The sequence below is a fragment of the Micromonospora sp. DT233 genome (assembly GCF_049841815.1).
Lineage (GTDB): Bacteria > Actinomycetota > Actinomycetes > Mycobacteriales > Micromonosporaceae > Micromonospora.
The window spans coordinates 492983-605869 of sequence record NZ_JBNCLB010000003.1 but is presented as its reverse complement, the minus strand read 5'-3'; the positions used below and the strand labels follow the sequence as shown (position 1 = coordinate 605869).

Annotated in this window: 97 protein-coding genes, 10 pseudogenes and 1 riboswitch (2 of these 108 only partly in view); of the genes and pseudogenes, 36 read left to right on the top strand and 71 right to left on the bottom strand. The window is 74.3% G+C overall.

The genetic code is table 11. The features are described 5' to 3' along the window. Positions 1–453: the 3' portion of a potassium channel family protein gene (locus ACLQ2V_RS10845; protein ID WP_425718248.1), read on the top strand. Its footprint begins 237 nt before the window's first position; only the last 453 of its 690 coding nucleotides appear in the window; its start codon lies beyond the left edge, outside the window; the stop codon is at positions 451–453. 79 nt (positions 454–532) lie between these two features. Here ACLQ2V_RS10845 and ACLQ2V_RS10840 read toward each other — a convergent pair whose 3' ends face one another. The 4 genes from ACLQ2V_RS10840 to dut form a co-directional block, all read right to left on the bottom strand. Then, a complete protein-coding gene (locus ACLQ2V_RS10840) occupies positions 533–1219 on the bottom strand; it encodes a DUF3159 domain-containing protein (RefSeq protein ID WP_425718247.1) in 687 nt (228 codons plus the stop codon). Positions 1220–1250: 31 nt separating this feature from the next. Further along, positions 1251–1634, bottom strand: coding sequence for an OB-fold nucleic acid binding domain-containing protein (locus ACLQ2V_RS10835; RefSeq protein ID WP_425718246.1), 384 nt, complete (start codon positions 1632–1634; stop codon positions 1251–1253). 179 nt (positions 1635–1813) lie between these two features. Further along, positions 1814–2467: a DUF3710 domain-containing protein gene (locus tag ACLQ2V_RS10830; protein ID WP_425718245.1), complete on the bottom strand. Its 654-nt coding sequence runs from the start codon at positions 2465–2467 to the stop codon at positions 1814–1816. A 25-nt stretch (positions 2468–2492) separates the two neighbouring features. Next, positions 2493–2999: a dUTP diphosphatase gene (gene dut / locus ACLQ2V_RS10825; RefSeq protein ID WP_425718244.1), complete on the bottom strand. Its 507-nt coding sequence runs from the start codon at positions 2997–2999 to the stop codon at positions 2493–2495. A gap of 84 nt (positions 3000–3083) precedes the next feature. On the opposite strand from dut, the gene ACLQ2V_RS10820 reads away from it, so the two are divergent. Next, positions 3084–3584 carry a DUF3093 domain-containing protein gene (locus tag ACLQ2V_RS10820; protein WP_425718243.1) on the top strand — a complete coding sequence of 167 codons (501 nt, stop codon included), beginning with the start codon at positions 3084–3086 and terminating at the stop codon, positions 3582–3584. A gap of 16 nt (positions 3585–3600) precedes the next feature. Here ACLQ2V_RS10820 and ACLQ2V_RS10815 read toward each other — a convergent pair whose 3' ends face one another. Together ACLQ2V_RS10815 and ACLQ2V_RS10810 are read right to left on the bottom strand one after the other, a co-directional pair. Continuing rightward, positions 3601–4449: a hypothetical protein gene (locus ACLQ2V_RS10815; RefSeq protein ID WP_425718242.1), complete on the bottom strand. Its 849-nt coding sequence runs from the start codon at positions 4447–4449 to the stop codon at positions 3601–3603. A gap of 182 nt (positions 4450–4631) precedes the next feature. Continuing rightward, complete coding sequence (locus ACLQ2V_RS10810) at positions 4632–4928, bottom strand: DUF4193 domain-containing protein (protein ID WP_007075406.1); 297 nt, start codon at positions 4926–4928, stop codon at positions 4632–4634. Positions 4929–5363: 435 nt separating this feature from the next. On the opposite strand from ACLQ2V_RS10810, the gene ACLQ2V_RS10805 reads away from it, so the two are divergent. Further along, positions 5364–5873 (top strand): LytR C-terminal domain-containing protein, encoded by a 510-nt coding sequence (locus ACLQ2V_RS10805; protein WP_425718241.1) that lies wholly within the window; start codon positions 5364–5366, stop codon positions 5871–5873. Between the two features lie 41 nt (positions 5874–5914). Here the strand turns inward: ACLQ2V_RS10805 and ACLQ2V_RS10800 are convergent, their stop codons facing one another. Next, positions 5915–6754, bottom strand: coding sequence for an inositol monophosphatase family protein (locus ACLQ2V_RS10800; protein WP_425718240.1), 840 nt, complete (start codon positions 6752–6754; stop codon positions 5915–5917). Positions 6755–7039: 285 nt separating this feature from the next. Here ACLQ2V_RS10800 and ACLQ2V_RS10795 point away from each other — a divergent pair, with 285 nt between their 5' ends. Further along, complete coding sequence (locus ACLQ2V_RS10795) at positions 7040–8641, top strand: RNA polymerase sigma factor (RefSeq protein ID WP_425718239.1); 1602 nt, start codon at positions 7040–7042, stop codon at positions 8639–8641. 244 nt (positions 8642–8885) lie between these two features. Next, on the top strand, positions 8886–9119 hold the full coding sequence (locus ACLQ2V_RS10790) for a DUF7455 domain-containing protein (protein WP_036374862.1): 234 nt from the start codon (positions 8886–8888) through the stop codon (positions 9117–9119). 112 nt (positions 9120–9231) lie between these two features. Here ACLQ2V_RS10790 and ACLQ2V_RS10785 read toward each other — a convergent pair whose 3' ends face one another. From ACLQ2V_RS10785 to ACLQ2V_RS10775, 3 genes are all read right to left on the bottom strand, one after another. Next, positions 9232–10965, bottom strand: a complete 1734-nt coding sequence (locus ACLQ2V_RS10785) for a DEAD/DEAH box helicase (protein ID WP_425718238.1) — start codon at positions 10963–10965, stop codon at positions 9232–9234. A gap of 210 nt (positions 10966–11175) precedes the next feature. Beyond that, positions 11176–11913, bottom strand: a complete 738-nt coding sequence (locus ACLQ2V_RS10780; protein WP_425718237.1) for a trimeric intracellular cation channel family protein — start codon at positions 11911–11913, stop codon at positions 11176–11178. Positions 11914–11953: 40 nt separating this feature from the next. After that, positions 11954–12172 (bottom strand): DUF3039 domain-containing protein, encoded by a 219-nt coding sequence (locus ACLQ2V_RS10775; protein ID WP_425718236.1) that lies wholly within the window; start codon positions 12170–12172, stop codon positions 11954–11956. Between the two features lie 88 nt (positions 12173–12260). Here ACLQ2V_RS10775 and ACLQ2V_RS10770 point away from each other — a divergent pair, with 88 nt between their 5' ends. Together ACLQ2V_RS10770 and ACLQ2V_RS10765 are read left to right on the top strand one after the other, a co-directional pair. After that, positions 12261–13193: a pseudouridine-5'-phosphate glycosidase gene (locus tag ACLQ2V_RS10770; RefSeq protein ID WP_425718235.1), complete on the top strand. Its 933-nt coding sequence runs from the start codon at positions 12261–12263 to the stop codon at positions 13191–13193. Continuing rightward, complete coding sequence (locus tag ACLQ2V_RS10765; RefSeq protein ID WP_425718234.1) at positions 13190–14089, top strand: carbohydrate kinase family protein; 900 nt, start codon at positions 13190–13192, stop codon at positions 14087–14089. The genes ACLQ2V_RS10770 and ACLQ2V_RS10765 overlap by 4 nt, the downstream gene beginning before the upstream one ends. Positions 14090–14109: 20 nt before the next feature. Here ACLQ2V_RS10765 and ACLQ2V_RS10760 read toward each other — a convergent pair whose 3' ends face one another. Next, positions 14110–14466 carry a DUF3099 domain-containing protein gene (locus ACLQ2V_RS10760; RefSeq protein ID WP_425718233.1) on the bottom strand — a complete coding sequence of 119 codons (357 nt, stop codon included), beginning with the start codon at positions 14464–14466 and terminating at the stop codon, positions 14110–14112. Positions 14467–14571: 105 nt separating this feature from the next. Here ACLQ2V_RS10760 and ACLQ2V_RS10755 point away from each other — a divergent pair, with 105 nt between their 5' ends. Both ACLQ2V_RS10755 and ACLQ2V_RS10750 read left to right on the top strand, forming a co-directional pair. Beyond that, positions 14572–14859, top strand: coding sequence for a hypothetical protein (locus ACLQ2V_RS10755; RefSeq protein ID WP_425718232.1), 288 nt, complete (start codon positions 14572–14574; stop codon positions 14857–14859). A gap of 12 nt (positions 14860–14871) precedes the next feature. Then, complete coding sequence (locus tag ACLQ2V_RS10750; protein WP_425718231.1) at positions 14872–15186, top strand: hypothetical protein; 315 nt, start codon at positions 14872–14874, stop codon at positions 15184–15186. 82 nt (positions 15187–15268) lie between these two features. Here the strand turns inward: ACLQ2V_RS10750 and ACLQ2V_RS10745 are convergent, their stop codons facing one another. Beyond that, positions 15269–15853 (bottom strand): HhH-GPD-type base excision DNA repair protein, encoded by a 585-nt coding sequence (locus ACLQ2V_RS10745; protein ID WP_425718230.1) that lies wholly within the window; start codon positions 15851–15853, stop codon positions 15269–15271. Here ACLQ2V_RS10745 and ACLQ2V_RS10740 point away from each other — a divergent pair. The 3 genes from ACLQ2V_RS10740 to dtd all read left to right on the top strand — a co-directional run bounded on the left by ACLQ2V_RS10740 (position 15843) and on the right by dtd (position 18506). Next, on the top strand, positions 15843–16532 hold the full coding sequence (locus tag ACLQ2V_RS10740; RefSeq protein WP_425718229.1) for a GNAT family N-acetyltransferase: 690 nt from the start codon (positions 15843–15845) through the stop codon (positions 16530–16532). The two genes, ACLQ2V_RS10745 and ACLQ2V_RS10740, sit on opposite strands and share 11 nt — an antisense overlap. 67 nt (positions 16533–16599) lie before the next feature. Continuing rightward, positions 16600–18084, top strand: coding sequence for a DUF7059 domain-containing protein (locus tag ACLQ2V_RS10735; protein ID WP_425718228.1), 1485 nt, complete (start codon positions 16600–16602; stop codon positions 18082–18084). After that, on the top strand, positions 18084–18506 hold the full coding sequence (dtd, locus tag ACLQ2V_RS10730) for a D-aminoacyl-tRNA deacylase (RefSeq protein ID WP_425718227.1): 423 nt from the start codon (positions 18084–18086) through the stop codon (positions 18504–18506). The genes ACLQ2V_RS10735 and dtd overlap by 1 nt, the downstream gene beginning before the upstream one ends. Positions 18507–18578: 72 nt before the next feature. Here dtd and ACLQ2V_RS10725 read toward each other — a convergent pair whose 3' ends face one another. Then, the gene (locus ACLQ2V_RS10725) at positions 18579–19367 is read right to left on the bottom strand and encodes a sporulation protein (protein ID WP_425718226.1); all 789 of its coding nucleotides are present in this window, start codon (positions 19365–19367) and stop codon (positions 18579–18581) included. Positions 19368–19614: 247 nt separating this feature from the next. Here ACLQ2V_RS10725 and sigB point away from each other — a divergent pair, with 247 nt between their 5' ends. Further along, a complete protein-coding gene (gene sigB / locus ACLQ2V_RS10720; RefSeq protein WP_425718343.1) occupies positions 19615–20622 on the top strand; it encodes an RNA polymerase sigma factor SigB in 1008 nt (335 codons plus the stop codon). A gap of 90 nt (positions 20623–20712) precedes the next feature. Here sigB and ACLQ2V_RS10715 read toward each other — a convergent pair whose 3' ends face one another. From ACLQ2V_RS10715 to ACLQ2V_RS10705, 3 genes are all read right to left on the bottom strand, one after another. Beyond that, on the bottom strand, positions 20713–23271 hold the full coding sequence (locus tag ACLQ2V_RS10715; RefSeq protein ID WP_425718225.1) for a GNAT family N-acetyltransferase: 2559 nt from the start codon (positions 23269–23271) through the stop codon (positions 20713–20715). 127 nt (positions 23272–23398) lie between these two features. After that, positions 23399–24580: an acetoin utilization protein AcuC gene (locus ACLQ2V_RS10710; RefSeq protein ID WP_425718224.1), complete on the bottom strand. Its 1182-nt coding sequence runs from the start codon at positions 24578–24580 to the stop codon at positions 23399–23401. Positions 24581–24713: 133 nt separating this feature from the next. Beyond that, positions 24714–25562: a sulfurtransferase gene (locus ACLQ2V_RS10705; protein WP_425718223.1), complete on the bottom strand. Its 849-nt coding sequence runs from the start codon at positions 25560–25562 to the stop codon at positions 24714–24716. Positions 25563–25721: 159 nt separating this feature from the next. Between ACLQ2V_RS10705 and ACLQ2V_RS10700 the strand changes: the two genes are divergently transcribed. Next, on the top strand, positions 25722–26405 hold the full coding sequence (locus tag ACLQ2V_RS10700) for a metal-dependent transcriptional regulator (protein ID WP_425718222.1): 684 nt from the start codon (positions 25722–25724) through the stop codon (positions 26403–26405). Between the two features lie 77 nt (positions 26406–26482). Here the strand turns inward: ACLQ2V_RS10700 and ACLQ2V_RS10695 are convergent, their stop codons facing one another. The 11 genes and pseudogenes from ACLQ2V_RS10695 to nrdR all read right to left on the bottom strand — a co-directional run bounded on the left by ACLQ2V_RS10695 (position 26483) and on the right by nrdR (position 35402). Continuing rightward, positions 26483–26725 carry a DUF5522 domain-containing protein gene (locus ACLQ2V_RS10695; RefSeq protein WP_425718221.1) on the bottom strand — a complete coding sequence of 81 codons (243 nt, stop codon included), beginning with the start codon at positions 26723–26725 and terminating at the stop codon, positions 26483–26485. 22 nt (positions 26726–26747) lie between these two features. Continuing rightward, complete coding sequence (locus ACLQ2V_RS10690) at positions 26748–27416, bottom strand: class I SAM-dependent DNA methyltransferase (RefSeq protein ID WP_425718220.1); 669 nt, start codon at positions 27414–27416, stop codon at positions 26748–26750. 100 nt (positions 27417–27516) lie between these two features. After that, positions 27517–28467 carry a DUF2332 domain-containing protein gene (locus ACLQ2V_RS10685; protein WP_425718219.1) on the bottom strand — a complete coding sequence of 317 codons (951 nt, stop codon included), beginning with the start codon at positions 28465–28467 and terminating at the stop codon, positions 27517–27519. Positions 28468–28562: 95 nt separating this feature from the next. Beyond that, positions 28563–28826, bottom strand: a complete 264-nt coding sequence (locus tag ACLQ2V_RS10680) for a hypothetical protein (protein ID WP_425718218.1) — start codon at positions 28824–28826, stop codon at positions 28563–28565. 158 nt (positions 28827–28984) lie between these two features. After that, positions 28985–29401: a type II toxin-antitoxin system HicB family antitoxin gene (locus ACLQ2V_RS10675; protein WP_425718217.1), complete on the bottom strand. Its 417-nt coding sequence runs from the start codon at positions 29399–29401 to the stop codon at positions 28985–28987. 171 nt (positions 29402–29572) lie between these two features. Beyond that, a pseudogene (locus ACLQ2V_RS10670) lies at positions 29573–30814 on the bottom strand (vitamin B12-dependent ribonucleotide reductase); the annotation flags it as partial. Next, positions 30815–31369 (bottom strand): annotated as a pseudogene (locus ACLQ2V_RS10665) (LAGLIDADG family homing endonuclease); the annotation flags it as partial. Between the two features lie 723 nt (positions 31370–32092). Then, positions 32093–33289 (bottom strand): annotated as a pseudogene (locus ACLQ2V_RS10660) (adenosylcobalamin-dependent ribonucleoside-diphosphate reductase); the annotation flags it as partial. Between the two features lie 177 nt (positions 33290–33466). Beyond that, positions 33467–34348: pseudogene (locus ACLQ2V_RS10655) on the bottom strand (LAGLIDADG family homing endonuclease); the annotation flags it as partial. Beyond that, a pseudogene (locus ACLQ2V_RS10650) lies at positions 34349–34822 on the bottom strand (vitamin B12-dependent ribonucleotide reductase); the annotation flags it as partial. Positions 34823–34886: 64 nt separating this feature from the next. Beyond that, entirely contained in the window at positions 34887–35402 is a 516-nt protein-coding gene (gene nrdR / locus ACLQ2V_RS10645) for a transcriptional regulator NrdR (protein WP_425718216.1), read from the bottom strand. 559 nt (positions 35403–35961) lie between these two features. On the opposite strand from nrdR, the gene lexA reads away from it, so the two are divergent. Then, a complete protein-coding gene (gene lexA / locus ACLQ2V_RS10640; protein ID WP_425718215.1) occupies positions 35962–36747 on the top strand; it encodes a transcriptional repressor LexA in 786 nt (261 codons plus the stop codon). Between the two features lie 207 nt (positions 36748–36954). Here lexA and ACLQ2V_RS10635 read toward each other — a convergent pair whose 3' ends face one another. Together ACLQ2V_RS10635 and hflX are read right to left on the bottom strand one after the other, a co-directional pair. Beyond that, positions 36955–38829 carry a hypothetical protein gene (locus tag ACLQ2V_RS10635; RefSeq protein ID WP_425718214.1) on the bottom strand — a complete coding sequence of 625 codons (1875 nt, stop codon included), beginning with the start codon at positions 38827–38829 and terminating at the stop codon, positions 36955–36957. A gap of 207 nt (positions 38830–39036) precedes the next feature. Further along, positions 39037–40491: a GTPase HflX gene (gene hflX / locus ACLQ2V_RS10630; RefSeq protein ID WP_425718213.1), complete on the bottom strand. Its 1455-nt coding sequence runs from the start codon at positions 40489–40491 to the stop codon at positions 39037–39039. A 235-nt stretch (positions 40492–40726) separates the two neighbouring features. On the opposite strand from hflX, the gene ACLQ2V_RS10625 reads away from it, so the two are divergent. Further along, positions 40727–42241 (top strand): NAD-dependent malic enzyme, encoded by a 1515-nt coding sequence (locus tag ACLQ2V_RS10625; RefSeq protein ID WP_425718212.1) that lies wholly within the window; start codon positions 40727–40729, stop codon positions 42239–42241. Positions 42242–42250: 9 nt separating this feature from the next. On the opposite strand, the gene dapF is transcribed toward ACLQ2V_RS10625, so the two are convergent. The 3 genes from dapF to ACLQ2V_RS10610 are packed head-to-tail and all read right to left on the bottom strand — an operon-like array spanning position 42251 to position 44854. After that, positions 42251–43081: a diaminopimelate epimerase gene (dapF, locus tag ACLQ2V_RS10620; RefSeq protein ID WP_425718211.1), complete on the bottom strand. Its 831-nt coding sequence runs from the start codon at positions 43079–43081 to the stop codon at positions 42251–42253. Between the two features lie 7 nt (positions 43082–43088). Beyond that, complete coding sequence (gene miaA / locus ACLQ2V_RS10615; protein ID WP_425718342.1) at positions 43089–44105, bottom strand: tRNA (adenosine(37)-N6)-dimethylallyltransferase MiaA; 1017 nt, start codon at positions 44103–44105, stop codon at positions 43089–43091. A 26-nt stretch (positions 44106–44131) separates the two neighbouring features. Further along, positions 44132–44854 (bottom strand): class III extradiol dioxygenase subunit B-like domain-containing protein, encoded by a 723-nt coding sequence (locus tag ACLQ2V_RS10610; protein WP_425718210.1) that lies wholly within the window; start codon positions 44852–44854, stop codon positions 44132–44134. A 202-nt stretch (positions 44855–45056) separates the two neighbouring features. Here ACLQ2V_RS10610 and ACLQ2V_RS10605 point away from each other — a divergent pair, with 202 nt between their 5' ends. Next, the gene (locus tag ACLQ2V_RS10605) at positions 45057–46265 is read left to right on the top strand and encodes a DUF349 domain-containing protein (protein ID WP_425718209.1); all 1209 of its coding nucleotides are present in this window, start codon (positions 45057–45059) and stop codon (positions 46263–46265) included. Positions 46266–46572: 307 nt separating this feature from the next. Here ACLQ2V_RS10605 and ACLQ2V_RS10600 read toward each other — a convergent pair whose 3' ends face one another. Next, positions 46573–47739: a tyrosine/phenylalanine carboxypeptidase domain-containing protein gene (locus tag ACLQ2V_RS10600; RefSeq protein WP_425718208.1), complete on the bottom strand. Its 1167-nt coding sequence runs from the start codon at positions 47737–47739 to the stop codon at positions 46573–46575. Between the two features lie 93 nt (positions 47740–47832). Here ACLQ2V_RS10600 and ACLQ2V_RS10595 point away from each other — a divergent pair, with 93 nt between their 5' ends. After that, entirely contained in the window at positions 47833–49470 is a 1638-nt protein-coding gene (locus ACLQ2V_RS10595; protein ID WP_425718207.1) for a hypothetical protein, read from the top strand. Positions 49471–49620: 150 nt separating this feature from the next. Here the strand turns inward: ACLQ2V_RS10595 and miaB are convergent, their stop codons facing one another. Continuing rightward, complete coding sequence (gene miaB, locus ACLQ2V_RS10590) at positions 49621–51120, bottom strand: tRNA (N6-isopentenyl adenosine(37)-C2)-methylthiotransferase MiaB (RefSeq protein WP_425718206.1); 1500 nt, start codon at positions 51118–51120, stop codon at positions 49621–49623. 106 nt (positions 51121–51226) lie between these two features. Between miaB and ACLQ2V_RS10585 the strand changes: the two genes are divergently transcribed. Then, positions 51227–51460 carry a DUF2277 family protein gene (locus ACLQ2V_RS10585; RefSeq protein WP_425718205.1) on the top strand — a complete coding sequence of 78 codons (234 nt, stop codon included), beginning with the start codon at positions 51227–51229 and terminating at the stop codon, positions 51458–51460. 40 nt (positions 51461–51500) lie between these two features. Here ACLQ2V_RS10585 and ACLQ2V_RS10580 read toward each other — a convergent pair whose 3' ends face one another. Together ACLQ2V_RS10580 and selD are read right to left on the bottom strand one after the other, a co-directional pair. Further along, entirely contained in the window at positions 51501–51980 is a 480-nt protein-coding gene (locus tag ACLQ2V_RS10580; protein WP_425718204.1) for a hypothetical protein, read from the bottom strand. A 191-nt stretch (positions 51981–52171) separates the two neighbouring features. Continuing rightward, positions 52172–53161 carry a selenide, water dikinase SelD gene (selD, locus tag ACLQ2V_RS10575; protein WP_425718203.1) on the bottom strand — a complete coding sequence of 330 codons (990 nt, stop codon included), beginning with the start codon at positions 53159–53161 and terminating at the stop codon, positions 52172–52174. 204 nt (positions 53162–53365) lie between these two features. Here selD and ACLQ2V_RS10570 point away from each other — a divergent pair, with 204 nt between their 5' ends. The 4 genes from ACLQ2V_RS10570 (at position 53366) to ACLQ2V_RS10555 (ending at position 56752) form a co-directional block, all read left to right on the top strand. Next, complete coding sequence (locus ACLQ2V_RS10570; RefSeq protein ID WP_425718202.1) at positions 53366–54112, top strand: amino acid ABC transporter ATP-binding protein; 747 nt, start codon at positions 53366–53368, stop codon at positions 54110–54112. A gap of 60 nt (positions 54113–54172) precedes the next feature. Next, entirely contained in the window at positions 54173–55105 is a 933-nt protein-coding gene (locus ACLQ2V_RS10565) for a glutamate ABC transporter substrate-binding protein (RefSeq protein WP_425718201.1), read from the top strand. 77 nt (positions 55106–55182) lie between these two features. Continuing rightward, on the top strand, positions 55183–55839 hold the full coding sequence (locus tag ACLQ2V_RS10560; protein WP_425718200.1) for an amino acid ABC transporter permease: 657 nt from the start codon (positions 55183–55185) through the stop codon (positions 55837–55839). Between the two features lie 40 nt (positions 55840–55879). Then, positions 55880–56752 carry an amino acid ABC transporter permease gene (locus ACLQ2V_RS10555; protein ID WP_425718199.1) on the top strand — a complete coding sequence of 291 codons (873 nt, stop codon included), beginning with the start codon at positions 55880–55882 and terminating at the stop codon, positions 56750–56752. A 99-nt stretch (positions 56753–56851) separates the two neighbouring features. On the opposite strand, the gene rny is transcribed toward ACLQ2V_RS10555, so the two are convergent. From rny to ACLQ2V_RS10505, 10 genes and pseudogenes are all read right to left on the bottom strand, one after another. Then, positions 56852–58618 (bottom strand): ribonuclease Y, encoded by a 1767-nt coding sequence (rny, locus tag ACLQ2V_RS10550; RefSeq protein ID WP_425718198.1) that lies wholly within the window; start codon positions 58616–58618, stop codon positions 56852–56854. Positions 58619–59368: 750 nt separating this feature from the next. Further along, positions 59369–60073, bottom strand: coding sequence for a 3-keto-5-aminohexanoate cleavage protein (locus ACLQ2V_RS10545; protein WP_425718197.1), 705 nt, complete (start codon positions 60071–60073; stop codon positions 59369–59371). Between the two features lie 46 nt (positions 60074–60119). Further along, the gene (locus tag ACLQ2V_RS10540) at positions 60120–60821 is read right to left on the bottom strand and encodes a regulatory protein RecX (protein ID WP_425718196.1); all 702 of its coding nucleotides are present in this window, start codon (positions 60819–60821) and stop codon (positions 60120–60122) included. Between the two features lie 14 nt (positions 60822–60835). Continuing rightward, positions 60836–61336, bottom strand: coding sequence for a hypothetical protein (locus tag ACLQ2V_RS10535; RefSeq protein ID WP_425718341.1), 501 nt, complete (start codon positions 61334–61336; stop codon positions 60836–60838). A 171-nt stretch (positions 61337–61507) separates the two neighbouring features. Beyond that, positions 61508–62080 (bottom strand): annotated as a pseudogene (locus ACLQ2V_RS10530) (LAGLIDADG endonuclease); the annotation flags it as partial. Between the two features lie 42 nt (positions 62081–62122). Beyond that, positions 62123–62974 (bottom strand): annotated as a pseudogene (gene recA, locus ACLQ2V_RS10525) (recombinase RecA); the annotation flags it as partial. 184 nt (positions 62975–63158) lie between these two features. Beyond that, positions 63159–63359, bottom strand: coding sequence for a DUF3046 domain-containing protein (locus ACLQ2V_RS10520; RefSeq protein ID WP_425718195.1), 201 nt, complete (start codon positions 63357–63359; stop codon positions 63159–63161). Next, positions 63350–64721: pseudogene (locus ACLQ2V_RS10515) on the bottom strand (MFS transporter). The gene ACLQ2V_RS10520 and the pseudogene ACLQ2V_RS10515 overlap by 10 nt, the downstream one beginning before the upstream one ends. Before the next feature lie 82 nt (positions 64722–64803). Continuing rightward, positions 64804–65310: pseudogene (locus ACLQ2V_RS10510) on the bottom strand (uracil-DNA glycosylase family protein); the annotation flags it as partial. Positions 65311–65500: 190 nt separating this feature from the next. Next, positions 65501–66838 carry an aminotransferase class I/II-fold pyridoxal phosphate-dependent enzyme gene (locus tag ACLQ2V_RS10505; protein WP_425718194.1) on the bottom strand — a complete coding sequence of 446 codons (1338 nt, stop codon included), beginning with the start codon at positions 66836–66838 and terminating at the stop codon, positions 65501–65503. A 38-nt stretch (positions 66839–66876) separates the two neighbouring features. Between ACLQ2V_RS10505 and ACLQ2V_RS10500 the strand changes: the two genes are divergently transcribed. After that, positions 66877–68139 carry a bifunctional pyridoxamine 5'-phosphate oxidase family protein/GNAT family N-acetyltransferase gene (locus ACLQ2V_RS10500; protein ID WP_425718193.1) on the top strand — a complete coding sequence of 421 codons (1263 nt, stop codon included), beginning with the start codon at positions 66877–66879 and terminating at the stop codon, positions 68137–68139. A gap of 33 nt (positions 68140–68172) precedes the next feature. Here ACLQ2V_RS10500 and ACLQ2V_RS10495 read toward each other — a convergent pair whose 3' ends face one another. The 9 genes and pseudogenes from ACLQ2V_RS10495 to ACLQ2V_RS10455 form a co-directional block, all read right to left on the bottom strand. After that, complete coding sequence (locus tag ACLQ2V_RS10495; protein ID WP_425718192.1) at positions 68173–69102, bottom strand: sporulation protein; 930 nt, start codon at positions 69100–69102, stop codon at positions 68173–68175. A gap of 151 nt (positions 69103–69253) precedes the next feature. Continuing rightward, positions 69254–70321, bottom strand: a complete 1068-nt coding sequence (locus tag ACLQ2V_RS10490) for a hemolysin family protein (protein ID WP_425718191.1) — start codon at positions 70319–70321, stop codon at positions 69254–69256. Positions 70322–70536: 215 nt separating this feature from the next. Further along, positions 70537–71856: pseudogene (locus ACLQ2V_RS10485) on the bottom strand (hemolysin family protein); the annotation flags it as partial. 160 nt (positions 71857–72016) lie between these two features. Continuing rightward, positions 72017–72355, bottom strand: coding sequence for a monovalent cation/H(+) antiporter subunit G (gene mnhG, locus ACLQ2V_RS10480; protein WP_425718190.1), 339 nt, complete (start codon positions 72353–72355; stop codon positions 72017–72019). Next, positions 72352–72615 carry a monovalent cation/H+ antiporter complex subunit F gene (locus tag ACLQ2V_RS10475; RefSeq protein ID WP_425718189.1) on the bottom strand — a complete coding sequence of 88 codons (264 nt, stop codon included), beginning with the start codon at positions 72613–72615 and terminating at the stop codon, positions 72352–72354. Before ACLQ2V_RS10475 ends, mnhG begins: the two co-directional genes overlap by 4 nt. Then, the gene (locus ACLQ2V_RS10470) at positions 72612–73310 is read right to left on the bottom strand and encodes a Na+/H+ antiporter subunit E (protein WP_425718188.1); all 699 of its coding nucleotides are present in this window, start codon (positions 73308–73310) and stop codon (positions 72612–72614) included. The genes ACLQ2V_RS10475 and ACLQ2V_RS10470 overlap by 4 nt, the downstream gene beginning before the upstream one ends. Then, a complete protein-coding gene (locus ACLQ2V_RS10465) occupies positions 73307–74821 on the bottom strand; it encodes a Na+/H+ antiporter subunit D (RefSeq protein WP_425718187.1) in 1515 nt (504 codons plus the stop codon). The genes ACLQ2V_RS10470 and ACLQ2V_RS10465 overlap by 4 nt, the downstream gene beginning before the upstream one ends. After that, positions 74818–75285 carry a Na(+)/H(+) antiporter subunit C gene (locus ACLQ2V_RS10460; RefSeq protein ID WP_425718186.1) on the bottom strand — a complete coding sequence of 156 codons (468 nt, stop codon included), beginning with the start codon at positions 75283–75285 and terminating at the stop codon, positions 74818–74820. The genes ACLQ2V_RS10465 and ACLQ2V_RS10460 overlap by 4 nt, the downstream gene beginning before the upstream one ends. Then, on the bottom strand, positions 75282–78131 hold the full coding sequence (locus tag ACLQ2V_RS10455) for a Na+/H+ antiporter subunit A (protein WP_425718185.1): 2850 nt from the start codon (positions 78129–78131) through the stop codon (positions 75282–75284). The genes ACLQ2V_RS10460 and ACLQ2V_RS10455 overlap by 4 nt, the downstream gene beginning before the upstream one ends. A 177-nt stretch (positions 78132–78308) precedes the next feature. Between ACLQ2V_RS10455 and ACLQ2V_RS10450 the strand changes: the two genes are divergently transcribed. Beyond that, a complete protein-coding gene (locus ACLQ2V_RS10450) occupies positions 78309–79895 on the top strand; it encodes a DUF4139 domain-containing protein (protein WP_425718340.1) in 1587 nt (528 codons plus the stop codon). Between the two features lie 188 nt (positions 79896–80083). On the opposite strand, the gene ACLQ2V_RS10445 is transcribed toward ACLQ2V_RS10450, so the two are convergent. After that, positions 80084–80470 carry a hypothetical protein gene (locus tag ACLQ2V_RS10445; RefSeq protein ID WP_425718184.1) on the bottom strand — a complete coding sequence of 129 codons (387 nt, stop codon included), beginning with the start codon at positions 80468–80470 and terminating at the stop codon, positions 80084–80086. Between the two features lie 213 nt (positions 80471–80683). Between ACLQ2V_RS10445 and ACLQ2V_RS10440 the strand changes: the two genes are divergently transcribed. Continuing rightward, positions 80684–85348 (top strand): ATP-dependent helicase, encoded by a 4665-nt coding sequence (locus tag ACLQ2V_RS10440; RefSeq protein ID WP_425718339.1) that lies wholly within the window; start codon positions 80684–80686, stop codon positions 85346–85348. A 111-nt stretch (positions 85349–85459) separates the two neighbouring features. On the opposite strand, the gene ACLQ2V_RS10435 is transcribed toward ACLQ2V_RS10440, so the two are convergent. Further along, entirely contained in the window at positions 85460–85987 is a 528-nt protein-coding gene (locus tag ACLQ2V_RS10435) for an RBBP9/YdeN family alpha/beta hydrolase (RefSeq protein WP_425718183.1), read from the bottom strand. A gap of 76 nt (positions 85988–86063) precedes the next feature. Here ACLQ2V_RS10435 and ACLQ2V_RS10430 point away from each other — a divergent pair, with 76 nt between their 5' ends. Together ACLQ2V_RS10430 and ACLQ2V_RS10425 are read left to right on the top strand one after the other, a co-directional pair. Further along, positions 86064–86894 carry an SAM hydrolase/SAM-dependent halogenase family protein gene (locus ACLQ2V_RS10430; protein ID WP_425718182.1) on the top strand — a complete coding sequence of 277 codons (831 nt, stop codon included), beginning with the start codon at positions 86064–86066 and terminating at the stop codon, positions 86892–86894. Between the two features lie 32 nt (positions 86895–86926). Next, positions 86927–87169, top strand: a complete 243-nt coding sequence (locus tag ACLQ2V_RS10425) for a CPCC family cysteine-rich protein (protein ID WP_229401180.1) — start codon at positions 86927–86929, stop codon at positions 87167–87169. Positions 87170–87182: 13 nt separating this feature from the next. Here the strand turns inward: ACLQ2V_RS10425 and ACLQ2V_RS10420 are convergent, their stop codons facing one another. Further along, positions 87183–88463, bottom strand: coding sequence for a hypothetical protein (locus tag ACLQ2V_RS10420; protein WP_425718181.1), 1281 nt, complete (start codon positions 88461–88463; stop codon positions 87183–87185). 109 nt (positions 88464–88572) lie between these two features. Here ACLQ2V_RS10420 and ACLQ2V_RS10415 point away from each other — a divergent pair, with 109 nt between their 5' ends. Continuing rightward, positions 88573–89469 carry a zinc finger domain-containing protein gene (locus ACLQ2V_RS10415; protein WP_425718180.1) on the top strand — a complete coding sequence of 299 codons (897 nt, stop codon included), beginning with the start codon at positions 88573–88575 and terminating at the stop codon, positions 89467–89469. Positions 89470–89651: 182 nt separating this feature from the next. Continuing rightward, positions 89652–93308: a multicopper oxidase domain-containing protein gene (locus ACLQ2V_RS10410; RefSeq protein ID WP_425718179.1), complete on the top strand. Its 3657-nt coding sequence runs from the start codon at positions 89652–89654 to the stop codon at positions 93306–93308. A gap of 46 nt (positions 93309–93354) precedes the next feature. Here the strand turns inward: ACLQ2V_RS10410 and pspM are convergent, their stop codons facing one another. The 6 genes from pspM to rimO form a co-directional block, all read right to left on the bottom strand. Continuing rightward, positions 93355–94140: a phage shock envelope stress response protein PspM gene (gene pspM / locus ACLQ2V_RS10405; protein ID WP_425718178.1), complete on the bottom strand. Its 786-nt coding sequence runs from the start codon at positions 94138–94140 to the stop codon at positions 93355–93357. 116 nt (positions 94141–94256) lie between these two features. Further along, on the bottom strand, positions 94257–95123 hold the full coding sequence (locus ACLQ2V_RS10400; protein ID WP_425718177.1) for a PspA/IM30 family protein: 867 nt from the start codon (positions 95121–95123) through the stop codon (positions 94257–94259). 233 nt (positions 95124–95356) lie between these two features. After that, a complete protein-coding gene (locus ACLQ2V_RS10395; protein WP_425718176.1) occupies positions 95357–95806 on the bottom strand; it encodes a helix-turn-helix domain-containing protein in 450 nt (149 codons plus the stop codon). Between the two features lie 157 nt (positions 95807–95963). Then, a complete protein-coding gene (locus tag ACLQ2V_RS10390) occupies positions 95964–96524 on the bottom strand; it encodes a CinA family protein (protein WP_425718175.1) in 561 nt (186 codons plus the stop codon). Between the two features lie 56 nt (positions 96525–96580). Continuing rightward, positions 96581–97177: a CDP-diacylglycerol--glycerol-3-phosphate 3-phosphatidyltransferase gene (pgsA, locus tag ACLQ2V_RS10385; RefSeq protein WP_425718174.1), complete on the bottom strand. Its 597-nt coding sequence runs from the start codon at positions 97175–97177 to the stop codon at positions 96581–96583. 71 nt (positions 97178–97248) lie between these two features. Continuing rightward, on the bottom strand, positions 97249–98697 hold the full coding sequence (gene rimO, locus ACLQ2V_RS10380) for a 30S ribosomal protein S12 methylthiotransferase RimO (RefSeq protein ID WP_425718338.1): 1449 nt from the start codon (positions 98695–98697) through the stop codon (positions 97249–97251). Between the two features lie 238 nt (positions 98698–98935). Further along, a riboswitch (guanidine-III (ykkC-III) riboswitch) is annotated at positions 98936–98996 on the top strand. Positions 98997–99050: 54 nt separating this feature from the next. Between rimO and ACLQ2V_RS10375 the strand changes: the two genes are divergently transcribed. After that, on the top strand, positions 99051–99365 hold the full coding sequence (locus ACLQ2V_RS10375) for a DMT family transporter (protein WP_425718173.1): 315 nt from the start codon (positions 99051–99053) through the stop codon (positions 99363–99365). A 102-nt stretch (positions 99366–99467) separates the two neighbouring features. Next, positions 99468–99707: a hypothetical protein gene (locus ACLQ2V_RS10370; RefSeq protein WP_425718172.1), complete on the top strand. Its 240-nt coding sequence runs from the start codon at positions 99468–99470 to the stop codon at positions 99705–99707. 95 nt (positions 99708–99802) lie between these two features. On the opposite strand, the gene ACLQ2V_RS10365 is transcribed toward ACLQ2V_RS10370, so the two are convergent. Continuing rightward, complete coding sequence (locus tag ACLQ2V_RS10365) at positions 99803–102271, bottom strand: DNA translocase FtsK 4TM domain-containing protein (protein WP_425718171.1); 2469 nt, start codon at positions 102269–102271, stop codon at positions 99803–99805. A 113-nt stretch (positions 102272–102384) separates the two neighbouring features. On the opposite strand from ACLQ2V_RS10365, the gene ACLQ2V_RS10360 reads away from it, so the two are divergent. Together ACLQ2V_RS10360 and ACLQ2V_RS10355 are read left to right on the top strand one after the other, a co-directional pair. After that, positions 102385–102864 carry a YbjN domain-containing protein gene (locus ACLQ2V_RS10360; RefSeq protein ID WP_425718170.1) on the top strand — a complete coding sequence of 160 codons (480 nt, stop codon included), beginning with the start codon at positions 102385–102387 and terminating at the stop codon, positions 102862–102864. 116 nt (positions 102865–102980) lie between these two features. Further along, a complete protein-coding gene (locus ACLQ2V_RS10355) occupies positions 102981–104702 on the top strand; it encodes a YbjN domain-containing protein (protein WP_425718337.1) in 1722 nt (573 codons plus the stop codon). Between the two features lie 122 nt (positions 104703–104824). Here the strand turns inward: ACLQ2V_RS10355 and ACLQ2V_RS10350 are convergent, their stop codons facing one another. Genes ACLQ2V_RS10350 through thyX form a run of 3 tightly spaced genes read right to left on the bottom strand, consistent with a single transcriptional unit; the run spans position 104825 to position 108283 of the window. Beyond that, positions 104825–106513, bottom strand: coding sequence for a ribonuclease J (locus tag ACLQ2V_RS10350; RefSeq protein WP_425718169.1), 1689 nt, complete (start codon positions 106511–106513; stop codon positions 104825–104827). A gap of 55 nt (positions 106514–106568) precedes the next feature. Further along, complete coding sequence (dapA, locus tag ACLQ2V_RS10345) at positions 106569–107492, bottom strand: 4-hydroxy-tetrahydrodipicolinate synthase (RefSeq protein ID WP_425718168.1); 924 nt, start codon at positions 107490–107492, stop codon at positions 106569–106571. 53 nt (positions 107493–107545) lie between these two features. Continuing rightward, on the bottom strand, positions 107546–108283 hold the full coding sequence (gene thyX, locus ACLQ2V_RS10340) for an FAD-dependent thymidylate synthase (protein ID WP_425718336.1): 738 nt from the start codon (positions 108281–108283) through the stop codon (positions 107546–107548). Between the two features lie 560 nt (positions 108284–108843). Between thyX and ACLQ2V_RS10335 the strand changes: the two genes are divergently transcribed. After that, on the top strand, positions 108844–109260 hold the full coding sequence (locus tag ACLQ2V_RS10335) for a hypothetical protein (RefSeq protein ID WP_425718167.1): 417 nt from the start codon (positions 108844–108846) through the stop codon (positions 109258–109260). Positions 109261–109279: 19 nt separating this feature from the next. Here ACLQ2V_RS10335 and ACLQ2V_RS10330 read toward each other — a convergent pair whose 3' ends face one another. Next, entirely contained in the window at positions 109280–109897 is a 618-nt protein-coding gene (locus ACLQ2V_RS10330; RefSeq protein ID WP_425718166.1) for a DUF2752 domain-containing protein, read from the bottom strand. Then, a complete protein-coding gene (locus ACLQ2V_RS10325) occupies positions 109894–111123 on the bottom strand; it encodes a winged helix-turn-helix domain-containing protein (RefSeq protein WP_425718165.1) in 1230 nt (409 codons plus the stop codon). Before ACLQ2V_RS10325 ends, ACLQ2V_RS10330 begins: the two co-directional genes overlap by 4 nt. Before the next feature lie 79 nt (positions 111124–111202). Between ACLQ2V_RS10325 and ACLQ2V_RS10320 the strand changes: the two genes are divergently transcribed. Further along, a complete protein-coding gene (locus ACLQ2V_RS10320) occupies positions 111203–111754 on the top strand; it encodes a GNAT family N-acetyltransferase (RefSeq protein ID WP_425718164.1) in 552 nt (183 codons plus the stop codon). On the opposite strand, the gene ACLQ2V_RS10315 is transcribed toward ACLQ2V_RS10320, so the two are convergent. After that, on the bottom strand, positions 111730–112887 hold the 3' portion of the coding sequence (locus ACLQ2V_RS10315; RefSeq protein WP_425718335.1) for a glycosyltransferase family 87 protein. It continues 180 nt past the right edge of the window; the window shows 1158 of its 1338 coding nt (coding positions 181–1338); the start codon falls outside the window, past its right edge; the stop codon is at positions 111730–111732. The genes ACLQ2V_RS10320 and ACLQ2V_RS10315 overlap by 25 nt on opposite strands.

Here is a 112887-nt window from a genome sequence, read left to right as displayed (position 1 = left end):
GTGGTCTCGCTGCTGGCGAAGACCGAGTTCGCGGTGCCCCGGGTGGTGGCCCGGGTCAACCGGGCCGAGAACGAGTGGCTCTTCACCGAGCAGTGGGGCGTCGACGTCTCGGTGAGCAAGCCCCGGGTGATGGCCGCCCTGGTCGAGGAGGCCGTCACCGTCGGCGACCTGGTGCGGCTGATGACGTTCCGCCAGGGCGAGGCGAACCTGGTGGAGATCACCCTGCCGCCGACCGCCCCGTACGTGGGGCAGCCGATCCACGCGGTGCCGATCCCCCGGGACGCCGCCCTGGTGGCGATCCTGCGCGGCAAGCGGGTGCTGGTGCCCACCCCGGACGACCCGGTCGAGGCCGGCGACGAGCTGATCTTCGTCTGCACCGCCGAGGCGGAGGACGCCGTCCGCGCGGTGGTCCTGGGCCCCGACAGCGTGGAGCGGACCCGGGGCGCCGGCTGAGCGGGCCCACCGCCCGGGGCCGCTCGGCGGTCGGCCACGGCACCGCCCGGGGCGGCTCGGCCGGCACCGGGCCGGTGGCTCAGGCCCCGGGCAGTGGCGGCGGGCCGGCCGGCTCCCGGGTCACCCGGCGCACCGTCCAGACCGTGATCAGCAGCAGCAGCGCGTACGGCGGGTAGCCCAGGGCCAGCCGGGCGATGCCCAGCGCCGTGTCCTGGTGGGCGAGGTAGAGCCCGGCCTGCACGCCGACCTTGGCCAGCCACACCACGCCCCAGAGGACGGTGAGCTGGGTGAAGGTGCGCACCAGGCGCGGGTCGTCGCGCCACTCGGAGCGGCCCTTCGCCACCAGGACCGACCAGATCCAGCCCACCAGGGGCTGCCGGATCGCCGCCGAGAGCAGCAGCGCCAGCCCGTACCCGATGCCGTAGAGAATGCCCGGCAGGTAGAAGTCGCGCTCGTCGCCGGTGCGCCAGGCGATCGCCGCGCCGACGCCGACGCCGAAGAGCCCGTTGACCGCGTGCCGCACCGGCCGGCGCTGGGCCAGCCGCAGCCCGGCGATGAGCAGGGCCACCGACACCGAGGCGACGACCGCCGGCCGCAAATCCCCGATGATGTTGGCGATCACGAAGACGACCACCGGGATGCTGGACTCGACCAGCCCGCGCCAGCCGCCGAGCTGGTCGGCCATCTGCTCGGCGAGGCTCGGCAGCCGCTCGGAGTCCTCCGGGCCGGTCCCCGGCTCGGTCGTCCGGTGCGCTCCGGTGGTCATCGCGTCTCTCCCGTCCATGGCGCCCGCGTCGTCACTTCGGGGACTCCAGCTCGTAGTACGGGTTGTAGAGGACCTTGCGGTCGTCCCGGATCGCCACCCGCCCACGGGCCGTCAGGTGCCGCCCCGGCTCGATGCCGGCGATGTGCCGCCGGCCGAGCCAGACCAGCGTCACCACGTCGCTGCCGTCGTACAGGTCGGCCTCCAGCGTGGGAAGGTTCGTCCGAGGAGTATAGACAACGGTGCGCAGCCGCCCGGTCACCGAGACCAGCTGACCCCGCGCGCACTGCCGGGCGGGCACGCCACCGGACTCGGCGCTCTCCCGACGCAACTCCTGCGCCTCGATCTCGGCCTCGCTCGCGGTGAACCGGTGCAGGAGCCGCCGTAGCGAGGCCCTGCCGCCCTCGTCGGTCGTCATGACCTCCGCGTCACCCTCTCCCGGGGCTGGCCGGCAGCGCCGGCACGGTGCCGCCCGGCACGGGTGCCGGGCGCGTCCCGCCAGCGTACGCCGGGCAGCGGCGACGCGACCGTCCGAGGCGGACCGCCGGCTCTGCGCCGGCGGCCCGCACGGGGCACGGACGCGGGTGGGGGGTCAGATCAGGCCTCGACCGGGCCCGCGACGCCTTCTTCGGCGGACTCGGTGACCTCGCGGGGCAGCCGCAGCGGCAGCGGCTCCCGCACCGGCTTCGCTTCCTGGCCCCGGTCCACGACCAGCCCGTCCAGGCACTCGCGCAGCGGGCCGGCGACGGCCGGGTCGGTGGCGGCGGCGCCCTGGAAGACGGCGCGGACCATCCAGCGCGGACCGTCGACGCCGACGAACCGCAGGTCGGTGAGGCCGTCCGGGGTGCGTACCCGGGCGTGCAGCTCGGGGCCGTACTCCCCCTGCGCCTCCTGCGCCGCCGCGCCGTCCTTGAACAGGGACTGGCGGATCTCCTCGCGCACCTCGTCCCAGATGCCCTCGGAGCGGGGCGCGGCGAAGACGCCGAGTTGCAGGGCGCTCTCCCCGTGCACCAGGACGACCTGCTGGATCACGCCCTGCGGGTCGGCCTGCACGCGCACCTCGACGTCGGCCACCGCGGGGATCTGGAGGCTGCCGAGGTCGAGCCGCTGCACCCCGTCGGGGGCCTCGGAGACGTCGTACGGGCCACGGGCCGGCGCCGACTCCTCGGCGGCCCGCTCGGCCAGGACCTCGGCGGCCCGCTCGTCACGGCCCTGCCGACCGCCGCTGGCCCGCTTTCGGGAGAAGATCACTGCGCCCACCCTCCGCTGTTCGCACTCACCCTGCCACCTCTTCCGGCTGCCCGCCGGCCCGTTCCGCCGACGGCGGGACGAGCCCGGCGTGACCGCCGGTCGAGCCGTGCCCGCCGACGCCCCGCCGGGACGGCGGCAGCTCGGTCACCGGCTGGAAATCGGCCCGCGCCACCCGCTGAACAACGAGCTGCGCGATCCGATCGCCACGGCAGATCTTCGCCGACGCCTCCCGATCATGATTGATCAGGTTGACGAAAATCTCACCCCGGTAGCCGGCGTCGACCGTACCGGGCGCGTTGAGCACCGTCACGCCGAGCCTGGCCGCCAGGCCGGAGCGCGGGTGCACCAGCCCGACGTACCCCGGCGGCAGGGCGACCGCCACGCCGGTGGGGACCAGGGCCCGCCCGCCGGGGGGCAGCTCCACGTCCGCGGCGGCCAGCAGGTCGGCCCCGGCGTCGCCGGGATGGGCGTACGCCGGCAGCGGTAACCCCGGGTCGAGCCGCCGTACGGGCACGGGCACGTCTTCGGTCACGGTCTTCCTCTTCCGTCCGGTTCGCGGGGTGACCCTGACATCCTGCCCGGTCGGCCGCCCGTCGTGCGCCGTACCCTTCGAGGAGTGAGCCGAACGCCGTCCTCTCCACCCGACGCCGCCGTGAGCACCGCCTACACGGAGCGGCTCGCCCTGCCGTGGTGGCTCTGGCTGGCCGCGCTGGCCCTCAGCGGGCTCCTCGCCGTGGAGCTCTGGTCGGGCGCCCAGGGGACGCGCGCGTGGCTGCCGTTCGTGGTGCTGCCGCCGGCGACGCTGGCCGGTCTGTGGTGGCTGGGGCGGATCCGGGTCGCGGTGGCCGACGGGGAGCTGCGGGTCGACGACGCCCGGCTGCCGGTGCGGTTCGTGGCCGACGCCGTCGCGCTGGACGCGGCGGGCCGGCGGGAGGTGCTGGGCGTCGGGGCCGACCCGCTGGCCTTCGTGGTCCAGCGCCCGTGGGTCTCCGGTGCGGTGCAGGTGGTGCTCGACGACCCCGCCGACCCCACCCCGTTCTGGGTGGTCAGCACCCGCCACCCGGTACGCCTCGCCGCCGCGCTCCTCGCCGCCCGCGACGCCGCACCCCGTAGCTGATCCGCCCGCCGACGGGTCAGGGCAGGGCGGGGCGCGAGTCGCCGCCGGGAAGTGCGCGCCGCTGGCGGCGCAGGTCGGTGCGGAGCTGGCCGGCCAGCGAGCGGGTGGCCCGCCGGTTGAGGTAGCTGGCCACCGCCGCCCCGGTCAGGAACGGCCCGAGCGTGGTCAGGTTGCGGCCGAACCGCTTGAGCAGGGTGTCCCGCAGCTCCTTGCGGGCCGCCGTGCCGAGCACCGCGCCGACGCCCACCCCGGGCATCATCGGGTTGATCCCCCGCTGGCTGGCCCAGGACTGCACCGCCGCGACCGCCCGTTGGGTGCCCCCGGTGGGCAGCGGCGTGCCGTACACCTCGTGCAGCTCACCGATCAGCTTCAGCTCCACGGCCACCACGGCGACCGTCTCGGCGGCCAGCAGCACCGGCGCGGAGAGCAGGGCCGGCGCGACCGCCCACTCGACGGCCGCGATCCCGCCGCCGGCCGCGCCGATGCCGGCGGTCGCCCGGGCGGCGTTGCGGACCAGCCGGTCCGCCAGCGCCTCGTCGTCCAGGTCGGGGAAGTGCCGGCGCAGGGTGGCCAGGTCGCGGACGGGCACGTGCGGGGCGACCTCGGCGACGGCGTCGGTCATCCAGCGGACGGCGACCTTCGGCTTGAACAGGTCGGCGAGCCCGCGAACCCGGACCTGGCCGACCAGCCGGGTCAGCAGTTGCCGCCGGCGGGCAGGCTCGATGTCGTCGGCGGTCAGCGCGGCCACGGTGGCGCCGAGCTCGGCCGGGCCCTCCTCCGCCCCGTCCCGGCGGGAGGAGGCGGGCGTGGTGGGGCCGCCGGTGACCGGGGGCCCGCCCGTGTCGTCGTCGCTGCGCTCGCCCATGCGTCGGCCCTCCCCGGTTCGTCGGCGTGGAACTGTCGTGACGAGTCAAACAGGTCCGGGCCATCGGCGCACGGCAGCACCGTGGGGCGACGGAGCACCGCCGCCCACGCAGGTGGGCGACGGGTCGGTGCCAGCAGCGGCGGCCTCGTCGCGGAGGCCGCCGCCGATTTCTCGGATAAGGGTCAGACGCACTCGCGGCAGATCAGCTCGCCGTTGCGCTCGACCGCCAGTTGGCTGCGGTGGTGGACCAGGAAGCAGCGGGCACAGCGGAACTCGTCCTGCTGCATCGGCAGCACCTTGACCGTGAGCTCCTCGTCGGCAAGGTCGGCGCCGGGCAACTCGAAGCTCTCGGCGACCTCGGCCTCGTCGACGTCCACGGCGCCCGACTGTGAGTCGACGCGTCGGGCCTTGAGCTCTTCCAGGCTGTCCTCGCCGAGGTCGACCTCGTCGCGACGCGGGGCGTCGTAGTCGGTGGCCATCGGTTTCACTCTCCAATATCGATATGGTCGCTTCCGGTTGTAACGCCGGACGACGCTGTCTCGGTTCCGCTGGCCGGCCACCAATTTTTCGTGTCGATCACCTGACCCGACGGCCGGTCGGGGGGCGACGCCAGGGGAAGCACCCCAGCGGGCGCGGTACCTTACCCCCCTCTGGCGAGGCATGTATACCGCCCTCGCGGCTCAGATGTGCACCCCAGCCGCCAAATCTTCCTTCAATGTGACTCAGGCGACACGAAGATAGGGGTAGTAGTACCCGCTTCCCAGTTAACGCGCCGGCATGTCGGACTGTTTCCACGCGACCGCCGGACAACCGTTAACCTCAGCGGCGTACTCGGCGGCCGGCGGGGCGGCCTGGCCGCCGACCGCCGCCGCCACCACCCACGTCCGGGGAGCGCCCAGATGAGTTTTGCGCGAGTGCGAGCACTCGTTGTCGTCGGTCTGCTGGCGGTCCTCGCCCTGGTCGTCATGGTCGTCGCCCTGGTCCGCGACACCCAGGGCGAGGCGGGAATCGTCGGCGGCTGCCCGGAGGGCGCCCCGTTGGCGGACGTGACCCTGCGCGAAACCAAGGACGTCAAAATCAACGTCTACAACGCCACCGACGAGCCGGGCCTGGCCAGCAAGGTGGCCGACGACTTCCGCAACCGCAAGTTCCAGGTGAAGAAGGAGGGCAACGCCGGCAAGCAGGTCGACGACGTGGCCATCCTGCGGTACGGCCCGAAGGGCGTCGGCTCCGCGCACCTGCTGCGCGCGTACTTCCTCAACAACGCCAAGGACGGGTACGACCCGAAGCGCAAGGACGACGTCGTCGACGTGGTGCTGGGCGGCTCCTTCGCCCAACTCGCCACGACCACCGAGGTCAACCAGTCCCTCGGCGACCTGGGGGCCCCCGTCGCGCCGCCCGGCTCCTGCCCGTCCGCCGGCTGAGCGGCCGCCCCGGGCGCGCGGCCGCCGCCCCGGGCTCGGGGTCACGGGCCGCCGGAGGCGTCCAGGTCGGCCAGCCGGTCGTGCAGCGGCGCGAACAACGCCGGCGGCGCGGCGATCACCAGGTCGGGCCCCGCCGGCAGGCCACCCAGCCCGCCGACGCGCAGCCCGGCCTCGGTGGCGACCAGCGCCCCGGCCGCCTGGTCCCAGGCGGCCAGCCCCTTCTCGTAGTAGGCGTCGACCCGGCCCTCGGCGGCCAGGCAGAGGTCCAGCGCGGCGGCCCCCTGCCGGCGGATGTCCCGCACGTGGGCGATCAGCTCCGCGAGCACCCGGGCCTGGTGGGACCGGCGCCCCGCGTCGTAGCCGAACCCGGTGGCGACCAACGCCTGCCCCAGGTCGGTCTCGTCCGAGCAGCGCAGCCGCTCGTCGACGCGGTAGGCCCCACCGATCCGGTACGCGCCGCCGCCGGCGGTCGCCGTCCACTGCTCGCCGGTCGCCACGTTGCGCACCACGCCCGCGACCACCGCGCCGTCGACCTCGGCGGCGAGCGACACCGCGCAGTACGGCAGCCCGTAGAGGTAGTTGACCGTGCCGTCGATCGGGTCGACGATCCAGCGCACCCGGGCCCCGTCGGCCGGGGCGGCGTCGCCCTCGCCGTACTCCTCGCCGAGGACCGCGTCGTGCGGCCGGAGCCGGCGCAGCGCGTCGACCACCTGGCGCTCGACGGCCCGGTCCGCGGCCGTCACCACGTCGGTGACGGTGGACTTGGTCGCGGCCACCGACACCCCCTCGGCCCGCATCCGGTGCGCGGTCGCCGCGGCGTCCCGGGCGACATCGACGGCGATCTCCAGCAGTTCCCCCGGTGGCGGTACCGAGCGGTCCATGGCTGTCCCCTTCCCGCACGACCGGGCCCGTCCGGGTCGCACGCGAGTATCATCCTTACAAAGTCCACATCTGCGTCGAATCGGCGGTCCCAATCGCCGGTACGCCGTGCGGCGCAGGATGATCGCGGCGGACGGCGTTACAATTCACCCCTACCCACGAGCCACGGACCGCCAACGACAGGCCGGTCCGGGACACGAGGGTCCCTCAACCACATCGTCCGGCATTGTGCCCCGCGCTGCGTCGGACAACCCGGCCGTGCTCGCTCTTCGCCTGGAAGGTCATTCGTGACAGAACCCCGCCAGCCCGGCGCCGACGTTCGCTCGCTCACCGACACCCTGATCGCCCATGCCCAGAGCGCGGGTGGTCAGCTCACGTCGGCCCAGGTCGCGCGCACCGTCGAGTCCGCCGAGGTGACTCAGGCCCAGGCCAAGAAGGTCCTGCGTGCGCTCGCGGAAGCGGGAGTGACCGTGGTCGTGGACGGCTCGGTCGGCCCACGCCGCCGGGTCGCCGCCGCCCGCTCCACCACGCCGGCCTCCCGGGCCACCACCGCCAAGACCACCAAGAAGGCCGCCGCGCCGGCGCCGAAGCAGGCCGCCGCGGCCGACGAGGCGCCGGCCCCCGCGCCCCGCAAGGCCGCCGCGCGCAAGGCCACGGCCGAGACGGTGGCCAAGGCCGCCGTGCCGGCGAAGGCCGCGAAGGCCACCCGCGCGGCGAAGGCGACGGTCGCCGCGGCGCCCGGCAAGCCCGCCAAGGCCGGCGGCAAGGCCAAGGGCGAGGGCGCCGAGGGCGACATCGACCCGGAGGAGCTCGCCGCCGCGATCGAGGACGTGGTGGTGGAGGAGCCGGCCGAGCTGGCCCAGGCCGCCGCGGCCGACGCCGCGAGTTCGGCCACCGACAACGACTTCGAGTGGGACGACGAGGAGTCCGAGGCGCTCAAGCAGGCGCGTCGCGACGCGGAGCTCACCGCCTCCGCCGACTCCGTCCGGGCCTACCTCAAGCAGATCGGCAAGGTGCCCCTGCTCAACGCGGAGCAGGAGGTCGAGCTCGCCAAGCGGATCGAGGCCGGCCTCTACGCCGCCGAGCAGATGCGCGCCGCCGAGGAGAGCGGGCAGAAGCTCACCCGCGAGATGTTCCGCGACCTGGGCTGGATCTCCCGCGACGGCGAGCGGGCGAAGAACCACCTGCTGGAGGCCAACCTCCGCCTGGTGGTGTCGCTGGCGAAGCGGTACACGGGCCGGGGGATGGCGTTCCTGGACCTGATCCAGGAGGGCAACCTGGGCCTGATCCGGGCGGTCGAGAAGTTCGACTACACCAAGGGCTACAAGTTCTCCACGTACGCCACCTGGTGGATCCGGCAGGCCATCACCCGGGCCATGGCCGACCAGGCCCGCACCATCCGCATCCCGGTGCACATGGTCGAGGTCATCAACAAGCTCGGTCGCATCCAGCGCGAGCTGCTCCAGGACCTGGGCCGCGAGCCCACCCCGGAGGAGCTGGCCAAGGAGATGGACATCACACCCGAGAAGGTGCTGGAGATCCAGCAGTACGCTCGGGAGCCCATCTCGCTCGACCAGACCATCGGCGACGAGGGCGACAGCCAGCTCGGCGACTTCATCGAGGACTCGGAGGCCGTGGTCGCGGTCGACGCCGTCTCCTTCTCGCTGCTGCAGGACCAGCTCCAGCAGGTGCTGCAGACGCTCTCCGAGCGCGAGGCGGGCGTCGTCCGGCTCCGCTTCGGCCTGACCGACGGCCAGCCGCGCACGCTCGACGAGATCGGCCAGGTCTACGGGGTGACCCGGGAGCGGATTCGGCAGATCGAGTCCAAGACGATGTCGAAGCTGCGCCACCCGTCCCGTTCGCAGGTCCTCCGGGACTACCTGGACTAGGCGGTTTCGTCAACCAACCGTGTCGGTTTGATCACCAGACGTACAACATCCGTTACCGATCGACCGGTTGCACGATTGTGATCGTTGACGTGGCACCCTTGGTGCACGGCACACTGTTGCTTCCAGGTGTGACCTCGGTCCCCCGCGGGCACACAGGGAAGGCAACGCCCGAGCTGGGTGTTGCACGATAGGTGAGCAACGACCGAAGAGATTGTTCATCGGTGACGACCAGAGGAGGAAGGCGATGACCCCGACCCTCACGCCGCCGCCCGAGACGGTGGCTCCCCCAGCCGCCGATGAACGGTGCGACCGCTGCAACGCTGCCGGCAAGCTCCGTATCACTCTGGCGGGCGGGAGTGAGCTGGTGTTCTGCGGACACCATGCGAACAAGTACGCGGAGGATCTCGTGAAGATCACCGTGCGGTACGCGACCGACCCGGAGTTCAGCTGGCGTGGTGCCGATCTGATGGCGAACTGAACCCCGACCCGAACCGACATAGCCGGCCGGAATTGCCCGAATGGGCTCTTCCGGCCGGCTTTTTCGGCGTTCCATCGGGCGGGAGACAGGTACGACGTGGCCCCCGGCCGCCTCAGAGGGTCTGGACGGTGGCGATGCGTTCCTCTAGCTGCTCGATGGTGGCCTGGGCGCTCGGCGGGCCCCCACAGAGGCGGCGCAGCTCGGCGTGGATCTTTCCGTGCGGCAGCCCGGTGCGGTGGTGCCGGGCGGCCACCAGGGCGTTCAGTTGCCGCCGCAGCGCCACCCGCCGCTGGGCGGCGCTCATCGGTGGCGGGGGCGCCGCCGTGGCCGTACGGGCCGGCTCACCGGCCCGCTCGGCGACGCGCCGGCGCTGGGCCGCCAACTGATCGGCCTGCCGCTTGGTGAGCAGCAGGGAGACCTGGTCGGCGGTGAGCAGCCCCGGCAGCCCGAGGTACTCCTCCTCCTCCGGCGTGCCGGCCTGGGCGGCGGTGCCGAAGGAGGCGCCGTCGAAGATCACCTGGTCCAGTTCGGCGGTGGCCGACAGCGCCGCGAAGCGCTTCTCCAGCTCACCGCTGGCCTGGTCGTCGCGCTGGGCGCGCTCCAACAGGTCGTCGTCGAAGCCCTCGCGGTCCTTCGGCTTGCCGAGCACGTGGTCCCGCTCGGCCTCCATCTCGCTGGCCAGCCCGAGCAGGTGCGGCACGCTGGGCAGGAAGACCGACGCCGTCTCCCCGGGGCGGCGGGCCCGGACGAAGCGGCCGATGGCCTGGGCGAAGTAGAGCGGGGTGCTGGCGCTGGTGGCGTAGACCCCGACCGCCAGGCGGGGGATGTCGACGCCCTCGGAGACCATCCGGACCGCGACCAGCCAACGCTGCTCGGACTCCGCGAACGTCGCGATCCGGGCGGAGGCGCCCTGGTCGTCGGAGAGGACCACGGTGGCCTTCTCGCCGGTCACCTGCTCGATCAGCTTCGCGTACGAGCGGGCGGCCTGCTGGTCACTGGCGATGATCAACCCGCCGGCGTCGGCCATCCCGGCGTTGCGCAGCACGGTCAGCCGGGCGTCGGCGGCCCGCAGCACCTGCGGCATCCAGTCGCCGGCCGGGTCGAGCGCGGTACGCCAGGCCTGGGCGACGAGGTCCTGGGTCATCGGCTCGCCCAGCCGGGCCGCCAGCTCCTCGCCGGCGTTCGTCCGCCATCGGGTCTCCCCCGAGTAGGCCAGGAAGAGCACCGGCCGGACCACGCCGTCGCGCAGCGCGTCGGCGTAGCCGTACACGGAGTCGGCGCGGGAACGCAGCAGCCCGTCGCCGCCCCGCTCGTAGCCGACGAACGGGATCGGGTTGTCGTCGGAGCGGAACGGGGTGCCGGTGAGCATCAACCGGCGTACGGCCGGCTCGAACGCCGCTTTCACCCCGTCGCCCCAGGTCCGGGAGTCGCCGGCGTGGTGGATCTCGTCGAGGATGACCAGGGTGCGCCGGGTCATGGTGCGCCGCCGGTGCACCTGGGGCGCCATCCCGACCTGGGCGTACGTGATCACGGCCCCGTGGAAGTCGGCCGAGGAGTGCAGGTCGGCGTTGCGGAACGCCGCGTCGAGCTGGATGCCGACCCGAGCCGCGGCCTCGGACCACTGGGTCTTCAGGTGCTCGGTGGGGGCGACCACGGTGACCGCCTCGACGGTGCCGTCGGCCAGCAGTTCGGCGGCGATCCGCAGGGCGAAGGTGGTCTTGCCGGCCCCCGGGGTGGCGACCGCGGTGAAGTCATCGGTGCGTCGCCGCAGGTACTCCACCAGCGCCTTGCGCTGCCAGGCACGCAGTGACGGGAACGTATCGAGCACCGGCGTCCGGGCTGCCACGCGTCAGGCTCCTCTCCGACCGCACGACGGCGGACCCCGGCTGAGGGCCACGCGTTCCGCCGCCCATGAAAAGGCCCTCGCGCGTCGGTCACCGCGAAGGCCGGATCAGCATAACCAGCCCGGGCCGGCCGGCCCAGGCGACGCCACGCTCAGTGGCGCGACGCCACCTCCGTCACGCCGCCACCCCGCCGGAGCCGTCACGGAGGACCTTCACCCGCTCACCCTGGGTAGGAAGGCGGGGGGGTCACCCGCGTTCCCGCCGTTCACCGGCGCGCAGCCGTGCGCCGCCGCGTCGCGCGCCGTCCCGGGGCCGGGGGTGCCGGTGCCGGGCGGGGGCATGGTGGCCACCGGGGCGGACCAGCGCCGACGCAGCGACACCAGGCGCAGCGCGAAGACCCCGACGGCGACGGCGGTCAGCCCGACCGCGTCGGCGTGGTCGATCGCGTCGAGGACCGCCACCCCGATGGATCCGAGGAGCGCGGCCACCGCGTAGATCTCCCGGCGCAGCACCACGGGGATCTCCCCGGTGAGCAGGTCCCGAGCGAGTCCGCCGCCGATGGCGGTGAGCATCCCGATGAGGCAGGCGCCGACCGCCGGCACCTGGGCGTCGAGCGCCTTGAGCGTCCCGGCCACGGTGAACAGGGCGAGGCCGGCAGCGTCCAGCACCAGCACGGTGGTACGCAGCCGGGCGAGCTGGGGGTGCAGCCAGAAGACGGCGGCGGCGCAGAGACCGGCGGCGGCGACGTAGCGCCAGTCGGCGAAGGCCAGCGGGGGCGCCTCGCCGATGGCCAGGTCGCGGAAGATCCCGCCGCCGAGCGCGGCGACGAAACCGACGAAGGCGACGCCGAAGAGGTCGAGCCGTTTGGCCACCGCTGCGGAGGCCCCGGAGGCGGCGAAGACCGCCACGCCGGTCAGGTCGGCGATCAGCAGGGCGGTGGAGGTGGTCACCGGCGAAGGTTACGCGGGCGGCCGGTCGGACCGCCCGTACTCACTCGCCCCAGGAGTCGAAGATCTCCTTGCACTTGGGGCAGACCGGCGAGCCGGGCTTGGCCGCCTTGGTCACCGGGAACTTCTCGCCGCAGAGCGCGATCACGAAGGTGCCCATCACGGCACTCTCGGCGATCTTGTCCTTGCGGACGTAGTGGAACATCTCGGGACCGGTGTCGGCGTCCTTGACCTCGGGGCGCTCGAGGACCTCAGTGCTCACTTCTCCACCTCCGGCCTTCCAGTCTGGCAGGTCGCTCCGGTCGGGTCCACCGCAGGCCACCCGGTCGACGACCCGTATCGTCCCGTACGTGAACAGCTTCCGCATTTCCCTCGGTGCCGAGGTGGCCGCCGCCCTGCGTGCTGGTCGTCCCGTCGTCGCCCTGGAGAGCACCATCGTCTCCCACGGCCTGCCCCGGCCGGACAACCTGCGGGTGGCCCGCGAGATCGAGCAGACCGTACGCGACGCCGGGGCCGTCCCGGCCACCATCGGCATGGTCGGCGGCCGGCTGGTGGTCGGGCTCGACGACGCGGAGCTGACCCGGCTCGCCACCGTCGACGGCGTGAGCAAGCTCTCGGCGCGCGACCTCGCGGTGGCCGCCGCGGTCGGGGCGGACGGTGCCACCACGGTCGCCGCCACCAGCGCGGTGGCCGCCGCCGCCGGCATCGGGGTCTTCGCCACCGGCGGGCTGGGCGGGGTGCACCGGGAGGCCGCGACGACCTTCGACGAGTCCGCCGACCTGGTGACCCTGGCCCGGACCCCGATCGCGGTGGTCTGCGCCGGGGTCAAGTCGATCCTCGACGTCGGGGCCACCCTGGAGCGGATGGAGACCCTCGGGGTCGCCGTGGTCGGCTACCGCACCCGGCGCTTCCCCGGCTTCTACCTCACCGACTCCGGCTTCGAGCTGGACTGGTCGGTCGACTCCCCCGAGCAGGTCGCCGACGTGCTGGCCGCGCGGGCCGCCCACGGCGCGCACGACGGCGGGCTGATCGTGGCCAACCCGCTGCCGGTCGACGAGCAGCTCGACCCGGCGCTGCACGACCGGACGCTGACCGAGGGGCTGTCCCGGCTGGGCCGTGACGGGATCTCCGGCAAGGCCGTCACCCCGTACCTGCTGGCGCACTTCCACTCCGCCACCGCCGGGGCCAGCCTCGCGGTGAACGTGCGGATCATCCTGCGCAACGCCGACCTCGCCGCCCGGATCGCGGTGGCGGCGGCGAACCGCACCGCCTCCGCCGCATGACCGCAGCGGCCCGGATCGTGGTGGTCGGCGACCTGATCACCGACGTCGTGGCGGTGCTCGCCGGGCCCCTCGCCACCGGCTCGGACACCCCGGCCACCATCCGGGTCAGCGGCGGCGGCCAGGCGGCCAACACCGCCGCCTGGCTGGCCGCCCAGGGCGTCCCGGTCACCATGGTCGGCGCGGTCGGCGACGACGACGCGGGGCGCGACCGGGTCGCCGAGCTGGAGCGGGCCGGCGTCGACTGCGCGGTCGACCGGCAGCCCGGGACCGCCACCGGCACCGTCATCGTGCTCACCGGCGACGGTGAACGCACGATGATCACCCAGCGGGGGGCGAACCTGCGGTTGAGCGCCGCGCACGTGGCGCAGGCCGTGGCCGAGGCGGCCGACGCGCGGCACCTGCACCTGTCCGCGTACACCCTGCTCGACGCCGAGTCGCGGGAGGCCGGGCTGCGCGCGCTGGCCGCCGCCCGCGAGCGCGGGCTCACCGTCAGCGTCGACGCGGCCTCCGCGGCGCCGCTGCGGCGCGTCGGCGCGGCGACCTTCCTGAGCTGGGTACGCGACGTCGACCTGCTCCTGGTCAACTCCGACGAGGCGGCCGTGCTGGCCGGCGGGCTGGACCCGGCGGCGCAGGCGCGGGCGCTGTCGGCGACGGCCCGGCGGGTGGTGGTCAAGCGGGGCGCGGCCGGGGCGGTCTGGGCGGACCGGTCGGCGACGGTGACCGTCAGCCCGTCGCGCCGAGTGGCCGTGGCGGACGTCACCGGAGCCGGCGACGCCTTCGCCGCCGGCCTGCTGTCGGCCTGGCTCTCCAACTCCGACCCCCGCTCCGCCCTGTCCCACGCCGGCGACCTGGGTGCCCAGGCCGTCTCCTCGGTAGGAGCCCGCCCCACCCCCTGACCACCGGCGGCCGGGGCGGGTCAGGGGTCGACGTCGATGACCTTGTGGGGGTGCGCCTCGGCCGTCAGGGTCATGGGTGGGGTCTCGTCGCGCTGGGTGGGGCGGAAACGGTTGGCCAGCCGGTGTTCTTCCTTCGGCGGGCGGTCGTTGGCCAGCAGCACCGCCAGCCACGGGATGAGCACCATGCCCAGGCCGCAGAGCGGCAGCCAGAGCCAGAGCAGCGGCGCCTGCACGCCGACCAGGATCGCCCCGGCGACGACACAGGCCATCCGGACGCCCATCATCACGACGTAACGCCGCTGTCGGCTGTTGAGCTGGTCGCCCTGGCTGCGGGCCGCGTCGGTGATCAAAATCGGTTGGTACGCCTGACGCTTCACCTCGTACCTCCAAGAGGGATCGGTCCCATCCTGTCACTCCGGGCCGCTGATCAGCGAAAATCGACTCATAGGCGGCCGTGTTACGCGCGTGGTACGCTCCGTCACGTGGGCAGCCGGTTCAGCTTCACCGACGAGGCGCTGGCCAATCTGCGCGTCTACGGGGTCACCCCCGGCGAGGTCTGGGAGGCCCTGCACAGTCCGCGCCGCGTCATCCGGCACCTCGGCGACGACGTGATGGTGGTCTACGCCGCGGCCCGGCACGGCCGGCGGCTGGCGGTGCTGCTCGCCGAGGCCGACGGCGCCGACAACGACTGGGACGTCCTCTCCGCCCGGGAGCTGAGCGACGTCGAGGCCAAGCGCTACGACGAGGCCGTCGCAGGATTTCGCCGATGAGGAGGCGTGCCGATGAACCGTAACGACGCGATCAAGCAGTTCCACGGCGGCGACGACGACCGGTTCGCCGAGCTGATCGACTCCGGTCACCCGGTGGAGCTGCCCACCCCCGACGCCGACGTGCCGATGGTCAGCCGTTCGGTGCGGCTGCCGCTGGAGACGTACGAGCGGGTACGGTCGGCCGCCGACGCGCGCGGCATCGGGGTGACCACCCTGATGCGGCAGTGGATCGAGGCCGGCCTGGCCGACCTGGACGACTCGGCGACGGTCTCACTGGCCGACGTCCGGCGCGCCCTGGCCGCGCTCTCCCGTCCCACCGCCGCCTGAGCCCGCATCGCCCGCGCCTGAGCCCGCATCCCCGGCTGAGCCGGTAACCGGTGCCGCCCGGCTGAGCCGGTGCCGCCCCGGGTCAGCCCTTTGCCGCCTTCGCCTCCGCCTTCATCCGCTGCTTGTACTCCCGGACCCGGCGCAGCGATTCCGGGTCGGTGACGTCGGCAACCGAGCGGTAGGCACCGGGCTCGCCGTACCCGCCGGCCGCCTCGCGCCAGCCCGCCGGGGTGACGCCGAAGCGCTTGCCGAGCAGGGCGAGGAAGATCTGCGCCTTCTGCCGGCCGAACCCGGGCAGGTCGGCGATGCGCCCCAGCAGTTGCGGGCCGTCGGCGGCATCCGCCCAGAGCCGGGCGGCGTCGCCGTCGTAGCGCTGCACCAGCACCCGGCACACCTCCTGCACCCGGGCGGCCATCGCCTTCGGGAAGCGGTGCAGGGCCGGTGGCCGGGCGAAGATCGCGACCAACTCGTCCGGGTCGTGTTCGGCCAGCTCGCGGGCGTCCGGCTCGTGCCCGAGCCGCTGCGCCAGCACGTACGGCGAGGCGAACGCCTTCTCCATGGGAACCTGCTGGTCGAGGACCATGCCGAGCAGCAGCGCCAGCGCGTTGCGGTGGAGAAGTTCGTTCGCCGCAGGATCGATCGGCAGGGAGAGCGTCATGACGGCCATGCTCCCTCACCGGAACCTGCCGCCCGTGGCGGATGGCCGAGAGACACGCAGCGACAGCCGTTTCCTCGACGCGACGCCACCGCAAGGAGAAGATCCAGACATGGATCACGCCGCCCCGGTCGACAACGAAGAACTGGGGACTCCTCGACTGTCGCTGCGTCGCCCGACTTACGCCGACATCGACGCCATTCATCGAATCCACAGCGACCCGAGGGCACACGCCCACAATCCCGCGGACGCGCTGTCCACCCGGGCGGAAGCTGAGGAGCGCTACCGGCGCTGGGACGGGCACTGGAACCAGCACGGCTTCGGCTACTGGACCGTCCACGGCCAATTGCGCAACCAGCAGCCGCTGGGGTTCTGCGGCATCAAGCTGATGCGGCTGCACGACCGCGCCGTCCTGAACCTCTTCTACCGCCTTGACCCACTGGCCTGGGGCAACGGCATAGCCACCGAAGCCGCCACCGCCGTCGTCGACTGGGCGACCGCCCACCTGCCCGAGCATCCGGTCATCGCGAGAGTGCGCCCCGACAACGCGGCGTCCCTGCAGGTCGCCGCACACGCCGGCCTGCGGCGCGCCCCTCATCTGGACACGGACGGCGAGGACGGCCTCGACTGGATCTTCACAGTGAACTGGCCGGGCAACGCCGAGCCAGTTCACGACGACCCGCGCCCCTGACCCGGAAGCGGCGCGGAAAAGCCGGGTGCTCGCGATCGCGCTCGCGGCGGCAGGCAGGATGGGCGACGTGGACGAACACGACATGCTGCTCTCCCCCGCCGGCGTCGAGGCACTCCGGACGGCGCTGTCCCGCGCCGCGTACACCTCGAACGGCATCGCCGACCGGCTCGGCTCGCAGGCCACCGGCGGGGTGGCCCGCAACGACTTCCGGGCGGCGCTGCGCGCCACCGAGGACCGGGACCCGCTCGGCACGCTGATCCGGGTGTTCATCTGCGACCAGACCGAGTCGGAGGCGGCGGTGGCCGCCGCGCTCGCCCCGTTGAGCGTGGCCGAGGCGCTGGCCGGTGGGCTGGTCGAGCGGCACGGCGACGGCCTGCGCGCCGGGATCGACCTGGAGCCGTACGGCGACGACTGGTGGGTCCTGGCGGACCTGCCGGTCAGCTCCCGGCCGGGCCGACCGCTGCACGCCGAGCACGTGCTCGGCATCGGCGGGGCCACCCAGACCCTCATCGGCGCGACCGTCCGCCGGCCGGTCGAGACCGCGCTGGACCTGGGCACCGGCTCCGGGGTGCAGGCGCTGCACCTGTCGACCCACGCCCGCCGGGTCACCGCCACCGACCTCTCCGCGCGGGCGCTGCGCTTCGCCGCCACCACCGCCGCGCTCAACGGCCAGGACTGGGAGCTGCTCAGCGGCGACCTGGTCGCCCCGGTCGCCGGCCGGCGCTTCGACCTGGTGGTCAGCAACCCGCCGTTCGTGGTCGGCCCCGGCACCACCACCCACGTCTACCGGGACTCGGGCCGGGTCGGCGACGCGATCGGCGCCGAGCTGGCCGCCGCCGCGCCGGGCCTGCTCACCGAGGGCGGCACCATGCAGTACCTGGCGAACTGGGTGCACGTCGCCGGGGAGGACTGGGGCGAGCGGGTGGAGGGATGGTTCGCCGGCACCGGCCTGGACGCCTGGGTGATCCAGCGCGAGGTCGCCGACCCGATGGCGTACGTCAACCTGTGGCTGACCGACGTGGGTGAGGCCGCCGACCCGCACCGGATGGCCGCCTGGCTGGACTGGTTCGACGCCCACCGGATCGAGGCGGTCGGCTTCGGCATCGTCTCGCTGCGCCGCGCCGGGCACGCCGACCCGGTGGTCCGGGTCGAGGACCTGCGCCAGCGGGTCCAGCCGCCGCTGGGCGACCACGTCGGCGCCTGGTTCGACCGCCAGGACTGGCTGCGGGTACGCGACACCGACGGGCTGCTCGCCGAGCGCTACCGGGCCGCCGAGGGGCTCCAGCTTCGGCAGGAAGCCACCATGGGCGACGAGGGGTGGGCCGTGGACCGGCAGGTCCTGGCCGTGCCGCACGGGCTGCGCTGGGCCGAGGAGGTCGACCCGCTGGTGCTGGCCCTGGTCGGCGGCGCCGACGGCCGGCTGGCGCTGCGCGACCAGCTCGCGTTGATCGCCGCCGCGCACGACGTGGCACCGGAGGAGTTGGCCGAGGCGGCCGGCCCGATCGTGGCGCACCTGGTGGAGCGGGGCGTCATCGAGCCGGTCACCGGCTGATGCGGGCGGTGGTGCAGACCGTCGGCCGGGCCGCCGTGACGGTCGACGGAGAGGTCGTCGGGGCGATCACCGACGGGCTGCTGGTGCTGCTCGGCATCACCCACGCCGACACCCCGCAGGTCGCGCAGGCCATGGCCCGCAAGCTCCACGAGCTGCGCATCCTCGACGACGAGCGCAGCGCCGCCGACACCGGGGCGCCGCTGCTGGTGGTCAGCCAGTTCACCCTCTACGGCGACGCCCGCAAGGGCCGCCGCCCGAGCTGGACGGCGGCGGCCCCGGCCGAGGTCGCGGAGCCGCTGGTGACGGCGGTCGTGGCGGCCCTGCGCGACCGGGGCGCGACGGTGGGCACGGGCCGCTTCCGCGCCCACATGCTGGTGGAGAGCGTCAACGTCGGTCCCCGCACCGTGCTGCTCGAACTCTGAGCGGGCGGCGACGGAAGGCCGCCAGGGTGCCGGGCCGGGTGCCGTCGTCGCCGGCCCCGGCACCCCCGACGGTCAGAAGAACAGGCCCCGGCGCTGCACGGACTGGCGCAGCCAGCCGTCGAGCTGGGCCGCCCAGTCGGTCTGCTGCGCGGTGGCGTGCGGGACGCTGAAGCGGCCGAACGCGTCGCGGCCCTCGGTGAAGACGCCGCCCCGCTTGTCGATCTCCAGCACCACCTGCACCTGCTGCGGGTCGGTGACGAAGGTGACCTCGAGCTGGTTGATCGCCCGCGCGTACTGGGGCGCCGGGTAGAACTCGATCTCCTGGTAGAACGGCAGGGCCTGCCGCACCCCGTAGATGTGTCCGCGCTCGTTGTCGGCGCGGGCGAACCGGAAGCCCAGCCGCAGCAGCGCGTTCAGCAGGGCCTCCTGGGCCGGCAGCGGGTGCACCGCCACCGCGTCCAGGTCGCCCTTGTCGACCGCGCGGGCCACCTCCAGCTCGGTACGCAGCCCCATCGTCATGCCGTGCAGGTGCTGGCCGTACAGCTCGGTCAGCGGGGTCTCCCACGGCACGTCGAAGCGGAACGGCACGTCGTAGCGCTGCCCCGGGGCCAGGTGGAACGCCCCGGTCACCTGGCGGCGGTGGAACTCCTGGGTGGTCTCGTAGTCGTTGTCGCCGCTCTCCACCTCGACCCGGGTGACCAGGCCGAGCGCCACGTAGTCGACGTCCACCGGGTGCTCGCCGCCGGCCAGGTGGACGATGCCCTCCAACTGCCCGCCGGGGCGGCAGTTCGGGTTCGCCAGGACCGTCTGCACCGACGGACCGCCCACGCCCATCGCCTGCATGAGCCGCTTGAAGACCACGAGACCCTCCACCCTGTCCGGGGTCGGCCGCGGGCGGCCGACCAGGTGGCCGGCCCGGTGGCCGACCGTCTGGCACGGTAGCCGGGGTCGGCAAGCCGACAGGGCGACGACCCCTCTGCACTGTCGGTTCCCCGATCGCCTCACTCCCGTTTCACGTCCCGGTTGCCAGAGTATGTGTCACCGGCGCCACTGGGCCGGAGACGCGGCACCGACGTGGACACGGGGAGAGACAGAGATGGTCCTGCAGATGATCGAGAATCAGATCGGCGGCTCGGCCCTCACGAGCGACGCCGAGCTCGGCACCGACACCCTGACCGACCTCGACGCCACCGACGAGCGCGGCGTCTCCACGGATCTGGTCCGCGCCTACCTCAACGGCATCGGGCGCACCAAGCTGCTCACCGCCGCGCAGGAGGTGGAGCTCTCCCGTCGGATCGAGGCCGGGCTCTTCGCCGAGGAGAAGCTGGCGACCTGCACGCCGGTCTCCGCCGAGCTGCGGGCCGACCTGTCGCTCGTCGTCGCCGAGGGCCGCGCCGCCAAGGACCACCTGCTCGAGGCGAACCTGCGCCTGGTCGTCAGCATCGCCAAGCGCTACACCGGCCGGGGGATGGCGTTCCTGGACCTGATCCAGGAGGGCAACCTGGGCCTGATCCGGGCGGTCGAGAAGTTCGACTACACCAAGGGCTTCAAGTTCTCCACGTACGCCACCTGGTGGATCCGGCAGGCCATCACCCGGGCCATGGCCGACCAGGCCCGCACCATCCGCATCCCGGTGCACATGGTCGAGCAGGTCAACCGGATGGTCCGGGCCCGCCGCGAGCTGTCCGCCACGCTGGGCCGGGAGCCCACCGTCGCCGAGGTCGCCCGGGCCATGGAGGTCCCCGAGTTCCAGATCATCGAGCTGATCTCGTACGACCGGGAGCCGGTCAGCCTGGACCAGGCCGTCGGCGAGGACGGTGACAGCGCCCTGGGCGACTTCGTCGCCGCCGTCGACCCGGCCGCCGAGCCGGGCGAGGCCGCCAGCAACGGCGAGCTGCGCAACGAGGTGCGGATCGTGCTGGCCACCCTCTCCCAGCGGGAGCAGGCGGTGATCCGGCTCCGCTTCGGCCTCGACGACGGCCGCCAGCGCACCCTCGACGAGGTGGGCCGGGAGTTCGGGCTGTCCCGGGAGCGGATCCGGCAGATCGAGAAGGTCACCCTGCTCAAGCTGCGCGACCCGGAGCGGGCGCAGCGCCTGGAGGCGTACGCCTGCTGAGCGGGCGCGCCTCACCCGAGGGGCCCCGGCGGTTCGCCGGGGCCCCTCGGGCGTTCGTGGGGTGACAGCCGGCGCGGCCCGGCCGACGCCTCAGAGCCGGCGCGGGCCGGTGTCGGGGCGGGCGTCGGCCGCGCCGGTGCCGACGGCGGCGTGCAGCACCGACACCCCGTCCGGGCGGGCCAGCACCGGGTTGAGGGTGAGCGAGCGCACCCGGGGCTGCTCGTCGGCGAGCCGCCCCACCCGCAGCAGCAGCTCGGCCAGGGCCGCCCGGTCCACCGGGGCGGCCCCCCGGTGCCCGCGTAGCAGTGGTGCGGCCCGAGGCTCGTCGACCAGCTCGGCGGCGTCGAGGTCGGTCAGCGGCACCGCCCGCCAGGCCCGGTCGCCGAGCAGCTCGGTGGCGACGCCGCCCAGCCCGAAGCCGACCACCGGCCCGAACGCCGGGTCCTCCACCAGCTCCACCACGCAGGGCACCCCGGGCGGGACCATCGCCTGCACCAGCACGTCCGCGCCGAAGGCCGGCGCCATCTCCGCGTACGACCGACGAACCGCCGGGGCGTCGGCCAGGTCGAGGCGGACCGCGCCGAGGTCGAGGCGGTGCCGCAGCCCCGGCGCGGCGGCCTTCAACGCCACCGGGTAGCCGAGCGCCCCGGCGGCGGCGACCGCCTCGTCGGCCGAGCCCGCCGACACCGAGGGCAGCACCTCGATGCCGTACGCGCCGAGCAGCCCCTCCGGGTCCGCCCCGTCGGCGCGCAGCGCGGCCTGCGCGGCGGCCGGGTCGATCCGGGGCAGTTCGGGCAGCGTGCCGGCCGGGCGGCGCAGCCAGTCGGCGTACGCGGCGACCCGGCCCAGCGCCCGCACCGCCTCCTCCACGCTCGGGTACGCCGCCACCCCGGCGGGGCTGCTGGCGGCGAGGAACGTGGTCACCACCGGCTTGCCGGCGTCGAGCGCGCCGGAGAGGGCGGCCGCGAAGTCCGCCCCGGCGTCGGTGAGCTGGCCGGGCAGCGGCGGGGCGAAGACCGCGACCAGGGCGTCCACCCGGTCGTCGGCGGCGGTCTCGGCGCAGGCGGCGGCGAACTCGGCCGCCCCGGCGGCGGGGCCGACGTCGCGCGGGTACCCGGCGGCCACGGTCAGCCCCTGGGCGGCGCAGGCGGTGGCGGCCAGCCCGGTCAGCGCCGAGGAGTTGCCCACCACGCCGACCCGCCGGCCGGCCGGCAGCGGCTGACCGGCCAGCAGCACGCCGACGTCGAGCAGCTCGGCGACGGTCTCCACCCGGATCACCCCGGACCGGGCGAAGAGGGCGCTGACGCCGGCCGCGTCGGGGCCGGGGGCGTCGGTGCCCAGGCCGGGTGGCCGGGCCGGTGCGGCCAGCGCCACCACCGGCTTGTCCCGGCCGATGCGCCGGGCCAGCCGGGCGAACTTGCGCGGGTTGCCGAAGGTCTCCAGGTACAACATGATCACGTCGGTGCCGGGGTCGTCCTGCCAGTACTGCAGCAGGTCGTTGCCGGAGACGTCGGTGCGGTTGCCGGCCGAGACGAAGCTGGACAGGCCCAGGCCGCGCCGGTGCGCCTCGGCCAGCAGCGCCACCCCGAACGCCCCGGACTGGCTGAAGATCCCGACCCGGCCGGGGGCGGGCAGCACCGGGGCGAGGGTGGCGTTGAGGCGTACCCGCTCGTCGGTGTTGGCCACGCCGAGGCAGTTCGGGCCGACCACCCGCATGCCGGCGGCGTGCGCGGCGCGGACCAGGGCCCGCTGGGCCGCCGCGCCCGCCGCGCCCGCCTCGGCGAAGCCCGCGGAGATCACCACCAGGCCGTGCGCCCCGGCCGCCGCCGCGTCGGCCACCACCTCGGCGACCGCCTCCGGGGCCACCGCGACCACCGCCAAGTCGATCGCGGCGTCGGCGGCGACGGCCGACGGGTACGCGGGCAGCCCCGCCACCGTCGCCGCGCTCGGGTGCACCGGCACGACCGCGCCGGTGAAGCCGCCGTCGCGCAGGTGCCCGAGGACGGCGGCGCCGACGCCCTGCCCGGTGGCGCTGGCCCCGTAGACGGCGACGCCCCGGGGGGCCAGCAGCCGGGCGATGGAACGGGCCTCGGTGCGGTGCTCCCGGCCGCGCTGCACCGCCAACGTCGCCTCGGTGGGGGCGATCGGGAAGCTCAGGTGCACCACGCCGTCGGCGTACTGGCGCTGGACCTGGTAGCCGAAGTCGGCGAAGACCCGCAGCATCGCCCCGTTGGCCGGGAGCACCTCGGCGACGAAGTGCACGATCCCGACCCGCCGGGCGGCGTCGGCCAGATGCTCCAGCAGCACCGAGCCGATCCCCCGCCCCTGGTAGGCGTCCTCCACCACGAACGCCACCTCGGCCTCCGGGGCCTCGGGGCCGAGCCGCTCGTACCGGCCGACCGCGACGATCCGGCCGGCGGCCAGCACCACGAAGGCCTCCCGGTCGCGGTGGTCGACCACCACGAACCGGCGCAGGTCCCGCTCGGGAATGCGCGGGTACGGCGAGAAGTAGCGCAGGTAGCGGGTGCGCTCGGAGAAGCGGGAGTGCATCGCCACGATCTGCGGCGCGTCCTCGGGGCGGATCGGCCGCAGCGCGACGGTCGTGCCGTCGCTGAGCAGCACGTCCACCGGCTGGTCGACAGTGCTCACCGCCTCGCTCCCCTCCTGGCCGCGCGGCCCGGTCGCGTCCCGGCCGCGCGGGTCTTGCCGTTCAGTCGCGCGGGTCTTGCCGTTCAGTCGCGCGGGTCTTGCCGTTCAGTCGCGCGGGTCTTGCCGTTCAGTCGCGCGGGTCGTGCGGGTCGAGCCCGAAGAGCGGGAAGACCGCCTTGCGGGCCGCCGCGATGGCCCGGTCGATGGCGGTCGGCTCGCCGGTCGGCTCCCAGGGCCGGTACGTCGGGTCGACGTCGTCGGTCATCCGCAGCGGCACCTCCCGGCCGGGGCGGCGCGCGGCGGCGAGCCGCCGCCAGCCCGGCGGGGTCGGCGTCGCCGGGTCGATCGCCGCGCCGGTGGCCACCGCCAGCAGGTGCGTCCACGCCCGGGGCACCACCTCCACCAGGGCGTACCCGCCGCCGCCGGTGGCCACCCAGCGCCCCTCGCAGAGCTCGTCGGCCAGCGCCCGCAGGGCGAGATAGGTGGCGCGCTGCCCGTCGACGGAGAGCCGCAGGTCGGCGAGGGGGTCGAGGCGGTGCCCGTCCGCGCCGCACTGGGTGACGAGCAGTTGCGGCCGGAACGCGCGCAGCACCGACGGCACGACGGCGTGGAAGGCCCGCTGCCAGCCCGCGTCGTCGACGCCCGGCGGCAGCGGGACGTTGACCGCGCTGCCCACCGCGCCGGGGCCGCCGGTCTCGTCGGGGAACCCGGTGCCGGGAAAGAGCGCCAGCGGGGTCTCGTGCAGGCTGACCGTGAGCACCCGGGGGTCGTCGTAGAAGGCCTGCTGCACGCCGTCGCCGTGGTGCACGTCCACGTCGACGTACGCGATCCGCTGCGCGCCCAGGTCGAGCAGCCGGGCGATGGCCACGGCGGGGTCGTTATAGACGCAGAAGCCCGAGGCCCGGCCCGGCATCGCGTGGTGCAGCCCGCCGGCCACGTTGACCGCGCGCCGGGCCTCGCCCCGCCAGACCGCCTCGGCGGCGGCCACGGTCGCGCCGGTGATCAGCGCGCTGGCCTCGTGCATCCCGTCGAAGACCGGATTGTCCGAGGTGCCCAGGCCGAAGCCGGCGAAGAGCGGGTCGTGCGGGGCGGCCCGCACGGCGGCCAGGTAGCGGGGGTCGTGCACCCGGGTGAGCAGGGCGTCGTCGGCCGGCTGCGGCTTGACCAGGCGCACCCCGGGGCGGTCGAGGACGCCCAGTTCGCGGGCGAGCGCGACGGTCAACTCGACCCGGACCGGGTCGAGTGGATGCTCCCCCATGTCGTAGGCGAGCAGGGCCTCGTCCCACACCACCACCGTCTCCTCGGACATGGGCTCATCGTCGCACGAGCGCCACCGACCGCCCACCGCCCGCACTGCCGCCATCGCCCGGCACCGCTGAGCGCCGCTGGGCACCGCCTGGCGAGGCGGGCGACGCGGGCGCGGCCGCAGGTCGCGCGGGCGGTCAGTCGCCGGTGGCGACGGGGCGGGCCGGGTCGGCGACCCAGTTGCTCCAGGAGCCGACGTAGAGGGCGGCGTCCGGCCGGCCGGCCAGGTGCAGGGCGAGCACGGCCTGCGCGGCGGTCACCCCGGAGCCGCAGTACGCCCCGACCGGCGTGGCCTCGTCGACGCCGGCGGCGGCGAACCGGGCCCGCAGCGCGGCCGGGGACGCGAAGCGCCCGTCCGGGGCGACGTACTCGCCGGCCGGCACGTTCACCGCGCCTGGCACGTGCCCGGCCACGGGGTCGACGGGCTCGTGCTCGCCCCGGTAGCGGGCGGCGGCCCGCACGTCGAGCAGCACCCCGGCGTCGGCGGCGGCGAGCGCGGCGGCGGCGTCGGTGTCCAGCACCGGCAGCGCCCCCGGCCGGACCGTCACGTCGCCGGGCGTCGGGGTGGGCACCCCGGTGCTCACCGGCCGCCCGGCGGCCACCCAGGCCGGGAAGCCGCCGTGCAGCACCCGGACCCGCTGGTGGCCGGCCCAGCGCAGCGTCCACCAGGCGCGGGCGGCGGCGAGGCCGTCGCCGCCGTCGTACACGACGACGGGGTGACCGGCGCGGACCCCGGCGGCCCGCAGCGCGGCCTGCAGGACGGCGGGGTCGGGCAGCGGGTGCCGGCCGGCGGGGCCGGGCGGGCCGCAGAGCACGGCGTCCAGGTCGACGAAGACGGCGCCGGGGAGGTGGCCGGCGGCGTAGTCGTCGCGGCCGGGCGGGCCGGCGAGCCGCCAGCGCACGTCGAGCAGGGCGGGCGGGTCGGCGCGGTCGAGCTCGGCCGCGAGCCGGTCGGCCTCGACCAGCGGTTCCTCGTTACCGGACATGGCGTCCAGTCAACACCATCAAGGCGGCGACCTCGCGTTTCGTCCCGGAAGGTTGTCCGTTGACCGGGGTATCATCGACAGCCGGGAGGTCAGAGACGTGAATGGCCTGGTCGACGCGACCTATCGTTCGATTCCCGCCGGAGAAGGTTGGCAAATCGGATGAAGCACGATCTGGTAGATACGACGGAGATGTACCTGCGCACCATCCTCGAGCTGGAGGAGGAGGGTGTGCCGCCGCTGCGTGCCCGCATCGCCGAGCGACTGCGGCAGAGCGGCCCCACCGTCAGCCAGACGGTCGCGCGGATGGAGCGCGACGGGCTGCTCACCGTCGAGGGCGACCGGCACCTGGCGCTGACCCCGGCGGGGCGGGCCGCCGCCGTGTCGGTGATGCGCAAGCACCGGCTCGCCGAGCTGCTGCTGGTCAACGTCATCGGGATGCCCTACGAGGAGGCCCACGAGGAGGCCTGCCGATGGGAGCACGTGATGAGCGACGCGGTGGAGAAGCGGGTCTACGACCTGCTCAACCAGCCGACCCGCTCCCCGTACGGCAACCCCATCCCGGGGCTGGACGAGCTGGGCCCCGCCGGGCAGCCGGCCGACGGCAGCGAAGGCGAGCGCAACCTGGCGTTCCCCGGGCTCACCGGCTCGGTCGTGGTCCGGCGCATCTGCGAGAGCGTGCAGACCGACGCGGGCGTGCTGCGCCAACTGCACGCCGCCGGGGTCGACCCCGGTGCCACGGTCACCGTGGCCCAGGAGCGCGACGGGGTCTTCATCAACCGCTCCGGCGACCGGATCCGGCTGCCCCGCGAGGTCGCCTCCCGGGTCTTCGTCGCCGCCCACTGACGATCCATCCATCGCTGACAGCTCTGCCCCGCCCGGTGTCCCTCCGACACCGGGCGGGCCTGTCCCCGCCAGGGTGCTCAGTCGGTGACGTACGGGCAGTGTCGGCAGCCGCGCCCGCAGCAGGTGCCCCGGCCGGCCAAGAAGGCCGCCGTCAGGACGAACAGGCCGCTCTCCGGGTCGGGGTAGCCGGCCTCGCCCGAGGCCAGGGCGGCGGCATGCGCGGCCAGGATCCGGCTGCGACCCGGGTGCTGCGGCGGCAGCCGCGACGGGTGCGGCTCGGTCAACGCACGGGGCGCCAACGGCAACCGCTTCCCACTCACCGCCGCAGTGTAGGCACCCTCCCTACCGCTCCCCGCCCGGCCGGCGGGCGATCAGGTACGCCTGCGGGCCGCGCTCGTACCCTTCGGGCTCGCGTAGCAGGCGGGCGTGCACGGCGAACCCCGCCTCGACGAGCTGCGCGGCGATCCGCTCCGGCGGCAGCCAGTGAACGTCGTAGGAGACGGCATGGCCGTACGCCTGGGCGAGGCGGAAGCGCTCGTCGCCGGCCTTGAAGGCGAGCAGCAGCCACCCGCCCGGGGCGAGCACCCGACGGAAACCCGCGAAGACGCCGGGCAGCAGCTCCGGCGGCAGGTGGATGATCGAGTACCAGGCGACCAGGCCGCCGAGGCTGTCGTCGGGCAGCGGCAGGTCGGTCATCGAGCCGACGCCGAAGCGCAGCCCCGGCCAGGCGTCCCGGGCCACCGCGACCATCCCCGGGGAGAGGTCGAGCCCGGCCACGGTCAGCCCCAGGTCGCGCAGGTGGGCAGTGATCCGGCCGGTGCCGCAGCCGACGTCGACGACCGGCCTCGTGCCGCCGACCGGCCCGCTGCCCTCGACCAGCTCCGCGAAGGTGGCCAGCATCGCCCGTTCCAGCGGCTTGCCCGCCAGCTCGCCGTGGATCAGCCGGGCATAGTCGACCGCCACCGTGTCGTACGCGACTCGGGTTTCCCGTAACCACTCCGGCTCCCCCATGGCCGGCAACCCTAGCCGCCGGCCGCGCGCGGTGGCGGCCCCGACACAGGCGGCGGTTGCCCTTTGGCGGGCGGCAGACAAGCAGCGCGGCGGGCGGTCGTCAGCCGAACCATGTGAGCGCCTGGCCGTGCGGGCGGGTCCAGGCCAGCGGCCGGTCGTCCAGGGTCAGCAGGTTGTGCAGCGTGTCGTCCGGCGGCTCGGGCAGGCCGTCGCGGCCCAGCACCTCGGCCGTCTCGTTGGCGACCCAGTGGCCGGGCAGGGCGCGTACCGTCTCGGCGAACGCCACCCGGCGCGACGGCGGCACCAGGTAGAGCACGGCGGTGTGGAAGACCACCAGGGTTGCGTCGGCCGGCGCCCGCGCGGCCAGGGCCGGCAGGTCGTCGACCAGATCGCCGCGGACCAGCAGCGGCGGGTCGGCCGCCGCGATCGACGCGACGGCCCGCAGCCGGGCCCGCCGGTGGGCGTGCTCGGGCCAGATGAGCGCGTCCAGCCACGCCACGTCGGCCGGGTCGGTGACGTCGAGCGGGTTCAGGTCCAGGCCGGCCCGCCACACCACCTCGGGGCGGCGCTGCGGCGGGGCCGTCCCGGTGAGCGCGCACTCCAGCACCGGCTCACCCGCGCCGAGCAGATGATCACCGTAGCGGTAGGCGTACCGGTCGGGGTAGAGGCAGAGCCCGGCGGACGCCCCCACCTCCAGCAGGGCGAGCGGCTGCGGCAGCGCGGCGAGCACCGGCAGCAGCACTGCGCACCGCCCGGCCTCGTTGGTCTGGGTCACCCGGACCCGCAGCTCCGCCTCGATCGCCGACCAGTGCGCCACCGCGAAGTCGCGGAACGCCGCCGGGTCCTCGACCGGGCCGCCGAGCAACCGGACGACGCCGAAGAGCAGGTTCGGCTGCCGCCGCGCCGGCGGAAGCAGGTCGAGCAGCGCGAGCAGCGCGTCGTCGCGGGAGACCGCCAGGGCCAGCCGCTCGTACGCGGGTGACACGCCGCGCGCCTCCCGGGCGGCGAACGCGGCGTAGGTGGCGGCGGTGCTCGTCTTCTCCCGGGTCACCGGGACAGGCTAGTGGAGACCCTCGCGCTCAGTGGGCCCTCAACTCGACCACAGGCGGCAGGCCCGCGAGCCGACTCGTGGCTGCGGGCAGGGGCTCAGCTGCCCTCGGTCCAGTACCGCTGCAGCCGGGCCACGGCTGCCTCCTTGCTCATCGCCGCTACCGTCGACTCGTCGAGACCGACGCGGGCGATGAGCAGATGGACCAGCTCCGCCGGCAGGGCCTCCGCCGGCACCGAGGGCCCGCCACGGTGCGGTAGGTCCCGGTCCCGTACGCAGTTCCAGAACTCGCCTTCGGAGACCTGGAGCTGGTCTCGCAGGATGTGGCTCCAGAGCGCCGGGCCGTAGGTGCTCCGATCCACCGGGTGCGAGATCCTGGTCCGGAGAATGCGCCCATCCTTCAGGCTGAGTTCATACGTCACGTGGTGGGTGCCGGTGCGCCCTCGGGCATCGCGGACCCGCTGCCATCCTTCGTTGCGGCAGAACGAATCGTGATGTTGTCGCGTCGGCGGCGGCCAGCTCATCGCTGCGACCCGACCAGCCAATCGCGCAGTTGGGCGTCGTCGCTGAGACTCACCAACTGCACCAGAGCCCAGTTGTCGGCGTGGTTCGGCGCGTTGAGCAGCCGGTCCTGCCAATCCTCCGCGTATTCGCGCAGGGCGAGGATCATCTCGTCGATCGCCTCGTCGAAAGTGGCCCCGTCCGCCGCCACCGGATGGCCCGGGAGAAAGACCGACCAGCCGCCCTCTTCGGGGACCACCTGCGCGTTCGACGGGGTCACCGAGGCAAGGAAGTACCGAAGCCGCTCCTGGTCCACGAGCGCCGTACGGCGGGTGTCGCGGCGGACCGTAGCAACCCCGCCCCGCTCTGCCACATCCAGCAGATCCTTCAAATGCGCGCGGGCGTCCGTGTAGCTGTCGTAGTGCACACCTGCCATTACCGCCCCCCTCTCCGTCAGAGCATGCCCAAGCAGCGCAAGTACGTCAAGTACTTCACGTACTTGGGAGGTGAAGCCCGTGGAACGACGTCGGCGGCCGGGACCGTGGTCCCGACCGCCGACGTGTTCACCAGCCCCCGGCCCGGCGAGGCCGGAGGTGGTTCACTGCTGTCAGCTGCAGCCGCTCGTGGAGCCGCAGCCCTCGCAGACGTAGCAGCTGCCGGCCGGGCGCATCTTCGTACCGCAGGTGAAGCAGAGCGGTGCGTCGGCGGCCTTGCCGATCACGGCCTCCAGCAGCTCGGTGCTGGAGCCGACCGACGGTGCCGGCTTGGCGGCGGCGACGTCGGCCATCTCCTGCGCCGGCTGGGCGATCGGGCCGGTCTTCGGCTCGGGCGTCGCCATCGGGGCGGAGGCCGCCATCGCGGTCAGCTCCCCGCTGACCGAGGCGCTCTCCGCCTCCGCCTCGGCCCGCAACTGGGCGGCCCGCTCCTTGGCGGTGAAGATGCCCAGCTCGGCGCGGCGCTCGTACGGCAGGAAGTCCAGGGCCAGGCGACGGAAGATGTAGTCCATCACCGAGGCGGCCATCCGCACGTCCGGGTCGTCGGTCATGCCGGCCGGCTCGAAGCGCATGTTGGTGAACTTGCTGACGTACGTCTCCAGCGGCACCCCGTACTGCAGGCCGATGGAGATGGCCACCGAGAAGGCGTCCATCACGCCGGCCAGCGTCGAGCCCTGCTTCGACATCTTGAGGAAGACCTCGCCGAGGCCGTCGTCGGGGTACGACGACGCCGTCAGGTAACCCTCGGCACCGCCGACGGAGAAGCTGACCGTCTGCGACGGGCGCTTCTTCGGCAGCCGCTTGCGCACCGGGCGGTACTCGACGACCTTCTCGACGACCTTCTCCACCTCGGCCGGGGCCTCGACGGCGGCGACCGTCTTGTTCGGCTTGGCCACCGATAGCGGCTGGCCGACCTTGCAGTTGTCCCGGTAGATGGCCAGCGCCTTGAGGCCGAGCTTCCAGCCCTCGAAGTAGATCTTCTCGACGTCCTCGACGGTCGCCTGCTCCGGCATGTTGACCGTCTTGGAGATCGCCCCGGAGATGAACGGCTGGACCGCCGCCATCATCCGCACGTGCCCCATCGGCGCGATGGAGCGCTCGCCCATGGCGCAGTCGAAGACCGGGTAGTGCTCCGGCTTCAGCCCGGGGGCGTCGATGACGTGGCCGTGGTCGGCGATGTGCTCGACGATCGCCTCGACCTGCTCCTCGGGGTAGCCGAGGCTGCGCAGGGCGCGCGGCACCGTCTGGTTGACGATCTGCATCGAGCCGCCGCCGACCAGCTTCTTGAACTTGACCAGCGCCAGATCGGGCTCAACGCCGGTCGTGTCGCAGTCCATCATCAGACCGATGGTGTTGTGACTGACGAAACCGGACGCCACGTAGGTGACGTTCGCCGGCACCGAGAGGTCGTACGTCGGCTGGACTCCGCCGTCCTCGTTCGCGGCGACCGCCTCGAAGAGGTACCCGAGCGCCTGACCGAGCCGGTCGTCGCCGGTCTCGCCGAACAGCCGCATGGCCACCCCGCGAGGCACGCCGCCGGTCTTGCGCAGCGACTGGACCACCGCGTCACGCAGCTCGTGCCCGACCGGCGCCAGCAGCTCCCACACGTCGCGAGGCAGGTGGATCCGGTCCCGGTTGCCCGTCTGCGTCGGCTCGATCACCAGGAGGCGAGCCTTGCGGTCACCGATGAAGCCGACGATCTCCTCGAACCCGACCGCGTGCTCCATGTTGCGCAACCGGATCTGCCACATGTCCGAGCCCATGCCGCTGGTCGTCCGGCGGGTGGTCGTCGCCATCCCGAGCGTCAGCAGCAGGGTACGCACCTCGGTGGCGAAGGAGTCGGACGCCGTCGACAGCGACGGCACACCGGCCACCACCGTCCCGTCGGCCTCGAAGAGGCCGCGCAGGAAGGCCGCGTACACGGTGACGTCGTTGGTCTCCAGCAGGGCCGACGGGACCCGGGGCACCCAGCCCTTGCCGCTGTGCCCGACGTCCGGCAGCGTCTTGGCGAAGCCGGCCGCCTGCCACCACCGGGCAAGCCGCACCGACTGCAGGGTCACCTCCTGGTAACCCGTCTGCGCCGTCACCACCGGCTCCAGACCGAAGAGCCCCTTGCCGAGCACCCGAAGGCGCTCGACGACGTCCAGGTCGGTGTCCGCCACGCAGAACCGGAGGCCCTTGGCGTGCAGGCTGCCGTCGCCCATGAAGTAGCCGACCAACTCGGCCAGCTCCGCGTCCACCGAGTCGGGCACGTGCACCCGCCGGTCATCGGTGTAGTACGCCTGGTCGAGCACCGGAAGCGGCACCCGCCGTGGCTCGCCCACCAGGGTGCCGAGCTGGATCGGCACCAAGTCGCCCGCGGCGACCTCCGCCATCCGCTTCCAGACCCACTCGCCCGTCACCGGGTCGACGACCTTGATCCGGTGCGCCAGCGTGCCCTGGATCCGGTAGCCGCCATCGGTGACGACCCGACGGGTCGGCTCCTCCCCGTTGACGAAGAACTTCGTGGCCTCGCGTGCGCCCTCATCGGTGGAGACCCGCATGTCCAGGTCCTGCCAGCGGTCGCCGTAGACGTCGCCGATCTCGCCGAGGCGCATCAGCCCCCGGTCCGTGGTCACCATCGTGTCGGCGGTGAGACACCCGGTCGGTGCGAGCACACTGGCCTGAGAGTTGCGCCAGCCGACCCGGTCGCCGATCTTGTTGCCCTGGGTCCACTGCTTCGTCGCCTCGCGGACGAGCGCGGTCGCCACCGTGCTGGTCGGCTTGATCTCGTCGTTGGCGGCGGCGTGCTTGCGCATGACCCGCTTGTGCGGCTCGGCGTTGCGGGCGTAGCCGTCGTACGCGCCCACGATCCCGGCCAGCTCGGCGGAGCGGCGGTACGCGGTGGCGTTCATCAGCGAGGTGATCGCGGCGGCGACCGAGCGCCCCTGCTCCGAGTCGTACGGCAGGCCGGAGGCCATCAGCAGCGCGCCGAGGTTGGCGTAGCCGATGCCGAGCTGCCGGTAGGCGCGGGTCGTCTCGCCGATCTTCTCGGTCGGGAAGTCGGCGAAGCAGATCGAGATGTCCATGGCGGTGATGACGAACTCGACCGAGCGGACGAACTTCTCCACCTCGAAGTTGCCGTCGGCGCGGAGGAACTTCATCAGGTTCAGCGAGGCCAGGTTGCACGAGGAGTTGTCCAGGTGCAGGTACTCCGAGCACGGGTTCGACGCGGTGATCCGCCCGGTCTCCGGGCAGGTGTGCCAGTCGTTGATCGTGTCGTCGTACTGCAGGCCCGGGTCGGCGCACTCCCAGGCGGCCTGCGCGATCGTGCGGAACAGCTTCTTGGCGTCGACGGTCTCGATGGTCTGCCCGTCGAGCCGGCCGCGCAGGTCGAAGCCGCCGCCGTGCTCCACCGCCGACATGAACTCGTCGGAGACCCGGACCGAGTTGTTGGCGTTCTGGTACTGCACGCTGACGATGTCGGAGCCGCCGAGGTCCATGTCGAAGCCGGCGTCGCGCAGCGCGCGGATCTTGTCCTCCTCACGCGCCTTGGTGACCACGAACTCCTGGATGTCCGGGTGGTCCACGTCGAGGATGACCATCTTGGCCGCGCGCCGGGTGGCGCCGCCGGACTTGATGGTGCCGGCGGAGGCGTCCGCGCCGCGCATGAAGCTGACCGGGCCGGAGGCGTTGCCGCCGGAGGAGAGCAGCTCCCGGGAGGAGCGGATCCGGGAGAGGTTGACCCCGGAGCCGGAGCCGCCCTTGAAGATCAGCCCCTCCTCCTTGTACCAGTCGAGGATCGAGTCCATCGAGTCGTCGACGGCCAGGATGAAGCAGTTGTGCACCCGCAGGTTTCCGGCGAGGAACTCGCCGCTCTCCGTCTGGATGTCGTAGACCTCCATCGCGCCGAGCGGCTCGACGCGGTCGATCTCCAGCCGCTTGACGCCACCGGCCGACCGGCCGGCCTTGGCGAAGCTCTCCTCGAGCTTGGCCATCTTCTCCGCGCCGACGAACCCGATGTGGGTGGCGAAGAGGTCCCGGTCGCCGTCGTTCTGGATCCGGACCGACCAGCAGCCCTGGCGGTTCGGGCGGGGGTCCGGCTTAGGCCCGACGCGGGAGAAGATCCCGAAGCGCAGCAGCAGGCTCTGCACCCCCCGGATGAGCTTCTCCGAGACCATGTCCACCGCGACGAGCGTCGACTGCTCGCGCGCCGAGACGTAACCCTCGGCCTGGAAGATGCTGCGCAGGTACGCCGCCACGACCGGCAGCGGCGCGGTGAAGAGCTGCTGCGGCACCTCCATGTCGGCGCCGCGGGTGAGCAGGTCCCACTTCTGCACGAACGGGCGCAGGTGCTCGCCGTAGAGGCGGGTACGCCGGCAGTCCAGCTCGTCGCTCTGCGTCGTCACCGTGCGCTCGTGCCGGTGCGCGTCGCCGAAGACCTCGTCGAAGGTGCCGGTGACCCAGTCCAGCTCGTCGTCGTTGACGGTCATCGCCTCGATCGTCAACGACCGGTTGGTGCCGTGGTCGTACTGGCCGACGAAGCCGTCGGACTGCAACCAGCCGGCGAGCGCGGCCTCGCGGATCTCCCGCAGGTCGATCTCGCTCTCGCCGTAGGCGTACGTGCGGTGCCACTCCAGCCTGTCGCCGGGGGCGAGCGTGCCGGCCTCGACCCAGTGGCCCGTGCCGTCGCCCGTGCTCTTCCACACCACGTGGTCGGGCGTGACGTCGAGCTGGTAGCCCGCCTTGGTGTGCAGTCGGATGACCTCGCGCACCCCGTTGGCCTTGACGGCGACGATCCCGGTCAGGCCGGTGCCGTCGTACACCTTGGTCCCGACGGCGTTCTCCTCGACCAGCTTGCCGATCGGCACCAGGCCGGCGGGCGTGCTGACCAGCGAGTCGTACGGCAGGCACGCGCTGACCTGCTGGGGCGAGGGCGTGCCGACGTTGAACCAGACCGGCGAGTTGAAGCTGAACACCTGGTGCAGCAGCATCCAGGTCAGCTCCTGGCCGAAGACCTCGGCGTCGGCGGTGGTGGCGAAGTAGCCGTGCTGCTCGCCGGCCGCCCGGTAGGTGTCGACGACCCGGTCGATGAGCTGCCGCAGCGACCACTCCCGCTCCGGGGTGCCCACCGCGCCCCGGAAGTACTTGGTGGTCACGATGTTCGCCGCGTTGACGCTCCAGGACTCGGGGAACTCCACCCCGCGCTGCTCGAAGTTGATCGAGCCGTCCCGCCAGTTCGTCATCACGACGTCGCGGCGCTCCCACGCCACCTCGTCGTACGGGTGGACCCCGTCGGTGGTCCACACCCGCTCGATCTTCAGCCCGGCACCGGCACCGGCCTTGGTCCGCGTTCGGCTGGCTGTCACGCCGTCCCCCGCCATCTCATCCGCCCCCTCGTCTGCGCGGCCACCCGCCGCGCGTCGCACTGTCAGAAACCAGAAAAAATCAGTTGGTACGGCCGGCGGCCCCCGCCGCCGCCCCGGCAGCACCCTCCGCCCCGGCGCCCTCCCGGGCGCGGGCGGCGGCGCGCAACATCTCGATCTCGCGCTCGAAGTCGGCTAGCGAGTCGAACGAGCGGTAGACGCTGGCGAAGCGGAGGTACGCCACCTCGTCCAGCTCGCGCAGCGGGCCCAGGATCGCCAGGCCCACGTCGTGGCTGGGGATCTCGGCGGCGCCCTTGGCCCGGACGGTCTCCTCGACCTTCTGGGCGAGCAGGGCGATCGAGTCCTCGTCGACCGGCCGCCCCTGGCACGCCTTGCGCACCCCGCCAATGATCTTGATGCGGCTGAACGGCTCGGTCACCCCGCTGCGCTTGACCACCGCCAGCACCGCCTCCTCGTGGGTGGTGAACCGCTTGCCGCACTCGGTGCAGGAGCGCCGCCGGCGGATCAACTGGCCGTCGTCGGCCTCCCGCGAGTCGACGACCCGGGAGTCGGCGTGGCGGCAATATGGGCAGCGCATCGCCTGACCTCCTTCATCGACGGCGGGACCACCGGGCACTCCGGGCACGCGGAACCGCGGCGCCGACCCGTGCATGGGTCGCCGCCGGGAACGGTAGCGGGAAGTGCGGTCGGTAGTTGAACCCAACCTGTAGGCGACTTACGCCCGTGTGACTACTACATCTAGGGGTCGACGGTATGCGCCCCGCCGACCGTGGTCAAGTTCGTCGGCGTGTCCGGCGAGTCGCCAGAATCACCCCCGCACCCCCTGCCCGCTGCCCCGCCGATGGCTCAACGGGGCAGCGCCGGCCCGGTCACGCCGCAACGACCGATCGCGAGCGGAGCGGCCGACGGTCGAACGGATGTTCGACACCGCGTACCATTTATCAGAACAGGTGTTCGGATTTCTCGCTTTTCCAAGCCGACACGCCGGCAAAGGTCGTACAGATGTTTGAAAATGACCGAGGCCACCTATACGGTCAGGAACGACCGGGCTCGGCGGGAAGCCGCCGGACCGGCCGAGACACCCCGCGCGCACCACGAGCCGCCGAGGCACCCAGCGCCGACCAGGGAGGACGGACGTGACCGAGGATCGGGCCAGCCGGCCGAAGAACCCGCAGCAGATCGCCGAGGCGGGTCCGCCGGCCGCCCGGCGCCCCCGCGCCGCGCGCAGCCGGACCGGACAGCCGGCCGTCCGCGCGGTCACCCCGGTGGTCAGCAGCTTCCCCGACCCGGCCACGGTCGACCTCACCGCCCGCCAGCGCCGGATCCTGGAGTTCATCCGCACCTGGGTCGAGCGGCACGGGTACCCGCCGAGCGTGCGCGAGATCGGCGAGGCCGTCGGCCTGGTCAGCCCGTCCAGCGTCGCCTACCAGCTCAAGGAGCTGGAGAAGAAGGGCTTCCTGCGCCGCGACCCGAACCGGCCGCGCGCGGTGGACGTCCGCGCCCCCAGCGACATGATCGACGACGAGGCGTCCCGCTCGCAGCGGCCCACCCCGGCGTACGTGCCGATGCTGGGCCGGATCGCCGCCGGTGGGCCGATCCTCGCCGAGCAGGCGGTGGAGGACATCTTCCCCCTCCCGCGCGAGCTGGTGGGCGAGGGCGAGGTCTTCATGCTCCAGGTCAAGGGCGACTCGATGCTCGACGCCGCGATCTGCGACGGGGACTGGGTGGTGGTCCGCCAGCAGCCGAACGCCGACTCCGGCGAGATCGTCGCGGCGATGCTCGACGGCGAGGCGACCGTGAAGACCTACCGGCACCGCGACGGCCACGTCTGGCTGATGCCGCAGAACCCGGCCTTCGACCCGATCCCGGGCGACGACGCCACCATCATGGGGCGGGTCGTCGCCGTCCTGCGCCGGATCTGACCCTCCGCGCGGAGCGCCCCGAGCGGGGGCTGCCGGCGGCCGGGCGGGCTGGCCGACCGGCGCCCCGGTCCCGAAGGAGTTGATCGACTTCGTGTGCGGCACATTGTGGCCTGCGGTCGCGCGGATGCCCCAACGTGCCGCACACGAAGTCCGGGTGTCGCCCGATGCTCGACACGTACCGCCGACGGGCGCCGGCACCGTTCGGCCTCAGTAGCGGTCGCCGCGGTACTCCCGGCCGCCGCCGGGCGCCTGGCCGTGGCCACCCCGCCCCTGCTCGGGTCCGCCGTCGCCACGCCGACCCGCGCGCGGGTGCCGGGGGGTCTGCCCCCTGCGCGGGGGCTCGGCCCGGCCGCCGCCGTGGGGCCCGCCCCGCCCCGCCTGATCGTCGCGCCCCGGCTGCCCCCCGCCCGGGGGCGGGCCGCCGGCGGGCTGTCCGCCGTACACGCCGCCACCGGCGGGACGGCCTCCGCCGCCGCCGTACACGCCGCCGCCCTGGCCACGCCCACCGCCGCCACCGGCGGGACGCCCGTCACGACCGGCGGGTCCCCCGCCACCACCGGCCGGCCGGCCACCGCCACCGGCGGGTCGGCCGCCACCGCCCGGAACGCCAGGGCCACCGCCAGAGCCGCCATCGAGGCGAGCGGTGCCGGCCGCCGGACGACCAGCGGCACGACCGCCGCCGCCGGAACGGCCACCGCCCGGACCGCCGGGACGGCCACCGCCACCGTCGGCACGAACGCCCGCGACGGCGGGGCGGCCGGCACCGGGGCGACCGGCACCGGGGACGGCGGGCGCGCCGCCGTACACCCCGCCGGAGGTCGCCCGCGCCGGGCCGAGGACCGCCGGCGGGCCGCCGTAGCCGCCGCCCGGACGGTCGCCGTCGAAGCCGCCGCCGGAACGACCGCGACCGGGTTCGTCGTCGAGCGGAAACTCGTCGCGCTCCGGGCCGTCCGGCCTGCCGCTCGGGTCGCCGACCCGCTTGGGGCGTTTCCGGGCCCGCACGATGCCGAAGATGCCCGCACCGACCATCAACGCGCCGAGCACACCGACCGCCGCGATCAGGTAGGTGATCTCGTCGATACTCAGCCCCTCCATCCAGGACTTCTTCGCCGCCGGCTTGGCCGGGCCGGCGTCGCCGGTCAGCGCCTCGGCACCGGTGGTGGCCGGCGTGTAGGACAGGATCTCGATGGGGTCCTCCGGGGCCAGTTCGCCGCCGTCGGAGACCGTGAGGAAGGACTTGCCGTCCGGCGTGTAGGCGATCGCCTCGCCGAACGGGTCGGTCAGCGGCGTCACCCGGGGCTTGGCACGGGTCAGGGCCCCGACGATGTCGCCGTTGGACACCTCGTACTCGAAGGCGTCAGCGTAGGTGCGCAGCACCACCTTCGTGCCGTCCGGTGAGCGGGTGGCGCCGGTCACGGCCACCCGGCCGATCGTGTTCAGCACGTTCGGCGTGTTCGTCTTGGGCAGGGAGACCTCGCCGACCCTGTTCATCGGCACGGGCGCGGTGTCGCCGCTCCTGAGCTTCCCCGCCGGGGTGAAGATCTGCGCCTTGCCGCTGGCCACCTTCGTGATGATCAGCGGCTTGCCGTCGTCGCCGATCAGCAGCGCCTCGGCGTCGTGCGGCTTGTTCTCCGGGTAGGAGAGGCGGTGCAGCACCGGCCTGGCCGAGCCGTCTGCCGGCATGCTCCACACCGCCACCCGCTCGCGCCGCTGGGCGCTGGTGATGTTGTCGCCGATGTCGGCGATCCAGAGCGTCTTGCCGTCCGGCGAGAGCGCCAGGTCCTCGGTGTCGAGCGGGCCCTTGCCCGAGTAGCTCACCGGCTCCCTCGCCAGCTTGCACTTGGTGTCGAGGAAGAAGACCCGCTTGCGGCTCTCGATGTCGGTGCCGTCGTTGATCACCACGTATCCGCGCGGGGTGGCCGCCAGGCCGGAGAGTTCCCGAAGCCGTTCGTCGGCGATCGTGCAGCGCTTCTTGCCGGGGGTCGGCTGGGGTGCCGCGACCGCCGGCGCGGCAAGGGTGGCTCCGGAGAGCGCCATGGTCACCCCGAGGGCAACCGTGACCGAGGAAACAGCGCGGCGCATGGGGTCAGTGTCGCATGCCCGGTTGACCATCAGGCTCACGCCGGGGAGCCGAAATTGAGTCGCCATTCACGACAGTCGGTCGCGTCCGGCCGGCGTCGCCGGTCCCGGCCCGTCGTCGCCCGCATCGGTGAAGGTGGCAGCCGTGCCGTCGCCGACGGGCGAGGGCCGGCCGCCCCCGGGGCCGGCAGGCCGGCCCCGGGGACGTCGTCAGCGGGCGTCGGCGGTGACGAACGTGTCGGCCGTGACGAACGGGCCGAGTTCGGCGGCGAGCGCCGCACCGACCCGCACGTGCAGCAGCGTCCCCTCCGGCAGGTGGGCGGTGCTGAGCACCTCGCCCTGCCGGTGCACGCGGGCCACCAGGTCACCCCGGTCGTACGGGAGCACCGCGCGGATCTCCACCGCCGGCCGGGGCAGCCGCGCCTCGATGGCCGCCCGCACCTCGTCGATCCCTCGCCCGGAGCGGGCCGAGGCGAAGATGGCATCCGGCCAGAGCCGCTTGAGCCGCAGCAGGGTCTCCTCGTCGGCCGCGTCGGTCTTGTTGACCACCAGCAGCTCGGGCAGCCGGTCCGCGCCCACCTCGGCGAGCACCTCGCGGACCGCCCGGACCTGCTCCTCCGGGTCCGGGTGGGCGCCGTCGACGACGTGCACCACCAGGTCGGAGTCGGCGACCTCCTCCAGGGTCGAACGGAACGCCTCGACGATCTGGTGCGGCAGGTGCCGGACGAAGCCGACGGTGTCGGAGAGCGTGTAGACGCGACCGTCTTCGGCGGTGGCCCGCCGGGTGGTCGGGTCCAGGGTGGCGAACAGGGCGTTCTCCACCAGCACCCCGGCGTTGGTCAGCCGGTTGAGCAGGCTGGACTTGCCGGCGTTGGTGTAGCCGGCGATGGCCACGGCGGGGACCGCGTTGCGGGAGCGGCGGGCGCGCTTGGTCTGGCGCACGGTCTTCATGCCCTTGATCTCCCGGCGCAGCCGGGCGATGCGGGTGCGGATGCGTCGCCGGTCGGTCTCCAGCTTGGTCTCACCGGGGCCGCGCAGGCCGACGCCGCCGCCCGCGCCGCCGCCGCGGCCGGAGCCACCGCTCTGCCGGGAGAGCGTCTCGCCCCAACCACGCAGCCGGGGCAGCAGGTATTCGAGCTGGGCCAGCTCGACCTGCGCCTTGCCCTCCTTGCTCTTGGCGTGCTGGGCGAAGATGTCGAGGATCAGCGCGGTGCGGTCGACCACCTTGACCTTGGTGCGCTGCTCCAGGTTGCGCAGCTGCGACGGGGAGAGCTCACCGTCGCAGATCACGGTGTCGGCGCCGGAGGAGCGCACCATCGACCCGAGGTCGTCGACCTTGCCCCGGCCGATGTACGTCGCCGGGTCGGGGCGGCTGCGCCGCTGGATCAGCCCCTCCAGCACCTGCGAGCCGGCCGTCTCGGCCAGGGCCGCCAGCTCGGTGAGGCTGTTGTCGGCGTCGGTCTGGCTGCCCTCGGTCCAGACGCCGACCAGGACGACCCGCTCCAGCCGGAGCTGGCGGTATTCGACCTCGGTGACGTCGGTGAGCTCGGTGGAGAGGCCAGGGACCCGCCGCAGCGCCTGCCGCTCCGACAGCTCGAACTCGCCCGTGGTGGCGTCGTGCTCGTCGTCGTCTGAGAAGGGTACGAAGGTCTCCTGGTCGCGCAAGCTGCGCCTCCCTGTCCGTCGTGCGGCAAGCCTGCCGGCTTTTGCGGCATCCTGCTTGTTATGCGGCATGTTGCTGGTTTGCGGCATGTTGCTGGTTATGCGGGCAAGCGACGACTTTCTGTCGCGTACCAGCAATCCTGACACGTAGCAACGCGGGACGCACCCGCTATATGCCCGCCGCGCGGGCGCCCAAAAGTGGGGGCGAATGCGACGGCGTTCGGGTGGGCGGGTAGAAATGCGGGCGACATCAGACCCGCCGATCAGCGTTGACGGAGGCAATCCCGTGGGCATCACCCGACTTCCGAGCGCCGGGTTCTCGATCACCGTTCGGATCGCCGTGACCGCGGACGCCTCCTCCATCGGCCGGCTGACCACCTCCGTCGGCGAGGCCGGGGCGATCGTCACCGCGCTGGACGTGGTCGACTCCGACCCCACCAGCGTGCTGGTCGACCTGACCTGCGACACCGCCGACTCGAGCCACGCCGACCAGGTGGTGGAGGCGCTCACCGCGCTCGACGGGGTGGACGTGCGCAAGGTCTCCGACCGCACCTTCCTGCTGCACCTCGGCGGCAAGATCGAGGTCACCTCGAAGGTGGCGCTGCGCAACCGTGACGAGCTCTCCCGCGCGTACACCCCGGGGGTGGCCCGGGTCTGCATGGCGATCGCGGAGAACCCGGCCGACGCCCGGCGGCTGACCATCAAGCGCAACACGGTCGCCGTGGTCAGCGACGGCTCGGCCGTGCTCGGCCTGGGCAACCTCGGGCCGGCCGCGTCGCTGCCGGTGATGGAGGGCAAGGCGGCGCTGTTCAAGCGCTTCGGCGGGGTGGACGCCTGGCCGGTGGTGCTGGACACCCAGGACACCGACGAGATCGTGGCGATCGTCAAGGCGATCGCGCCCGCGTACGGCGGGATCAACCTGGAGGACATCGCCGCGCCGCGCTGCTTCGAGATCGAGGCCCGGCTGCGTGAGCTGCTGGACATCCCGGTCTTCCACGACGACCAGCACGGCACCGCGATCTGCGTGCTGGCCGCGCTGACCAACGCGCTGCGCGTCGTGGGCAAGCAGCTCGCGGACGTGCGGGTCGTCGTCTCCGGGGCCGGCGCGGCCGGTACGGCGATCATGAAGCTGCTGCTGCGCCAGGGCGTCGGCGACATCATCGCGTGCGACCGGCAGGGCGCCCTGCACCGCGGCCTGACCGGGCTGAACCCGGCCTGGCAGTGGCTGGCGGAGAACACCAACAAGGAGAACTACGCGGGCGACCTGGCCGGGGCGGTGCGCGGCGCGGACGTCTTCATCGGGGTCAGCGCCCCGAACCTGCTCACCGGCGACGACATCGCCACCATGGCCAAGGACTCGATCGTCTTCGCGCTGGCGAACCCGGACCCGGAGGTGGATCCCCGGGAGGCGCGCAAGCACGCCGCGGTGGTCGCCACCGGCCGCTCCGACCAGCCGAACCAGATCAACAACGTGCTGGCCTTCCCCGGGGTGTTCCGGGGCATGCTCGACGCGCACGCCGAGGAATTCACCGAGGAGATGGCGATCGCCGCCGCCCGGGCGATCGCGGACGTGGTCGGCGAGGAGAAGATCAACCCGACGGTGATCGTGCCGAGCGTCTTCGACGCCCGGGTCGCCCCGGCGGTCGCCGCGGCCGTCCGCGCCGCCGCCCAGAACCGGACCCCGCCCCCCGCCGCCGACCCGGGCCCGGCCGACCTCCCCGCCACCGCCGCCACCGCCAGCGCCACCCCCTGATCCCAGGGGTTACCGGGTGGTGGTGCCGGTGGCTACCAGGATGGCGGGGCCCGTCAGCCAGCAGGAGTCGGTGGTGATGGTCACCGTCAGGCGGCCGCCTGGGACGTCCACCGTCACCGTTCCCGTCTCCCGGTCGGCGTCGCGCAGGGCCACGGCGGCCACCGCGCAGGCGCCGGTGCCGCAGGAGAGGGTCTCCGCCGAGCCGCGCTCGTAGACCCGCATGCGCACGTGCGCGTCGGTGCCGTCGACCGGGTCGCCGGGCGCGGTGAACTCGACGTTGACGCCGGTCGGGAAGATCGTGGGGTCGAACTCCGGCGCGCGGGTCAGGTCCAGGGCGGCCAGGTCCAGGCCGCCGGGGAGCGCGCAGACCAGGTGCGGGTTGCCGACGTCCACGGCCGCGCCGGGCAGGGTCAGCGCGCCGAGGGTGGCGGTCGACGTGTCGTACAGCCGGGGGCGGCGCATCTCGACGGCGATGGCGTCGCCGTCGACGCGGGCCCGCACCAGGCCGGCGCGGGTGGCCACCGGCAGCACCCCGCCGGTCGGCGTGGCCAGCCCGGTCTCCAGCAGGTAGCGGACGAAGACCCGGGCCCCGTTGCCGCACATCTCGGCGAACGACCCGTCGGAGTTCCAGTAGTCCATGAACCACTCGGCGTCGCCGGCCTGCCCGGCGCCGTCGGGGTGCTTGGCGGCCCGCACCACCCGCAGCACGCCGTCCGCGCCGATGCCCCGCCGCCGGTCGCAGAGCGCGGCGACCGACTCCGGGGTCAGGTCGAGCGCGCCGTCCGGGTCGGGCAGGAGGACGAAGTCGTTGCCGGTGCCATGTCCCTTGGTGAACTCCACGCCCCCATCATCGCGCAGCCGCCGGGGCGCGGCGCAGGGCCTCGGCGAGCAGGTCCGGCGCGGCCGAGTCCAGCCAGTGGATGCGCGGGTCGCGGCGGAACCAGGAGCGCTGCCGGCGGACGAAACGCCGGGTGGCCCGGACCGTCTCGTCGCGCGCCTGCGCGTCGGTCAGCTCGCCGGCCAGCAGGCGCAGCACCTGCTGGTACCCCAGCGCCCGGCTGGCCGTACGCCCCTCGGGCAGGCCGCGCCCGACCAGCTCCCGGGTCTCGGCGACCAGGCCGTCGGCCCACATCCGGTCGACCCGCAGCGCGATCCGCTCGTCGAGCGCGGCGGTGTCCAGGTCGACGCCGAGCTGCACCGACGGGTAGTACGGGGTGGGCTCGGGCAGGGCGGCGGTGAACGGCGCACCGGTCAGCTCGATCACCTCCAGGGCGCGGACGATCCGCCGGCCGTTGCCGGGCAGGATGCCCTGCGCGGCGACCGGGTCGGCGGCGCGCAGCCGCGCGTAGAGGGGGGCCGGGCCGCTGGCGGCCAGCTCCGCCTCCAGCCGTTCGCGCAGCGCCGGGTCGGTGCCGGGGAACTCGAAGCGCTCCAGCACCGCCCGCACGTAGAGCCCGGAGCCACCGACCAGCAGCGGCACCCGCCCCCGGGCCAGGATGTCGTCGATCGCCGCGCGGGCCAGCCGCTGGTACTCCGCGACGCTGGCCGGCTCGGTGACCTCCCAGATGTCGAGCAGGTGGTGCGGCACCCCGTCCCGTTCGGCGGGGGTGAGCTTCGCGGTGCCGATGTCCAGGCCCCGGTAGAGCTGCATCGAGTCGGCGTTGACCACCTCGCCGCCCAGGGCGTGCGCGAGGGCGATGCTCAGCGCCGACTTGCCGGCGGCGGTCGGCCCGACCACCGCCAGGACCGTGCCACGCCCGCCGTCGCCGCCCGCGCCCGGCCCGCTCACGCCGGGTGCGTCGCCGCCCGCGCCGGCCGCTCCCGCACCCGACCCGCTCGGCCCGGTCCCGCCCGGACCGGTCAGGCCGGCGCCGCTCACGCCCGGGCCGGTCACGCCGGCTCCCAGTTCGCGACCAGGTAGGCGACGCCGTAGGGCGCCTCGTGGTAGGTCAGCTCGCCGCGCCAGGGGGCGTCGGTGGCCTGCACCGCGCCGGCCAGCGCCTGCCAGGGCGCGCGCCCGGCGACCCGCAGCTGCGCCGAGAGCTGCGGGTCCAGGCCGAGCAGGGCCTCGGCGTCCGCGTCGGCCAGGGCGCGGGCCACCCCGTCGTCGTACGCCTGCGCGCGCGGGTCGTCGTAACCGGGGGCGTGCCGGCCCCGGCAGGCCGACCCGTCCCCCATCACCAGCAGCGCCACCCGGTGTCCGGCGGCCTCGGCGAGCAGCTCGGTGCCGAAGCGGGCGCACTCCGGCGGGGGCGCGTCGGCGGCCACCGCGCGGGCGAACCGGGGCAGCTCGGTGCGGGAGCGGCCGATCAGCCACGCGCCGATGGTCAGGCTCAGCGGGAGTCGCTCGCCCCCGGCGCAGTTGACCTTCCACAGCCGCACGTCCCCGTCCACCCCGTACACCCGCAGCGTGCCCCGCTCGGCGGGGTGGTAGGCGATGCTCTGCGGCCCCGCGCCGACCAGCAGGATCAGCTCCGGCTCGGCGGCGATCAGCCGGGCCACCGCCGCGTCGCAGGCGGCCCGGAGGTCGTCCAGCTCCCCGGCGGCGGCACCGGCGACTCCCGGCACGAGCAGGGGCGGGTGGGGGCAGACGGCGGCGGCGACCAGAGGCACCCGCCCACCGTAGCCGGACCCGCCGACGGGTCCCCACGCCGATCCGGTCGTCGGGGGCCTAGGACACCGTATGGTCACGGTCGACGACAGGCGGTCGACGCAGACGGGGTCGGACCTGTGACAATGCCGTGAGTAACTTGGCTGCGCCGTGGCGGCGTTCGCGGGCTCGTCCCGTCGACGCCGGGAGATCGAGGATGGGCACATGAGCGACTGGACGGCCTTCGGACGGGTGGACGCGGACGGCACCGTGTACGTGAAGACCGCCGAGGGCGAGCGGGTGGTCGGATCCTGGCAGGCGGGAGCCCCGGAGGAGGGGCTCGCCCACTTCGCGCGCCGCTTCGCGGACCTGGTCACGGAGGTGGACCTGACCGAGGCGCGGCTCAACTCGGGCGCGGCGGACGCCGGCCACTCGTTGGCGACGGTGCGTCGGATCCGCGCCTCGCTGGCCGAGGCGCACGTGGTCGGCGACATCGACGCGCTGGCGATCCGGCTGGACAAGCTCGCCACGGTGGCCGAGGAGAAGGCCGGCGAGGCTCGCGCGGCCAAGGAGGCGGCCCGGGGTGAGGCCCTGGCCCGCAAGACCGCGTTGGTGGAGGAGGCGGAGCTGCTGGCCGCCGAGTCGACCGGCTGGAAGACCGCCGGGGACCGGCTCAAGGAGATCCTCGACGAGTGGAAGACCATTCGCGGGGTCGACAAGAAGACCGACGGGGAGCTGTGGAAGCGCTTCGCCGCCGCCCGCGACGGCTTCACCCGCCGCCGGGGCGCCCACTTCGCCTCGCTGGACTCCCAGCGCAAGCAGGCCCAGCAGGTCAAGGAGGAGCTGGTCGCCGAGGCGGAGAAGGTGCAGGACTCCACGGAGTGGGCGGCCACCGCCAACCAGCTCCGGGAGCTGATGGCCCAGTGGAAGGCCGCCCCGCGCGCCTCGAAGGAGGCGGAGCAGAAGCTCTGGGAACGCTTCCGGGCGGCCCAGGACGCGTTCTTCACCCGCCGCAGCGAGGTCTTCTCGGCCCGCGACAACGAGCAGCGGGTCAACCTGGAGCGCAAGCAGGCGCTGCTGGCCGAGGCGGAGGCGCTCGACGTCGACGCCGACCCGAAGGGTGCCCAGGCCCGGCTGCGCGACATCCAGGCGCAGTGGCACGAGGCCGGCCGGGTGCCCCGGGAGGCCGCGACCGGGCTGGAGCGGCGGCTGCGGGCGGTCGACGAGAAGGTCCGTGAGGTGATGGACTCGGCGTGGCGGCGGACCACCAAGGAGGAAAACCCGCTGCTGGCCCAGATGCGCTCGCAGGTGGCCGAGGCCGAGGAGCGGCTGGCCCGGGCCCAGGCCGCCGGGGATGCCCGGCGGATCAAGGAGGCCGAGCAGTCGCTCGCCTCGAAGCGTCAGTTCCTCCAGTTGGCCGAGCAGGCCGGCTGAACTGCACGTTGTTGAAATCAGCGGCCGACCAGACCAGCTGAGCTCGACGTTTTCGAAAGCCCCGGTCCTCTCAGAGAGGAACGGGGCTTTCGGCTGTCCGCTCTCGGCACCGCAACGAGGGGTGCGGCCAGGGCTCGGGCGGACGCAGGTGACGGATCCAGGACAGTTGGCCGCGTCCCGGCGACACGTCTTCTAGGGTTCCGAGAACGCCGCTGACACGGCCGCAATCCCAACGCACCATCAGTTGCGGATGACCGGGAGATTCCTTGCCCCATCCCAGTTCCGACAACAAGCGTTCGTCGCCGACTCAACATTCGTGCGGTGTCGCGGTCCTCTCGGCGGTCAGTTCGTGGGCGAGCTCGACGGCCTGCTCCACCCGGTACGCGGGGGGCAGCAGCAACCGGTCAGCCCGCAGTTCGCGCAGGAGCGGAATGTGTCGCACCGGCCACTTGCTTGCCATGAGAAGGTCGTAGGCGTCCGGGTGCTGATTGAGGCAATTCCCGGTCTCCATGAGGCCGCCGAAGTAGACCTGGTCCTTGATGAAGCCGCCCGGAGCAGAGGTGTCGATCAGCCCGCGCTTGACGCGTGCCGTGATCTCGAACGCCTCCGCCACGTCGGTGTGCTCGATCAGTCGGTCCACCACCGCGCGGAACCCGTGCTCCAGGCCGGCATGGCAGGCGAGGTATCGCAGGGCGTAGCGGCGCCGCACCTCGGGCGACAGCAGGCCGGCCGCGCGTTCGTGCCAGGCGGCCAGTCCTTCCTCGGTCGAGAGGTAGCCCGGCGGGCCGACCGCCAGCAGTCCCAGGGGTTGACGCTCCGCGTTCGCCGAGCGGAAGACGTGCGTGCCGACCTCGTGCACGATCAGCCGGCGCAGCTCCGACGTACCGAACACGGCGTCCGCCCGGACGCTCACCCGTCGCTGGGAGCTCAGCACGCTCATCCGCGCGACCATGTGCTCCCGCACCTGGACCGACCAGGTGGCCAGTCCGGCGCGGTCGAGGACGGCGGCAAGCACCGCACGAGCCTGCTCGGCCGGCCACGTCGCGCCACCGTGCTCGGTGTCGGCCGGGCTCTGCACCACGGCCAGGTCACGCAGCGCGGCGGAGAGCACCGTCTCGTCGGGCGTGCCGTACTGCCGCAGGGCGTACGCCGTGGTCTCGGCGGGGCTGCGGGAGCACAGGGCCTGGTACGCCTGCCGGGCAATCTCGATCTGGTCCTCGAGCAACGCCCGCCACGGCGGGCCAGCCGGGAGCAGGTCGGCCGCCTCCCGCAGTGCGTCGGTCGGGTCCGCCGGTGGCTCGGCGTATTCGAAGACCGGATCGCTCGCGCCCACCGCGGGATACGCGGCCAGGAACCGCGCCCGTGCCGCGGCCAGGTTGAGCGGGGTCACCTGCCGCATGTACTGCACCCGCCCGACAGCCGCGACCACGGCGGTCGTCGCCCGGTCGAGTTCGACGATCCAGTCAGCCCGCATCGGCGGATTGTCGCACCGACGGATCGAAGAAGGTAGCCCGGTCAGGCCCGGAACAGGGGCCCCCGGCGACGAACATCAGAGAAGGGGTGGCCGATGGAGAACGCCGAGTACCTCGCCGGGGAGGCGATGCTGGCGCAGGCCTGCCGGACGAACGGGACCGCCGACCTGGCCGGCCTCGACGACCGTACGGTGCGGGCCGAGGTCATCGAGCAGTTGCTGCTCGCCCCGGACGCGGCCGATCTCCCGGTGCGCGGGATCAGGCTGGCGAACGCGCTCGTCACCGGTCCCTTGCGACTCAACGGCGCCCAGGTCAACTGCCCACTGGTGTTCGACGGGTGCGATTTCTACGAGCTGCCCGAGTTCCGGGATGCCCAGCTCCTGAGCCTGGCCATGCCCGGTTGCCACGTGCCCGGTCTGGACGCCGAAGGACTACAGGTGCACGGCTCCCTACGACTACAGGGCTCCACCCGGCTCGGCCGCCGCTTCGTCAGCACGGGCCAGCTGAGCCTGCTCGGCGCCCGGATCGGCGGGACCCTCTATCTGCGCGATGCGGACCTCAGCACGCCGGACGAACCGAAGGACGTGTATCCGCTCAACGCCAGTCGACTTCAGGTGGCCCACCACTTCTCCTGCACCTCGACCCGGGTCGACGGTCAGCTGCGAATGATCAATGCGAAGGTCGGCGGCGTCGTGAACTTCCGCGGCACGACGATTCGGCGGCCGGGCAAACTCTGCCTCCAGGCGGAACGGTTGGAGGTCGGTGAGAGCATCTGGTTCGGTAACAAGTTCACGGCGGAGGGCCGGGTTCTGCTGAACTACGCCCGGGTGGGCGGCACTGTCGATCTGGCCGGCGCTCGGCTGCTCGCTCCCGAACAGCTGACCGAAAGCGAGGGACCGGCCGCCGGCACGATCAGTTTGCGTGCCCTCGGCATCAGGATCGGCCGCGACCTCCTGGTCACCAAGGGCTTCCACGCCGAGGGTGGGCTGGAGTTGACCTCGGCGAAGGTGACCGGAAAGCTGTCTTTTCGCGGCGCGGAGAAGTGCGGCAGCGGCGAACGGATCGAATTGTCCGGCGTATCGGCCGGGACGATGGAGCTGCTCTTCACCAACCGGCCGAGCGGTGAGCTGAATCTTCGCAACGCCCACACGGAGCTTCTCGTCGACGATCCCCGCAGCTGGCCTGAAATGATCATTCTCGATGGCTTCAAGTACGGCCGACTGCAACCGGAATCCGACGTGTCGATCGCCCAGCGACTCGACATGGTCCGCCGGGGTATGCAGGGCTACCTGCCACAGCCCTACGAGCAGCTCGCCACGGTGTACCGGTCGGCCGGGCAGGAACAGGAGGCCCGGCGGGTGGCGATGGCCAAGGAGCGGGCTCGCCGCAGCAGGCTCGGCCTACCCGGGCGCGCGTGGGGCGTCGTCCTGCAGGCCACTGTCGGCTACGGCTATCGCACCTGGTTGGCCGGCCTCTGGCTGCTCGGGCTCACCGTCGTCGGCGCGGTCGCGTTCGGCCACGGGCAGGCGACCCCGATCGTCGACCGGCCGCCGCCGTTCCAGGACGTCGTCTACACGCTGGACCTGTTGCTCCCCATCGCGGATCTCGGCCAGGAGAAGGCGTGGCAGCTGGGCGGCGCACTGCAGTGGCTCACGTGGACGTACGTCATCGCCGGCTGGGTCCTCACCACCGCCGTCATCGCCGGGCTCACCCGCGCCCTCAACCGTTCGTGAGCTGACCCGGCGGGCCGTCGGTCGCGGCGGGGGTGCCGGACAACCGGCGCTTCGCATCGGGCGTGGTCTCCACCGAGGGCGCGGGTCGGATCTCGGTCTGACCCTGGCAGCCAGGTCGGGGCCCGCCGTCGCGGCGGGCCCCGAGCGGCGTCAGTGCGCGGCGCAGCCCGTCGTCGGCGCGGCCGTCGCCGCCGGCACGCCGATCGTGGGCAACCCGAGCGACACCCCGGGGGTACGCGGGGCCCGCCCCGCCTCGGCGGCGTCGCCGGCCCGGGTACGCCGGTGCGACAGCGGCTCACCGTCGGCGTTGAGGTGGTGCGGGGCGGCGTACGTGATCGTGGTCCGCACGATGTCGCCGGGGCGGATCCGCCCGGCCAGCGACCCGGCGTCGAAGTGCACCAGGCGACCGTCGCGGGCCCGGCCCGACATCCGGCCGGTGCGCTCGTCCTTGCGCCCCTCGCCGACGGCGACCAGCACCTCGACGGTCTCGCCGACCAGCCGCCGGTTCTCCGCCCAGGTGATCTCCTCCACGGTGGCGATCAGCCGCTCGTAGCGCTCCTGCACCACCTGCTTGGGCAGTTGGTCTCCCATGGTGGCGGCCGGGGTGCCGGGGCGCTTGGAGTACTGGAAGGTGAACGCCGAGGAGAACCGGGCCTCGCGGACCACGTCCAGGGTGCGCTGGAAGTCCGCCTCGGTCTCGCCGGGGAAGCCGACGATGATGTCCGTGGTGATCGCGGCGTCCGGCATCGCCGCCCGGACCTTCTCGATGATCCCCAGGTACTTCTCGGAGCGGTACGAGCGCCGCATCGCCTTCAGCACGTCGTCGGAGCCGGACTGCAACGGCATGTGCAGCGAGTGGCAGACGTTCGCCGTCTGCGCCATCGCGTCGATCACGTCGTCGGTGAAGTCCTTCGGGTGCGGGCTGGTGAACCGGACCCGCTCCAGCCCGTCGATGTCGCCGCAGGCGCGCAGCAGCTTGCCGAAGGCGTACCGGTCGCCGAACTCCACGCCGTAGGAGTTGACGTTCTGCCCGAGCAGGGTCACCTCCAGCACGCCCTCGTCGACCAGGGCGCGGACCTCGGAGAGCACGTCGCCGGGGCGGCGGTCCTTCTCCTTGCCGCGCAGGGCCGGCACGATGCAGAACGTGCAGGTGTTGTTGCAGCCCACCGAGATCGACACCCAGCCGGCGTACGTCGACTCGCGCCGGGTCGGCAGCGTCGAGGGGAAGACGTCGAGGGACTCCAGGATCTCCACCTCGGCGGCGGCGTTGTGCCGGGCGCGTTCCAGCAGCACCGGCAGCGAGCCGATGTTGTGCGTGCCGAAGACCACGTCCACCCAGGGGGCCTTGCGGACGATGTCGCTGCGGTCCTTCTGGGCCAGGCAGCCGCCGACGGCGATCTGCATCCCGGGGTGCTTGTCCTTCACGGGGCGCAGGTGACCCAGGTTGCCGTAGAGCCGGTTGTCGGCGTTCTCCCGCACGGCGCAGGTGTTGAACACCACCACGTCCGGGTTACCGTCGGTGTCGGCGACGCGCACGTAGCCGGCCTGCTCCAGCAGGCCGGAGATGCGCTCGGAGTCGTGCACGTTCATCTGGCAGCCGTACGTGCGCACCTCGTAGGTGCGCGGGCTGCCCGCGGCTGCGGTAGTCATGGCCCCGACAGCGTATCCGCACCGAGCCGATCGACCCGCACCGAGCCGTTGGACCACGAGCTGAGCCGATCGACCCAGCCGTTCGACCCCGAGCCGAGGAGGAGCCGTGTGCCGCAGCATCAAGACCCTGCGTGAGCCGTACGTGCCGGAGGTGACCCACGCCGACGTCGAGGCGGCGGCGTTGCAGTACGTCCGGAAGGTCTCCGGGTTCCGCGCGCCGGCCGCGCACAACGCGGCGGCGTTCGACGCCGCCGTGGCCGCCGTCGCCGAGGCCACCGCGACCCTGCTGGCCCAGTTGGAGGTGCGTGGCGGCAGCCGCCGACCGGCCGCCGGCAACTGACGCGGGGCCGGGGCCGGGGCGCCGCCGGCCCCGGGTCGCCTCAGGCGGCGGCCAGGGCGGGGGCGATCGAGTCCGGGGCCCACCGCGACCGGGGGCACCGGGACCAGCCCCGACAGCTCGGGTGGGCCAGGGTGCAGAGCCGCTGGCCGCTGAGCACCTCGCCGTCGTCGGTCTCGCGCACGTCGAAGTGCACCGGGCGGATCGTGCCGGCCGGGGCGACCAGCAGGTGCCGGCCGGCGTCGAGGGTGTCGTCGCGCAGCAGGCAGTCGCGGCCGAGCAGCCGGGCCAGCGCGGCCACCCCCGGCAGCTCGGCCAGGTCCTCGGGAACCCCGTAGCAGTCCAGCACCGTGCCGAACTCCCCCGGCGTCCGCCAGACGTCGCAGACCACCGCGTACGTGGGCAGCCGACCCGGGTCGGCCACCGCCAGCGGCATCACCACCCGCCCCAGGGCCTCGGCCAGCGCCGGGTAGACCTCCACCGGGGGGACCCCGTCGATTCTCCAGTTCCACAGCTCGGTCATGCCGCCTCCTCGCTGCGTTCGTTCCACCGGCCTCCGGATCGGGCCCTACCCACGATGGTGGGGGGCATTTGCCCGCAGCCGGGGGCAAGTTACCTGTCTGTGACCATTCCGGGCAAAATTTCCCTACTCACCATCGCCGGGAGTGGCGGAAAGATGACAGATCATCGGCTATGGTGCCCACACGGCGCGCCTCAGCGCAGCACCACCATGTGCTCGCCGCGCGGCAGCAGCTCCCCGATCACCGTGGCCCCCGGCAGCTCCCCGGCGACCAGCAGCCCACCCGAGGTCTGCGCGTCGGCCAGCAGCAGCCGCTCGGCCTCGTCGGCCGCGCCGAAGTCGGTCCACGGAGTCACCCAGTCCAGGTTGCGGCGGGTGCCGCCGCTGACGTACCCGTCGCGCACGGCCTGGCGCGCGCCCGGCAGGTAGGGCACCCGGGCCGGGTCGATCGCCACCGTGAGCCGGCTGGCGCGGGCCAGCTTCGAGGCGTGCCCGAGCAGCCCGAACCCGGTCACGTCGGTGCCGCAGCGCACCCCGGCGGCGACGGCCGCGCGGGCGGCGTCCCGGTTCAGCGCCACCATCGAGGCGACCGCCTCGGCGAAACGCTCGCCGGTGGCCTTGTGCCGGGTGTTGAGCACCCCCACGCCGAGCGGCTTGGTCAGCGACAGCGGCAGCCCGGCCCGCCCCGCGTCCAGGGTGATCAGCTCCTCGGGGCGGACCACGCCGGTGACCGCCAGGCCGTACTTCGGGCCGTCGTCGTCGACGCTGTGCCCGCCGGCCAGGTGGCAGCCGGCCTCGCGGGCCACGTCCTGACCGCCGCGCAGCACCTCCCGGGCCAGCTCCAGCGGCAGCCGCTCGCGGGGCCAGCAGAGCAGGTTGAGCGCGACCAGCGGGACGCCGCCCATGGCGTACACGTCGGAGAGGGCGTTGGCCGCGGCGATGCGCCCCCAGTCGTAGGCGTCGTCGACGACCGGGGTGAAGAAGTCGGCGGTGCTGACCAGGCCGGTCCGCTCGTCGAGGCGCACCACCGCGGCGTCGTCACCGTGGTCGAGGCCGACCAGCAGCTCGGCCGTGCCGGAGGCCGGGCCGAGCCCGGCGACCATCGCCTCCAGGTCGCCGGGCGGGATTTTGCACGCGCAGCCGCCACCACGGGCGTAATCGGTCAAACGCACCGGTCCGGTCATCCCCTCATGGTCTCCTTGGAACGCCGTGGACGCCACCCCGACGGCGGGTTCGTGGCAAAATTCGGACTCCCGACGACGATCGTCACCGCTGTTACCGCACCGTGACCAGATGGGTTGCGTTCTGCCACGTCAGCCCGCCTACAGTGGCCGGACCGGGGGTCGACCGACCGCACCGGCGTACGCGACGACAGGGACGGTGGACACGTGACGACGGGCGAACCGCTCATCGTGCTGGACGGGGTCAACAAGTACTTCGGGCCGCTGCACGTGCTGCAGGACGTCTCGCTCTCGGTCGCCCGGGGTGAGGTCGTCGTGGTGATCGGCCCGTCCGGCTCCGGGAAGTCGACGCTCTGCCGGGCCATCAACCGGCTGGAGCCGATCAACTCCGGCACCATCACCTTCGACGGCCAGGTCCTGCCGGCCGAGGGGAAGGCGCTGGCCAAGCTGCGCAGCGAGGTCGGCATGGTGTTCCAGTCGTTCAACCTCTTCGCGCACAAGACGATCCTGGAGAACGTCACCCTCGGCCCGATCAAGGTCCGCAAGGAGAAGCCGGCGAGCGCGCGCGAGCGCGGGCTGGCCCTGCTGGACCGCGTGGGCATCGCCAACCAGGCCGACAAGTTCCCCGCCCAGCTCTCCGGCGGCCAGCAGCAGCGGGCGGCAATCGCCCGCGCGCTGGCCATGCAGCCCAAGGCGATGCTCTTCGACGAGCCGACCAGCGCGCTGGACCCGGAGATGGTCGGCGAGGTGCTGGACGTGATGACCTCGCTGGCCGCGGAGGGGATGACCATGGTCGTGGTCACCCACGAGATGGGCTTCGCCCGGCACGCCGCCAAGCGGGTCATCTTCATGGCCGACGGTCAGCTCGTCGAGGACGCGCCGCCGGCCGAGTTCTTCGCCAACCCGCGCAGCGATCGCGCCAAGGACTTCCTGTCGAAGATCCTGACGCACTAGGCGTCCGTACGTGGAGCGCGTCGTCCCCCGGCGGGCTCCGTCGAAGAAGGAGAAATGTATATGCGTATGAAGCGCGTGGCGGCCGTCGCCATGATGGCCTCGCTGGCCCTGTCGGCCGCGGCCTGCGGCAAGGAAGGCAGCCCCACCCCCAGCGGCGGCGGCAACGCCAACGGCGCCCAGGGTGACAACTGCACCACCTCGGGGGTCACCTTCACCCCGAAGGCCGACGCCAACGTGGCGGGCAGCCCGACGTTCGAGAAGATCAAGAGCGCCGGCAAGGTCACCGTGGGCGTCAAGTTCGACCAGCCGAACCTCGGCTACAAGGACGCCCAGGGCAAGCGCTGCGGCTTCGACGTCGAGATCGCCCAGTACATCGCCAGCACGCTCGGCGTCGACCCGGCGAAGATCGAGTACAAGGAGATCGCCTCCGCCAACCGGGAGACCTCGATCAAGGGCGGCGAGATCGACTACTACGTCGGGACGTACTCGATCACCGACAAGCGCAAGAACGACATCTCCTTCGCCGGCCCGTACTTCATCGCCGGCCAGGACCTGCTGGTCCGCAAGGACGAGACGGCGATCACCGGCAAGGACACCCTCAAGGGCAAGAAGGTCTGCTCGGCCACCGGCTCGACCCCGATCCAGAAGGTCCGGGACGAGGGCCTGACCGAGGCGAACAACATCGTCGAGTTCAAGACCTACTCCGAGTGCGTGTCGCAGCTGCTCGACAAGAAGGTCGACGCGGTCACCACCGACGACGCGATCCTCAAGGGCTACGCCGCGCAGAACCCGGACGGGCTCAAGGTCGTCGGCCAGCCGTTCAGCACGGAGAAGTACGGCATCGGCCTGCCCAAGGACGACAAGGCCCTGCGCGACTACGTCAACAACCAGATCGAGGCCGCGGCCAAGGACGGGACCTGGCAGCGGGTCTACGACGGCACGCTGGGCAAGTCCGGCGCGTCGGCGACCCCGCCGCCGCTCGAGCGTTACTGACCCACGGTTCACCACGTGACGCGGCGCCGGGCGGGGTCTCCCCCGCCCGGCGCCCTCCCGAGGACTGAGAGCGAGGCATGGGCGAGTTCTTCCGCGTCCTGACGGACAACTGGAGCCTGTACCGGGAAGGGTTCCTCAATACCGTTCAGCTGTTCCTCATCGCTGCGGTCGGCAGCCTCGCCCTCGGCATCTTCCTCGGCGCGATGCGGGTCTCTCCCGTGCCGGCGATGCGGGCGTTCGGGGCGACCTACGTCAACATCATTCGGAACACCCCGCTGACGCTCGTCTTCGCGTTCCTCGTCTTCGCGGTGCCGAAGCTGGACGTCAACATCGACTACTTCGCCGCCGCCTGCATCGCGCTCACCGTCTACACCGCGGCGTTCATCTGCGAGGTGGTCCGCTCCGGCGTGAACACCGTCGCCACCGGCCAGGCCGAGGCGGCCCGCGCGCTGGGCATGAGCTTCGCCCAGGTGCTGACGCTGATCGTGCTGCCGCAGGCGCTGCGGGCGATGGTGCCGCCGATGATGAGCGTCTTCATCGCGATGCTGAAGAACACCACCATCGCGGCCGGCTTCTCGGTGCTGGAGGCCGGCGCGATCCCCGCCTACATGGCCGAGCGGGGCGAGCCGCAGTTCGCCGTCCTGCTCTGGATCACCATCGGCTTCCTCATCCTGATCCTGCCGCTGGTGGCGTTGCAGCGGTTCATGGAGCGCAAGTGGCGGGTGGCCCGGTGAAGCTTTCGCGCCCCGCAGTCGTGAACGGAGGGTGGGACCGGTGAACCAGGCTTCGGTTCTCTACGACCTGCCCGGGCCCAAGGCCCGGCGGCGCAACGCGATCCTCGGCATCGTCTCGATCGTCGGCATCGTCGCGCTGCTGGCCTGGGTCGGCTGGAAGTTCTACGACACCGGCCAGTTCGAGGCCCGCAAGTGGCAGCAGTTCCAGTACGCCGCGGTGCAGCGCGAGCTCGCCAACGGCCTCTTGGCCACCCTCAAGGCCGCCGGCATCGCCGCGGTGCTGGCGCTGCTCTTCGGCGCGGTCTTCGCCAGCGCGCGAATCAGCGACAAGTGGCTGCTGCGGGCGCCCGCCACGTTCGTGGTCGAGCTGTTCCGGGCCATCCCGCTGCTGATCCTGATCTTCTTCGGCTACTACGTGCCGTTGCAGTACGGCTGGTCGATCGACAAGCTCTGGGCGCTGGTCATCGGCCTGGTGCTCTACAACGGCTCGGTGCTGGCGGAGATCTTCCGCGCCGGCATCAACGCGGTCCCCCACGGCCAGACCGAGGGCGGGTACGCCATCGGCCTGCGCAAGAACCAGGTGCTGCGGCTGATCCTGCTGCCGCAGGCCGTCCGGTCGATGCTGCCGGCGATCGTGAGCCAGCTCGTGGTGCTGCTCAAGGACACCGCGCTCGGCTTCATCATCACGTACCCGGAGCTGCTCTTCGTCGGCAAGCAGATCGGCGGCCGGTTGGCGTTCGGGCTGCCGTACGTGCCGACGTACCTGATCGTCGGGGCCATCTACATCGCCATCTGCGGTCTGCTGTCGATCTTCGCGTGGTGGCTGCAGAAGCGGATGGGGCGTCTGCCGCGTACCGCCGGCAAGGTCCTGCCGGCCCAGGACATCGGCGCGGACGCCTCCCGGATGGTCTGACCGACCGGTCGTGAACGCCCGACGGGCGGGTGGAGGTCTCCCCTCCGCCCGCCCGTCGTCCGTTTCCGGTGCTGCGCCGCGACCCGAGGGCCGCCGGGGTCAGCGGGCGATCTCGGTGACCCGGGACTCGCGCACCACGGTCACCCGGATCTGACCCGGATAGGTCAGCTCCTCCTCGATCTGCTTGGCCACGTCCCGCGCCAGGACCGCCGCGCCGATGTCGTCGACGTCGTCGGGCTTGACCATCACCCGGATCTCCCGGCCCGCCTGCATGGCGAAGACCTTCTCCACGCCGAGCTTGCCGGCCGCGATCTCCTCGATCCGCTCCAGCCGCTTGACGTACGCCTCCAGGCTCTCCCGCCGCGCCCCCGGCCGCCCGCCCGAGCAGGCGTCGGAGGCCTGGGTGAGGACGGCCTCCACGGTCTGCGGCGGGACCTCGTTGTGGTGCGCCTCGATGGCGTGGACGACGTCCTCGCTCTCGCCGTACTTGCGGGCCAGGTCCGCGCCGATGATCGCGTGGCTGCCCTCCACCTCGTGGGTGAGCGCCTTGCCGATGTCGTGCAGGAACGCCGAACGCTTGATCAGCGGCACGTCCAGCCGCAGTTCCGCGGCCATGATCCCGGCGATGTGCGCGGTCTCCACCAGGTGCTTGAGCACGTTCTGCCCGTACGAGGTGCGGTAGCGCAGCCGGCCGAGCAGGCCGACCAGCTCGGGGTGGATCTCGGTGATGCCGACCTCGACGAGGGCGTCCTCGGCGGCCCGCTGGCAGAGCTGCTCCACCTCCTGCCGGGCCACGTCGTAGATCTCCTCGATCCGGTGCGGGTGGATCCGCCCGTCGAGGACCAGCTTCTCCAGGGTGAGCCGGCCGACCTCCCGGCGCACCGGGTCGAAGCAGGAGAGCAGCACCGCCTCGGGGGTGTCGTCGATGATCAGGTTGACGCCGGTCACCGACTCGAAGGCGCGGATGTTGCGCCCCTCCCGGCCGATGATCCGCCCCTTCATCTCGTCGCCGGGCAGGTGCAGGACGCTGACCACGCTCTCCGCGGTCTGCTCGCTGGCGACCCGCTGGATGGCGTCCACCACGATGTGCCGGGCGCGCTGCTCGGCGGTGCCCCGGGCGTCGGCCTCGATGTCCCGGACCAGCAGCGCGGCCTCCCGCTTGGCCTGGGTCTCGATCGCCTCGACCAGCTCGGCGCGGGCGGCGTCGGCGGTCAGCCCGGCGACCCGCTCCAACTCGCGCCGGCGCTGCTCCTCCCCCTCGGCCACCGACCGCTCCCGCTCGACCAGCTCCGCCTCGCGGGCGGCCAGGGCGGCGCTGGCGGCGGTGAGCTGCCGCTCCCTGGCGGCGAGGCGTTCCACCTCCTCGGTGTGCATCCGCTCCCGCTCGTCCATCCGGGCGGCCCGCCGGTCGACCTCGGCGGCCTGCTCCCGGGTGGTCGCGGCGAGCACCGCCACCTCCCGCTCACCGCTGCGCCGGGCCGCCGTGCGGAGCTGCTCGGCGTCCGCCTCGGCCTGCTTGTGGGCCCGTTCCAGCACGGTGTCCGCCTCGGCGCGGGCGTCGTCGAGCACCCGGCGGGCCTCGGCCCGGGCGGACTTCGCCTCGGCCTTCGCGGCGGCGGCCTCGGCGCGGGCCGCCGAGGCGGCGGACTTGGCCACGTCGATGGTGCTGTTCGCCTCGTCGGCGGCGCTACGCAGGGCGGCCAGGGACTGCTCCTGGCGGTCCTTCTCGGCGATGAAGGCCGGGTCCTCGGGGCGGGGGGCGACGCTGAGGCGGCGCATCGTCCGCAGCCCGACCAGCACCGCGCCGACGACGACCAGCGCCAGGACCAGGACGACTACGAGGATGAGCACGTCGAAGGCGTTCACGGCCGGACCGCCCGGTCGACGCGGGTCGAGACGCCCCGACGAGCCGGGGCCGGCCGAGAGGCCCGGCGATCCCGGGCACGGAAGCACTCGGCACGGGTGCCGTAGTGGGTGAGTCGGACGCCGCCGGTCGGCGCGGCGCGACGCGTGCCGGCGTCGCCGGGCTCGCCGCCGGATGGTGTGCCGCCACCCGCGACCGCCCTGTCGAGACCGCCGGTAAACCTGTGCCGCCCCGTCATGGCCGCCTCCCCTGAACGTCGGCGCCGCAGTGACCGTGCCGGTGGGCACGCGCACTGCGGCTCTGAGACGCCCGACCTGAGCGACTGGCCGTGGGGTAGCGCTGTCCGCCGGCCGTGCCCATGGCACCGTCGGCGGCCGGGTGCAGTTGTCGCATCGGCTCCGGACCGGCCTGTCCGGAGTTGATGCCGCAGGCCGGCGAGCCGGCCAAAGTGATGCTGTTCCGTTACACGTTCTATGTTGTGCGCTTAGCCTGCGCTGGTCGGGCAATGTGAGCCTGTAAGGCGAGGCTAGGTCTCCGGGGGCCTTCCGGTCAAGGACTCATGATCAAACCCCCCGAACGGAGAGAAGTAACGGGATCACCGAACGCTGACCGGGAATCGGATATCAGTGGGCAAAGGGACCCGCCGGGCCGCCCCGCAACGTCGGCGTTGACCCCTCGCGGCGCTCTCCAGCTCCCGCGTCCCGCCCCCTCGCGGCGCGGGTCCCGCCACCGCGCCACCGCGTCGAGTGCGGTCAGCGGGCTCCGGCGGCGAGGGCGGCGGCGACCAGCGCGCCGTTGTCGGCGGCCGGGCCGCCGTCGGGCAGGACGAGGGTGTCCTCCAACCCGATCCTGGTGTCGAGCCCGCGACCGACGGCCTCGGCGAGGACCGGCCACACCGCCGGGCCCTCGGCGTGCAGCAGCACCGGCGGGCCACCCGGTGGCAGGGCGGCGAGGACGTCGGCCGCGTCGGCCAGCGCGTCGGCCGGGTCGGGGGCCATGCACTCGACGAGGACCCGCAGGGCCGGCACCCGCCAACCCCGGTACGCCCGAGCGGCGTCCGTGGTCCAGACGCCGGCCTCGACGGCCACTCCCCGCTCGACCAGCGCCGCCGCCACCTGCTCCGCGCCGGCCTCGTGCGCGTTGACCGACGCGAAGTCGGGCGGCACCCGCCAGGCCCGCACGGCGGCCACCCGGGCCGCCGGGTCCGGCTCGATCCACGCGCCGGTGCTCACGCCGACCGGCAGCCCGGGGCAGGCGGCGCGCAACGCGGCGACCGCAGCGTCGACCGCAGCCGGGGCGAGCGACTCCGCGCCGGCGGCGTCGCGCGGGTGCACGTGCACCGCCGCGACCCCGAGGGCGGCGCAGCGGGCCGCGTCGGCGGCCAACTCGGCCGGGGTGAGGGGGACCGCCGGATGCTCGGCCCGGCTCCGGCCGCCATTGAGACACGCCTTCAACATCGCCCCATCCTCCCTCCGCGGGCAGACCGGCGAGGGCCCCGGTCGATCAGTCGAGGGGGCGGTCGGGCCGGTCCAGGTCGCCCTCCGCGTCGGCGAGCGCGTCGGCGTCGAGGCGGTCGGCGAACTCGGCCGCCTCGGCGCTCTGCGCGGCGAGCGCGTCCTTCACCGCCCGGATCGCCACGCCCGGCGGGTAGCCCTTGCGGGCGAGCATGCCGACCAGGCGGCGGAACACCGCGTCGGGCTCGCCCCGGGCCGTGCGCAGCTTCCGCTCGACCAGCGCCCGGGCGGTCTCGGCCTCGGTCTCCTCGTCGAGCTCGCCGAGCGCCTCGCTGGCGATCTCGCCGTCCACACCGTGCTGACGCAGTTCGTTGGCGAGGGCCCGACGGGCCAGGCCCCGGCCGGCGTGCCGGCTGGCCACCCAGGCGCGGGCGAAGGCGGCGTCGTCGATGATGCCGACCTCGTCGTAGCGGTCGAGCACCTGCGCGGAGACCTCCTCGGAGATCCCCCGCTTGGCCAGCGCCCCGGCCAGCTCGGCCCGGGTGCGGGGGCGCACGGCGAGCTGCCGCAGGCAGATCTCCCTGGCCACCTCGGCCTCGTCCCGGGGCGGGGCCTGCCGGCCGGCGTCCGGGTCGGTCGTCGGGTCGGATCGGCCCCGCCGCCGGGGCGGGGGCACGCTCGGGTCGGCGTCGCCCGTGCGGGGCGGGCCGGCATCCCAGCCCCGCCCCGTCCGGGCGCGTCGTCCTGCCACTGGTCAGCGGCCGATCAGAAGTCGACCGGCGGCAGCTCCGGGCCACCGGCGGCGTCGCCCGCGCCGACCCCGACGCCGAGCTTCTCCAGGATCTTCTTCTCGATCTCGGCCGCCACGTCCGGGTTCTCCCGGAGGAACTCGCGGGCCTTCTCCTTGCCCTGGCCGAGCTGGTCGCCGTCGTAGGTGTACCAGGCGCCGGACTTGCGGATGATCGACTGCTCCACGCCCACGTCGATCAGCGAGCCCTCGCGGGAGATGCCCTTGCCGTACATGATGTCGAACTCGGCCTGCTTGAACGGCGCGGCGACCTTGTTCTTCACCACCTTGCACCGGGTGCGGTTGCCGACCACGTCGGTGCCGTCCTTGAGGCTCTCGATGCGGCGCACGTCGAGCCGGACAGAGGCGTAGAACTTCAGCGCCCGGCCACCGGTGGTGGTCTCGGGGCTGTTGTGCACCATGACGCCGTCGACGAAGTAGTTGTGGTTGCCCTCCACCTCGATGTCGAACCGGTTCATGGAGCGGGTCTTGGGCTTCACGTGCACGTCGATGATCCGGGCCGGCACCGGCGTCAGCTCCGCCGAGACGAACTGCGGCTCGACGGCGCACTGGCCGCGGAACCTCGGCAGCAGCTTGGACTCCATCGCCGCCGGCACGTAGGGGGCGACGAGGGCCTGGAACGCCGCCGACGCCTCGGTGGTGAAGATGATCGAGGCGGTCTGACGGGCACCGCGCGCCACCAGCTTCACGTCCAGCCCGTACGCGTCGCGCAGGTGCTCGACCAGCCGGTCGCGGCTGCCCTCCGCCATCGCCTCGACGCAGATCTCGATCCGGCCGGAGCCTCCCGCCGTGCGCTCCTGCACGCCCTTGGAGCGCAGGGTGAAGGAGCCGTCGTCCATGTACCACACCGCGAGGGCCAATGGCGTCAACGCCTTGAGGTAGTCCCAGCTGAGGTGCTTCTTGCCGTCGCCCAGGTAGACCGCGCGGTGCAGCTCGTCCAGCTCGGGCAGCGGGGTGAAGTCGACGAAGGCCGCCCCACGCGCGTCGGTGCGCCGGGAGTGGTCGATGTTGCCGAGCAGCGAGACCTTCCAGTCCAGGTAGTCGACCTGGGCGGCACCGTGGCCGAGCCGGAAACGGACCCCGGACCGATCACGGAGGTTCGGGGAGATCGCGCCGTCGCCCAGCAACGAGCCGAGCACGACCTGCCACTGCTGCTCGCTGAGCCGACGCTGCTCGGCCAGCATCACCCGGTCGCCGGCGATGAGCTCACCGGCGGACCGCCAGCCGCCCGGCGTGCGGACCAGGTGGTTGGCGGTCGCGGCGAACTGCGCCCGGCCGTTGCCGCCCGACTTCGCCACCGTGAACTGGAGGAACTCCTCCGCCGGGCCGTTGTTGAACCAGTTGGTGATCCGCTTCGGCTCCACCCGGTTGGTCTCCGGGTCGTAGGAGAGGACCTCGACGTCCATCCGCTGATTGACGATCTTGCCGATCTTCTCCTGCGTGCCGTCGGCCAGGGTGACCCTGGTCGAGTACGACATGCAGCCGAACATCACACCGATCTTCTCGCGGAGCTGGTTGATGAAGATCGCCGTGGTGCCGGTGTTGCTGAGCACACCGGTGATCTTCCGCAGCGCCTGGCTCATCAGCCGCGCCTGCAGGCCCACGTGGCTGTCGCCCATCTCACCCTCGATCTCGGCGCGCGGCACCAGGGCCGCCACCGAGTCGATCACGATGATGTCGATCGCGCCGGAGCGGACCAGCATGTCCACGATCTCCAGCGCCTGCTCGCCGGTGTCCGGCTGGGAGACCAGCAGGGCGTCGGTGTCGACGCCGAGGGCCTTCGCGTAGTCCGGGTCGAGCGCGTGTTCGGCGTCGACGAAGGCGGCGATGCCGCCGGCCCGCTGGGCGTTGGCCACCGCGTGCAGGGCCACCGTCGTCTTACCGCTGGATTCCGGGCCGTAGATCTCGACGACCCGGCCACGGGGCAGACCACCCACGCCGAGCGCCACGTCGAGGGCGATGGAGCCGGTGGGGATGACCGAGGTCTGCACGACCGGGCGCTCCCCCAGCCGCATCACCGAGCCCTTGCCGAACTGCTTGTCGATCTGAGCGAGAGCAAGGTCTAGCGCCTTCTCCCGATCGGGCCCTGCCGCCATGTCTGCCACCCCTGCTTTAGCCGGCGTCTTTCCTGAGCTTCGCGTCACGCGGACACGCTAGGCGCTGGGTCCGACAGAAAACCAGCCGACCGGCCGCGAGCTGTGGACAAGCACCCCGCTGTGGACAATAGCCGAACAGGTGTACGACTCGAAAAGCGACACGCGGATCGGACGAAAAGGCCGCTCAGCGCAGTCGGGCGGGCACCCGGTCGGGGTACGCGGCGACCACCGCACGCCACACGACGTGGGCCTGCTCACCCGCGCGCAGCGCCTGCTCGATGGTCCGCCCGCCGAGCTCGGGCAGCACCTGGTCGGAGGCGATGCTGGCGGCGTAACCCCGCCCGAACGCCTCCTCCAGCCGAGTCCAGAAGTCGGTCAGCCGCACGTCTCACTCCCCCTCGTCCGACGCCGTCACCGGCGCCGTACGCAACGCTAGCGCCAACAGCGGCACCGTCGCGATCGCCGCCAGCAGGGCGAGAGTCGGATAGTCGGCCACCTGCATGACGAAGCCGCTCAGCGCGGCGGCACCCGCCCCGGCCAGGCCCATCGTCAGGTCGCCGAGCCCCTGCACGCTGGGGCGCACGTCGGCCGGCACCGACTCCGACAGCAGGGTGGAGCCGGCCACCATCGTCGCGGACCAGCCCAGCCCGAGCAGCACCAGACCGACCGAGAGCCCGGCCGTGTGGTGTCCGGAGCCACCCGCCACCGCGCAGGCGGCCAGCAGCACCGCCACGCCGCCGAGGATCACCGGCCGCCGGCCGAGCCGGTCGGTGAGCCAGCCGACCACCGGGGAGAGCGCGTACATGCCGGCGATGTGCAGGCTCAGCACCACCCCGACCACCCCGAGCACGTCGGCGTCGGCGTGGTACTCGTCGAGCCGTACCGGGGTCATCGACATCACCGCGACCATCACCAGGTGGCCGACCGCGACGGCGGCGATGCCCAGCCGGGCCGCCGGCCGGGCCCGGACCACCCGCGCGGCGGCGCGCATGCCCGCCGCGCGTCGGCGGGCCGCCGAGCCGGTGGGGACGGTGCGGGCCGCCGGGACGGTGGGAACGGCCGGGGTGGGAACGGCGGCGGCGGGTTCGGGGGCCTCGGCCGCCGCGAGCCGGCGCGCGGTGAGCAGCGGGTCGGGCCGGAGCAGCACCAGCAGTACGCCGGCGGCGAGCGCGAACGCCACGGCGCTGAAGAGGAACGGGCCGGCCAGCGACGGCAGCCCCCAGCCCCGGGTGATCCCGTCGGCGAGGGCGGCGAAGTTCGGCGCGGCCACCGCCCCGATCGTGGTGGCCCAGACGACGAGGGAGAGCTGGCGGCCCCGGCGGGCCGGCTCGGCGAGGTCGACGGCCGTGTACCGGGCCTGGAGGTTGGCCGCCGAGCCACCGCCGAAGAGCAGCATGCCGACGAAGAGCAGGGGCACCTGGCGGGTCGTCGCGGCGAGCACCACCAGCACGCCCCCGACCGCCCCGACCAGGTACGCGGTGACCAGGCCGGGTCGGCGGCCGTACCCCGTCATGATCCGGGTGATCGGGACGGCGAGCAGCGCGCCGCCCACCACCGCGGCGCTCTGCGCCAGGCCGGCGACCGCCGTGCCGGCGATCCGGGCCGCGAGCAGCGCGCCGACCGAGACGCCGATGGTGACGCCGATGCCTCCGATGATCTGGTTCACGACCAGCAGCCGCACCGTGCGGCGCTGGATCGCGGCGACGGCCGCCCGGGTCGGCGGCGGCGCGGTGAGGTCGGTGACCATCGGGGCTCCTCGGTGGGGCGGCGCGGTAAGGGGCGGTGGGCCGCCCCATCCTTGCCCAACCCCACCCACGCCGACAGCCGGGTCAGGCGGGGAGGGCGGCGGCGGCCGTCGTGAGGTCGGCGACCAGGCCGGCGTACGCGGTGTCCTGGTCGTCGGCGCGCAGCACCGCCGAGGGGTGGATGGTGGCCAGGAGTCGGGTCGCCGGGGCGGCGGCGACCTTTCCGGCGGAGTCCACCGGCACCCGGGCGAAGTCCTCCGGGTGCTCGGTGCAGGCCGGCCAGGGCATCAGCGCGCCCCGCTGCCGGGTCACCCGGAACGCGGGGCCGAGCAGCGCCTTCGCGGCGGTCGCGCCCAGCACCACCACGACCTGCGGGCGCAGCCGGGCGAACTCGGCGACGAGCCAGGGACGGCAGGCGGTGACGTGCACCCGGTCCGGGGTCTGGTGGATGCGCCGCTTGCTGCGAAGCTCGAACCGGAAGTGCTTGACGGCGTTGGTCAGGTAGAGCTGGGCGGGGTCCAGCCCGGCGTCGTCGACCGCCCGGCGCAGCAGCCGCCCGGCCGGCCCGACGAAGGGCAGCCCGCGCTGGTCCGTGGGATGAACCGCTGCGCGCCGGGGGCGGGGTCGCTCTGGTCGGTCATGGTGATCTTCTTACCCGCCGTCGCCGCGCCCGCGTGGGCACCCGAGCCGGCGCGTCGGCGTTTCCGCCGCCGCCAGGTGCCCCGCCCCCGGGCGGCCGGGTCGGACCGGGCCGGGTGACCCCGCCCCGACATCCTCACCGTCAGGCGGTGAAGCCGGAGCTCGGCGCGGGGCGGACGGCGGCGGCCAGCGCGTCGGCCAACGCCGGGATCTCGGCGGCGTCGAGAGGACTGACCGTGATCCGCAGGCCGGGCTCGGCGGCGATGCGGAACAGCGCCCCCGGGGCGACCGCCCAGCCGGCGTCGCGCAGGGCGGTGAGGGCGCCGGTCTCGTCCGGCACCGGCAGCCAGACGTTGATGCCGGTGCGGCCGTGGCCGGTCAGGCCGCGCTCGGCCAGGGCGGCGAGCAGGTCGACCCGGCGTCGCTCGTAGCTCTCGCCGGCCCGGGCCACCAGCGCGGCGGTCGCCGGGTCGCGCCAGAGCGCCAGCACGAGGCGTTGCAGCACGGTGGAGACCCAGCCCGCGCCGAGCCGGGCCCGCCCGGCCACCCGCGCCACGGTCGCCTCGTCGCCGGCCAGCACGGCGAGCCGCAGGTCGGGCCCGTACGGCTTGCTGACCGACCGGACGAAGGCCCACGCCGGGGTCGCTCCGGCGAGCGGGTGCAGCGGCGTGCGGGCCACCTCGGCGGCGTGGTCGTCCTCGATCAGCAGCAGGTCGTCGCGGCCGGCGAGCAGGGCGCGCAGCGCGGCGGCCCGGTCGGCGGAGAGGGCCGCGCCGGTCGGGTTCTGCGCCCGGCTGGTCACCACCAGGGCGCGGGCCCCGGCGGCCAGGGCGGCCCGCACCCCGGCCTCGACCGGCCCGTCGTCGTCGACCGGGACGCCGATGGGGCGCAGCCCGAGCGCGGCGACGAGGTCCAGCAGGTTGGCCCAGCCCGGGTCCTCCACGGCGACGGCGTCGCCGGGGCGCAGGTGGGCGGCGAGGAGCCGTTCGATGCCGTCGAGCGCGCCCCCGGTGACGGTCACCTCGGCGGCGGGCACCCCGTCGGCGGCGAGCCGCTCCCGGGCGGCGTCGGCGAGGGCGGGCAGGACGCCGACCGAGGCGTACCCGAGGGGGGTGCCGACGTCGGCGGCGAGGGCGCTCAGGTGCGGGCCGAGCGGCGGCAGCAGTCGGGTGTCCGGGTCGCCCTGGGAGAGGTCGCGGGCACCGGGCGCGGGGGGCGGGCGCAGGGCCCGGCGGCCCGCGATCGGCGGCCGGGGGCGCACCCGGGTGCCGTGCCGACCGGCGGTGGCCAGCAGGCCGCGCCCGCGCAGCTCCTGGTAGGCGCGGGCGACGGTGGCGGGGCTGACCCGCAGCTCGGCGGCGAGCGCCCGCACCGGCGGCAGCGCGACCCCGGCCGCGAGCGCGCCGCGGCGGATGCCCGATTCGATGCTGGCCGAGATCTCGGCGGCCGTGCCGCCCCTGAGCTGATAACGTGCTGACACAAATTCAACATTGTACTAGAACAAAGGAGTGCCGTCGCGTGTACCCGCCCACACCCCGGACCACCGCCACCCGCACCCGCGACCGGATGAGCTACGACCGGGCCGGCGCGCATGCCGTCCTCGACGAGGCGTACCACTGCGCGCTCGGCTTCGTCGTCGACGGCGAGCCCCGGGTGCTGCCCACCCTGCACGTCCGCCTCGGCGACACCCTCTACCTGCACGGCTCCACCGGCAGCCGGCCGCTGCTGGCCGCCCGGGGCGACGGCCTGCCCGTCTGCGTGGCGGTCACCCTGCTCGACGGGCTGGTCTACGCCCGCTCGCAGTTCCACCACAGCGCCAACTACCGGTCGGTGGTCGCGCACGGCACCGCCCACCTGGTCACCGACCCCGCCGAGAAGTCCGCCGCGATGACCGCCCTGGTGGAGAAGACCGCCGCCGGGCGCAGCGCGGACTCCCGCCCGCCGAGCCGCCGGGAACTGGCCGAGACGGCGGTCCTGGCGCTGCCGCTGCGCGAGGTCTCCGTCCGGTCCCGCACCGGCGGGGTACGCGACGACCCCGCCGACGGGGACCTGCCGCACTGGGCCGGGGTGGTGCCGCTGACGCCGACCGCCGGGCCGCCCGAGCCGGACGCGGGGGTACGCGTGCCGCTGCCGGCGTACCTGCGGCCGGCCCGCCCGCCGTGGCTGGAGCCGGTGACGCTGCGCGGCGACCACGTCGTGCTCGAACCGCTGGACCTCGCGCACGCCGACGACCTGCACGCCGCCACCGACGACCCGCAGGTCTGGCAGCACCTGGGCTACCCCCGGCCGGCCGACCCGACCGGGACGGCCGAGCTGATCCGGGCGGCGTTGGCCGCCCACCACCGGGGCGAGCGGGTGCCCTGGGTCCAGCGCTGCGCCGCCACCGGGGCGGTGGTCGGCACCACGTCGTTCTACGAGGTGGACCCGGCGGCGCGGGCGGTGGCGATCGGGTACACCTGGCTGGGCCGGCCCTGGTGGCGCACCGGGATCAACACCGAGGCGAAGCTGCTGCTGCTCACCCACGCCTTCGAGGAGTTGGGCGCGGTGCGGGTGTACTGGCAGACCGACCTGCGCAACGAGCGCTCGCAGCGGGCCATCGAACGGCTCGGTGCGACCCGCGAGGGGGTGCTGCGCAAGCACCGACTGCGGCCCGACGGCTCCTGGCGCGACACCGTGCAGTACTCCATCACCAGCGACGAGTGGCCGCCCGCCCGGGCCGGGCTCCGGCAACGGCTACGAGCCACCCCGGCAGCGCAGGCGCCGGGAGTCGGCCCCTCCTGACGCCTCCCGCGCCCTGAAGGCGGCGGGTGGGGCTCAGGTGCCGTCGCCCCCGCCACCCCCGCCGCCGATGCCGGCGCCCCCGGCGGTGCCGCCGAGGCCGTACCCGGGGCGGACCGGCTGGTCCGGCGGGCGGCTCACGTGCGCCGACTCGTTGATCCGGGCCGACCAGTGGCCGTGGGCCGCCGCGGCGGCGTGGCGGTTGATGGCGTGCCGCAGCCAGCCGTCGACCACGGCGACCCAGTCGGCCCGCTCGGCCCCGACGTGCCACGCCCGGAACCGGCTGATGCTCTGGTGGGTGATCCCCGTCAGGGAGAGCCGGCGGTCGGCCCAGAGGATCACCTCCAGGCCGGCGGCGTCCGCCACGAAGGTCACCTCCAGCTCGGTGATCGGGCCGGCGTAGAGGGGGGCCACCCACCAGCCGAGCCGTTGGTGCAGCGGGAGCGCCTGCACCACCCCGGGGAGCCGGCCGGCGACCAGGCCGGCCTGGCGCATGTTGAACCCGAGGGTGTCCAGCGCGGCGAGGATGTGCTGCTGGGTCGGCAGCGGATGCACGAAGACCGGCACCATTGCGCCCTGCTCCAGGCCCACGTCGAGCGACACCTCGGTGCGCAGGCCCATCCGCAGGCTCATCAGCGGCACCCCGCCGACGATCGTCAGCGGCGTCTCCCAGGGCAGCGGGAGGGCGAAGTCGACCGCCCGGCGCCGCCCGGCGGGCACCACGAACGCGCCCGCGATCGGCACCTGGTGGAACTGGGTCAGCCGCCGGGGAGCGCCCGGGTCGTCCGGCTCGACCTGGGTGACCAGGCCGAGGCGCAGCCACCGGACCGGGACGTCCTGCCCGCCGGCGCGCAGCGTCACCCGGCCGGGCAGCCGCAGCCCGGGGCGGGTGCTCGGGTTGGGCAGCGTGGTGTGCACCGAGAGCCCGGTCCCGCCGGACTCCGGGGACACCCCGGTCAGCCGCACGCCGCTCCCCTGTCGTACCCGCCGTCGCTGGCCCGGCTTTCCCGGGCGGCGGGCGGACATTCCTGCGCGGCCGGGGCCGGGATGGTCCCGGCCCCGGCGCGGCGCAGTTGGGCTCAGCGCAACCGTCGACCCGGCGCGGCGCGGCCCCGGCTCAGCGCAGTCGGCGGCCCCTCGGCACCGGGTCGGTCTCGTCGTCGAACTCGCCGATGACCTCCTCCAGCAGGTCCTCCAACGCCACGAAGCCGATCGGCCGGGTCGGCCCGCCGCCGTTGCGGACCAGGGCCAGTTGGGCCTGCTGGTCCCGCATCGCGGCCACCGCCGCCGTCACCGAGGCCGTCCCCGGCAGGGTGAAGGCGGCGCTCATCAGCTCACCGGCGGTGGCGGCCCGCCCGGTGGTGGTGGCCCGCACGGCCTCCCGGACGTGCACCAGGCCGCACACCTCGCCGCCGGCGTCCAGCACGGCCAACCGGGACCGGCCGCTGTCGCGGGAGATCTGCTCGATCCGCTCCGCCGGGTCGTCCCGGCCGACCGTGACGATGCGGTCGAAGGGCTCCATCACCTGGGCGACCGTGGTGCCCTGCAACTCCAGCATGCTGGTGAGCATCTGGTGCTGCTCCGCGCCGAGCAGGCCGTGCTCGCGGGACTGCTCCAGCAGGATGCGCAGCTCGTCCGGGCCGTGGGCCTGGGCGAGCTGGTCCTGCGGACGCACCCCGATCAACCGCAGGATCACGTTGGCCAGCGCGTTGAGCAGCGACAACACCGGCCGGGCCACCCGGGCGAAGGCCCGGAACGGCAGCGCCAGCAGGGTCGCCGAGCGCTCCGCATCGGTGATCGCCCAGGACTTCGGCGCCATCTCGCCGACCACCAGGTGCAGGAAGGTGACCAGGGCCAGGGCGAAGATCAGCGCCACGATGTGGCTGGCCGCGTCCGGCAGGCCCACCGCGTGCAGCAGCGGGCTCAGCAGGTGCTCGATCGCCGGCTCGGCCAGTGCGCCCAGGCCCAGCGTGCAGAGCGTGATGCCGAGCTGCGCGCCGGCCAGCATCAGGGAGAGCTCGCGTACGCCGTCGAGGGCGGCGCGGGCGCCCCGGCCGCCGCCGGCGGTGACGGCCTGTTCCAGCCGGTAGCGCTTGCTGGCCACCAGCGCGAACTCGGCGGCCACGAAGAAGGCGTTCAGTGCCAGCAGCAGCACGGAGACGAAGAGCGCCACACCCGGGCTCATGCCGCCTCCCCCGTCCGCCGGCCGGCGCGGTTGCGCGCCGCCCGGCCGGTGCCGTTGCCGGTGCCGTTGCCGGACCCGGTGCCGGCACCGGTGCCGTTGCCGGACTCGCCGGTGCCCTTGCCGGGCGGGCGGTCGGCCCCCGGGCCCGAAGTGCGGCCGCTCCCCCGGCCGGAGGGGCGACCGGTCGCCCGGTCGGACCCGGCGGTGGGGGGCGCGAGGCGCAGTCGCACGGAGTCGGCGACGTGCCGGTCCACCGCCAGCACCTCGATCAGGGCGCGCGGCGCGGCCCGGGCATCGCCGTCCACGCTGACGGCGACCTCCAGCCGGTCGCCCACCTCGGGCACCCGGCCCAGCTCCCGCATGACCAGCCCGGAGAGGGTGTCGTACTCGGTGCCCTCGGGCAGCTCGATGCCGGTGCTGTCGGCGACCTCGTCGATGCGCCAGCGCGCCGGCACCACCCACGAGCCGTCCTCCTGCCGGGCCGGGGCCCGGTCCGGTGGGTCGTCCTCGTCGCGGATCGGGCCGACCAGCTCCTCGGCGATGTCCTCCAGGGTGATCACCCCGGCGAAGCCGCCGTACTCGTCGACCACGCAGGCGAGCTGCCGGTGCCCGACCCGGAGCCGGTCCAGCACCGTCGGCAACGGCAGCGTCTCCGGCACCAGCAGCGGCGGTACGGCCACCGCGCTGACCGGGGTGCTCGCCCGCTCGGCCGGGGCCACGGCGAGCACGTCGGAGATGCCGACGACGCCGACCAGGTCGTCGACGCCCTCGGTGCCGCGCACGGGGAAGCGGGAGTGCCCGGTGTCGAGCAGCTCCACCACCCGGCTCAGCGGCTCGTGCGCCCGGACGGTGTGCACGTCGACGCGGGGCACCATGGCCTCCCCGGCGGTCAGCTCCCGGAAGTCGAGCCCCCGGTCGAGCAGGTCGGACATCTCGGCGTCGAGGCTGCCCTCCTCGCGGGACTCGGCGATGATCTGTTCCAGGTCCTGCGGGGTGGCGCCGCTGGGCAGCTCCTCGATCGGCTCGATGCCGATGCGGCGCAGCAGCCGCACGGCGGCCCGGTCGAAGAGGGTGATGACCGGCCCGAAGACCTTCAGGTAGATCAGGGTGGAGCGGCTGAGCGCCCGGGCCAGTGGCTCGGCGCGGGCGATGGCGAGGTTCTTCGGGGCCAGCTCGCCGAGGACCATCTGCACGATGGTCGCGATGAGCAGGGCCGAGGCGACCGAGAGCGGCAGGGCGACCCTGGTGGGCACCCCGGCCACCCCGAACAGCTCGGCCAGCCCCGCGCCGAGCGACGGCTCGGCGGCGTAGCCGACCAGCAGCGCGGTCACCGTGATGCCAAGCTGCGCGCCGGAGAGCATGAAGGAGAGCCGGCCGGTCACCTCCAGGGCGCGGGCGGCGGCGGCGTCGCCGTCGTCGGCGAGCTGCTTGAGCTTGCCCCGGTCCACGGCGACGTAACCGAACTCCTGGGCCACGAAGTAACCGGTGGCGGCGGTGAGGACGATGATGAGGATGAGTCCCACGACGATCAACACGGGTGGCTCAGGGCTCCCGGGGTCGTCGGGACGGGCAGCGGCCGGGCACGACCCGGCGTGCTACTGCTGCCCTCCTGGACAGAAGAGTCGATCATGCAGCCATTTTATCGGCGCAGGCTGAGCGCCTGCTGGGGGAGCACGAAAACGACCTGCGGCCGACTCATCGCTCGTCGGCGAGCTCGTCGACGTCGAGCAGGGAGCGGTCGACCCGCCCCGAGCGGTACGCGGCCCGCCCCACCATCTGCGCGGCCACCGGCGCGGTGGTCAGCTGGAAGACCGCGACCAGGACGATCATGCCGATGTCGGACGACGAACGCAGCCGCAGCGCCACCCCGGCGAGCAGCAGCAGCACGCCGAGCACCTGGGGCTTCGTGGCCGCGTGCATCCGGTCCAGCACGTCCGGGAAGCGCAGCACGCCGATCCCGGCGACGAGGCTGAGCAGCCCGCCGCCGATCAGGCACGCCGCGCCCACCCAGTCGGCGACCGCGCCCGCGTTCACGCCTCCTCCCGCACCGCGAAGCGGACCAGGGCCACCGCGCCGACGAAGCCGAGCAGGGAGAGCACCACGAGCACGGGCAGGGTGCTGGCGTGCCGGTTGACCGCCGCCTCCGCCCCGACCGCGCCGACCATCGTGTTGAGCAGCATGTCGGCCGCGACCACCCGGTCCAGCAGCGAGGGCCCCCGGTAGAGCCGGGCCAGCGCGAGCAGCGCGGTGACCGAGAAGAGCACGGTGAGGACGGTGGCGAGGAGCACGGTCACGGGTCGGACCCCTTTGCGGTGGGACGGGCGTACTGGTCGGGGGGTGGGTCGTCCAGCAGGCGCAGTTCGGCGGCGGAGCCGATCGCGCGGACGATCCGGGCCTCCGTGGCGAGGACCCGGTTCCGGTTCTCGGTCAGGTCCGCCGGCCCGCGCACGTCGAGCACGTGCACGTAGAGCACGCCGTCGTCGCGGTCCACGTCGATGATCAGGGTGCCCGGGACCAGCGAGATCGCCTCGGCGGTGAGGGCGAGGTTCAGTTCGGTGCGCAGCCGCAGGCGCACCGCGATGATCGCGCCCCGGGGCCGGTAGCCGGGTCGCACGGCGACGGCGGCCACGTGCAGGCTGGCGCTGACCAGCTCGGTGATGAAGCGGCCCGCCAGCACGAGCAGCGGCCAGGGGCGCAGCCGGCCGCCGAAGGTCACCGGCGGCAGCGGGAAGAAGGCCAGCACGGCCGCGCCGACCAGCAGCCCGGCGAGCAGGTTGCCCAGGGAGAACCGACCCCAGAGCAGGCACCAGACCCCGACCATCCAGCACAGCGCCACCAGCTGGTCCCGCAACCGCCGCATGCGGCGACGCTCACCGCCGGCCGGGCGCTCACCGCCGGCCGGGCGCTCACCGCCGGCCGGGCGCTCACCGCCGGCCGGGCGCTCACCGCCGGCCGGGCGCTCACCGTCGGCCGGGCGCTCGTCGGTCATGGCGCGTCGCCGGGCAGGACGGCGCGTACGTACGGAATGCGGGCGCGCAGGTCGGTGGCGGCGTCGGTGGTGACCCCGAACAGCGGCCCGGCGACGACGGTGAGCGCCACGCCCAGCACGACCAGGGCCGAGGTGGCACCGATCATCAGGGCGGGCAGCCGGATCGGCGGGGCGGCGGCGGGCACCTGCGGCGCCCGCCAGAACGCGATGTTCCACACCCGGGACGCGGCGTAGAGGGTGAGCAGACTGGTGACGGTGCCGGCGGCGACCAGCGTCCAGGGCAGCGGGCCGCCGGCGCTCACCCCGGCCTCCAGCAGGCCCAGCTTGCCGAGGAACCCGGAGAACGGGGGGATCCCGGCGAGGTTCATCGCCGGGATGAAGAAGAGCACCGCGATGCGCGGGGCGATCCGGGCCAGCCCGCCCAGCCGGCGCAGGTCGGTGCTGCCGGCCTTCGCCTCGACCAGCCCGGCGACCAGGAACAGGGTGGTCTGGATGGTGATGTGGTGCACCACGTAGAAGATCGCGGCGGCCAGCCCGGCGACGCTGCTCAGCGCCACCCCGAAGATCATGTAGCCGATGTGGCTGACCAGCGTGAAGCTGAAGAGCCGCTTCATGTCCGACTGGGCGGCGGCGCCGAGGATCCCCACCACCATGGTCAGCCCGGCCACCACCATCAGCAGGGTCGTCGCCGCGCCGCCGGGGAAGAGCAGCGTCTCGGTACGGATGATCGCGTACACGCCGACCTTGGTGAGCAGGCCGGCGAAGACGGCGGTGACCGGGGCGGGCGCGGTCGGGTAGCTGTCCGGCAGCCAGGCCGACAGGGGGAAGACCGCCGCCTTGATCCCGAACGCCAGCAGCAGGATCAACTGGAGGCTGAGCCGGACGCCGTCGGGCAGCGCGTCGAGCCGCTGGGCGAGCTGGGCCATGTTGAGGGTGCCGGTGGCGGAGTACACCAGCCCCACCCCGGCCAGGAAGATCATCGAGGAGAGGACGCTGACCACCACGTAGATCGACCCGGTCCGGATCCGGACCTCGGTGCCGCCGAGGGTGATCAGCACGAAGCTCGCGGCCAACAGCATCTCGAAGCCGACGAAGAGGTTGAACAGGTCGCCGGCGAGGAAGGCGTTCGTCACGCCGGCGGTGAGCACCAGGTAGGTGGGGTGGAAGATGGTCACCGGGGTGTTCTCGCCGATGTCGGAACGGCGCTGGCCGATCGAGTAGAGCAGCACGCAGAGCGTCACCGCCAGGGAGACCACGACCATCAGCGCGGCGAGCTGGTCGGCGACCAGCACGATCCCCACCGGCGGGGCCCACCCGCCGATGCGCGCCACCACCGGCCCGTGCCGGTACGCCTCGACCAGCAGCACCACCGCCACCACCAGGCTGGTGGAGAGGCTGATCACGCTGACGGTGCGTTGCAGCCGGGGCCGGTGCGCCAGCAGCAGGGTGAACGCGGCGCCCAGCAGCGGCAGCATCACCGGCAGCGGCACCAGCGCCGCGTACCCCGTCATCGCCGGCCCCCCGGTCGGCGCGGCGGCGGCTCCGGATCGACCTGCTCCGGGTCGTCGTCGGGGCCCTCCCCGCCGAGGTCGGAGGCGGGCGCCTCGTTGCGCGCCGCCAGCTCGGCGATCTTGCGGTCCTCCAGGTCGTCCTGCACCTCGTCGTTGCCGTCGAGGTACCAGTTGCGGTACGCCACGGCGAGCAGGAACGCGGTGAGGCCGAAGGTGATCACGATGGCGGTGAGCACCATCGCCTGGGTCAGCGGGTCGCTCATCCGCTCCTGCGGGCCGCTGCCGACCACCGGCGCGCCGCCGGGCCGGCCGCCGAGCAGGATCAGCACGTTCACCCCGTTGCCGAAGAGGATGACGCCGAGCAGGATGCGGGTCAGGCTGCGCTCCAGCAGCAGGGTGACGCCGGTGCCGGCGAGCACCCCGACGAGGAGCACCAGCACCAGGGTCGCTCCGGTCCCGCTCATCGCCGCCTCCCCTGCGGGTTCACGGCCAGTGCCCGCTGGTTCCTGCCGTCCGCCTCGATGTGCCGGTCGATCTCCGCGCCGAGGCTGCGCAGGATGTCCAGCGCCAGGCCGACCACGATCAGGTACACGCCGATGTCGAAGAAGAGCGACGTGACGACGTAGAGGTCGCCGACGCCGGGCAGCCAGAACTCGATCTTCGCGCTCTGCAGCACCGCCCCGCCGACGACGAGGGGCACCAGGCCGCTGCCGACCGCGATCGCCAGGCCGGCGCCGAGGACCGTGCCGGCGGCCACCGGGGCCGCCTCCGCCAGCTCGTACCGGCCGCCGGCCAGGTAGCGCACGACGAGGGCGAGGCTGGCCACCAGGCCGCCGGCGAAGCCGCCGCCGGGCGCGTTGTGGCCGGAGAAGAGGAGGAAGAGGGAGAAGAGCACCACCGTGTGGAAGATCAGCCGGGTGATCACCTCGAAGACGACCGACCGGCGGTGTTCCCGCAGGGTCGGGCCGCCGCGCAGCCAGATCGGCCGCTGCGGTCCCGGGCGGTGCAGCCGGGGCTCCGGGCGGCGGCGGGGGCGACGCGGGCGGGGCCCGGTCCGGGACCGCCGGAAGATCAGACTGGCCACCCCGGTCGCGGTCGCCACCAGCACCGAGATCTCGCCCATGGTGTCCCAGGCGCGGATGTCGACCAGGGTCACGTTGACGACGTTGCGCCCGTACCCCTGGGTGACCGCCAGGTCCGGGAAGTCCAGCGCGATCGGCGGCGCGGTGCGGGCCCCGGCCGCGACCAGGCAGAGGCCGGCGAGGACCACCCCGACGGCCACCCCGATCGAGCGGCGCACCCAGCGGCTGAGCCGCAGCGGCCGGGCGGAGAACCGCTCCGGCAGCCGGCGCAGCACCAGCACGAAGACCGCGATGGTCGACGACTCCACCAGGAACTGGGTCAGCGCCAGGTCGGGCGCGCCGTGCAGGACGAAGATCATCGCCACGCCGTAGCCGGTGACCCCGACCAGCAGCATCGCGGTGAGCCGGCGGCGGGCGCCGACCGCGAGTCCCGCCGCCACCACGATCACCAGCCCCACCACCGGCTGCAGCGGGTGGTTCCACACCTCGATGCCCTGCCGCCACGGGCGGGTCGCCAGCATCGCCCCGCCGGGCACCAGCACCAGGACCACCAAAATCGTGCCGAGGTACTGCGGCAGGGAGCCGCGCTGGGTGGCGCCGGTGACCTCGATGGCGACGCGGTCGAAGCGGTGGGTCAGCCACTCGTACCCCTTGGCGCCGCTGACCGGCGCGCGGACCCGCTCCACCACGGGCGCCAGCGGGCCGCGCAGCGCGAAGAGCAGCGCGCCGCCCGCGAGTGCCAGGGCGGAGAGCCCGAGCGCGACGGTCGGCCCGTGCCAGAGCGCCAGCTTCTCGGTGACCGGGCCGAAGAGCTCCGCGTACGGGCGCGGCAGCGCCCCCAGCGGGCCGGCGAGCACGCCGACGACGAGGCCGGCGACGGCCAGCAGGGTCGGCGGGCCCAGCATGGCGGCGGGGACGCGCTCGGGTTCGGTCGGCGCGACGCCCGGCCGGTCGGCGAACGCGCCCCAGACGAAGCGGGCGCTGTAGGCGACGGTGAGCACGGTCCCCGCGACCAGTCCGGCCAGCACCAGCGGCTGGTCGGTGAAGGCGGCGAAGGCGGCCTCCTTGGCGACGAAGCCGATCAGCGGGGGCACCCCGGCCATGGAGGCCGCGGCCAGCGCCCCGACGACGGCCAGCAGCGGGAGCCGCCGCCGCAGGCCGGAGAGTTCCCGCAGGTCACGGGTGCCGGCGGCGTGGTCGATCGCGCCGACGACGAGGAAGAGCGCCGCCTTGAACAGCGCGTGGGCGAAGAGCATCGCCGTACCGGCCAGGGCGGCCTGCGGGTGGCCCGCCCCGAGCAGCACGGTGATCAGGCCGAGCTGGCTGACGGTGCCGTAGGCCAGCAGCAGCTTCAGGTCGGTCTGCCGCAGCGCCGCCCACCCCCCGGCCAGCATGGTCAGCAGCCCGGCGGTGAGCACCACCGGCCGCCACGGGCCGACCACGGCCAGCATGGGCGCCAGCAGCCCCAGCAGGTAGACGCCGGCCTTCACCATCGCCGCCGCGTGCAGGTACGCGCTGACCGGGGTGGGGGCGGCCATCGCGGCGGGCAGCCAGGAGCTGAACGGCAGGATCGCCGACTTGGACAGGGCCCCGGCCAGCACCAGCAGCACGGCGACGGCCAGGTACCCGCCGTGCGGCAGCTCGGCCTCCGCCAGGGCGGACCAGCGGTAGGTGCCGGCGTGCCGGCCGAGCATCAGGAACCCGACCAGCATGGCCAGCCCGCCGAAGGTGGTCACCATGAGCGCCTGCGCCGCCGCCCAGCGGCTGGAGCGCCGCTCGGCGCTGTGCCCGATCAGCAGGTAGGAGAAGATCGTGGTCAGCTCCCAGCAGACGTAGAGCAGCAGCAGGTCGTCGGCGAGCACCAGGCCGAGCATCGCGCCGGCGAAGGCGACCAGCACGGCCGCGAAGCGGGCCAGCCCCACCGAGCCGGCGGAGAAGTACCGGGCGCAGTAGACCAGCACCAGCGCGCCGACCCCGCCGACGAGCAGGGTCATCAGCCAGGACAGGGTGGTCAGCCGGAACGTCAAAGCCAACCGCAACTGCGACACCCAGGGGTACGTCTCGACCAGCGCGCCGCCGTCGCGTACCGCCGGGGTGCGCGCCAGCGCCCAGCCGAACGCGGCGGCGGGCGCGAGCGCCAACGGGTAGCACGCCCGCGGACCCCACCACCGCACCAGCAGCGGCGCAGCCAGCGCCGCCACGAGGTGGAGGATCAGCAGTACGAGCACCCGTGCTCCCGGTCGAGGTGGCAGCGGCGCACCTCCGGTGCGGTGGACGCCTAGCAGCGATCAGACGCCAGTTCGCAGGCCGATGGGGGGTTTTGCCGGAATTCGCCGGGTGAGCCCTCCGCTACGGGCCGTCGACGACACGAGCACGGTCCCGCTATCCTCGCCGCCGTGAACGCAGTGGAGATCGAAGCACCCGTCGTCGGCGTGACCGTCTACCCGGACCGCGCCCGGGTCACCCGCCGGGGCAGCACCCGCCTGCCCGCCGGTGAGCACCGGCTCCGGATCGCGCCGTTGCCGCTGGGCCTGCGGCAGGACTCGCTGCGGGTCGGCGGCCGGGGCGCGGCCACCGTGCTGGGCGTGGACGTCACCACCTGGCGGCAGCCGCGCAGCGCCGACGAGCAGGTCCGCGAGCTGGAGCGGCGGCGGCGGGAGCTGACCGAGGAGCGGGCCGAGGCCGACGACGAGGTCGAGATCGAGGCGCAGCGGGGGCAGTTCCTCGCCCGGCTGGCCGACCGGGCCGGCGGCACGTACGCCCGCGCGCTCGCCTCCGGCGACGCCGACCCGGCCGACGTGGCGACCTTCGCCGACTCGGTGGCCGGCCAGCTCGCCGACTCCCACGGCCGTCGGCGCACGCTGTCCCGGCGGCGCACCGAGCTGACCGAGGAGTTGGCCGCCGTGGAGCGCGACCTCGACGCCACGCGCCGCAAGCGGGCCCCGGACCGGCTGGCCGCCGAGGTGACCGTCTCGGTGGACGCCGACGCCGCCGAGCTGGAGCTGGAGCTGACCTACCTGGTCGACGGGGCCCGCTGGCGACCCTCGTACGACCTGCGGCTGGTCGGCGACACCATGACCGTGACCTGGTTCGGGCTGGTCAGTCAGGACACCGGCGAGGACTGGCCGCAGTGCCCGCTGCAGCTCTCCACCGCGCGGCCGGCGGCGACGTCCGGCGTACCCGAGTTGTCGCCGTGGTATCTGGACCGGGTCCGGCCGCTGCCGCCGATCGGCGCGGCCATGGCGGCGGGGAGCTTCGGCGCGGCGCCCCCGCCCGCGCCGCCCGGCGCTGCGCCGGCCCGCACGGGCGGCCCGGCCCGCACGGGCGCGGCGCGGCCGAAGGTGCAGGAGAGCGTGGCCGAGGTCGAGCAGGGGGTCAGCGCCACCACCTACCGGCCGGCCCGCCCGGTCGCCGTGCCGGCCGACGGCAGCGCGCACCGGGCCACCATCGCCGTGCTGGAGCTGCCGACCCGGCTGGACCACGTGACCGCGCCGGTGCGCGCGGCCGAGGCACACCTGCGGGCCACGGTCCGCAACACGTCGGCGCACACGCTGCTCCCCGGCCCGGCGGCGGTCTTCCACGACGCCGACTTCGTCGCGGCCACCCGGCTGCCGACGTGGGCGCCCGGCGAGGAGACCGAGCTGGCGCTCGGGGTCGACGACCGGGTCCGGGTGGAGCGGGAGCTCAGCCGGCGGGCCGAGACCCGGGCCGCGCTCGGCTCGACCCGGCGGCGCGACGTGGAATACCGGATCTCGGTGGCCAACCACACGCCCCGACCGGCGACCGTGGAGGTGCTCGACCAGCTTCCGGTCTCCCGCGACGAGGCCGTGGTGGTGCGCGACGGCACCCTCGCCCCGCCGCCGGCCGAGCGCACCGAGCTGGGCGAGCTGACCTGGCGGCTGCGGCTCGGCCCCGGGGAGAGCGGCGAGATCACCATGGGCTTCCGCGTCGAGCTCGCCAAGGGTGTCGAGCTGGCCGGCTGGCGGGAGTGACCGGCTGACCGCCCGGGGCCGGGCCGGACGGTCGGACCTCCGTCCACGCCCCAACGACCCGTACGGGGGTGAGCCGGGGCGTACCGAGGATCGCTGTCGCGCGGTGCCGGGACGTCACGGTGGCCTGCTCCCGCCGCCGGCGACCGTGCCCGAGGGCCCAGAAACCGAGGTTTCGCCCGTCGGCGCGGTCAGCGCTCGGGGTGGATCGCCACCAACAGATCGCGGTGGCTCTCCACCAAGTCGCGGTGGCTCTCCACCAGCAGGTCGGGGCGGCCCAGCTGGAGCACGGCCTTGTTGACCACGCGTTGGGCGGCGGCCAGCGAGCGCACCGGCAGCAGCCGGCCCCGGCTCTCCCGGCGCAGGACGAAGTAGTGCACGGCGGCGCGGACCTGGCCCCGGTCGGCGGCGCTGGACTGGGCGGTCTGCCGGACCAACTCCCGCAGGCAGGCCGCGAGCCGCTCGGCCAGCTCCAGCTCGGGGCCGTGCAGGCCGGTGCGGAGTGCGGCAAGATGGCTGTCGACCTTGCGAATGAGCACATCGGTGCCGAACCCGGCACCTCGTTCCTCGACGGTCATCCGCTCTCCTTCACCCAACACTGCGAGTGAAGTTACTTTAGGTGGCGGCTTGCTAGCAAGCAGTTAAGTGACACTTAACGGAAGAAGCTGCCGTTTCGCCATAATTCGCCGCAGCGGGGGAAGGCCTCGGCGGGACGGCAGGCGCAACGGAAGTCGCGCTCCACCCCGACGGCCGCGCCGGAGGGCGGGGCGATGTCCCACCCCCGAGGCAGGATGGGGGGCGTGACGCAGGTGACGGCCGGCTTCGGCGCGGCGGAGGCGCGACGGGTGCTCGCGGGCTTCGGCCCGGCGACCCGGGAGTGGTTCGACGCGGCCTTCGCCGCGCCCACCCCGGCCCAGATCGGCGCCTGGCGCTCCGTGGCCGCCCGGCGCAACGCCCTGGTCGTCGCCCCCACCGGCTCCGGCAAGACCCTCGCGGCGTTCCTCTGGTCGCTGGACCGGCTGGCCGCCGCACCGCCACCGGCCGAGCCCCGACAGCGCTGCCGGGTGCTCTACGTCAGCCCGCTCAAGGCGCTCGCCGTCGACGTGGAGCGCAACCTGCGCGGCCCGCTGGCCGGCATCCGGCAGGCCGCCACCCGGCTCGGCGTGGCCCCGCCGGAGATCACCGTGGGGATGCGCACCGGCGACACCCCCGCCGACGAGCGGCGGGCCTTCGCCCGCACCCCGCCGGACATCCTCATCACCACCCCCGAGTCGCTGTTCCTGCTGCTCACCTCCGCCGCGCGGGACTCGCTTCGCGGCGTGCAGACGGTCATCGTCGACGAGGTGCACGCCGTCGCCGGCACCAAGCGCGGCGCCCACCTGGCACTGACCCTGGAGCGCCTCGACGAGCTGCTGCCCGCGCCCGCGCAGCGCATCGGCCTGTCGGCCACCGTCCGGCCGATCGAGGGCTGCGCCCGGTTCCTCGGCGGGGCCCACCCGGTCGACGTGGTGCAGCCGCCCAGCGCCAAGACCATCGAGGTGAGCGTCCAGGTCCCGGTGGAGGACATGACCCGCCTCGACGACCCGGAGCAGCCCCCCGACGACCTCGGTGGCCCCGGCCCGCGCCGGGGGTCGATCTGGCCGGCCGTGGAGGAACGGGTCCTCGCGCTGATCCGGGCGCACCGCTCGACGATCGTCTTCACCAACTCCCGGCGCAGCGCCGAACGGCTCTGCGCCCGGCTCAACGAGCTGGCCGCCGAGGAGGCGGGCCCGACGCCGGCCGCGCCGGTCCCCGCCCGGCAGCCGGCCGAGGTGATGGCCCAGTCCGGGGCGGCGACCGGCGCGGCCCCGGTGATCGCCCGCGCCCACCACGGCAGCGTCTCCCGCTCCGAGCGCAAGCACATCGAGGAGGCGCTCAAGTCCGGCCAGCTCCCCGCCGTGGTCGCCACCTCCAGCCTGGAGCTGGGCATCGACATGGGCGCGGTCGACCTGGTGGTGCAGATCGAGGCCCCGCCCAGCGTCGCCTCCGGCCTGCAACGCGTCGGCCGGGCCGGGCACCAGGTCGGCGCGGTCTCCCGGGGGGTGGTCTTCCCGAAGCACCGGGGCGACCTGCTCTCCTGCGCGGTGGTCGCCGAGCGGATGGCCGCCGGTGCCATCGAGGAGCTACACCACCCGCGCAACCCCCTCGACGTGCTGGCCCAGCAGGTCGTGGCGATGGTCGCGCTGGAGCCGTGGCGGGTCGGCGACCTGGCCGCCCTGGTGCGGCGGGCCGCGCCCTTCGCCGAGCTGCCCGACTCCGCGCTGCACGCCGTGCTGGACATGCTCTCCGGGCGCTACCCGTCGACCGCGTTCGCGGAGCTGCGGCCCCGGCTGGTCTGGGACCGGGCCGCCGACGTGCTCACCGGCCGGCCCGGGGCGCAGCGGCTCGCCGTCACCAGCGGCGGCACCATCCCCGACCGGGGGCTCTTCGGGGTCTTCCTCGCCGGGGCGCAACGCGCCGCCCGCGTCGGCGAGCTGGACGAGGAGATGGTCTACGAGTCGCGCATCGGCGACGTCTTCCTGCTCGGCTCGTCCTCCTGGCGGATCGAGGAGATCACCCCCGACCGGGTGCTGGTCTCCCCCGCCCCCGGGCAGGCCGCGCGGATGCCGTTCTGGAAGGGCGACCAGCTCGGCCGCCCCGTGGAGCTGGGCCGGGCCATCGGCGCCCGGGTGCGCACCCTGCTGCGCCAGGACGACGCGGCGGCGACGGCCGCGCTGCGCGCGGGCGGGCTCGACGACTGGGCCGCCGGCAACCTGATGGCGTACCTGCGCGAGCAGCAGGCCGCCACCCGCCACCTGCCCGACGACCGGACGGTGGTCGTCGAGCGGTTCCGCGACGAGCTGGGCGACTGGCGGCTCGCCGTGCACTCGGTGCTCGGCGCGCGGGTCAACGGCCCGTGGGCGCTGGCCATCGGCCGCCGGCTGGCCGAGCGGTACGGGGTGGACGCCCAGGTGATGCCCTCCGACGACGGGATCGTGGTGCGGCTGCCGGACACCGCCGACGAGCCGCCCGGCGCCGACGTGGTGGTCTTCGACCCTGACGAGATCGCCCAGCTCGTCGAGGAGTCCGTCGGCACGTCCGCGCTCTTCGCCGCCCGGTTCCGCGAGTGCGCGGCCCGGTCGCTGCTGCTGCCCCGCCGCGACCCGCGCCGCCGCCAGCCGCTCTGGCAGCAGCGCCAGCGCGCCGCCCAACTGCTCGACGTGGCCCGCGAGTACGCGGACTTCCCGGTCACCCTGGAGGCCGCCCGGGAATGCCTGCAGGACGTCTTCGACCAGCCGGCGCTGGCCGGGCTGATGCGCGACCTGGCCGCCCGCAAGGTCCGCCTGGTCGAGGCGGAGACCACCAAGCCGTCACCGTTCGCCCGCTCGCTGCTCTTCGGGTACGTCGGCGCGTTCCTCTACGAGGGCGACGCCCCGCTGGCCGAGCGGCGGGCCGCCGCCCTGTCGCTGGACTCGGCGCTGCTCGGCGAGCTGCTCGGCCGGGTCGACCTGCGCGAGCTGCTCGACCCGGCGGTGCTGGCCGAGACCGAGCGGCAGCTGCGCTGGCGCACCGAGCAGCGCCGCCCCCGCGACGCCGAGGACACCGTCGAGCTGCTGCGCACCCTCGGCGACCTGTCGGAGGCGGAGCTGGCCGAGCGGGGTGTCCCGGTCGACTGGCTCACCGAGCTGGCGGCGGCCCGGCGGGTGCTGCGGGTGCGCATCGCCGGCCAGGACCGCTGGGTGATCGTCGAGGACGCCGCCCGGCTGCGCGACGCGCTCGGCGTGGCGCTGCCGATGGGGGTGGCCGAGGCATACCTGACGCCGGTGGCCGACCCGCTCGGCGACCTGGTCGCGCGGTACGCCCGCACCCACGGCCCGTTCGCCGCCGCCACCTGCGCCGCCCGGTTCGGGCTCGGGGTGTTCGTGGTGGAGCAGGCGCTGCGCCGGCTCGCCGCCACGGGGCGGGTGGTCTCCGGCGAGTTCACCCCGGACACGGTGGGCGCCCAGTGGTGCGACGCGGAGGTGCTGCGGATGCTGCGCCGCCGCTCTTTGGCCGCGCTGCGCCGGGAGATCGAGCCGGTGCCGCCCGCGGCGCTCGCCGCGTTCCTGCCCCGCTGGCAGCAGGTCGGCGGGTCGGCCCGGGGCGTGGAGGCCCTCGCCGCCGCCGTGGAGCAGTTGCAGGGCGCGGCGGTGCCGGCGTCCGCACTGGAACGCCTGGTGCTGCCCGCCCGGGTCGCCGACTACTCCCCCGCCCAGCTCGACGAGCTCTGCGCCAGCGGCGAGGTGCTCTGGGCCGGCTCCGGGGCGATCTCCGGCGGCGACGGCTGGGTCACCCTCGCGTACGCCGACACCGCGCCGCTGCTGCTCCCCGCGCCCGACGACGCGCTGACCCGTACGCCGTTGCACGACGCCGTGCTCGATGCCCTCGCCGACGGGCAGGCGCTGTTCTTCCGGTCGCTGGCCGACCGGGTGGCCTGCACCGACGACGCCGCGCTGGTCGCCGCGCTCTGGGACCTGGTCTGGGCCGGGCACCTCACCAACGACACCCTCGCCCCGCTGCGGGCGGCGCTGGGCGGCGGCGGGGCACACCGGTCCCGGCCCGCCGCGCCGCGCACCCGCTACCGCCGCCCCGGCCGCGTCGCGCTGCCCAGCCGCAGCGGCCCGCCCACCGTCGCCGGCCGCTGGTCGCGGCTGCCGGAGCGGGACCTCGACCCGACCCGGCGGGCCGCCGCCCTGGCCGACGTGCTGCTGGAACGGCACGGCGTGGTGACCCGGGGCGCGGTCGTCGCCGAGCAGGTGACCGGCGGTTTCGCCGCCGTCTATCCGGTGCTGTCGGCGCTGGAGGAGCGCGGGGCGGCCCGGCGGGGATACTTCGTGGAGGGCCTCGGCGCGGCCCAGTTCGCGGTGCCCGGGGCGGTGGAGCGCATCCGCGCCCTCGCCGACGTGGGCGACGGCCGCCGGGATCGGGACGACGACGGCGGCTCGGGGCAGGTGGGCGACGGCGCCCGGAAGCGAGGCGGCGCGGCGACCGGCGGTGGTCGGGGCGGGTCCGCCCTGGTGCTCGCCGCCACCGACCCGGCCAACCCGTACGGCGCGGCCCTGCCCTGGCCGGAGCGGGTGGTCGACTCCGGCGACGGGGCGGCACCGGCCACCGGGCACCGGGCCGGGCGCAAGGCGGGCGCGGTGGTGGTGCTGGTCGGCGGGGACCTGGTGCTCTACGTCGAGCGGGGCGGCCGGACGATCCTCTCCTTCGCCGACGACCCCGCCGCCCTGGCGGCGGCCGGCCGGGCGCTCGCCGACGCGGTGCACTCCGGGGCGCTCGGGGCGATGTCGGTGGAGCGGGCCGACGGGGAGGCGGTCGGGGCGTCCCCGCTGAGCGAGGCGCTGACCGCCGCCGGCTTCCGGGCCACCCCGCGCGGCCTGCGCCTACGCGGCTGACCTCACCGCGGCCTGACCAGCGCGGACGGCTCATCGCACAGCCAGAGACCAAGCCAGCCACTGGGGAGACGGGCCGCCGTCAGGACGATCTCCCCGTCCGGAACGCAGGTGTCAGGGCGCGGCCAGCCGGGCGATCAGCTCCTCCGCCAGCGGCCACGGGCCGTACCCGTCGGCGGTGGTCATGTGCCCAACATCGCCGAGGTCGACCAGCTCCGCGCCCCACCGCTCGGCGTGGTGCGCCGCCCGCTCGTAGGCCATCACCGGGTCGGTGCGGCTCGCGGCCAGGATCGCCGGGAACGGCAGCCGCCCGGCGGGCAGCGCCGGCATCGAGGACTCCCCGTCCGTCCACGGCTCGGCGAGGTCCGGCGGGGCGACCAGCAGGGCCCCCCGCACCGGGCCGGGGCCGCCGCGCGCCCACAGCGCCACGGTGAGGCAGCCGGCGCTGTGCGCCACCAGCACGGTCGGCTCGGCCGACTCGTCGATCGCGGCGGCCAGCGCGGCCAGCCGGTCGACGGTCACGTACCGGCCGCGCCGCGCGTGGCGGACCCGGCGGCGCTGCGGGTCCCGGCCGCGCAGCCACTCCTGCCAGTGACCGGGCAGCGGCTCGTTGCGGCCGGGCACCAGGAGCACGCGGGTCATGGCCGAAAGGCTAGCGTCGAGCCGGCGGCCACGCCGCCCACGGCCCGACAGACCCCGGAGTACGAGGAGGACGCCCATGGCGTGGATCTCGCTGACCACCGACTACGGCCTCGCCGACGGCTTCGTGGCCGCCTGCCACGGGATGATCGCCCGGCTCGCCCCGGCGGCCCGGATCATCGACGTGACCCATCTGGTCCCGCCGGCCGACGTGCGGCGGGGCGCGGCCGTGCTCGCCCAGACGGTGCCGTACCTGCCGGTCGGGGTGCACGTCGCGGTCGTCGACCCGGGGGTGGGCACGGCCCGGCGCGGGATCGCCCTGGCCACCCCGGGCGGGACGCTGGTCGGCCCCGACAACGGGCTGCTGCCCGACGCCGCCACCGCGCTCGGCGGGATCACGGCGGCCGTCGAGCTGACCAACCCGCGGTGGCTGGCCCCGGAGGTCTCCCGCACCTTCCACGGGCGGGACGTCTTCGCCCCGGTGGCGGCCCGGCTGGCGCTGGGCGCCGCGCTGCCCGACGCCGGCCCGGCGGTCGACCCCGCCACCCTGGTCCGGCTCCCCGAGCCGGTGCTGCGGCCGACCCCGGACGGCTTCACCGCCGAGGTGCTGACCGTGGACCACTTCGGCAACGTGCAGCTCGCCGCGCCGGGCGAGCTGCTGGCCGCGCTGCCGGCCCGGCTGTCGGTGGCCGGCCGTCCGGCGGTGCACGGGCGTACGTTCGGCGACGCCCCGCCCGGCGCGCTGGTCGTCCACGTCGACTCCGCCGGGCGGGTCGCGGCGGCGGTGCGCAACGGCCGGGCCGCCGACGCGCTGGCGGTCGGGCCGGGTGACCTGGTGTCGGTCGACGCCGCCGACCGGACGAGCGGGGACGAATCGGCGGCTGCTGAAATCGGACCACTGGCGGACTGATGCCCGTTGGCGGGTTGTGGAATGCTCTCCCGGTGGGTGATCAATGGGTTCCTCCGGCATGCCCCTGCTGCGCGTCGCTGACCGGTGGTGGCACCTGCCCGGTCTGTTTCTGGACCGACGACGGCCAGGGTGACGCCGACGCCGACGTGGTGCGGGGCGGCCCCAACGGCGACCTCAGCCTGTCCCACGCGCGGCTCAACTTCGCCATCTACGGTGCCAGCCACCCCCGCTACCAGGACATCGTCCGCCCGCCCCGCCCGGAGGAACGCCCCTGACCGGATGGGGGGGTCAGCAGCGGGGTGGGGTGCCGCCGTGGACGGCGGAGACGTACGCGTGGCTGACGTAGTGACCGGGGGCCAGGCGGTTCCAGCGGTTCGTGGTGCGGAACGGGCCGGCGACGGTCTGGCCGGTGACGTGGCACTGGATCGGCACCACGGCGTGGGTGGCGGCCAGGCCACGGGCGGCGTACCCGGTGCCGGGGCCGGCGCGCAGGTTCAGCGGGCCGTCGCCGATCACGCCGTGCGGGCCGGTGCCGGTCCAGAGGTACGCGACGTCGACCCAGGCGTTGTCGGCCAGTTGCAGGCCGTCCCAGAAGGTCCCGTCGGCGAGGTCGACGCCGCCGGGGTTTCCCACGGTGCGGCCGAACTGGTCGCGCCCGCCGTGATAGCCGGACTGGTACGCCGCCTGCGCCTCGGGGAGCCCCTGGGGCAGGTCCTTCCAGTTCTCCCGGACGCCGGAGGGGTTCCAGTAGTCGTCGCGGGTGTTCCACGGGCCGACGTCCCAGACGGGGGCGTACTCGCAGCGGCCGCCGCCGACGGTGCAGACCCGCAGGGTGTAGTCGCCGGCGCCGAGCGGGGCGAGCGCCCGCCGCGAGGGCAGCGCCACGAAGTGGTCGCGGGGCTGCACGACGTGCCCGTTGGCGGTGGTCTCGCCGACCAGCCCGATCCGGGTGGCGTACACCCGGTGCACCCGCCCCGGCGTGGCGGCGGCGACGACGGCCGCCCGGTCGGCGGTGAGCCGGACGGCGCGTACCGCCGGGGTGGCCCCGGTGGCGCGGGCGGTGAGCAGCAGCCGGGCCTGGACTCGGGTGACCGGGCGGTCGAGGACGGCGGCGGGGGCGGCGGTGCGCCACTCGGTCCAGCCGGCGGCGGAGCGGCCCCGCACCTGGACCTCCAGCGCGGCGTCGCGGCCGACCTCGGCGGCGACCTCGGCGCGGATCCGGGTGGCGGGCCGGGCCAGGGTGCGGGCCGGGCCGAGGTACACGCCCTCGGCGACCGGCGGGCGTCGGCCGAGCGCGGCGGAGGTGATCGCGCGAGGGCTGCGGTCGAGCAGCCGGAGCCGGCCGCCGGACCATCGGGTGTTCTGGCCGCGCGCGCCGGAGAGCTCCACCTGCCACTGTTCGGCCGACCCGCCGACCGCAGGACCGGAGGCGGCCGGCGCGGCGGCGGCCGGGCGCAGGGCGGGGGCGAACGGGTTCGGGACGGCGGCCGGGGAGAGCACGACGGCGAGGGCCCCGGCGAGCAGGGGGGCGAGGGCGATGCCGCGAGCGGCACTTCGAGGGCGATTCATGTTGTTCCTCCTCTTAACCTCCTGATCGTTCCGTTATGAGGGGATAGCTGGGAAGCGCGATACAGATGGCGCTACACGCGAGTGCCGCTCGGGGAGGGAGGATGGCGGGGTGCCCGAAGGCGACACCGTCTGGAACACCGCCCGCGTGCTGGAGCGCGCCCTCGGCGGGGCCCGGCTCACCGGCAGCGACTTCCGGGTGCCCCGGCTCGCCACCACCGACCTGACCGGCTGGACCGTCCGCGAGTCGGCCAGCCGGGGCAAGCACCTGCTGCTGCGGCTGGCCGCCCCCGAACCGCCCGGCCCGGCCACGGACCGCCCGGCAACGCCCGACGGCGGGACGACCGGCCCGGCAACGCCCGACCAAGGGACGACCGGCAGCGGGACGGCCGACGGCGGGACCGTCCACTGGACGTTGCACTCGCACCTGCGGATGGACGGGGCCTGGCGGGCGTACGCGCCGGGCGAGCGATGGAGCGCCCGCCCCGCGCACCTGATCCGGGCGGTGCTGCGCAGCGCCGGGGCGGTGGCCGTCGGGTACCACCTGCACGACCTGGAACTGGTGCCGACCGCGCGGGAGGACGAGCTCGTCGGACACCTCGGGCCGGACCTGCTCGGCGCGGACTGGGACCCGGCGGAGGCGGTCCGGCGGCTGGCCGCCCAGCCGGCGGCGACGATCGGCGAGGCGCTGCTCGACCAGCGCAACCTCGCCGGGGTGGGCAACCTCTACAAGTGCGAGGTGCTCTTCCTGCGCGGGCTCTCGCCGTGGACGGCCGTCGGGGCGGTGCCCGACCTGGCCGGCACGGTGGCGCTCGCCCAGCGGCTGCTGGCGGCCAACCGGGGGCGGTGGACGCAGAGCAGCACCGGCTCCCTGCGCCGGGGCCAGACCACCTACGTGTACGGCCGGCGGGCGCAGCCGTGCCGCCGCTGCGGCACCGCCATCCGCAAGGAGGAGCTGGGCGAGCGGGTCACCTACTGGTGCCCGGCCTGCCAGCCGGGGCCGTCCTGAGGCGGCGCCGCGCGGACCGGGGCGACCCGGACCCGGAAGATCCCCAGATTGGGACGAATGGGTAATTCCTAACCGGGCCGCCACGTCGCATGCTGCGGTTGACCGCTCACCCATCGTCAAACCGGCGTGACCGACCGCCCCGAGGGGGTGGCGGCCGGCGCGCCACGCTCCCGGGGAGAGCCATGGCGCTGTTCCGCAGAACCCGCCCCCACCTCACCGACCCGGCCGGGCAGCCGGACGGGCCGACCGTGCCGGCGGCCCGGACCGCCGAACCGGCGACACCCGTGCCGGCCAGCCTGGACCCGGCGGCGGTGCCGCGCTGCTTCGGCGCGGTGCCCAACCACGCCAGCAGCCCGCTGCCGGTGCCCGACGGGCGGGGCGGGGTGGTCCCCGGCACCGGCATCCGCAAGTTCGTCGACGCGCTGCCGGGCCCCGGCGAGGCCGGCCGCACCGAGCTGGGCGGGTACCTTCCGGTCGCCGTCCCCGACACCAGCACCTGGCCGGGCTGCGACTACTACGAGATCGGTTTGCAGGAGTACGCCCAGCGGCTGCACCGCGACCTGCCCGCCACCCGGCTGCGCGGCTACCGGCAGCTCAACCTCGGCACCGACGGTGCCGGGCAGAACACGATCGTCCCGCCCGAGCGGCCGTACCTGCTCGGGCCGGTGATCGTGGCCCGGCGGGGCCGGCCGGTGCGGATCACGTTCGTCAACCAGCTCCCCACCGGGCGGGCCGGCGACCTCTTCCTGCCCGTCGACGCGACCCTCGACGGGGCCGGCGCGGGGCCGCTGGAGGGGCCGGCCCCGTACTCGCAGAACCGGGCCGTGCCGCACCTGTACGGCGGGCAGACCGGCTGGATCAGCGCCGGCAACCCGTGGCAGTGGGTGACCCCGGCCGGCGAGATCACCCCGTACCCGACGGGGGTGGGGCTGACCCCGGTGCCGGACATGCCGCCGCCCGGCCCGGGAGCGACGACCCTGTACTTCCCGAACGAGCAGAGCGGCCGGCTGATGTGGCTGCACGACAACACCCTGGGCCTGTCCCGGCTCACCGTGTACTCCGGTCAGCTCGCGCTCTACCTGCTCGTCGACCCGGCCGAGGAGAGCCTCGTCGCCGACGGGGTGCTCCCGGCCGACCAGGTGCCGCTGGTGCTCCAGGACCGCACCTTCGTGCCGGACGACACCCAGCTCGCCGACCAGGATCCCACCTGGGACCGGGACCGCTGGGGGGCCCGCGGCAGCCTCTGGCACCCGCACGTCTACCAGCCCCGACAGGACCCGTACCGGGCCTCGGGCGGCAACCCGACCGGCCGGTGGGACTACGGCCCGTGGTCGGCCCCGGCCGGGCCGGCGGAGCCGGGCACCCCGGCCGGGCCGGCGGAGCCGGGCACCCCGGCCGGGCCGGCGGAGCCGGGCACCCCGGCCGGGCCGGTGCCGAACCCGCACCACGACCCGGTCACCGACCCCGACGAGCCGCCGCTGGCCCCGGGCGTGCCGCACCCGTCGGCGGTGCCCGGCGCGTACGGGGACACCCCGCTGGTCAACGGCGTCGCCTACCCGTACCTGACGGTGACGCCGAAGGCGTACCGCTTCCGGATCCTCAACGCCTGCGCGGACCGCTCGCTGAACCTCCAGCTCTACCGGGCCCGCTCGGACGGGCCGATGTGGGGCCCCGACGGCGAGCCGGGCGACCCGGACGCGGGCGAGGTGCCCATGGTGGCGGCGGTGCGCGCCCCCGACCGGCCGGCGCACTGGCCCACCGACGGCCGCGACGGCGGGGTGCCGGACCCGGCGGCGGCCGGGCCGCCGTTCGTGCAGGTCGGCAACGAGTGCGGGCTGCTGCCCGCGCCGGTGGTGCTGCCGAGCCGGCCGGTGGGTTACCGCTACGACCGGCAGGACCCGACCGCGCTCAACGTCGACGGGCACGCCCTGCTGCTGGCCCCCGGCGAGCGGGCCGACGTGGTGGTCGACTTCTCCGCCGTGCCCCCCGGCTCCACCCTCATCCTCTACAACGACTGCCCGGCCCCGCTGCCCCGCTACGACCCCCGCTACGACCAGCACACCGGCGCGCCGGACCGGACCGCCGTCGGCGGCGTCGCCGGCACCCGCCCCGGCTACGGGCCGAACACCCGGACCCTGCTGCAGTTGCGGGTCGTCGGCGAGCCGGCCGACCCCTTCGACCTGGCCCGCCTCGCCGACCGGTTGCCCGCCGCGTACGCGGCCAGCCAGCGCCCGCCGATCGTGCCCCAACCGGCGTACGACCCGGCGTTCGGCACCCACACGGCCGGGGAGACGGTGGCGACCGCGTACGCCACCTCGGTCAGCTTCACCCCGGTCGGGGCCGCCGCCCCGGTGACCCTGCCGCTGGCGGTCAAGGCGGTGCGGCAGGTCTTCGAGCCGGCGTACGGGCGGGTGGCGGGGCGGCTCGGGGTGGCCCACCCGCAGGCCGGACCGCTCGGCCCCGCCACCCTGGCGCTCGGGCCGGTCGACCCGGCCACCGAGACGCTGGTGATCGCCGACCCGACCGTGCAGATCGGCGCCGTCGGCGACGGCACCCAGCTCTGGCGGATCGTCGGCGACGCCGGGCAGACCCACCCGGTGCACTTCGGCGGCTGCGACGTGCAGGTGGTCAACCGCGTCGGCCGCGACGGGGCGATCCGCCTGCCGCACCCCAACGAGCTGGGCTGGAAGGAGACGGTCCGGGTCAACCCCGGCGAGGACGTGATCGTGGCGCTGCGCCCGGTCGCGCCGCTGCTGCCGTTCAAGCTCGGCGACAGCGTCCGGCTGCTCGACCCGACCCGCCCGGCCGGCGCCCGGATCGGCACGACCCTGCTCAGCCCGGTCGACGGCCGGCCGGCGTCGGTGGTCAACCAGCTGGTCAACATGGGGTGGGAGTACCGCTGGCACAGCCAGCTCGGCGGGTACCGGGACCAGGGGATGAGCCGGCCGCTGGTGCTGCGGGTCGCCCCCCGCTCCCCCACCGGGCTGACCGCCACCCCGGTGCCCGGTTCGGCGACCGTCCTGCCGGCGATCGCGCTGACCTGGACCGGCAGCGGCGGCCACCCGCCCGCGCGCAGCCACGTGCTCCAGCGGGCCACCGACCCGGCGTTCGGCGCGGGGCTCACCGCGATCACGGTGGCCGCCGCCGCCAGCCGCTACACCGACGCGACGGTCACCCCCGGGGTGACGTACCACTACCGGATCCGGGCGGAGAACGAGGTGAGCTGCTCGGCCTGGTCCAACGGGGTGCCGGCGGCGGTCCGGCTGGCCGCCCCGGCCGGGCTGGTCGCGGTGGTCCCGCCGGCCGCGCCGCTGCGGGTGGCGCTGCGCTGGGCGAACCGCTCCTTCGCCACCGGCGTCGACGTGCAGCGGGCCACCAACCCGACGTTCACCAGCGGGCCGGTGACCACCGCGATCGGGGTCGACGGGCAGCACGTGGACGCCGTGGTGGCCCCGGAGACCACCTACTACTACCGGGTGCGGACCACCTACCTGGGCACGGCGTCGTCGTGGTCGACGATCGCCACGGTCACCACCCCGCCCCGACCCGCGCCGCCGACGGCGCTGGCCGCCGCCGCGAGCGGGCCCGCGCCGGACACGGCGACGGTGGCGCTGACCTGGGCGGCGGGCCCGCCGGGCGGGCCGGGGGCCGGGTTCGTGGTGCAGCGCGCCGGTGATCCGGCGTTCGAGCGGGAGGTCGTGGCGTTCACCGTGCACGCGCGGGGGTTCACCAACACCGGCCTGGCCCGGGGCGTGACGTACCACTACCGGGTGCGGGCGTTCAACGTCGTCGGCGGCTCGTCGTTCACCGCCCCGGTGGCGGTGACCACCCCGGGCTGAGGGGCCTGCGGGCGGGCGACGCGGGCCGAGCGGGCGGGCGGCGGGGCTAGGGGGTGCGGGCGCGCAGCGGGTCACCGACGGTGCGCAGCTCGGCCAGCGCCGACGCCACCCCGTGCAGCAGGTCGGTGGCCTCGGCGAGCCGGGACGCGGCGGCGTGCTCGGCGCTGGGCCGGGAGTCCTCGGCGAGGTATCCGGCGGCGGCGACGACCAGCCGCTCGTACGCGGCCACCCCGCTGACCAACTGCTCGTGCAGCTCACGGTGGGCCTCGGCGAGCGGGGCGCGGGCGTCGGCCGGGGCGAGCCGCAGGGCCCGCTCGACGCTGACCACCCGCCCGGCCAGCTCACGCAGCGAGCGGTCGGCGGCGGCGGCCTCCAGCACGGCCGGCTCGGCGAGCCCGGTCAGCCGGCCGGTCATCCCGTCGAGGGTCAGCGCGGCCCGGTCCAGCCGGGCCCACGGCTGCGCCACGCTGGTGCCGCGCAGGGCCAGCCGGGACCGGGCCCGGCGCACCTCGGCCAGCACCCCGGGCCCGGCGGGGAGCCGTTCGACGGCGGAGACCAGCCGGGCCCGCGAGCGGGCGGCGGCCTCGGCCGGGGCGAGCTCCGGGGGCGCGGGTCGGGCCGCGTGGGCCCGCAGGTCGAGCCAGCGCCAGCCGGCCAGGACCAGCGCGCCGCCCGCGGTGCCGGCCCAGGCCGCGTCGGGCAGCCCGAGCCCGGCGTACGGGGTCAGCACGGCCGCCGCCCCGGTCAGCCCGCCGGCCAGCACGCTCCACCGGCGGGCGGCCCGGCGCAGCCGGCCCAGCTCCCGGAAGTACCGAGCCCGCTCGTCCGCCATGGTGTCTCCTCGTTTCCGCCCTGAGTGTCTCCGCGCTCCGGCCGGCCGGTCGGGGGCGTTCCCGCCGCCGGCCGGACCGCGCTCGGTGCCGCCGGACGAGCGGCGTTCGTTGTCGCTCAGCTCGCGGCGGTGCTCTCCCCGGTGCCGCGCTCCTGGCCCAGGCTGGCCCGGATCTGGTCGAGCCGGGCCGCCGCGGCCGGGTCGGTGGCCGGTGCGGGCTGGCCCTGCCCCACCGCCCGCTCCTGCCGGCCGCCGAGCTGCTCGCCGGCCATGCTGGAGCGGATCTGGTCCAGCCGGGACGCGCCGGCCGAGTCCAGGGACGCCTTCTGGATCTCCAGCATCCGGCCCTCGACGGAGTTGCCCGCCAGCTCGGCGCGGCCCATCGCGGTGGCGTAGCGCTGCTCGATGCGGTCGCGCACCTCGTCCAGGGAGGGGGTGCTGCCGGAGGCCGTCAGCGAGGACATCGACTCCAGCGAGCGGGCCACGCTCTCCTGCATCTTGGCCTGCTCGAGCTGGCTGAGCAGCTTGGTGCGCTCGGCCAGCTTCTGCTGCAGGATCATGGAGTTGTTCTCCACCGCCCGGCGGGCCTGCGCGGCGGCGCCGAGGGCCTGGTCGTGCAGGGTCTTCAGGTCCTCCGTGGCCTGCTCGGCCGAGACCAACTGGGTGGCCAGCATCTGGGCGGACTGCTCGTACCGGCTGGCCTCCGCCTCCTCGCCCTTGGCCCGGGCCTGGTCGGCGAGGACCAGGGCCTGCCGGGCGTTGCCCTGCAACTGCTCGACCTCGGACATCTGCCGGGAGAGCTTCAGCTCGAGCTGACGCTGGTTGCCGATCACCGCCGCCGCCTGCTGGACCAGCGCCTGGTGTTGACGCTGCGACTCCTCGACGGCCTGTTGGATCTGCACCTTGGGGTCGGCGTGCTCGTCGATCCGGGCACCGAACGCCGCCATCAGATATTTCCAGGCCTTGACGAACGGGTTCGCCATCTTCGCGGTATCCCCTCAGTTAGAGTCGCGCCGCCGGCGACCGTGCCGGACGGCCCGGCGGCGCTCACCCGCGGCGGTGACCCCCATCATCCCAGCCGGGCGCCAGCCCGGCATTCCTGCGCCACGAGCGGCACGCCGCCGTCTGATCAACAGTACGCGGCGCGGGAAAGCCCGACCATGCCGTCGAACGGTCGAGCCCACCGGGGTGTGGGGACGGTCGGTGCGCCGAGGAGTCAGGCGGCGCAGACCACGTCGCGGTCGCGTTCGGTGGGGCGGACCCGGGTGCTGCGCAGGGTGGCCCGCAGTGGGGAGTCCTGGTGCACCGCGACGGTCACCGGGCCGCCGGACGTGACCTGGCGCACCGCACGGTTGGCGGTCTTGCGCACGGCCGCGCGGGGCGTCGACTCGGCGGGCTCGTCCTGCACCGGCACCAGCACCCCGGGCAGCTGCTCGGCGAGCGCGACCGTGTCGCTGACCTCACGCAGCAGCTCGGAGAGGCGCGCGCCGAGGGCGTCGCAGATGGCGGCCAGCAACTCGCTGGAGGGCTCCTTCTGGCCGCGTTCGATCTCGGACAGGTAGCCCAGGCTGACGTTCGCCGCGGAGGAGACCTCGCGCAGGGTGCGCTGCTGCCCCTGTCGGCGTGCCCGCAGTGCGTCACCGATCACCCGGCGTAGCAGGACCATCGCACCTCCCCTGACGGGTCGCACCCTCCGTCGAGCACCGCGCCGACGCGCCGGGCTGCCGGCGACGCCGACGTCACCCGCCGGAACCTTCCCGCAACCGTACCCGTTACCGGCCCCGGTGACATCCCACCCCGGCCCACCATCTGCCCGTGGCCACTCAGCCTCGCCCCGACGCGGCGGTCGCGGGGGCCGCCTCGCCCGATCCGGTCTCGTCGTCCGCCGCGTGGATCCGCTCGGCCAGCAGCCGCAGGGCCTCGATCACCGCCGCGGAGCGGATGTGGTCCCGGCCGCCGTCGAGGTCGAGCCGGCGAACCTGCGTGCCGGTCGGCCCGGCGACCGCGACGTAGACCAGCCCGACCGGCTTGCCGTCCTGCGGCTGCGGGCCGGCCACCCCGGTGGTGGCCACCCCCCAGTCCGCCCCGCAGCGCCGCCGGCCGCCCTCGGCCAGGGCGCGGGCCACCTCCGGGTCGACCGGGCCGCGCTCGGCCAACAACTCCTGCGGCACGCCGGCCAGCTCCGACTTCAGCTCCGTGGCGTACACCACCAGGCCGCCCTGGTAGACGCCGCTGACCCCGGCGATCTCCACCACGGCGGCGGCCAGCAGCCCACCGGTGAGCGACTCCACGCTCGCCAACGTCTGGTGCCGCTCCGCGAGGCTGTGCACCACCCCGGCCGCCGGGCTCCCGACCGGCTCCCGCCCGTTCGCATCCGTCTCCATGTCCGCGTTCCTTTCCCCGCCGAGACCGTCCTACGCATCCTCGCCCGGCGTGGGGGTCAGGCGCGGGGGCGGCGCAGCCGCAGGGCCTGGACGACGTAGTCGAAGCCGGTGACCACCGTCACCCCGACCGCGGCGGCCATCAGCCAGGGACCGACGGCGGCCAGGGCGTCCGGCATCGGCCACAGGTACCAGGTGATCGCCAGGATCTGCAACGCCGTCTTGATCTTGCCGCCCCGGCTGGCCGCGATGACGCCGTGCCGGATCACCCAGAACCGCAGCGCGGTGATGCCCCACTCCCGGAGCAGGATCACCCCGGTCACCCACCAGGGCAGCAGGTCGTACCAGGACAGCAGCAGCAGGGCCGCGCCGGTGAGCGCCTTGTCGGCGATCGGGTCGGCCACCTTGCCGACCGAGGTGACCAGGCCGAACCGGCGGGCGATCCAGCCGTCCACCAGGTCGGTCGCCGACGCGAACGCGAAGATCAGGCAGGCCACGATCCGCCAGCCGGAGTGGCTCATCTGCGACACCACGACCGTCGCCGTGAAGACCGGCACCAGCACCAGCCGCAGCAGGGTCAGCCCGTTGGCCGCGTTGAGCACGGGCACCCCGGGAACCACCGGCGACGGCGTCGACTCCGCCGGAGTCACCGACAAGCCCCGATCGGGCCGCCGAGGCGAACCTGACGTCGCACCACCTGGCTCCCCCGCTTCCTCAGGGCCCGCCGTCACCGTACCGCGCCGGACGCCGCCGAGATCATCTCATCCGGCACCGCGATCAGGTCCACCCCTTCGGTGCCGGTGACGGTGGCCCGCACCAGGTCGCCGGGGCGCAGCGCGGCCAGGTCCACTCCGCCGTCGGCCGGGGCGACCAGGGTGGTCGAGCCGTCGACCTCGGGGGCCTGGTGTGCTGCCCGCCCCTCGACCACGCCGTCGTCGACCGAGTCGACCAGCACCTCGACGGTGGCGCCGAGGCGCTCCTCGGCGCGCTGGGAGCAGAGCTCGTCGGCGAGCGCGCTGAGTCGGTCGTACCGGCGCTTGACGGTGGCGGCGGAGACCTTGCCCGGCAGGCCCGCGGCCTCGGTGCCGTCCTCGTCGCTGTAGTCGAACATGCCGATGGCGTCGAGCCGGGCCGCGGAGAGGAAGCGGACCAGCTCGTCGATGTCGGCGCGGGTCTCGCCGGGGAAGCCGACGATGAAGTTGCTCCGCGCGCCGGCCTCGGGCGCCAGGGCGCGCGCGTTCGCCAGCAGCTCCAGGAACCGGTCGGTGGAGCCGAAGCGGCGCATCCGGCGCAGCACCGGCTCGCTGGAGTGCTGGAAGGACAGGTCGAAGTAGGGCGCGACGCCCGGCGTGGTGGCGATGGCCTCGATCAGGCCGGGCCGGGTCTCGGCCGGCTGGAGGTAGCTGGCCCGCACCCGGACGATCCCGTCGATCGCGGCGAGCTGCGGCAGCAGCTTCTCCAGCGCCCGGGGGTCGCCCAGGTCCTTGCCGTACGAGGTGGAGTTCTCGCTGACCAGCACCAGCTCCCGGACGCCGGTCCTGGCCAGCCACTCCGCCTCGGCCAGCAGCTCGTCGGGGGTACGCGAGACGAAGGCCCCCCGGAAGGCGGGGATCGCGCAGAACGCGCAGCGCCGGTCGCAGCCACTGGCCAGCTTGAGCGACGCCACCGGGCCGGTGTCGAGCCGGTGCCGCAGCACCTGGCGCAGGTGGGCGGGGGTGTGCTCGTCGGTGCCCACGGCCACCCTCGGGGTGCCGTGGCCGGGCAGCGAGACCGTGCCGGCCCGGCGGGCCACCGGCGTCAACGGCAGCAGCTCCCGCCGGTCGCGCGGGGTGTGCGCGGCGATCTCCTCGCCGGCGACGACCGCGTCGAGCCGGGCGGCGATGTCCGGGTAGTCGTCGAAGCTCAGCACGGCCCGCGCCTCGGGCAGGCTGTCGGCCAGCTCCCGCCCGTACCGCTCGGCCATGCAGCCGGCGGCGACCACCTTCGCGCCGGTGTCGGCGGCGGCCAGCAGCGTCTGGATCGAGTCCTGCTTGGCCTTCTCCACGAAGCCGCAGGTGTTGACGACCACCACGTCGGCGCCCTCGCCGTCGGTGGTGACCTCCCAGCCGTCGGCGTGCAGTCGGGCGGCCAACTCCTCCGAGTCGACCTCGTTACGGGCGCAGCCCAGGGTCAGCAGGGCGACGCGGCGGCCGGTGGCGGACGACGGCTCCGGGTCGCGGCGCGGTCCCGGACCCGCCGGGTTGGGGCTGGGGCTGGCGGAGGAGGCGGTGACGGAGGCAGACACCGTCCGAGGGTACCGGGCGGGCGGCAACCGCCCGGCAACGGCGGGTGGACCGGCCCCGCTCCGCCCCGTCCCGATCCACGAACGCCGCGTCCCGACGGTGTTACCGTCGAGGGCGGTGGCCCGGCGGTCGGTGACCGGCGAGCCGCCCCGGACGAGGGTGGGCGTACCCGGTCAGGCCAAGACGCCCGCGAGGTGTTCCCACTCGTCCCGGCCCCTGTGGTCGGGTGCCCCGCAGAGGTGACGTCATGGCCTGGATCGTGCTGGTGCTCTCCGGAATTCTCGAGACCGTCTGGGCGGTCGCCCTGGACCGCAGCGCCGGTTTCACCCGCCCACTGCCCTCGGCCGTCTTCGCGGTCGCCCTGCTGCTCAGCATGGCCGGCCTCGGGTACGCGCTGCGGGAGATCCCGGTCGGCACCGGGTACGCGGTCTGGGTCGGCATCGGCGCGGTCGGCACCGCGCTGGTCGGCATGGTGGCGCTGCGCGAACCGGCGAGTCTGCCCCGGATCGGCTGCCTGCTGCTGGTCGTCACCGGAGTCGCCGGCCTGAAGTTCTTCCACTGAGGCGCGCCTCAGGCGCTCTCGTCCCCGATGCGTAGTTCCGGACCGAAGTGGGTAGACAGGCGGCGCTGCGCATCAACGAGGCTTTCACCTACGGAGGACGTCATGGCCAACACCACCGCCCGCCCGCGCAACAACACCGCCCGGATCTGCACGATCCTGGGCTTCGTCTTCGCGGTCATCGCGATCTTCCTGGTGCCGGTGCTCTTCGGCCTGGTCGGCCTGATCCTCGGCATCGTCGGCGCGGTGCAGGGTGACAAGCCGCTCGGCTGGTACGCCGCCGCCGCGAGCGTGGTCGGCGCCATCATCGGCGCCGTCCTGGGTGCCGCGGCCATGGGCTCCTGAGCCACGACGCCTTCCTGACGCCCGACGGCCCGCCGGTTCTCCGGCGGGCCTCGTCGTATGCGCGCAACGGCAGGACCGGGCGGGCGGGGGCGGGCCTACTCCCCGTCGCCGCGCAGGCCGGCCAGGACCTCGTCCAGCTCGTCCGGCTTGACCAGCACGTCGCGGGCCTTGGAGCCCTCCGACGGCCCGACCACACCCCGGGTCTCCATCAGGTCCATCAGCCGGCCCGCCTTGGCGAAGCCGACCCGCAGCTTGCGTTGCAGCATCGACGTCGAGCCGAACTGCGAGGTGACCACCAGCTCGACGGCCTGCACCAGCAGGTCCAGGTCGTCGCCGATCTCCTCGTCGACCTTCTTCTTGGTGTCCTGCGCCGGGGCGAGCACGTCCGGGCGGAACTCCGGCTCGCGCTGGTCCTTGCAGAACTTCACCACGTCGGCGATCTCGCGCTCGGTGACCCAGGCGCCCTGGATCCGGATCGGCTTCGACGCGCCCATCGGCAGGAAGAGGCCGTCGCCCCGGCCGAGCAGCTTCTCCGCCCCCGGCTGGTCCAGGATGACCCGCGAGTCGGCCAGCGACGAGGTGGCGAACGCCAACCGGGACGGCACGTTGGCCTTGATCAGGCCGGTGACCACGTCGACCGAGGGGCGCTGGGTGGCCAGCACCAGGTGGATGCCGGCGGCGCGGGCGAGCTGGGTGATCCGGACGACCGAGTCCTCCACGTCGCGGGGCGCGACCATCATCAGGTCGGCCAGCTCGTCGACGATCACCAGCAGGTACGGGTACGGGCGCATCTCCCGCTCGCTGCCCGGCGGGGCGGTGATCTCCCCGGTGCGCACCTTGCGGTTGAAGTCGTCGATGTGCCGGACCCCGTTGGCGGCGAGGTCGTCGTAGCGCATGTCCATCTCGCGGACGACCCACTCCAGCGAGTCGGCCGCCTTCTTCGCGTTGGTCACGATCGGGGTGACCAGGTGCGGGATGCCCTCGTACCCGGTCATCTCCACGCGCTTCGGGTCGATGAGCAGCAGCCGCACCTCGTCCGGGGTGGCCCGGGTGAGGATGGAGACCAGCAACGTATTGAGGCATGACGATTTGCCGGCCCCGGTGGCCCCCGCGATCAAAATGTGAGGCATCTTCGCGAGGTTGGCCACCACGAAGCCGCCCTCGATGTCCTTGCCGAGGGCGACCACCATCGGGTGGTGGTCGCTGGTGGCCACCCGGGAGCGCAGCACGTCGCCGAGCGCCACGTTCTCCGGGTCGGTGTTGGGGATCTCCACGCCGACCGCGCTCTTGCCCGGGATCGGGCTGAGGATCCGCACGTCGGGGGACTTCACCGCGTACGCGATGTTGCGGGAGAGCTGGGTGATCCGCTCGACCTTGACGCCCGGCCCGAGCTCGACCTCGTACCGGGTCACGGTCGGGCCCCGGGTGAAGCCGGTGACCTCGGCGTCGACGCCGAACTGGTCGAAGACCCCGGTCAGCGCCGCGATGATCTCGTCGTTGGCCTTGCTGCGGGTCTTCGGCGCCGGCCCGCCGCTGAGCAGGTCGGCCGGCGGGAGCGTGTAGTCGCCGGAGAGGCCGCTGAGCGCGAGCTGCTCGGCCCGGGTGGGCGCGGGCGAGTGCTCCGGCGGGTCGATCGGCTTGCGGGTGGCGGGCACCTTCGCCGGTGGCTTGCGGGGCAGCACCACCGTCTCCTGCAGGTCCACCCCCTCGTACCCCTCGTCGAAGTCGTCCGGGTCCGGCAGCGGGGGCGCGGCGCGCTTGGCCGGGCGGCGGCGGGCCGGCTTCTTCTCCACCACCTCCACGACCTCGACCTCCTCGACCAGCGGCGGCGGGGCGGCCACCGCCCCGGCGAGCAGCCCGAGTCGCTCGGGGATCTTGTTGATCGGGGTGGCGGTGACCACCAGCAGGCCGAAGACCAGCAGTAGGAGCAGCAGCGGCACGGCCACCCAGGCGGTGACGGCGGTCTCCAGCAGGTTCCCGACGCCGGCGCCGATCAGGCCGCCGGCGTAGTCGCGCTGGACCGAGTCGACCGGATTCTGGCCGATGTGCAGCATCGCCGCCGTGGCGACCAGCATGGACACCCAGCCGACCAGCCCCCGGCCCCGGTGTTCCGGGTCGGCGGGCGTGCGCATCAGCCGCCACGCGCCGATCCCCAGCAGCGCCGGGACGACGATCGAGATGGCCCCGAGGAAGAGCCGGACGGTGTCGGCGAGGCGCAGCCCCACCGGCCCGGCGCCCGAGAACCAGATCGCCACCGCGCTGAGCAGGGCCAGGCCGAGCAGCAGCAGGCCGGCGCCGTCGCGGCGGTGCTCCGGATCGAGGTCGCGGGCGGAGGCGGCCTGCCGGCCCGCGGCCCGCACCGTCCAGCCGACGCCGCTGGCCACCCCCAGCCAGACCGCGCCGATCGCCCGGCCCACGGAGACGCCGCGGGTGGGACGGGTGGTGGTGCGCCGCCGGGGAGCGGCCTTGGTGGTCTTCTTCGCCGGCTGACGGGCACGACTGTTCGTGGTGCCGCGCGGCGACGCGCCGCGTCGCCGGCTCGCCTGAGAGGTACGGCCCGCCATAGAGTCACCGTAACGGCGCGACCCGGCGGATCCCCGCTTTTCCGGGTCGTGTCCGCGCGTCGCAGCGCGGACGACGCCCCCCGTTGTGTTATTCGCCTCAGAAGGGATGCCGGATGGCGGCGCCGCAGACCGAGGACGAACCGGACGGTCCGCTGGCCGGGTCGCCCCGGGCGCTGCGGCCGCTGACCGGCGAGCGGATCGCCGCCGTGCTGACCACCCGGGGGTACGCCGTCGCGCGCGATCCGCAGGGCCGGCTGCTCGGCCGCTGGGACGACAGTCTCATCTGGTTCCTGCGGATGGGCGCGGCCGGCGAGATCCTCCAGGTGCGCACCGTCGCCGCGCCGACCTTCCCCATCGAGTACGTGCCGACCCTGCATGCCTTCTGCAACGCCTGGAACCACGACCGGTACTGGCCCAAGGCGTTCGTGCACGTCGACGACGACGGCCAGGCCCTGGTCTGCGGCGAGGTGATCACCGACCTGGAGCGCGGGGTCACCCCGCACCAGCTCGACCAGCTCCTCGACTGCGGCATCTCCACCGGCTGCCAGCTCGCCGCCGCCGTCGGTCAACTGCCGGGCGCGGTGCGGCCGTGACCGGGCCGCCGCGGCCGCCGCGCCGCTGGGACGCCCGGCTCGCGAGCCGGTGGGAGACCCGGGTCGCGGGGCGCTCCCGCCCGCCCGGCGGCGGCAGCGAAGGCCCGGCCGAGGCGCTGGCCGCCGCGCGGGACCTGCCCGACTCGGCGGCCCGCCTCGCCGAGCTGGAACGGATCGCCTCCGCCGCCGAGGCCGCCGGCGACCTGCGTACCGGCCTCGACGCCCGGTTCGCGCTGATCGACGCGCACCTGCGCCAGGGTGAGCGGTGGCGGCTCTTCGAGCCGGTCCGGCGCTGCCGGGAGCTCCTCGACGCCGTCGGCGAGCCGACCGGCGAGCGGGCAATCGCGCTGCGCCGCTACCAGCGCTTCGCGGTGGAGGCGGTCTTCGCCACCCCGCGCGTCGGGTTGGACCAGGCCCGCGCGGCCCTGGACGACCTGGCCCGCGCGGCGCCGCAGGACCGGGCCCGGGCGGCCCTGGACGAACCGACCCGCGCGGAGCCGGACGAAGCGGCCGGCGACGCCGGGGCGTCGGGCGACCCGAGCGACCTGGTGGCCGAGCTGCGGTGCCGGCTCGCCGACCACCTCGGCGACGAGCCGGCGGCCCGCCGCTGGTACGACCGCTGGCGCACCGCCCCACCCGACCCGGCCGCCGGCTGTCCCGGCTGCGCCCCGTCCCGCCGCGCCGAACTGCTGGCCGGCTGGGGCGACTGGGCTGCGGCGCTGGCCGAGCTGCATCCCTACCTCGGCGACCACCTCGGCCACCGGCCGCCCGGCCGCGACGACGAGCCGGGCGGGGTCGACGCCGCGCAGGACGGCCGGGCGTACTGCACCGACCAGCCCGAGCGGGCGCTGACCGACGCGCTGCTGCCGCTGCTGCGCGCGGGCGAGCCGGAGCGGGCCGCCCGCGCGCACGTCGAGGCGTACCGGCGGCATCGGCGCGAGCGGGCGGCCTTTCCGCACCTCGCCGCGCACCTGCGGTTCTGCGCGCTGGGCGGGCACCTGGAGCGGGGCCTGGACATCCTCGCCGAGCAACTGCCCCGGCTCGACCAGCCGGCCGACGACCTGGCGACGATGGAGTTCGCCGCCGCCGGCGCGCTGCTCTGCGTCCTCGCCACCGAGGCGGGGCTGGGCGACCGCCGGATGCCCGCGCCGAGCGGCGACGGGGCCGACGACGGCGTCGACGTGGCCCGGCTGGGTGGGTTGCTGGCCGAGCTGGCGACCGGGCTGGCCGGCAGCTTCGACGCCCGCAACGGCACCGGCCACCAGTCCGGCCGGATCGCCGCCCGGCTGGCCGAACGGCCGGTCGCCGGCCCGGTCCCGCTGCCTGCAGTCGAGGCGGAACCCGACGACGATCCGACCGCCGATTCCGGCACCCGGCCGACCGGGGACGGGGCGGCCGGTGACGGGGGGAACGTGGACGAGCCGGCCGAGGACGAGCCGGGGGCGCTGACCGTCGACATGGTCACCGCAGCCCTGGACCGGCGCGGAGACACCTGGGCGATGCGCGGCGGCGCGGTGGTCGGGCGGTGGGGCCCGGCGCTGATCGAGTTCCGGCACGCCGGGGAGCGGGGCGAGATCCTGCACGTCCGGGTGCTGGCCGTCCGTCGCCTCCCGACGAACCGGCGGGCCGAGGCGTACGAGTTCTGCAACGCCTGGAACCACGACCGGCTACAGCCGAAGGCGTACGCCCACGACGACGGCGACGGCGAATTGGTGCTGGCCGGCGACCTGACCACCGACCTGGCCCACGGGGTGGCCCCGACGCAGCTCGACGTGCTGGTCACGGCGGCGGTGACCACCGGCGTGGGGTACGCGGAGGCGGTCGCCGCCCTACCCTGACCCGCGCCGCGCTCCCCGCTGCGTGCCGCGCTCGGCCGGCCCGGTGGGCCGGTGGACGCCGACGCCGGCCGCCCTCGTGGGGCTGGCCGGCGTCGGGCGAGGCGGGAACGGGGTGCGGGGCGTCAGACCTCGACGACCGTCGGCACGATCATCGGCCGGCGGCGATACTTGTCGTTGACCCAGCGGCCGACGGTGCGCCGGACGATCTGCTGGAGCTGGTGCGGGTCGGTGATGCCGTCCGCGGCGGCCCGGTTCAGCGCCTCGGTGACCAGCGGCACGACCGGGTTGAACGCCTCCGGGTCCTCCGAGAAGCCCTTCGCCGACAGGGTCGGCCCGCCGACCACCTTGCCGGTCACCGAGTCGACGACGACGGTGGTGGCGATGAAGCCGCCGTCGCCGAGGATCCGCCGCTCGGTGAGCAGGGACTCGCTGACGTCGCCGACTGCCAGGCCGTCGACGTAGACGTACCGGCTCTTCACGTGGCCGACCACGCTGGCCCGGCCCTCGACCAGGTCGACCACGTCGCCGTCCTCGCAGAGCACCACCCGGTCCGGGGCGACCCCGGACTCGATGCCGAGCCGGGCGTGCGCCCGCAGGTGCCGCCACTCGCCGTGCACCGGCATCAGGTTGCTGGGGCGGGTGACGTTGAGCAGGTAGAGCAGCTCACCGGCGGGGGCGTGGCCGGAGACGTGCACCTTCGCCACGTCCTTGTGCACCACCATCGCGCCGGCACGGGCCAACCGGTTGATCACCCGGTAGACGGAGGTCTCGTTGCCGGGCACCAGCGACGAGGCCAGCACCACCGTGTCGCCGGGGGCGATGGTGATGTGCCGGTGGTCACCGCTGGCCATCCGGCCCAGGGCGCTCATCGGCTCGCCCTGCGAGCCGGTGGACATGAGCAGGATCTGCTCGGGCGGCAGCGCGGTGGCCTCCTCGATGCTGATCACCAGGCCGGCCGGGATGTTGAGCAGGCCGAGGTCCCGGGCGATGCCCATGTTGCGGACCATCGACCGGCCGATCAGCGCGACCTTGCGGCCGTGCTCGGCGGCGGAGTCGAAGACCTGCTGCACCCGGTGCACGTGCGAGGCGAACGAGGCGACGATGATCCGCCCGGTCGCCTTGGCGAAGATCGAGTCGAGCACCGGCCCGATCTCCCGCTCCGGGGTGACGAAGCCGGGGATCTCCGCGTTGGTGGAGTCCGACAGCAGCAGGTCGACGCCCTCCGCGCCGAGCCGGGCGAACCCGGCCAGGTCGGTGATCCGGCCGTCCAGCGGAAGCTGGTCCATCTTGAAGTCGCCGGTGTGCAGCACCAGGCCGGCCGGCGTGCGGATGGCCACCGCCAGGGCGTCCGGGATCGAGTGGTTGACGGCGAAGAACTCGCACTCGAACGGGCCGAGCCGCTCCCGGCCGCCCTCCCGCACCGTCAGCGTGTACGGCTGGATTCGCCGCTCGGCCAGCTTCGCCTCGACCAGGGCCAAAGTGAACTGGGAGCCGACGAGCGGGATGTCCGGCTTGTGGGCGAGCAGGTACGGCACCGCGCCGATGTGGTCCTCGTGACCGTGGGTGAGCACGATCGCCTGCACGTCGGCCAGCCGGTCCAGGATCGGCCCGAAGTCGGGCAGGATCAGGTCCACGCCCGGCTGCTCGACGTCGGGGAAGAGCACCCCGCAGTCGACGATCAGCAACTTGCCGTCGAACTCGAAGACGGTCATGTTCCGACCGATGGCACCGAGCCCGCCCAGCGGAATGATCCGCAGGCCGCCCTCCGGCAGTGGTGGGGGAAGCTCCGCCTCGTTGTGCGCCTCGGTCACGCGTCCACCTCGTTCTGCGACGCCGTCACCGGGCGTCCGTCGTGTCGTTCGTTCATCAGGGGAGCTCCAGACCCGCCGCCGCGCAGTCCGCGCGCAGCTGGGCGATCTCGTCGTCGGTGGCATCGACCAGGGGGGCCCGCACCGGGCCGGCCGGCAGCCCCTTGGCTGCCAGGCCCGCCTTGACCAGGATGGTGCCCTGGGCACGGAAGATGCCGGTGAACAGGGGCAGCAGCCGCCGGTGCAGCGCCAACGCGGTGGTGGTGTCGCCCGCGTCGTACGCCTCGATCATCCGCTTGGTCAGCACGCCGGTGAAGTGGGTCGAGGTGCCGACCACGCCGACGCACCCGACCGCCAGGGCGGGCAGGGTGAGCGAGTCGTCACCGCTGTAGTACGCCAGGTCGGTGCGACTGGTCACCCACGAGGTGGCGGTGAGGTCGCCCTTGGCGTCCTTGACCGCGACGATGCGGCCGTGCTCGGCGAGCGCCACCAGGGTCTCGGTGGCGATCGGCACACCGGAGCGGTGCGGGATGTCGTAGAGCATGATCGGCAGCCCGGTGGCGTCCGCGACCGCGGTGAAGTGCCCGAGCAGCCCGCTCTGCGGCGGCTTGCTGTAGTACGGCGTCACCACGAGCAGGCCGTGCGCGCCGGCCTTCTCGGCCGCCATGGCCAGCTCGATGGTGTGCCGGGTGTCGTTGGTGCCGACCCCGGCGACCACCCTGGCCCGGTCGCCGACCGCCTCCGCCACGGCCCGGATCAGACGCTCCTTCTCCGCGTCGGTGGTGGTGGGCGACTCGCCGGTGGTGCCGTTGAGCACGAGTGCGTCGTTGCCCTGCTCGTCGACGAGGTGGTTCGCGAGCCGTACGGCGCCGTCGAGATCGAGGGTGCCGTCGGAGGTGAACGGGGTCACCATGGCCGTGAGCAGTCGACCGAACGGACGGGACACCGCCCGCTCGGCGGCAACAAGGTGGTCGTGCGTCATGTTCATAACCTAGCGGACGACCATCGGAGGCCCGCCGGGGAAGGGTTCAGGTCTCACTCCCCGTGCGGACTCGACGCCACCTCGGTGCCGTCTGGCAGGGTGGAGATGACGAAGTCGGCGAAGACGTTCGGGGCGACCCCCTGCAACTGGCGCAGGCAGGCCACCGCCAGCTCGCGGATCTCCACGTCGGCGTGCTCGGTGGCCCGCATCGCGATGAAGTGCCGCCAGGCCCGGTAGTTGCCGGTGACCACGATCCGGGTCTCGGTGGCGTTGGGCAGCACCGCGCGGGCCGCCTGCCGGGCCTGCTTGCGGCGCAGCGTCGGGTTCGGCTCGTCGGCGAAGCGCTCCTCGAGCCCCTCCAGCAGCTCCGTGTACGCCCGCACGCTGGCCTCGGCCGCCTCGACGAACTTCTTGTGCAGCTCCGGGTCGTCGGCGATGACCGTGGGCTCGACCATGGCCGCGTCGCGCTCCGGGACGTACCGCTGGGAGAGCTGCGAGTACGAGAAGTGCCGGTGCCGGATCAGCTCGTGGGTGAAGGAGCGGGACACCCCGGTGAAGTAGAACGTCACACTCCCGTGCTCCAGCACCGACAGGTGCCCGACCTCCAGGATGTGCGCCAGGTAACCGGCGTTCGTGGCGGTCGCCGGGTTCGGCTTGGACCAGCTCTGGTAGCAGGCCCGCCCGGCGAACTCGGCGAGCGCCTGGCCCCCCTCGGCGTCGGTCGACCACGGCACGTCGTCCGGCGCCTGAAACTGCGTCCACGCGATCAGCTTGGCCTGGGGCTGCACCATCTCCGGCATTCCTTGGACTGTAGTGGCCACCCACCTGGGCAGCGGTCCAGGGGTGTCGGACCAGCGGTGCGACCCGACCACGCTCCCCCGGATGCTCAGCCCCGCAGGCACGTCCCTCGGCACGCCCCGGCATGCCGGCCCGGGGATGCCGGCCCGGGGATGCCGACCCGAGGGCGGCGGCCGGAGGGTGCGGGGCTGGGCCCTTTGGAGCTGAGTCGTTCACGTCATCACCGGAAGCCGACGGCTCCACCGGGGCGGCTCCCCGGGTCGAAGCTGCGCCGCCCAGTGGGCCGCCCCGACCGACCGGCCAGATCGGGGCCGTGCGAGTGTCGACGACGGGCCCCACCCGTCCCCGATGCCGGCACCGCCGGCGACCTACGCACTCGTAATGCGTATGTCGACGCTCGGCCCCGCCGCGAAGCCCACTCCACGTCAAGATCCGAGCATCTTCAGGGAAAATGCTGCCTGGGCGCGGATCGAGGCAGCATCTTCAGGGAAAATGCTCGGATCTTGACCGCGCAAGGCACGGCGGACCGGCCGGTGGGTGCGACGGTGGTGGCGTGCGTAGCGTCTTTGTCTTTCCGGCCCTGGAGTTGGCCGCGGTCGTTGCCCTGCTCGATCGGCTGTCGCCCGGCCAGCGACATCCGTGGCTGCTGGACGGGTGCCTGTACGGGGAGCTGACCAGCGAGGACGACGGCCTGTACCTGGACTGGGAGCCGGCGGCCGTGCTCGGGCTGAGCCGGGCTTGCCGTCGGCGACCCGGTTGGGCGCTTCGGGTCGACGTCTCGGGCCGCGTCGACGGGACGGCGGAGGTTCGCCGACTGACGTTGGCGCTGCTCGCGCAGGGCGGCATCGCGATGGACGACTACTCGGACCATCCCTGGACGGCGGCCGAGATCGCCGACGACGTGGCGGTGGACGGCCTACGCTTCTTCGACTTCCGGGCCTACCACGAGCGGACCAGGCACCTCGGGTAGGCGGAACGCCCGACCGGGGTCAGACGTAGAGCGAGGTGAAGGGGACCCAGGGGAGGTTGCGGGCGACCGAGAAGACCGCCCAGAGGGCCAGCAACCCGCCGATCATCTTCGAGCTGGGCTGCGGCATCGGCAGCTTCCAGCCGAACGCCTGCTTCCCGGCCCAGGCCACGAAGAAGTATGTCAGGAAGGGCACCACGAAGACGAAGAGGAAGTGGTGCCGGGCGGCGGCCGGCAGGTCGCCGTGCAGCAGGTACCACAGCGCGCGGGTGCCGCCGCAGCCCGGACAGTCCAGCCCGGTGGTGAGCTTCAGCAGGCAGCTCGGCGCGGCGTCCGGCGCGGCCCGGGTCGGGTCGCTGAGCAGCGCGTACGTCATTCCGAGGCCGACGCAGCCGAGCGCGGCCAGCGGCACCGCCCAGCGTGGGGCCCGCGCGTGCAGCCGCAGCACGAAGCGGGTGAACCGATCCGGCTCGGGCACCGGGTAGGCCCCCGCCGGCCACTGCCCCGCCGGCCCTTGCCCCGCCGGCCACTGCCCCGCCGGCCCCTGCCCCGCCGGCAGCGCGTGCTGCGGGGGGTCGGCCAACGATGGGGCCTGCGGGTGCCCACCGGCCGGGCCGTCGACGCTCGTCACGCCGTTCACCGTACACCGGCCACGCTGCTCAGCGCGGCGGCCAGCGGGGCGGCGAGGTCACCGGCGACGGGCGGGGCGACCGCGCCCAGCCCGAGCCAGCCGGCCATCCGGTGCAGCTCGGCGGCGAGGGCGAGCGCCGTCTCCCCCGGGTCGGCGCCCGGCTCGACCCAGGCGGCCGGGACCAGCAGCACGCCCGCCTTCCGGTCGGCCTTCAGGTCGACCCGCGCGGTGAACCGCTCCCCCTGCAGGAACGGCAGCACGTAGTAGCCGTACACCCGCTGCGGTGCCGGCACGTAGATCTCGATGCGGTAGGTCAGGCCGAAGAGCCGCTCGGTGCGCCCGCGCTCCCAGATCAGCGGGTCGAACGGGCTGACCAGGGTGTCGCCGCGCACCCAGCGGGGTAGTCGGGCGGCGGCGTGCCGCCAGGCCGGCAACCGCCAGCCCCGCACGGTCACCGGGACCAGCACGCCGGCCTCGGCCAGCTCGGCGATGGCCTGCCGGGCGCCGGCCACCGGGAGGCGGAAGTAGTCGCGCAGCTCCGGCTCGGCGGCCACCCCGAGCGAGCGGGCGGCAAGGGCGACCAGCGTCCGGTACGCCTCGGCGTCCGTCGGCGTCGGCGCGGCCAGCACGGCCGCCGGCAGGACCCGCTCGGGCAGGTCGTAGCGGCGGGCGAAGGAGCTGGTGCGGTCGGCGGCGGTGACCTCGCCGGCCCAGAAGAGGAACTCCAGGGCCCGCTTCACGGCCGACCAGTTCCACCCCCAGTTGCCGGTCTCCCGGGGCGCGTCGTGCTCGATCTCGGCGGCGGTCAGCGGCCCCCGGGCGGCGACCTCGTCGCGCACCCAGGCGACCAGCCCCGGCTGCTCGGTGGCGATGCGGCGCATGCCGCCCCAGGCGTCGTCGCGCGCCCGCGCCATCCGCCAGCGCAGCGCCGGGTGCAGCCCGACCGGGACCAGCGACGCCTCGTGGCCCCAGTATTCGAACAGCTCCCGAGGCCGGCGATAGGCCGCCGTGTCGAGCAGCGAAGTCGGGTACGGCCCGAGCCGGCTGTAGAGCGGCAGGTAGTGCGCGCGTTGCAGCACGTTGACCGAGTCCATCTGGATCAGCCCGACCCGGTCGAGGACCCGGCGCAGGTGCCGGCGGGTGGGCGGGCCCGCCGGCGCAGGGTCGGCGAAGCCCTGGGCGGCCAGGGCCACCCGCCGGGCCTGGGCGAGCGAGAGCGATTCCGGTGCGACCATCGTCACGCACCCTAATCCAGCGGTACGACACCGGTGCGGCTCGCTGGACGCCGCGCCCGCCGGGGCATAGAACGGACCCATGCTGACCATCCGTCCGGAGCGACCGGACGACGCCGAGGCGGTCGCCCGGGTGCACGTGCACGGCTGGCAGGACGGCTACGCCGGATTCATGCCGCGGGAGGTGCTGAACCGGCTCAACGTGGCAGCCTGGGCGTCTCGCCGCCGGGACACCGGCACGGCCGACCCGGAGCACCCGTTCACCACGCTGCTGGCCGAACGCGACGGCGCGGTGATCGGCTTCACGACGTTCGGGCCGTACCGCGTCGAGCAGGACCGGGCCGACCTGGACCACAGCCTCGGCGAGGTGCTGGCCCTGTACGTCGAGAGGGCGTACTGGGGCGGCGGGACGAGCGGGCGGCTGCTGGCGGCGGCGCGGGAGGCGATGGCGGGGCGGGGCTGGACGGCGTACCGGCTCTGGGTGCTGCGGGACAACGGGCGGGCCCGCCGCTTCTACGAGCGGGCCGGGCTCTCACCCGACGGCGAGCGGAGCACCTATCGCGTGCCGTTGGCCGGTGGGGTGCCCCCGCTGGGGCTGGTCGAGCTGCGCTACGCCGGACGCCTCGACGGCTGACCCGGCGCGACCCGGCCCCCGCCCGTCCCGGCGGCGGTCGGCCCGGCGGCGGTCGGCGCGGTCACGGTCGGCCCGGCGGCGGTCGGTGCGGTCACGGTCGGCCCGGCGGCGGTCGGCCCCGAAGCGGGCGGCCCGGTCGCGGCGGGCGCGGCCCGGTGGCGGATCGGCAGGAAGAGCAGCAGGGCCAGGCTGATCCAGACGTAGGTGTTGCTGCCGAGGAAGCCGTCCAGGCCGGTGAAGTCCTTCTCCCAGGCCCAGACGATCCGGCTGATCAGCAAGCCGTACCCGATCGCGGTGGCGGCCAGCAGGGCGCGGCGGCGGCGGCTGCGGGCGGGCGCCGCCATGGCGGCGTCGACCAGCAGGATCAGCCCCGGCAGCAGCCAGACCAGGTGGTGCACCCAGGTCACGGGGCTGACCAGGCACATCAGCGCGCCCGTCAGGGCCAGGCCGGTGGCCTCGTCGCCGGCCGCCACGGCGGCCCGGCAGCGCCAGGCCCAGACCGCGAGGACGGCGAGCACCAACGCCACCCAGGCCAGGGTGGCGGGGTGCTCGGGGTTCAACCGGGCGACCACGCCGCGCAGCGACTGGTTGGAGACGAACGCCAGCTCGCCGACCCGGCCGGTGTTCCACAGCGCCGAGGTCCAGAACTCCCGGGACGCGTCGGGGAAGAGCGCGGCGGCGACCAGCGTGGCCCCGGCGGCGGTGCCGACGGCGGTCGCCGCCGCCCGCCACCGCCCGGTGACCAGCAGGTAGACGATGAAGACGCCGGGGGTCAGCTTGATCGCGGTGGCCAGGCCGATGCCCACCCCGGCCCAGCGGTTGCCGGCCGGCAGCAGCCGCAGCAGGTCCACCGCGACCAGGAAGAGCAGCAGCATGTTGACCTGGCCGAAGTTGACCGTCTCGCGCATCGGCTCGAACGCGGCGGCCAGGCAGAGCGCCACGGCGAGGGCGTACCAGCGGGTCCAGCCGGCGCGGCGGGCGATCGGGTCGACCAGCCACCAGATCACCACCGCACTGGCCAGCACGGAGCCGGCGACGCTCAGCACGATGGCCGCCGTCCAGGACAGGGCGGTCATCGGCAGCATGGTCAGGGCGGCGAACGGCGGGTAGGTGAAGCCGTACTGGGTGCCGGG

Bases quoted from the DNA above. Each gene is read 5' to 3' on its own strand.
- dapA (WP_425718168.1), bottom strand. From the start codon at position 107,492: ATGACGCACGACCACCTTGTTGCCGCCGAGCGGGCGGTGTCCCGTCCG.
- ACLQ2V_RS10445 (WP_425718184.1), bottom strand. From the start codon at position 80,470: ATGACCGTCGAGGAACGAGGTGCCGGGTTCGGCACCGATGTGCTCATT.
- miaB (WP_425718206.1), bottom strand. From the start codon at position 51,120: ATGACTACCGCAGCCGCGGGCAGCCCGCGCACCTACGAGGTGCGCACG.
- ACLQ2V_RS10800 (WP_425718240.1), bottom strand. From the start codon at position 6,754: ATGGACCGCTCGGTACCGCCACCGGGGGAACTGCTGGAGATCGCCGTC.
- ACLQ2V_RS10840 (WP_425718247.1), bottom strand. From the start codon at position 1,219: ATGACCACCGGAGCGCACCGGACGACCGAGCCGGGGACCGGCCCGGAG.
- ACLQ2V_RS10470 (WP_425718188.1), bottom strand. From the start codon at position 73,310: ATGACCGACGAGCGCCCGGCCGACGGTGAGCGCCCGGCCGGCGGTGAG.
- sigB (WP_425718343.1), top strand. From the start codon at position 19,615: ATGATCGAGAATCAGATCGGCGGCTCGGCCCTCACGAGCGACGCCGAG.
- ACLQ2V_RS10375 (WP_425718173.1), top strand. From the start codon at position 99,051: ATGGCCTGGATCGTGCTGGTGCTCTCCGGAATTCTCGAGACCGTCTGG.
- ACLQ2V_RS10675 (WP_425718217.1), bottom strand. From the start codon at position 29,401: ATGGCAGGTGTGCACTACGACAGCTACACGGACGCCCGCGCGCATTTG.
- ACLQ2V_RS10700 (WP_425718222.1), top strand. From the start codon at position 25,722: ATGAAGCACGATCTGGTAGATACGACGGAGATGTACCTGCGCACCATC.
- ACLQ2V_RS10765 (WP_425718234.1), top strand. From the start codon at position 13,190: ATGACCGCAGCGGCCCGGATCGTGGTGGTCGGCGACCTGATCACCGAC.
- ACLQ2V_RS10815 (WP_425718242.1), bottom strand. From the start codon at position 4,449: ATGGGCGAGCGCAGCGACGACGACACGGGCGGGCCCCCGGTCACCGGC.
- ACLQ2V_RS10395 (WP_425718176.1), bottom strand. From the start codon at position 95,806: ATGGTCCTGCTACGCCGGGTGATCGGTGACGCACTGCGGGCACGCCGA.
- ACLQ2V_RS10435 (WP_425718183.1), bottom strand. From the start codon at position 85,987: ATGACCCGCGTGCTCCTGGTGCCCGGCCGCAACGAGCCGCTGCCCGGT.
- ACLQ2V_RS10635 (WP_425718214.1), bottom strand. From the start codon at position 38,829: ATGCGCCGCGCTGTTTCCTCGGTCACGGTTGCCCTCGGGGTGACCATG.
- ACLQ2V_RS10745 (WP_425718230.1), bottom strand. From the start codon at position 15,853: ATGGCCGTCATGACGCTCTCCCTGCCGATCGATCCTGCGGCGAACGAA.
- ACLQ2V_RS10600 (WP_425718208.1), bottom strand. From the start codon at position 47,739: ATGCGGGCTGACTGGATCGTCGAACTCGACCGGGCGACGACCGCCGTG.
- ACLQ2V_RS10390 (WP_425718175.1), bottom strand. From the start codon at position 96,524: ATGGAGACGGATGCGAACGGGCGGGAGCCGGTCGGGAGCCCGGCGGCC.
- ACLQ2V_RS10580 (WP_425718204.1), bottom strand. From the start codon at position 51,980: ATGACCGAGCTGTGGAACTGGAGAATCGACGGGGTCCCCCCGGTGGAG.
- ACLQ2V_RS10400 (WP_425718177.1), bottom strand. From the start codon at position 95,123: ATGGCGAACCCGTTCGTCAAGGCCTGGAAATATCTGATGGCGGCGTTC.
- ACLQ2V_RS10365 (WP_425718171.1), bottom strand. From the start codon at position 102,271: ATGGCGGGCCGTACCTCTCAGGCGAGCCGGCGACGCGGCGCGTCGCCG.
- ACLQ2V_RS10710 (WP_425718224.1), bottom strand. From the start codon at position 24,580: ATGTCCGAGGAGACGGTGGTGGTGTGGGACGAGGCCCTGCTCGCCTAC.
- ACLQ2V_RS10790 (WP_036374862.1), top strand. From the start codon at position 8,886: ATGACCCCGACCCTCACGCCGCCGCCCGAGACGGTGGCTCCCCCAGCC.
- ACLQ2V_RS10370 (WP_425718172.1), top strand. From the start codon at position 99,468: ATGGCCAACACCACCGCCCGCCCGCGCAACAACACCGCCCGGATCTGC.
- ACLQ2V_RS10420 (WP_425718181.1), bottom strand. From the start codon at position 88,463: ATGAATCGCCCTCGAAGTGCCGCTCGCGGCATCGCCCTCGCCCCCCTG.
- ACLQ2V_RS10625 (WP_425718212.1), top strand. From the start codon at position 40,727: ATGCGGGCGACATCAGACCCGCCGATCAGCGTTGACGGAGGCAATCCC.
- ACLQ2V_RS10430 (WP_425718182.1), top strand. From the start codon at position 86,064: ATGGCGTGGATCTCGCTGACCACCGACTACGGCCTCGCCGACGGCTTC.
- dtd (WP_425718227.1), top strand. From the start codon at position 18,084: ATGCGGGCGGTGGTGCAGACCGTCGGCCGGGCCGCCGTGACGGTCGAC.
- ACLQ2V_RS10545 (WP_425718197.1), bottom strand. From the start codon at position 60,073: ATGTTGAAGGCGTGTCTCAATGGCGGCCGGAGCCGGGCCGAGCATCCG.
- ACLQ2V_RS10690 (WP_425718220.1), bottom strand. From the start codon at position 27,416: ATGGGGGAGCCGGAGTGGTTACGGGAAACCCGAGTCGCGTACGACACG.
- ACLQ2V_RS10410 (WP_425718179.1), top strand. From the start codon at position 89,652: ATGGCGCTGTTCCGCAGAACCCGCCCCCACCTCACCGACCCGGCCGGG.
- ACLQ2V_RS10440 (WP_425718339.1), top strand. From the start codon at position 80,684: ATGGGGGGCGTGACGCAGGTGACGGCCGGCTTCGGCGCGGCGGAGGCG.
- ACLQ2V_RS10705 (WP_425718223.1), bottom strand. From the start codon at position 25,562: ATGTCCGGTAACGAGGAACCGCTGGTCGAGGCCGACCGGCTCGCGGCC.
- ACLQ2V_RS10325 (WP_425718165.1), bottom strand. From the start codon at position 111,123: ATGGTCGCACCGGAATCGCTCTCGCTCGCCCAGGCCCGGCGGGTGGCC.
- selD (WP_425718203.1), bottom strand. From the start codon at position 53,161: ATGACCGGACCGGTGCGTTTGACCGATTACGCCCGTGGTGGCGGCTGC.
- nrdR (WP_425718216.1), bottom strand. From the start codon at position 35,402: ATGCGCTGCCCATATTGCCGCCACGCCGACTCCCGGGTCGTCGACTCG.
- ACLQ2V_RS10565 (WP_425718201.1), top strand. From the start codon at position 54,173: ATGCGTATGAAGCGCGTGGCGGCCGTCGCCATGATGGCCTCGCTGGCC.
- ACLQ2V_RS10465 (WP_425718187.1), bottom strand. From the start codon at position 74,821: ATGACGGGGTACGCGGCGCTGGTGCCGCTGCCGGTGATGCTGCCGCTG.
- ACLQ2V_RS10605 (WP_425718209.1), top strand. From the start codon at position 45,057: ATGAGCGACTGGACGGCCTTCGGACGGGTGGACGCGGACGGCACCGTG.
- ACLQ2V_RS10360 (WP_425718170.1), top strand. From the start codon at position 102,385: ATGGCGGCGCCGCAGACCGAGGACGAACCGGACGGTCCGCTGGCCGGG.
- ACLQ2V_RS10835 (WP_425718246.1), bottom strand. From the start codon at position 1,634: ATGACGACCGACGAGGGCGGCAGGGCCTCGCTACGGCGGCTCCTGCAC.
- ACLQ2V_RS10595 (WP_425718207.1), top strand. From the start codon at position 47,833: ATGGAGAACGCCGAGTACCTCGCCGGGGAGGCGATGCTGGCGCAGGCC.
- ACLQ2V_RS10490 (WP_425718191.1), bottom strand. From the start codon at position 70,321: ATGAGCCCGGGTGTGGCGCTCTTCGTCTCCGTGCTGCTGCTGGCACTG.
- thyX (WP_425718336.1), bottom strand. From the start codon at position 108,283: ATGGTGCAGCCCCAGGCCAAGCTGATCGCGTGGACGCAGTTTCAGGCG.
- ACLQ2V_RS10740 (WP_425718229.1), top strand. From the start codon at position 15,843: ATGACGGCCATGCTCCCTCACCGGAACCTGCCGCCCGTGGCGGATGGC.
- ACLQ2V_RS10320 (WP_425718164.1), top strand. From the start codon at position 111,203: ATGCTGACCATCCGTCCGGAGCGACCGGACGACGCCGAGGCGGTCGCC.
- ACLQ2V_RS10750 (WP_425718231.1), top strand. From the start codon at position 14,872: ATGAACCGTAACGACGCGATCAAGCAGTTCCACGGCGGCGACGACGAC.
- pspM (WP_425718178.1), bottom strand. From the start codon at position 94,140: ATGGCGGACGAGCGGGCTCGGTACTTCCGGGAGCTGGGCCGGCTGCGC.
- ACLQ2V_RS10460 (WP_425718186.1), bottom strand. From the start codon at position 75,285: ATGAGCGGGACCGGAGCGACCCTGGTGCTGGTGCTCCTCGTCGGGGTG.
- ACLQ2V_RS10535 (WP_425718341.1), bottom strand. From the start codon at position 61,336: ATGAACCGGTTCGACATCGAGGTGGAGGGCAACCACAACTACTTCGTC.
- ACLQ2V_RS10810 (WP_007075406.1), bottom strand. From the start codon at position 4,928: ATGGCCACCGACTACGACGCCCCGCGTCGCGACGAGGTCGACCTCGGC.
- ACLQ2V_RS10560 (WP_425718200.1), top strand. From the start codon at position 55,183: ATGGGCGAGTTCTTCCGCGTCCTGACGGACAACTGGAGCCTGTACCGG.